This is a genomic window from Streptomyces sp. NBC_01012 (genome assembly GCF_045162755.1).
In the GTDB taxonomy this organism is placed as follows: Bacteria; Actinomycetota; Actinomycetes; order Streptomycetales; family Streptomycetaceae; genus Streptomyces.
In genome coordinates, this window is the sequence record NZ_CP108688.1 from 2,405,635 (window position 1) to 2,517,846 (window position 112,212).

The 112,212-nt window shown below is 70.4% G+C and carries 105 protein-coding genes, 2 tRNA genes, 1 pseudogene and 1 riboswitch (2 of these 109 cut by a window edge); of the genes and pseudogenes, 55 read left to right on the forward strand and 53 right to left on the reverse strand.

What is annotated here, in order from left to right; translation table 11 throughout:
* The 4 genes from OG623_RS10445 to OG623_RS10460 form a co-directional block, all read left to right on the forward strand.
* Positions 1 to 1,447: the 3' portion of a peptidoglycan D,D-transpeptidase FtsI family protein gene (locus tag OG623_RS10445; RefSeq protein ID WP_406145972.1), read on the forward strand. 17 nt of this gene lie to the left of the window's left edge; only the last 1,447 of its 1,464 coding nucleotides appear in the window; the start codon falls outside the window, past its left edge; its stop codon occupies positions 1,445 to 1,447.
* Between the two features lie 141 nt (positions 1,448 to 1,588).
* On the forward strand, positions 1,589 to 1,894 hold the full coding sequence (locus tag OG623_RS10450) for an SCO0607 family lipoprotein (RefSeq protein WP_406145973.1): 306 nt from the start codon (positions 1,589 to 1,591) through the stop codon (positions 1,892 to 1,894).
* A 90-nt stretch (positions 1,895 to 1,984) separates the two neighbouring features.
* Positions 1,985 to 2,410 carry a MarR family winged helix-turn-helix transcriptional regulator gene (locus OG623_RS10455; protein WP_406145974.1) on the forward strand — a complete coding sequence of 142 codons (426 nt, stop codon included), beginning with the start codon at positions 1,985 to 1,987 and terminating at the stop codon, positions 2,408 to 2,410.
* 119 nt (positions 2,411 to 2,529) lie between these two features.
* Entirely contained in the window at positions 2,530 to 3,420 is an 891-nt protein-coding gene (locus OG623_RS10460; RefSeq protein WP_406145975.1) for an NmrA/HSCARG family protein, read from the forward strand.
* 59 nt (positions 3,421 to 3,479) lie between these two features.
* On the opposite strand, the gene OG623_RS10465 is transcribed toward OG623_RS10460, so the two are convergent.
* Both OG623_RS10465 and OG623_RS10470 read right to left on the reverse strand, forming a co-directional pair.
* Entirely contained in the window at positions 3,480 to 4,016 is a 537-nt protein-coding gene (locus tag OG623_RS10465) for a hypothetical protein (protein WP_406145976.1), read from the reverse strand.
* 117 nt (positions 4,017 to 4,133) lie between these two features.
* Positions 4,134 to 5,240 (reverse strand): ferritin-like domain-containing protein, encoded by a 1,107-nt coding sequence (locus OG623_RS10470; protein ID WP_406145977.1) that lies wholly within the window; start codon positions 5,238 to 5,240, stop codon positions 4,134 to 4,136.
* A 189-nt stretch (positions 5,241 to 5,429) separates the two neighbouring features.
* Between OG623_RS10470 and OG623_RS10475 the strand changes: the two genes are divergently transcribed.
* From OG623_RS10475 to OG623_RS10495, 5 genes are all read left to right on the forward strand, one after another.
* Entirely contained in the window at positions 5,430 to 6,365 is a 936-nt protein-coding gene (locus OG623_RS10475; RefSeq protein ID WP_406145978.1) for a diiron oxygenase, read from the forward strand.
* 35 nt (positions 6,366 to 6,400) lie between these two features.
* Positions 6,401 to 7,165 carry a TetR/AcrR family transcriptional regulator gene (locus tag OG623_RS10480; RefSeq protein ID WP_406145979.1) on the forward strand — a complete coding sequence of 255 codons (765 nt, stop codon included), beginning with the start codon at positions 6,401 to 6,403 and terminating at the stop codon, positions 7,163 to 7,165.
* Positions 7,166 to 7,199: 34 nt separating this feature from the next.
* Positions 7,200 to 7,475, forward strand: coding sequence for a hypothetical protein (locus OG623_RS10485; protein WP_406145980.1), 276 nt, complete (start codon positions 7,200 to 7,202; stop codon positions 7,473 to 7,475).
* Positions 7,476 to 7,546: 71 nt separating this feature from the next.
* Positions 7,547 to 10,201 (forward strand): PQQ-binding-like beta-propeller repeat protein, encoded by a 2,655-nt coding sequence (locus OG623_RS10490; RefSeq protein WP_406145981.1) that lies wholly within the window; start codon positions 7,547 to 7,549, stop codon positions 10,199 to 10,201.
* A 151-nt stretch (positions 10,202 to 10,352) separates the two neighbouring features.
* Positions 10,353 to 11,498: an NlpC/P60 family protein gene (locus tag OG623_RS10495; protein ID WP_406145982.1), complete on the forward strand. Its 1,146-nt coding sequence runs from the start codon at positions 10,353 to 10,355 to the stop codon at positions 11,496 to 11,498.
* A gap of 92 nt (positions 11,499 to 11,590) precedes the next feature.
* On the opposite strand, the gene OG623_RS10500 is transcribed toward OG623_RS10495, so the two are convergent.
* Genes OG623_RS10500 through OG623_RS10520 form a run of 5 tightly spaced genes read right to left on the reverse strand, consistent with a single transcriptional unit; the run spans position 11,591 to position 17,316 of the window.
* Complete coding sequence (locus OG623_RS10500) at positions 11,591 to 12,832, reverse strand: styrene monooxygenase/indole monooxygenase family protein (protein WP_406145983.1); 1,242 nt, start codon at positions 12,830 to 12,832, stop codon at positions 11,591 to 11,593.
* Between the two features lie 24 nt (positions 12,833 to 12,856).
* On the reverse strand, positions 12,857 to 13,507 hold the full coding sequence (locus tag OG623_RS10505) for a GTP-binding protein (protein ID WP_406145984.1): 651 nt from the start codon (positions 13,505 to 13,507) through the stop codon (positions 12,857 to 12,859).
* Positions 13,488 to 13,901: a DUF742 domain-containing protein gene (locus OG623_RS10510; protein WP_406145985.1), complete on the reverse strand. Its 414-nt coding sequence runs from the start codon at positions 13,899 to 13,901 to the stop codon at positions 13,488 to 13,490. The genes OG623_RS10505 and OG623_RS10510 overlap by 20 nt, the downstream gene beginning before the upstream one ends.
* A complete protein-coding gene (locus OG623_RS10515) occupies positions 13,898 to 14,377 on the reverse strand; it encodes a roadblock/LC7 domain-containing protein (RefSeq protein WP_406145986.1) in 480 nt (159 codons plus the stop codon). Before OG623_RS10515 ends, OG623_RS10510 begins: the two co-directional genes overlap by 4 nt.
* A complete protein-coding gene (locus tag OG623_RS10520) occupies positions 14,374 to 17,316 on the reverse strand; it encodes a nitrate- and nitrite sensing domain-containing protein (protein ID WP_406145987.1) in 2,943 nt (980 codons plus the stop codon). The genes OG623_RS10515 and OG623_RS10520 overlap by 4 nt, the downstream gene beginning before the upstream one ends.
* 368 nt (positions 17,317 to 17,684) lie before the next feature.
* On the opposite strand from OG623_RS10520, the gene OG623_RS10525 reads away from it, so the two are divergent.
* On the forward strand, positions 17,685 to 18,470 hold the full coding sequence (locus tag OG623_RS10525; protein WP_406145988.1) for a protein phosphatase 2C domain-containing protein: 786 nt from the start codon (positions 17,685 to 17,687) through the stop codon (positions 18,468 to 18,470).
* A gap of 40 nt (positions 18,471 to 18,510) precedes the next feature.
* Here the strand turns inward: OG623_RS10525 and OG623_RS10530 are convergent, their stop codons facing one another.
* Complete coding sequence (locus OG623_RS10530; protein ID WP_406145989.1) at positions 18,511 to 19,008, reverse strand: MarR family winged helix-turn-helix transcriptional regulator; 498 nt, start codon at positions 19,006 to 19,008, stop codon at positions 18,511 to 18,513.
* A gap of 162 nt (positions 19,009 to 19,170) precedes the next feature.
* Here OG623_RS10530 and OG623_RS10535 point away from each other — a divergent pair.
* A pseudogene (locus OG623_RS10535) lies at positions 19,171 to 19,275 on the forward strand (polysaccharide deacetylase family protein); the annotation flags it as partial.
* Positions 19,276 to 19,370: 95 nt separating this feature from the next.
* Here the strand turns inward: OG623_RS10535 and lon are convergent.
* Positions 19,371 to 21,794: an endopeptidase La gene (lon, locus tag OG623_RS10540; RefSeq protein ID WP_406145990.1), complete on the reverse strand. Its 2,424-nt coding sequence runs from the start codon at positions 21,792 to 21,794 to the stop codon at positions 19,371 to 19,373.
* Between the two features lie 247 nt (positions 21,795 to 22,041).
* Between lon and OG623_RS10545 the strand changes: the two genes are divergently transcribed.
* The 5 genes from OG623_RS10545 to OG623_RS10565 all read left to right on the forward strand — a co-directional run bounded on the left by OG623_RS10545 (position 22,042) and on the right by OG623_RS10565 (position 29,135).
* The gene (locus tag OG623_RS10545) at positions 22,042 to 22,728 is read left to right on the forward strand and encodes a spermidine synthase (RefSeq protein ID WP_406145991.1); all 687 of its coding nucleotides are present in this window, start codon (positions 22,042 to 22,044) and stop codon (positions 22,726 to 22,728) included.
* A 232-nt stretch (positions 22,729 to 22,960) separates the two neighbouring features.
* On the forward strand, positions 22,961 to 23,698 hold the full coding sequence (locus tag OG623_RS10550; RefSeq protein WP_014154105.1) for a response regulator transcription factor: 738 nt from the start codon (positions 22,961 to 22,963) through the stop codon (positions 23,696 to 23,698).
* Entirely contained in the window at positions 23,695 to 24,771 is a 1,077-nt protein-coding gene (locus OG623_RS10555) for an ATP-binding protein (RefSeq protein ID WP_406145992.1), read from the forward strand. The genes OG623_RS10550 and OG623_RS10555 overlap by 4 nt, the downstream gene beginning before the upstream one ends.
* A 259-nt stretch (positions 24,772 to 25,030) precedes the next feature.
* Positions 25,031 to 28,852: a multifunctional oxoglutarate decarboxylase/oxoglutarate dehydrogenase thiamine pyrophosphate-binding subunit/dihydrolipoyllysine-residue succinyltransferase subunit gene (locus OG623_RS10560; protein WP_406145993.1), complete on the forward strand. Its 3,822-nt coding sequence runs from the start codon at positions 25,031 to 25,033 to the stop codon at positions 28,850 to 28,852.
* A gap of 103 nt (positions 28,853 to 28,955) precedes the next feature.
* The gene (locus tag OG623_RS10565) at positions 28,956 to 29,135 is read left to right on the forward strand and encodes a DUF6104 family protein (RefSeq protein ID WP_362892168.1); all 180 of its coding nucleotides are present in this window, start codon (positions 28,956 to 28,958) and stop codon (positions 29,133 to 29,135) included.
* On the opposite strand, the gene OG623_RS10570 is transcribed toward OG623_RS10565, so the two are convergent.
* A complete protein-coding gene (locus OG623_RS10570) occupies positions 29,136 to 30,008 on the reverse strand; it encodes a hypothetical protein (protein ID WP_406145994.1) in 873 nt (290 codons plus the stop codon).
* Positions 30,009 to 30,192: 184 nt separating this feature from the next.
* Here OG623_RS10570 and OG623_RS10575 point away from each other — a divergent pair, with 184 nt between their 5' ends.
* On the forward strand, positions 30,193 to 31,050 hold the full coding sequence (locus OG623_RS10575; RefSeq protein ID WP_406145995.1) for a DUF4097 family beta strand repeat-containing protein: 858 nt from the start codon (positions 30,193 to 30,195) through the stop codon (positions 31,048 to 31,050).
* A 1-nt stretch (position 31,051) separates the two neighbouring features.
* The gene (locus tag OG623_RS10580) at positions 31,052 to 32,032 is read left to right on the forward strand and encodes a helix-turn-helix transcriptional regulator (protein ID WP_406145996.1); all 981 of its coding nucleotides are present in this window, start codon (positions 31,052 to 31,054) and stop codon (positions 32,030 to 32,032) included.
* 98 nt (positions 32,033 to 32,130) lie between these two features.
* Here the strand turns inward: OG623_RS10580 and OG623_RS10585 are convergent, their stop codons facing one another.
* From OG623_RS10585 to OG623_RS10595, 3 genes are all read right to left on the reverse strand, one after another.
* A complete protein-coding gene (locus tag OG623_RS10585; RefSeq protein ID WP_406145997.1) occupies positions 32,131 to 32,667 on the reverse strand; it encodes a GNAT family N-acetyltransferase in 537 nt (178 codons plus the stop codon).
* An 8-nt stretch (positions 32,668 to 32,675) separates the two neighbouring features.
* The gene (locus OG623_RS10590) at positions 32,676 to 33,641 is read right to left on the reverse strand and encodes a zinc-binding dehydrogenase (protein ID WP_406145998.1); all 966 of its coding nucleotides are present in this window, start codon (positions 33,639 to 33,641) and stop codon (positions 32,676 to 32,678) included.
* A 228-nt stretch (positions 33,642 to 33,869) separates the two neighbouring features.
* Positions 33,870 to 35,105: an NADP-dependent malic enzyme gene (locus OG623_RS10595; RefSeq protein WP_406145999.1), complete on the reverse strand. Its 1,236-nt coding sequence runs from the start codon at positions 35,103 to 35,105 to the stop codon at positions 33,870 to 33,872.
* Positions 35,106 to 35,628: 523 nt separating this feature from the next.
* Here OG623_RS10595 and OG623_RS10600 point away from each other — a divergent pair.
* The 3 genes from OG623_RS10600 to OG623_RS10610 are packed head-to-tail and all read left to right on the forward strand — an operon-like array spanning position 35,629 to position 38,348.
* A complete protein-coding gene (locus OG623_RS10600; RefSeq protein ID WP_406146000.1) occupies positions 35,629 to 36,594 on the forward strand; it encodes an ABC transporter substrate-binding protein in 966 nt (321 codons plus the stop codon).
* Between the two features lie 27 nt (positions 36,595 to 36,621).
* Complete coding sequence (locus OG623_RS10605) at positions 36,622 to 37,590, forward strand: amino acid ABC transporter permease (protein ID WP_406146001.1); 969 nt, start codon at positions 36,622 to 36,624, stop codon at positions 37,588 to 37,590.
* Positions 37,587 to 38,348, forward strand: a complete 762-nt coding sequence (locus tag OG623_RS10610) for an amino acid ABC transporter ATP-binding protein (protein ID WP_406146002.1) — start codon at positions 37,587 to 37,589, stop codon at positions 38,346 to 38,348. Before OG623_RS10605 ends, OG623_RS10610 begins: the two co-directional genes overlap by 4 nt.
* A 98-nt stretch (positions 38,349 to 38,446) precedes the next feature.
* Here the strand turns inward: OG623_RS10610 and OG623_RS10615 are convergent, their stop codons facing one another.
* Complete coding sequence (locus OG623_RS10615) at positions 38,447 to 39,208, reverse strand: class I SAM-dependent methyltransferase (RefSeq protein WP_406146003.1); 762 nt, start codon at positions 39,206 to 39,208, stop codon at positions 38,447 to 38,449.
* 88 nt (positions 39,209 to 39,296) lie between these two features.
* Here OG623_RS10615 and OG623_RS10620 point away from each other — a divergent pair, with 88 nt between their 5' ends.
* Entirely contained in the window at positions 39,297 to 39,926 is a 630-nt protein-coding gene (locus OG623_RS10620) for a CGNR zinc finger domain-containing protein (protein ID WP_406146004.1), read from the forward strand.
* Here OG623_RS10620 and sodX read toward each other — a convergent pair.
* On the reverse strand, positions 39,830 to 40,267 hold the full coding sequence (gene sodX / locus OG623_RS10625; RefSeq protein WP_406146005.1) for a nickel-type superoxide dismutase maturation protease: 438 nt from the start codon (positions 40,265 to 40,267) through the stop codon (positions 39,830 to 39,832). The genes OG623_RS10620 and sodX overlap by 97 nt on opposite strands.
* 181 nt (positions 40,268 to 40,448) lie before the next feature.
* On the opposite strand from sodX, the gene sodN reads away from it, so the two are divergent.
* Complete coding sequence (gene sodN / locus OG623_RS10630) at positions 40,449 to 40,844, forward strand: superoxide dismutase, Ni (RefSeq protein WP_014154121.1); 396 nt, start codon at positions 40,449 to 40,451, stop codon at positions 40,842 to 40,844.
* Positions 40,845 to 41,029: 185 nt separating this feature from the next.
* Entirely contained in the window at positions 41,030 to 41,668 is a 639-nt protein-coding gene (locus tag OG623_RS10635) for an SET domain-containing protein-lysine N-methyltransferase (protein WP_406146006.1), read from the forward strand.
* A 45-nt stretch (positions 41,669 to 41,713) separates the two neighbouring features.
* On the opposite strand, the gene OG623_RS10640 is transcribed toward OG623_RS10635, so the two are convergent.
* The 3 genes from OG623_RS10640 to OG623_RS10650 form a co-directional block, all read right to left on the reverse strand.
* Positions 41,714 to 42,595 (reverse strand): SDR family oxidoreductase, encoded by an 882-nt coding sequence (locus tag OG623_RS10640; RefSeq protein ID WP_406146007.1) that lies wholly within the window; start codon positions 42,593 to 42,595, stop codon positions 41,714 to 41,716.
* Positions 42,592 to 42,957, reverse strand: a complete 366-nt coding sequence (locus OG623_RS10645) for a DUF952 domain-containing protein (protein ID WP_406146008.1) — start codon at positions 42,955 to 42,957, stop codon at positions 42,592 to 42,594. Before OG623_RS10645 ends, OG623_RS10640 begins: the two co-directional genes overlap by 4 nt.
* 169 nt (positions 42,958 to 43,126) lie before the next feature.
* Positions 43,127 to 44,080 carry a LysR substrate-binding domain-containing protein gene (locus OG623_RS10650; protein WP_406146009.1) on the reverse strand — a complete coding sequence of 318 codons (954 nt, stop codon included), beginning with the start codon at positions 44,078 to 44,080 and terminating at the stop codon, positions 43,127 to 43,129.
* 258 nt (positions 44,081 to 44,338) lie between these two features.
* Here OG623_RS10650 and snpA point away from each other — a divergent pair, with 258 nt between their 5' ends.
* A complete protein-coding gene (gene snpA, locus OG623_RS10655; RefSeq protein ID WP_406146010.1) occupies positions 44,339 to 45,010 on the forward strand; it encodes a snapalysin in 672 nt (223 codons plus the stop codon).
* 114 nt (positions 45,011 to 45,124) lie between these two features.
* Here the strand turns inward: snpA and OG623_RS10660 are convergent, their stop codons facing one another.
* From OG623_RS10660 to OG623_RS10675, 4 genes are all read right to left on the reverse strand, one after another.
* Positions 45,125 to 45,793, reverse strand: coding sequence for a DUF6304 family protein (locus OG623_RS10660; protein WP_406146011.1), 669 nt, complete (start codon positions 45,791 to 45,793; stop codon positions 45,125 to 45,127).
* Between the two features lie 80 nt (positions 45,794 to 45,873).
* The gene (locus OG623_RS10665; RefSeq protein ID WP_406146012.1) at positions 45,874 to 46,467 is read right to left on the reverse strand and encodes a GNAT family N-acetyltransferase; all 594 of its coding nucleotides are present in this window, start codon (positions 46,465 to 46,467) and stop codon (positions 45,874 to 45,876) included.
* Between the two features lie 102 nt (positions 46,468 to 46,569).
* On the reverse strand, positions 46,570 to 47,613 hold the full coding sequence (locus OG623_RS10670) for a family 2 encapsulin nanocompartment cargo protein polyprenyl transferase (RefSeq protein ID WP_406146013.1): 1,044 nt from the start codon (positions 47,611 to 47,613) through the stop codon (positions 46,570 to 46,572).
* 129 nt (positions 47,614 to 47,742) lie between these two features.
* Positions 47,743 to 49,146, reverse strand: coding sequence for a family 2B encapsulin nanocompartment shell protein (locus tag OG623_RS10675; protein WP_406146014.1), 1,404 nt, complete (start codon positions 49,144 to 49,146; stop codon positions 47,743 to 47,745).
* 240 nt (positions 49,147 to 49,386) lie between these two features.
* On the opposite strand from OG623_RS10675, the gene OG623_RS10680 reads away from it, so the two are divergent.
* On the forward strand, positions 49,387 to 50,397 hold the full coding sequence (locus OG623_RS10680) for a questin oxidase family protein (RefSeq protein WP_406146015.1): 1,011 nt from the start codon (positions 49,387 to 49,389) through the stop codon (positions 50,395 to 50,397).
* Between the two features lie 9 nt (positions 50,398 to 50,406).
* Here the strand turns inward: OG623_RS10680 and OG623_RS10685 are convergent, their stop codons facing one another.
* Positions 50,407 to 51,768, reverse strand: a complete 1,362-nt coding sequence (locus tag OG623_RS10685; RefSeq protein ID WP_406151772.1) for an FAD-binding oxidoreductase — start codon at positions 51,766 to 51,768, stop codon at positions 50,407 to 50,409.
* A gap of 165 nt (positions 51,769 to 51,933) precedes the next feature.
* Between OG623_RS10685 and OG623_RS10690 the strand changes: the two genes are divergently transcribed.
* The 4 genes from OG623_RS10690 (at position 51,934) to OG623_RS10705 (ending at position 55,368) form a co-directional block, all read left to right on the forward strand.
* Positions 51,934 to 52,386, forward strand: a complete 453-nt coding sequence (locus OG623_RS10690; RefSeq protein ID WP_406146016.1) for an RrF2 family transcriptional regulator — start codon at positions 51,934 to 51,936, stop codon at positions 52,384 to 52,386.
* Between the two features lie 130 nt (positions 52,387 to 52,516).
* A complete protein-coding gene (locus OG623_RS10695) occupies positions 52,517 to 53,713 on the forward strand; it encodes a globin domain-containing protein (RefSeq protein ID WP_406146017.1) in 1,197 nt (398 codons plus the stop codon).
* Positions 53,714 to 53,828: 115 nt separating this feature from the next.
* Positions 53,829 to 54,419, forward strand: coding sequence for an N-acetylmuramoyl-L-alanine amidase (locus tag OG623_RS10700; protein WP_406146018.1), 591 nt, complete (start codon positions 53,829 to 53,831; stop codon positions 54,417 to 54,419).
* Between the two features lie 46 nt (positions 54,420 to 54,465).
* The gene (locus tag OG623_RS10705) at positions 54,466 to 55,368 is read left to right on the forward strand and encodes a 1-aminocyclopropane-1-carboxylate deaminase/D-cysteine desulfhydrase (RefSeq protein WP_406146019.1); all 903 of its coding nucleotides are present in this window, start codon (positions 54,466 to 54,468) and stop codon (positions 55,366 to 55,368) included.
* 16 nt (positions 55,369 to 55,384) lie between these two features.
* Here the strand turns inward: OG623_RS10705 and OG623_RS10710 are convergent, their stop codons facing one another.
* Complete coding sequence (locus tag OG623_RS10710; protein ID WP_406146020.1) at positions 55,385 to 56,986, reverse strand: Na+/H+ antiporter; 1,602 nt, start codon at positions 56,984 to 56,986, stop codon at positions 55,385 to 55,387.
* Positions 56,987 to 57,053: 67 nt separating this feature from the next.
* Here OG623_RS10710 and OG623_RS10715 point away from each other — a divergent pair, with 67 nt between their 5' ends.
* From OG623_RS10715 to OG623_RS10725, 3 genes are all read left to right on the forward strand, one after another.
* Positions 57,054 to 57,314: a UBP-type zinc finger domain-containing protein gene (locus tag OG623_RS10715; protein ID WP_406146021.1), complete on the forward strand. Its 261-nt coding sequence runs from the start codon at positions 57,054 to 57,056 to the stop codon at positions 57,312 to 57,314.
* Positions 57,315 to 57,545: 231 nt separating this feature from the next.
* A complete protein-coding gene (locus tag OG623_RS10720) occupies positions 57,546 to 57,959 on the forward strand; it encodes an anti-sigma regulatory factor (protein ID WP_406146022.1) in 414 nt (137 codons plus the stop codon).
* Positions 57,956 to 58,915 (forward strand): RNA polymerase sigma factor SigF, encoded by a 960-nt coding sequence (locus OG623_RS10725; protein WP_406146023.1) that lies wholly within the window; start codon positions 57,956 to 57,958, stop codon positions 58,913 to 58,915. Before OG623_RS10720 ends, OG623_RS10725 begins: the two co-directional genes overlap by 4 nt.
* A gap of 93 nt (positions 58,916 to 59,008) precedes the next feature.
* Here the strand turns inward: OG623_RS10725 and OG623_RS10730 are convergent, their stop codons facing one another.
* Positions 59,009 to 59,461 (reverse strand): hypothetical protein, encoded by a 453-nt coding sequence (locus OG623_RS10730; protein WP_406146024.1) that lies wholly within the window; start codon positions 59,459 to 59,461, stop codon positions 59,009 to 59,011.
* Positions 59,462 to 59,610: 149 nt separating this feature from the next.
* Here OG623_RS10730 and OG623_RS10735 point away from each other — a divergent pair, with 149 nt between their 5' ends.
* A complete protein-coding gene (locus tag OG623_RS10735) occupies positions 59,611 to 60,579 on the forward strand; it encodes a diacylglycerol/lipid kinase family protein (RefSeq protein WP_406146025.1) in 969 nt (322 codons plus the stop codon).
* A 320-nt stretch (positions 60,580 to 60,899) separates the two neighbouring features.
* The gene (locus OG623_RS10740) at positions 60,900 to 61,157 is read left to right on the forward strand and encodes a WhiB family transcriptional regulator (protein WP_003953983.1); all 258 of its coding nucleotides are present in this window, start codon (positions 60,900 to 60,902) and stop codon (positions 61,155 to 61,157) included.
* Positions 61,158 to 61,360: 203 nt separating this feature from the next.
* Here the strand turns inward: OG623_RS10740 and OG623_RS10745 are convergent, their stop codons facing one another.
* Positions 61,361 to 62,827: a sensor histidine kinase gene (locus OG623_RS10745; RefSeq protein ID WP_406146026.1), complete on the reverse strand. Its 1,467-nt coding sequence runs from the start codon at positions 62,825 to 62,827 to the stop codon at positions 61,361 to 61,363.
* A 555-nt stretch (positions 62,828 to 63,382) separates the two neighbouring features.
* On the opposite strand from OG623_RS10745, the gene nagB reads away from it, so the two are divergent.
* Positions 63,383 to 64,168, forward strand: a complete 786-nt coding sequence (gene nagB / locus OG623_RS10750) for a glucosamine-6-phosphate deaminase (RefSeq protein WP_406146027.1) — start codon at positions 63,383 to 63,385, stop codon at positions 64,166 to 64,168.
* A gap of 89 nt (positions 64,169 to 64,257) precedes the next feature.
* Here nagB and OG623_RS10755 read toward each other — a convergent pair whose 3' ends face one another.
* From OG623_RS10755 to OG623_RS10770, 4 genes are all read right to left on the reverse strand, one after another.
* Positions 64,258 to 65,781, reverse strand: coding sequence for a glycoside hydrolase family 3 protein (locus tag OG623_RS10755; RefSeq protein ID WP_406146028.1), 1,524 nt, complete (start codon positions 65,779 to 65,781; stop codon positions 64,258 to 64,260).
* A gap of 7 nt (positions 65,782 to 65,788) precedes the next feature.
* Complete coding sequence (locus OG623_RS10760; RefSeq protein WP_406151774.1) at positions 65,789 to 66,595, reverse strand: carbohydrate ABC transporter permease; 807 nt, start codon at positions 66,593 to 66,595, stop codon at positions 65,789 to 65,791.
* Between the two features lie 29 nt (positions 66,596 to 66,624).
* Positions 66,625 to 67,605: a carbohydrate ABC transporter permease gene (locus OG623_RS10765; RefSeq protein WP_406146029.1), complete on the reverse strand. Its 981-nt coding sequence runs from the start codon at positions 67,603 to 67,605 to the stop codon at positions 66,625 to 66,627.
* A 137-nt stretch (positions 67,606 to 67,742) separates the two neighbouring features.
* Positions 67,743 to 69,023: an extracellular solute-binding protein gene (locus OG623_RS10770; RefSeq protein WP_406146030.1), complete on the reverse strand. Its 1,281-nt coding sequence runs from the start codon at positions 69,021 to 69,023 to the stop codon at positions 67,743 to 67,745.
* 283 nt (positions 69,024 to 69,306) lie between these two features.
* On the opposite strand from OG623_RS10770, the gene OG623_RS10775 reads away from it, so the two are divergent.
* The 6 genes from OG623_RS10775 (at position 69,307) to OG623_RS10800 (ending at position 76,553) form a co-directional block, all read left to right on the forward strand.
* Positions 69,307 to 70,071 (forward strand): GntR family transcriptional regulator, encoded by a 765-nt coding sequence (locus OG623_RS10775; protein WP_406151776.1) that lies wholly within the window; start codon positions 69,307 to 69,309, stop codon positions 70,069 to 70,071.
* A 147-nt stretch (positions 70,072 to 70,218) separates the two neighbouring features.
* Positions 70,219 to 70,491: a DUF3311 domain-containing protein gene (locus tag OG623_RS10780; RefSeq protein WP_406146031.1), complete on the forward strand. Its 273-nt coding sequence runs from the start codon at positions 70,219 to 70,221 to the stop codon at positions 70,489 to 70,491.
* Positions 70,488 to 72,122, forward strand: coding sequence for a monocarboxylate uptake permease MctP (gene mctP, locus OG623_RS10785; RefSeq protein WP_406146032.1), 1,635 nt, complete (start codon positions 70,488 to 70,490; stop codon positions 72,120 to 72,122). Before OG623_RS10780 ends, mctP begins: the two co-directional genes overlap by 4 nt.
* Positions 72,123 to 72,230: 108 nt before the next feature.
* Positions 72,231 to 72,731, forward strand: a complete 501-nt coding sequence (locus OG623_RS10790; protein WP_406146033.1) for a GNAT family N-acetyltransferase — start codon at positions 72,231 to 72,233, stop codon at positions 72,729 to 72,731.
* A 41-nt stretch (positions 72,732 to 72,772) separates the two neighbouring features.
* Positions 72,773 to 72,909, forward strand: a riboswitch (cobalamin riboswitch).
* A 138-nt stretch (positions 72,910 to 73,047) separates the two neighbouring features.
* Entirely contained in the window at positions 73,048 to 75,483 is a 2,436-nt protein-coding gene (locus OG623_RS10795) for a ribonucleoside-diphosphate reductase subunit alpha (RefSeq protein ID WP_406146034.1), read from the forward strand.
* Between the two features lie 113 nt (positions 75,484 to 75,596).
* The gene (locus OG623_RS10800) at positions 75,597 to 76,553 is read left to right on the forward strand and encodes a ribonucleotide-diphosphate reductase subunit beta (protein ID WP_406151778.1); all 957 of its coding nucleotides are present in this window, start codon (positions 75,597 to 75,599) and stop codon (positions 76,551 to 76,553) included.
* Here the strand turns inward: OG623_RS10800 and OG623_RS10805 are convergent.
* On the reverse strand, positions 76,550 to 76,762 hold the full coding sequence (locus OG623_RS10805; protein WP_406146035.1) for a hypothetical protein: 213 nt from the start codon (positions 76,760 to 76,762) through the stop codon (positions 76,550 to 76,552). The two genes, OG623_RS10800 and OG623_RS10805, sit on opposite strands and share 4 nt — an antisense overlap.
* A gap of 81 nt (positions 76,763 to 76,843) precedes the next feature.
* On the opposite strand from OG623_RS10805, the gene OG623_RS10810 reads away from it, so the two are divergent.
* Positions 76,844 to 77,818: a GlxA family transcriptional regulator gene (locus OG623_RS10810; RefSeq protein WP_406146036.1), complete on the forward strand. Its 975-nt coding sequence runs from the start codon at positions 76,844 to 76,846 to the stop codon at positions 77,816 to 77,818.
* Between the two features lie 45 nt (positions 77,819 to 77,863).
* On the opposite strand, the gene OG623_RS10815 is transcribed toward OG623_RS10810, so the two are convergent.
* From OG623_RS10815 to OG623_RS10855, 9 genes are all read right to left on the reverse strand, one after another.
* Positions 77,864 to 78,601, reverse strand: coding sequence for a D-Ala-D-Ala carboxypeptidase family metallohydrolase (locus tag OG623_RS10815; RefSeq protein ID WP_406146037.1), 738 nt, complete (start codon positions 78,599 to 78,601; stop codon positions 77,864 to 77,866).
* A gap of 191 nt (positions 78,602 to 78,792) precedes the next feature.
* Positions 78,793 to 79,431 (reverse strand): peptide deformylase, encoded by a 639-nt coding sequence (def, locus tag OG623_RS10820; protein ID WP_406146038.1) that lies wholly within the window; start codon positions 79,429 to 79,431, stop codon positions 78,793 to 78,795.
* Between the two features lie 82 nt (positions 79,432 to 79,513).
* Positions 79,514 to 80,506, reverse strand: coding sequence for a tetratricopeptide repeat protein (locus OG623_RS10825; protein ID WP_406146039.1), 993 nt, complete (start codon positions 80,504 to 80,506; stop codon positions 79,514 to 79,516).
* 90 nt (positions 80,507 to 80,596) lie between these two features.
* The gene (locus tag OG623_RS10830; RefSeq protein ID WP_406146040.1) at positions 80,597 to 81,844 is read right to left on the reverse strand and encodes an HD-GYP domain-containing protein; all 1,248 of its coding nucleotides are present in this window, start codon (positions 81,842 to 81,844) and stop codon (positions 80,597 to 80,599) included.
* On the reverse strand, positions 81,841 to 83,229 hold the full coding sequence (locus tag OG623_RS10835; protein ID WP_406146041.1) for an HD-GYP domain-containing protein: 1,389 nt from the start codon (positions 83,227 to 83,229) through the stop codon (positions 81,841 to 81,843). The genes OG623_RS10830 and OG623_RS10835 overlap by 4 nt, the downstream gene beginning before the upstream one ends.
* 142 nt (positions 83,230 to 83,371) lie before the next feature.
* Positions 83,372 to 83,692 carry a mycothiol system anti-sigma-R factor gene (rsrA, locus tag OG623_RS10840; protein WP_406146042.1) on the reverse strand — a complete coding sequence of 107 codons (321 nt, stop codon included), beginning with the start codon at positions 83,690 to 83,692 and terminating at the stop codon, positions 83,372 to 83,374.
* On the reverse strand, positions 83,689 to 84,345 hold the full coding sequence (locus OG623_RS10845; RefSeq protein WP_033298180.1) for a sigma-70 family RNA polymerase sigma factor: 657 nt from the start codon (positions 84,343 to 84,345) through the stop codon (positions 83,689 to 83,691). Before OG623_RS10845 ends, rsrA begins: the two co-directional genes overlap by 4 nt.
* 338 nt (positions 84,346 to 84,683) lie before the next feature.
* Positions 84,684 to 85,337, reverse strand: coding sequence for an alpha/beta family hydrolase (locus tag OG623_RS10850; protein ID WP_406146043.1), 654 nt, complete (start codon positions 85,335 to 85,337; stop codon positions 84,684 to 84,686).
* An 18-nt stretch (positions 85,338 to 85,355) separates the two neighbouring features.
* Complete coding sequence (locus OG623_RS10855) at positions 85,356 to 86,171, reverse strand: SOS response-associated peptidase (RefSeq protein WP_406146044.1); 816 nt, start codon at positions 86,169 to 86,171, stop codon at positions 85,356 to 85,358.
* 86 nt (positions 86,172 to 86,257) lie between these two features.
* On the opposite strand from OG623_RS10855, the gene OG623_RS10860 reads away from it, so the two are divergent.
* The 4 genes from OG623_RS10860 (at position 86,258) to OG623_RS10875 (ending at position 89,923) form a co-directional block, all read left to right on the forward strand.
* Positions 86,258 to 86,971: a M50 family metallopeptidase gene (locus OG623_RS10860; RefSeq protein WP_406146045.1), complete on the forward strand. Its 714-nt coding sequence runs from the start codon at positions 86,258 to 86,260 to the stop codon at positions 86,969 to 86,971.
* Between the two features lie 114 nt (positions 86,972 to 87,085).
* Positions 87,086 to 88,465 (forward strand): 3-phosphoshikimate 1-carboxyvinyltransferase, encoded by a 1,380-nt coding sequence (aroA, locus tag OG623_RS10865; protein WP_406146046.1) that lies wholly within the window; start codon positions 87,086 to 87,088, stop codon positions 88,463 to 88,465.
* Between the two features lie 4 nt (positions 88,466 to 88,469).
* Positions 88,470 to 89,486, forward strand: coding sequence for a ribosome small subunit-dependent GTPase A (gene rsgA, locus OG623_RS10870; protein ID WP_406146047.1), 1,017 nt, complete (start codon positions 88,470 to 88,472; stop codon positions 89,484 to 89,486).
* A 113-nt stretch (positions 89,487 to 89,599) separates the two neighbouring features.
* The gene (locus OG623_RS10875; RefSeq protein WP_014154170.1) at positions 89,600 to 89,923 is read left to right on the forward strand and encodes a multidrug efflux SMR transporter; all 324 of its coding nucleotides are present in this window, start codon (positions 89,600 to 89,602) and stop codon (positions 89,921 to 89,923) included.
* On the opposite strand, the gene OG623_RS10880 is transcribed toward OG623_RS10875, so the two are convergent.
* A complete protein-coding gene (locus tag OG623_RS10880) occupies positions 89,853 to 90,470 on the reverse strand; it encodes a TetR/AcrR family transcriptional regulator (protein WP_406146048.1) in 618 nt (205 codons plus the stop codon). The genes OG623_RS10875 and OG623_RS10880 overlap by 71 nt on opposite strands.
* Positions 90,471 to 90,595: 125 nt before the next feature.
* Here OG623_RS10880 and hisN point away from each other — a divergent pair, with 125 nt between their 5' ends.
* The gene (gene hisN, locus OG623_RS10885) at positions 90,596 to 91,396 is read left to right on the forward strand and encodes a histidinol-phosphatase (RefSeq protein WP_406146049.1); all 801 of its coding nucleotides are present in this window, start codon (positions 90,596 to 90,598) and stop codon (positions 91,394 to 91,396) included.
* A gap of 133 nt (positions 91,397 to 91,529) precedes the next feature.
* Positions 91,530 to 91,952: a cyclic nucleotide-binding/CBS domain-containing protein gene (locus OG623_RS10890; RefSeq protein ID WP_406146050.1), complete on the forward strand. Its 423-nt coding sequence runs from the start codon at positions 91,530 to 91,532 to the stop codon at positions 91,950 to 91,952.
* 82 nt (positions 91,953 to 92,034) lie between these two features.
* On the opposite strand, the gene OG623_RS10895 is transcribed toward OG623_RS10890, so the two are convergent.
* Positions 92,035 to 93,504 carry a catalase gene (locus OG623_RS10895; RefSeq protein ID WP_406146051.1) on the reverse strand — a complete coding sequence of 490 codons (1,470 nt, stop codon included), beginning with the start codon at positions 93,502 to 93,504 and terminating at the stop codon, positions 92,035 to 92,037.
* A 168-nt stretch (positions 93,505 to 93,672) separates the two neighbouring features.
* Between OG623_RS10895 and OG623_RS10900 the strand changes: the two genes are divergently transcribed.
* Complete coding sequence (locus OG623_RS10900; protein ID WP_406146052.1) at positions 93,673 to 94,092, forward strand: Fur family transcriptional regulator; 420 nt, start codon at positions 93,673 to 93,675, stop codon at positions 94,090 to 94,092.
* A gap of 119 nt (positions 94,093 to 94,211) precedes the next feature.
* Here the strand turns inward: OG623_RS10900 and OG623_RS10905 are convergent.
* The 4 genes from OG623_RS10905 to OG623_RS10920 all read right to left on the reverse strand — a co-directional run bounded on the left by OG623_RS10905 (position 94,212) and on the right by OG623_RS10920 (position 99,816).
* Positions 94,212 to 94,285, reverse strand: a tRNA-Met gene (locus OG623_RS10905).
* A 152-nt stretch (positions 94,286 to 94,437) separates the two neighbouring features.
* Entirely contained in the window at positions 94,438 to 96,567 is a 2,130-nt protein-coding gene (locus OG623_RS10910; RefSeq protein WP_406146053.1) for a sel1 repeat family protein, read from the reverse strand.
* A 211-nt stretch (positions 96,568 to 96,778) separates the two neighbouring features.
* Positions 96,779 to 96,852, reverse strand: a tRNA-Met gene (locus OG623_RS10915).
* Positions 96,853 to 96,894: 42 nt separating this feature from the next.
* Complete coding sequence (locus OG623_RS10920) at positions 96,895 to 99,816, reverse strand: UPF0182 family protein (RefSeq protein WP_406151779.1); 2,922 nt, start codon at positions 99,814 to 99,816, stop codon at positions 96,895 to 96,897.
* A gap of 136 nt (positions 99,817 to 99,952) precedes the next feature.
* Between OG623_RS10920 and OG623_RS10925 the strand changes: the two genes are divergently transcribed.
* Complete coding sequence (locus OG623_RS10925; protein ID WP_406146054.1) at positions 99,953 to 100,513, forward strand: PPA1309 family protein; 561 nt, start codon at positions 99,953 to 99,955, stop codon at positions 100,511 to 100,513.
* 24 nt (positions 100,514 to 100,537) lie between these two features.
* Here OG623_RS10925 and OG623_RS10930 read toward each other — a convergent pair whose 3' ends face one another.
* The 3 genes from OG623_RS10930 to OG623_RS10940 all read right to left on the reverse strand — a co-directional run bounded on the left by OG623_RS10930 (position 100,538) and on the right by OG623_RS10940 (position 103,836).
* Positions 100,538 to 101,644, reverse strand: coding sequence for a PDZ domain-containing protein (locus OG623_RS10930; RefSeq protein ID WP_406146055.1), 1,107 nt, complete (start codon positions 101,642 to 101,644; stop codon positions 100,538 to 100,540).
* A gap of 479 nt (positions 101,645 to 102,123) precedes the next feature.
* Positions 102,124 to 102,585 (reverse strand): molybdenum cofactor biosynthesis protein MoaE, encoded by a 462-nt coding sequence (locus tag OG623_RS10935; RefSeq protein WP_406146056.1) that lies wholly within the window; start codon positions 102,583 to 102,585, stop codon positions 102,124 to 102,126.
* 108 nt (positions 102,586 to 102,693) lie between these two features.
* A complete protein-coding gene (locus tag OG623_RS10940) occupies positions 102,694 to 103,836 on the reverse strand; it encodes an SDR family oxidoreductase (protein ID WP_406146057.1) in 1,143 nt (380 codons plus the stop codon).
* Between the two features lie 191 nt (positions 103,837 to 104,027).
* Between OG623_RS10940 and OG623_RS10945 the strand changes: the two genes are divergently transcribed.
* The gene (locus OG623_RS10945) at positions 104,028 to 105,491 is read left to right on the forward strand and encodes a zinc-dependent metalloprotease (protein ID WP_406146058.1); all 1,464 of its coding nucleotides are present in this window, start codon (positions 104,028 to 104,030) and stop codon (positions 105,489 to 105,491) included.
* Entirely contained in the window at positions 105,488 to 106,051 is a 564-nt protein-coding gene (locus OG623_RS10950) for an NUDIX hydrolase (RefSeq protein WP_406146059.1), read from the forward strand. Before OG623_RS10945 ends, OG623_RS10950 begins: the two co-directional genes overlap by 4 nt.
* A gap of 86 nt (positions 106,052 to 106,137) precedes the next feature.
* On the opposite strand, the gene OG623_RS10955 is transcribed toward OG623_RS10950, so the two are convergent.
* The 4 genes from OG623_RS10955 to OG623_RS10970 all read right to left on the reverse strand — a co-directional run bounded on the left by OG623_RS10955 (position 106,138) and on the right by OG623_RS10970 (position 109,972).
* Entirely contained in the window at positions 106,138 to 106,893 is a 756-nt protein-coding gene (locus OG623_RS10955; RefSeq protein WP_406146060.1) for an AIM24 family protein, read from the reverse strand.
* 19 nt (positions 106,894 to 106,912) lie between these two features.
* The gene (locus tag OG623_RS10960) at positions 106,913 to 107,593 is read right to left on the reverse strand and encodes an AIM24 family protein (protein ID WP_406146061.1); all 681 of its coding nucleotides are present in this window, start codon (positions 107,591 to 107,593) and stop codon (positions 106,913 to 106,915) included.
* A gap of 11 nt (positions 107,594 to 107,604) precedes the next feature.
* Positions 107,605 to 109,242, reverse strand: a complete 1,638-nt coding sequence (locus OG623_RS10965) for a TerD family protein (RefSeq protein ID WP_406146062.1) — start codon at positions 109,240 to 109,242, stop codon at positions 107,605 to 107,607.
* Between the two features lie 106 nt (positions 109,243 to 109,348).
* A complete protein-coding gene (locus OG623_RS10970) occupies positions 109,349 to 109,972 on the reverse strand; it encodes a M48 family metallopeptidase (protein ID WP_406146063.1) in 624 nt (207 codons plus the stop codon).
* Positions 109,973 to 110,154: 182 nt separating this feature from the next.
* Here OG623_RS10970 and OG623_RS10975 point away from each other — a divergent pair, with 182 nt between their 5' ends.
* Together OG623_RS10975 and OG623_RS10980 are read left to right on the forward strand one after the other, a co-directional pair.
* A complete protein-coding gene (locus OG623_RS10975) occupies positions 110,155 to 111,303 on the forward strand; it encodes a ThiF family adenylyltransferase (RefSeq protein WP_406146064.1) in 1,149 nt (382 codons plus the stop codon).
* Between the two features lie 64 nt (positions 111,304 to 111,367).
* Positions 111,368 to 112,212: the 5' portion of an ABC1 kinase family protein gene (locus OG623_RS10980; protein WP_406146065.1), read on the forward strand. Its footprint extends 598 nt past the window's final position; 845 of the gene's 1,443 nt are visible here — the first part of the coding sequence; it begins with the start codon at positions 111,368 to 111,370; the stop codon falls past the right edge of the window.

A 112,212-nucleotide genomic window follows, 5' to 3' on the forward strand; every position in this document is an offset into this window, starting at 1 on the left:
CCACGCCGCGGGCTTCTGCCTGCTCCTGCTCCTCGCCCTGCTGGCGAACGCCGCCCGGGTCCAGCTCTTCGAGGCCCATGAGCTCACGACCAGCTCCGCCAACCGCCGCACCACCATCGACCGTTACGACCAGCCCCGGGGCAACATCCTGGTCGGCGACGAGCCCGTCACCGGTTCGAAGGACACGGGGCAGCAGCTCGCGTACGAGCGCACCTACCGCCACGGCCCGCTGTACGCGCCGGTGACCGGCTACGCCTCCCAGACGTACGGCACCTCGCTGCTGGAGAACGCCGAGGACGCCGTCCTGACCGGCACCGCACCGATCCTGGCCCCGCTCCCACTGTGGGGGGACATCACCCGCAGCAGACAGCCGGGCGGCGATGTCGTCACCACCATCAAGGACTCGATGCAGCGCGCGGCGTACGAGGGCCTGGACGGCAGGCGCGGCGCGGTCGCCGCCCTCGACCCCTCGTCGGGCCGGATCCTGGCGCTGGTCTCCTCCCCCTCGTACGACCCCGAGCTCCTCTCCGGCACCGGCTCCTCCGTCACGGACGCGTGGGCGCGGCTCAACCGCGCGCGGAGCCGGCCGATGCTCAACCGGGCGATCCGGCAGACGTATCCGCCCGGTTCAGCCTTCAAGATCGTGACGGCGGCGGCCGCGCTGGACTCGGGGGTGGTCACCGATCCGGACGAGGAGACGGACACCCCGTCCCCGTACGTGCTGCCCGGCACCTCGACCACCCTGCCCGACGAGTCACGCGGCTGCGCGAAGGCGTCCCTCGCGGACGCGATCCGGGTCTCCTGCAACACGGTGATGGCCCATCTCGGTGTCGAGGTGGGGCTGGACGGGATGCTGGAGGCGGTGGGCAGATTCGGTTTCAACGACGACGGCCTCACGATCCCCTCCGGGGTGGCCCGCAGCAATTTCGACTCGGACATGAGCGACGACCAGCTGGCCCAGTCCTCGATCGGCCAGTTCGACACGACGGCGACCCCGCTCCAGATGGCGATGGTGGCCTCGGCGGTGGCGAACGGCGGCGAGCTGAAGCGCCCGCATCTGGTGGACCGGGTGACCACCGACGACGGGGACACGGTCCGGCGGCAGGGCTCGGACTCGTACCGCCGGGCCATGGACCCGGAGACGGCCCGGCAGCTCCAGCGGATGATGACCGACGTCGTGGAGGACGGCACCGGCACGAACGCGGCCATCGACGGCGTGACGGTCGGCGGCAAGACGGGCACCGCGCAGCACGGGGTCGACAACTCCGGTACGCCGTACGCCTGGTTCATCGCCTGGGCCCAGTCACCGGACTCCGGCCGCCCGGCGGTCGCCGTCGCGGTGGTCGTGGAGGACGCGGCAGCCGACCGGGCCGACGTCAGCGGCGGCGGCAACGCGGCCCCGATCGCGCGGGCGGTGATGGAGGCGGCGCTGGAGGACGGCGGCTGACCTCCTGGCCCGGTGGGGAGTTCGCGTCCACCGCCCGCGCACAGGTACGCACACCGGATATGAGTACGCGTGCTCACGCTCCTCCCCTCCGGCCCACGGCAGGCTTGGCGCTGTCAGCCACGCACCAGAGGGAGCCCCACCATGCGCACGACCAGCCGACTCCGCACCACGCTCGGGCTCGCCCTCGCGGGCGTCACGGTCACCCTGTTCACCTCCGCCTGCTCGACGCAGGACGCTGTGTGCGGGGGCGACGAATACCCGGTTCTGCGGGTGGGCAGCGCCGGCAGCGCGTGCGCGTCCGACGACGAGGAGCCGCCCAAGGGCTACGCCCGCTACCCGGAGGGCAAGGTTCCGAAGCACGTGGACGACACGTGGTACACGTACTGGCAGACCCGGACCGTCGACAAGAACGGCAGGACCGTCGAGCTCCCCGAGAAGAACGACTAGCATTCCGGCCGTAGACTGCCATAGCGGGTGAAGTGTCGCTTCTCGGCGTCGGTAGACTGGACGTTCGGCACCGGACGAGGGGCGGCGGGCGTGGACTACGGCGACAAGCTCTTCTGGCTCTCGGTCCTGATCCAGCGGAGGTACGCGCAGATCTGCGCCGAGCACGACCTGACCTCCTTGCAGGCCACACTGTTGTGCGCGATCAAGGACGAGCCGCGGCAGATGGCGTACCTCGCCACCTCGCTCGGTATGACCAAGAACGCGCTGAGCCAGCTCGTCGATCGCACCGAGCGACGCCACCTGGTCAGCCGAGCGAGTTCGGAGCAGGACCGGCGGGTCATCATGCTCGGCGTGACGCCCACGGGAAAGGTGCTCGCCGAGGCGGTGTTCGCCGAGACCACCAGGCGCCTGCCCGATGTCGCGGAGAACCTCGACGCCGACGACCAGCGCGAGCTCGAACGCCTGGCCACCGCCGTCGTGGACACGTCGAGCGTCTCGGCGTCCACCCCGTCCTGACATACCGCGCAGCCCTCCTTGGCACCCCCATACCTTGCATCAGTTCATGGCGTGAACTAGTGTTGTTCACGCCATGAACTAACCAGGGTTCACGGCATGCCCTAGCGAGAGGTGACGTCATGGTCACGCGGGAAAGCGGTGCGATCGCGGTCTTCGGTGCGACGGGACAACAGGGCGGGGCGACCGTCGACGCACTCCTGGCCCGAGGAGCGCGGGTGCGGGCCCTCGTCCGCACCCCCGAGTCCGATCGAGCGCAGGCACTGGCCGCCCGGGGCGTCGAGCCGGCGACCGTCCGGATCGACGATCCGGCGTCAACGGTCGCCGCGCTGGAGGCGGTCGACGCGTTCTACTTCATGACCCCGGAGGCGAACAGCCTGGAGGAGATCGAGGAGGAGGTCCGAGTGGGCACCGCCCTCGTCGATGCGGCGGCCGCAGCGCGCGTGCCGCACGTCGTGTTCAACTCGGTCTTCGGAGCGGATCGCGAAACGGGCGTGCCGCACCACGACTCGAAACACCGGATCGAGGAACACCTGAGGCGTTCCGGCCTGAGGGCCACGATGGTTCGCCCGACCGCCTTCATGGAGAACTTCGCGAGCGTGATGGCGCCGAGCCTGGAGGACGGAACGATCGTGCTGAGGCTGCCGCTGCCGAACGACATCGCCCTGAAGATGATCTCGATCAAGGATATCGGCCAGGTCGCCGCCGCGATCCTGCTCGACACCGTGGACGTGCCCGGCGGAGCCATCGAGGTCTTCGGCGACGAGCCGACGGGCCCCCAGATCGCCGCCGCGTTCGGCGCGCGCGCCGGGCTGCCGTCACGCTACGAGGCCCTGCCGCTGAGCGTCCTCGGCAACGACCTCGACAAGGCGATGTTCCGCCAGTTCGCCGAGGCGCCCGAATCCCCGTCGGACCTCGCAGCGGTGAAGGCGATCGTACCGACCACCTGGGACCTGACCGAGTGGATCCGCTCCACCGGCTGGACCGCGCCCGCGGACCGGATCCGTTCCTAGCACTCCAGCCGGACTTCGGCGTACGTCCTGGTCAACGGCTTGAGTACCAGGACCTCGGGTCAGCGCCCCCGCCGCTTCCACCACGGGCGCAGCCCCGTCAGGTCGAGGATCACCGGCGAGACGAGAAGGAGCACCCCGAGGGGGAAGAGGAGCAGGGTTGCCCCCCGGTCGCCCTCGAAGTTGCCGCTGAAGGCCGCTCCGACGCCGCCGAGCATGATGAGGCCGCCCACCACCTGGACACGCCGGAGGAGCAGGGACTCGGTCATCATCGACACCCGCCGCTCCTTCGCGGGCGCGGCGCGCGTGGGCTCCGGCGACGGGGGCTCGGAGGGACGCCGGTAGGTGCGGTAGCCGTCACCGGTGAAGATGCGGACCTCGTGGCTCGTCTGGACGCGCCAGGTGTGTCCTGGAAGGTGCACACCGGTGCTCGGCACCGCGTGGACGGGCAGATCCCGCAGCTGCTGGGCCGCCTCATCCGCCCGGTCGTCCAGGTGGTCCTGCAGCCCGGCCCGCGCCTCCTCGGAGGTCGGGTAGGTGCGTGCGCTGAACTGCACGGTGGCACCGTGGATATGCACCCAGCCCCAGTGGTCGGTCATGGTCACACCTGGCCCCGCTCGCCCTCGTCGTGCGCGCTCCTCGCCGCTCCGTGTCGGGCATGCAATCAGAACGGCCCCACCCTCGGCAGGCGAACGCCCTCCGAAGTGAGCCGGGTCTCATGACCCGCCGCCCTCCGCTATCGCATCCGCGACCTCCGCGACCCGCTCCTGCTCCTCCACCGCGAAGCGGTCACGGTCCAGCTGTTCGGCTATCTCCTCGTCCTGGGCCATCAGCAGGTCCAGATTCGAGTTGCCCAGTTCGAAGACGCCCATGTCGACGTACGCCTTCTGGAGCCGTTCGCCCCAGAGGCCGATGTCCTTGACGCAGGGGACGATCCGGCTGAAGAGCAGCTTGCGGAAGAGCTGGAGGTACTCCGAGTGTTCGGAGAGCTCCTTGGCCTCCTGCTTGCCGATGCCGAAGTTCTCCAGGACCTCGACGCCGCTGAGCCGGTCGCGCATCAGGTAGCAGCCCTCGATGACGAACTCCTCGCGCTCGCGCAGTTCGGCGTCGCTCAGCTGCTTGTAGTAGTCGCGCAGCGCCATCCGCCCGAAGGCCACATGCCGGGCCTCGTCCTGCATGACGTAGGCGAGGATCTGTTTGGGCAGCGGCCTGGTCGTGGTGTCACGGATCATGCCGAACGCGGCGAGCGCCAGCCCCTCGATGAGGACCTGCATCCCGAGATAGGGCATGTCCCAGCGGGAGTCGCGCAGGGTGTCGCCCAGCAGCCCCTGGAGGTTGTCGTTGACCGGGTAGAGCATCCCGATCTTCTCGTGCAGGAAGCGCCCGTAGATCTCCGCGTGCCGCGCCTCGTCCATGGTCTGGGTCGCGGAGTAGAACTTCGCGTCCAGGTCGGGGACCGACTCCACGATCCGGGCGGCGCAAACCATGGCGCCCTGCTCACCGTGGAGGAACTGGCTGAACTGCCAGGAGGTGTAGTGCTTGCGCAGTTCGCCCCGGTCCCGTTCGGTCATCTTCGCCCAGTGCGGGGTGCCGTGGAGGGTCAGCGCCTCGTCGGGGGTGCCGAGGGGGTCCGCGGGATCGACCTCCAGGCTCCAGTCGATGCGCTTGTTGCCGTCCCACTGCTTGTCCTTGCCCTTCTGGTAGAGGGCAAGGAGGCGTTCGCGGCCGTCGTCGTAGTCCCAGCTGAAGCGGGCCGCGCCCGTGGCAGGGACCTGCCATGTCGGCGTGGCCGGCGGGGTGGTGTAGAGGTCGTGTGTCGACACGGAGGGCTCCTTCGCCCGGCGAGGATGGTGCGTTCCGTGGTGCTGACGTCAGTTGGCAGGTTCACACGTTGGTAGACACGCGGTCAACAAGTCGCGCACGGGGGATTGACTGCCTTGCTGACAGGCAGTCTCATAAATCATGAGCGGAAACTTGACCGCCGGTAACCCCTCCGCGAAGGGCCTTCAGCCATGACGACAGTGACCGACGAGTCCCTCCGGGTGCTGCGCGACGCGCTCGGCCCGCTCAAGGACCGCGAACAGGTCGCGGCCCGCCTGCTGGAGGCATCGGCCAAGCACTCCTTCGACCCGGACACCGACCTCGACTGGGACGCGGGCGTCGAGGACGGCAAGTGGTTCTGGCCGCCGGAGCTGGTCTCCCTCTACGACACCCCGCTGTGGCGGACGATGTCCGAGGAGCAGCGGATGGACCTGTCCCGCCACGAGGCGGCGTCGCTGGCCTCGCTGGGGATCTGGTTCGAGATCATCCTGATGCAGCTGCTCGTCCGGCACATCTACGACAAGTCCGTGACCAGCAAGCACGTCCGCTACGCCCTCACCGAGATAGCCGACGAGTGCCGGCACTCCATGATGTTCGCCCGCATGATCGACTGGGGCGGGGGGCCCGCATATCCGGTCCCCCGGCGCTACCACAACCTGGCGCGGGTGCTGAAGACCATCTCCACCACCCCCGGTTCCTTCGCAGCCACCCTGCTCGGCGAGGAGATCCTGGACTGGATGCAGCGGCTCACCTTCCCCGACGAGCGCGTCCAGTCGCTCGTACGCGGGGTGACCCGCATCCATGTCGTCGAGGAGGCCCGGCATGTGCGCTACGCACGCGAGGAGCTGCGCCGCCAGATGGTGACGGCACCGCCCTGGGAGCGCAGGCTGACCCGGCTCAACTGCGGTGAGGCGGCCCGCGTCTTCTCGGTCTGCTTCGTGAATCCGCAGGTGTACGCGAACGTGGGCCTTGACCGCCACGAGGCCGTCGCCCAGGTGAGGGCGAGCGGACACCGGGCGGAGGTCATGCAGACGGGAGCGAAGAGGCTCACGGATTTCTTCGACGACATCGGCGTGCTCAACGGCGTGGGCCGCAGGCTGTGGAAGAGCTCGGGCCTGCTGGCCTGAGGCCGCTGCGCGGGGCAGCGCTTAGGCTTCGGAGTATGACGTCATCCGTGCCCGCAGCACCGCCGGCCCGCGCCTACCGTCGGCTCGGTGTCGAGGAGCGCCGCACCCAACTGCTGGGCGCGGCGCTCACCCTCTTCGCACACCGGGCTCCGGACGATGTGTCGATCGACGAGGTGGCGGTCGCGGCCGGCGTCTCGCGCCCGCTCGTCTACCGCTACTTCCCCGGCGGCAGGCAGCAGTTGTACGAGGCCGCACTCGGGTCGGCCGCCGAGCAGCTGACGCGCTGCTTCGCCGAACCGCCCGTAGGCCTGCCCACCGAGCGCGTCGGCCGGGTCCTCGACCGCTACCTCGGCTTCGTCGACCAGCACGACGCCGGCTTCAGCGCCCTGCTGCGCGGCGGCAGCGTCGCCGAGACCTCGCGCACGACCACGATCGTGGACGGCGTACGCAGGGCAGCGGCCGACCAGATCCTGCTCCACCTGGGCCGGAGCGGCCGACAGGGCCAGGAGCCCGCCGGACCACGCCTGAGCATGATGGTGCGTACCTGGATCGCGTCCGTGGAGGCGGCATCCCTGATCTGGCTGGACGAGGACAAGCGGCCGGCGGCGTCGAACCTGCGGGACTGGCTGGTCGACCATCTGATGGCCCTGCTCGCGGTGACGGCCGCGTCGGACGAGGAGACCGAGACCGTGGTGGCGGACCTGCTGAGCCAGGAGACCGCCGAAGGTCCGGCCGGGCGGCTCGCGACGCGGATCATCCCGGTGGTGGGCCGGGCGGCACATCTGCTGCCGCCGGACTGAGGCCCATGCCCCGGCCCTGCGTCAGACTGGCCTGGTGAGAAGCGAGAACACGCCCTTCCGCGGCGGCCCCCTCGACGGCCGGGTGCTGCCCGTACTGCTCGGACCGACCGGCCATCCGCCCAAGTGGTACGAGGTCCCGGTGCCGGACGCCGACGGCGGCCCCGCCACCGTGTACGCCTACCGGCGCGCACCGGCGGGCTATTCGAAACGCCTCGGGCTGCAGCGCGGCTGGGTGTACGAGTACGCCCCCGAAGGCCGTGAGCGCTCCACCCCCAAGTGGCCCTGGACGAAACCCCGCAGCGGGTCCTGAGCGGTGTGCGGGGCGACGCCCGTAAGATCGGCGGTCAGGTGCCGAGGGCACGGTCACAAGGGGGGTGCGCCATGGAGGCGCTGCGTCAGGACGATCCACGCCACTTCGGCCCGTACACCACGCTGGCGCGCTTCCGCGAGAGCGCGAGCGCCGTGCACTACCTGGCCAGGGGCGAGGACCGCGACGCGCTCACCGTGGTGACGGCCGCCCGGCCCGCCCTCGCCTCCGTACCCGCCTTCCGGCGCCGCTTCAGGTCCGAGGCCCGCACCGCGGACCGGCTGGCGGGGGGCTGGGTGCAGCCGCCGCTCGACCCGCAGGACGACGAGGACGGCCTGTGGACCGCCACGGCGTACGTGCCCGCGGTGACGCTCGCCGATGCGATCGGCATCGCGGGTCCGCTGCCCGAGCGTGCCGTACGGATACTGGGCGCAGGCCTGGCCGAGACGCTCTCCCGGGTGCACGCCACCGGAGCCGTGCTCCAGGGCCTCGCGCCGGAGACGGTGCTGCTGGCCGAGGACGGCCCCCGGCTGACCGCGTTCGGCCCCCTGGGCGCGGCCGCCTCCGCCGAGGCCAGGGAGGGCGGCCAGCTGTCCGTACGGCTCGGGTATCTCACCCCCGAGCAGGTCGAGGGCAAGGAAGTGGGCCCGGCCTCCGATCTGTTCGTCCTGGGCCTGCTGCTGGCGTACGCGGCGACCGGAGCCACCCCGCTCGCCGACGGGCCCGCGGAGGAGGCGGCGGAGCGCATCGCCCATGGTTCCGCGGAACTCGGCGCCGTACCCGATGAGTTGCGCGCGCTGATCGCGCGCTGTCTGGCCAAGGACCCGGACGACCGGCCCGGCGCGGGCTCGGTCGCGGCCGAACTGGCACTGGAGGGCGCGGCGGGCCTCGCCAAGGGCGGCTGGCTCCCTGAGCCGTTGTCAGCAGCGGTGACCGACCAGACGGCACGGGCGCGGGCGCTGGAGCCGCCGGAGGACCAGCGGGTCGAGGCGGCGGACCCGGCGGACGCGGTCCGGGACGAGGCTCCGGCGGACCCGGCCCAGGACAGCGACGGCAGCAGCGGCAGCGGCAGCGGCAGCGGTGACATCGGGGAGGACAGCCGCACCACGCGCTTCCTCCCGGCAGGGGCGCGAGCACCGCGGTCCGACCGGGTGACGGCCCAGCTGGCCCTCCCCCAGGAGGCGACCGGCGCCGCACCGCAACCGCCACCCGCACCCGCACCCGCACAGCCCTACCCGTACGTCCATCCGGTCACGGCAGCCGCCCCGCAGGCCTCACCCGCCGCACCCGTTACGTCCCCCGCGCTCCCCCAGGCACTGCCCGCGGCACTGCCCGCGGCGCTCCCCGCGGCCCTGCCTGCCGGGGCCCCGGCCGGCGCACCGGACTCCGCGCCGCGCGCCGTCGCCGCCCAGGTCACCAGCCGGCGCGCGCTGTTCACGGCCGTAGGCGCCGGGGCGGCGGGCCTCGTGCTGGGCGGCGGCGCCGTCGCTCTCCTCGGCTCCGACGGCTCCGACGCGGCCGCCGACGACAAGCCGGCCGCCGAGCCCGGCCCCACCGTCCCCGGCCGGGCGCCGGACCCCCGGTGGATCTACACCCACCCGGCCTCCGCGCCTGCCCCGCTCACCGCGGGCGTCTGGCAGGACAAGCTGCTCGTGCTGACGGACACGGCAGGGGCGACCGGCGTCGACCTGCGGACGGGGCGGAAGATCTGGGAGCGTGCCGACGCCGCCGGGGCGCAGGCCGTCCTGACGGCCGGAGCGGGTCTCTGCTTCCTGGCCAGCCCGACCGAATTCCTCTGGCTGTCGCCGAAGGACGGGAAGATCGCGCACCGGGTGCGCTTCGTGGACCAGTTCGACGACGTACCGAACATGAAGGTGGCCCCGCTCACCGGCCGGTCGGGGAACGTCCTCTGGTTCACCGGCTCCCACACCGTCACCGTGAAGGCGCCCAAGCCGAAGAAGGGCAAGAAGCAGGGGAAGGACACGCAGGCCGTCAAGGCGTACTTCTTCGCGTACGACGTCGTGCTGCGCAAGGAGCTCTGGCGCGTCTCCGTACCCGAGGGCCGGAGCCCCGGCACCCCGGCCTACCGGCTGACCGCCGTCATGGACGAGGGCGTCGTCGTGCGCCAGGACGCCGACACCCTCACCCCCGCCGACACCAAGGCCGCCAAGGGCAAGGCCACCTTCCGCTGCTTCGACCGCACGACGGGCAAGCTGCTCTGGGAGCGTGAGTTCGGCGCGGTCGCACCGGACGGCGCGGCGGCCGGCGACGCGGAGGGTCAGCTGTACGGCGCGGTGGGCGACGACCTCCAGGCCTTCGAGACGGACACCGGCAAGCCGGTCTGGACGCTGAACGGCACCGAGTCCTCCGTCTTCGGCACACCACTCCCGGCCGGCGCCCGGCTCCACACCACCAACCGCAACCAGGAGGTCGGCGCGGTCGAGCGGGCGTCGGGGAAGGTGCTCTGGCGGCGTTCCACCGAAGTGCCGCTGGGCGGCGACGCCCCCGCGCTCACGCTGAGCGCGGGCGGGAAGACGCTGCTCGCAGCGGACGCCTCGCAGGTGACCGCGTTCGCCGCGGCGGACGGGCGCCGGCTGTGGAAGTTCCAGGACATCGGCGCCCAGGCCCCGAAGGGCACCACGGTCAGCGCGCCCTACCGGGTGCTGGCCACCGGGAAGACCGCCGTCGTCCAGCGGGAGCGGGCCTTCTACGCCTTCCCCGCCGAGTGACGTCCGGGCGTCCACCGTTCGGGGCAACCCCCGGACGGCACGCCGGGCGGTCCTTGCATCACCCGACACCGAGTGACCGGATGGACGAGATCCGAGCACTTGTGGGGTAGTCCGATTAATAGGACTCGCCCCTGTCACCGGAGGTGATGTCGTGTCACGCAGGTTCGCGCGCACCCTCTGCACCGCGGCCCTCGCCGCGGTCGTCGCCGCCTCCCCCGCAGTCGCCGAGCCGGCGGGGCCCGAGCCGGCGCCCGCCCCGGCGGCCGGGGCGCCGCAGAGCGTCGCCGGACTCCTCAAGCAGCTCCAGACGCTCTACCGGAAGGCCGAGGAGTCCGGCGAGCTCTACAAGGGCACCGAGGAGGAGCTGAAGAAGCGGACCGCCGAGGCCAGGAAGGTGCGCGCCGAACTGGCCAAGGCCAGGGCCGCGCTGGACACCGGCCGCCGGGACGCGGGACAGCTGGCCCGTGCCCAGTACCAGGGGCGCACCGGCTTCTCCGCGTACATGCAGCTGCTGCTGGCGGACGATCCGGCCCGCGCCCTGGAGCAGAGCCATGTCATCGAGCACGCGCAGGCCGGCAGATCGGCCACGGTGGACCGGCTGACCGGCGCGGAGAAGCGAGCCGAGGCCCTGGAGGCCAGGTCCCGGGAGGCGCAGGAACGCCAACGGGTGCTGACCGAACGACAGAAGAAGCAGCGCGACTCCGTGCAGTCCCAGCTGAAGGGCATCGAGGCGATGCTGGCCTCGCTGTCGGCCGAACAGCTCGCCGCGCTGTCGGAGCTGGAGGAGAAGAACATCGGAGCCGCCCAGGGCGCGCTCACCGCGTCCGGGGCGCTCAGCTCCGTACGCCCGCCGACCGAGCAGGGCAGTGAGGCCGTCAGCTACGCCATCGAGCAGATCGGCAAACCGTATGTGTGGGGCGCGGAGGGCCCCGAGTCGTACGACTGCTCCGGACTCACCTCGCAGGCCTGGTCGGCCGCCGGCCGGGACATCCCGCGCACCTCGCAGGAACAGTGGCGGCAGCTGCCGAAGGTGCCGGTCGCCTCACTGCGCCCGGGCGACCTGGTGGTCTACTTCCCCAAGGCCACCCATGTGGCGCTCTACATCGGCAACGGCCTCGTCGTGCAGGCCCCCAGGCCTGGCGCCACCGTGAAGGTCTCGCCGCTGGCCTCGAACCCGCTGCTGGGGGCCGTACGCCCGGACCCGGCCGGCGAACCGCTCAGCGCGTACACCCTGCCGGAACTGCCCGAGGGCGCCACCTCGGGTGCCGACACCGGCTTCGACGCCCAGGCCGACTGACACCGGACACCGGACACCGGACACCGGGCACCTGAGAGCCCCGGCCGTCACACCCTCGTGACGGGCGTGACGGCCCGGTCTTCGTTCGGATGTCAGCCCTGCGCGCCCGAGAGCTCCGCGAGGTAGGCGTTCGTCTTCTCCGGCTCGTAGAAGAAGTTCTCGAAGTCCGCAGGGTCGTTGAACCCGTTGGCGAACCGGTCGGCGGCCGGCTGGAGCTGACCCGCCGCGCCGATCAGGTTCAGCACGTGCTCGGGCGGCGGCGCGAGCATCGCGTTCGTCCACTTCACGACGTGCTGGGTGTTCTCCCAGTGCCGATCGAACGTGGCCTGCATCCACTCCTCGTCGAACGGCCGGTCGCCGTGCTCCAGGATCGAGTGGAGGTAGGAATGCGCGCACTTGGACGCGGTGTTGGAACCCTGCCCGGTGACCGGGTCGTTGGCGACGACCACGTCCCCCACGCCCAGGACCAGACCGCCGCCGGGCAGCCGGCCGACGGGCTTGCGTACGGTCGGGGCGTAACGGCCGGCCAGCGTGGCGTTGGCGTCGGTCAGCTCGACGTTGGTGGCGCGTGCGTACTCCCACGGGATGTGACGCTCCATGAGCTCCAGCGTCTTGGCCAGGTGCTCCGAGGGGTCCTTGATGCCCTGGAAGGCGTCGAGCGGGCCGCCGGGGATGCCCTCCAGGAACAGGATGTCCGCGCGGCCCGACATCGTCAGGGTCGGCATGACGAAGAGCTCTCCGACACCCGGGACCAGGTTGCACCGCACCGCGTCGAACTCCGGGTGCTCCGGGCGCGGGCCGAGGCCGTGGACATAGGCGACGGCCAGCGCCCGCTGCGGGGCGTCGTACGGCGAACGGGTCGCGTCCCGGTCGAACATGGAGACGAGCTCGCCCTTGCCGGCGGAGACCATCACCAGGTCGTACGTACGTGAGAAGTAGTCCAGGTCCGAGACGGCCGCACCATGGATGACAAGCTGCCCGCCGCGCTGGGCGAACGTCTCCATCCAGCCGGCCATCTTCACCCGCTGGTCGACGGACTGGGCGATGCCGTCCAGCTTGCCGACCCAGTCGATGACCCGCGAGGAGTCGGGGCCCGCGACGGAGGCACCGAGGCCCTCGATCCGTGGGGCCTGCGACTCCCAGAAGTTGAGCTGGAGGTCGCGCTCGTGCTGGAGAGCCGTGTGGAACATGCACTGCGTCGACATGACCCGGCCCGACCGGATCTCGTCCGCGGTGCGGTTGGACATCAGGGTGACTTCGTAGCCCTGGGACTGAAGTCCGAGAGCCAGTTGGAGACCGGACTGGCCGGCCCCGACTATGAGTATCTTCCGCATCACGGTTCTCCGTTGCGTCCGTCGTTATTCGGGGGCGACGTCGAGGGCGTGGCCCACCAGGGCGAGCAGCGACTCGACGACGGTGATCCTCCTACGCGCATCCATGACCACGACAGGCACGTGCGGAGATATCGTCAGCGCCTCCCTGACATCGGCCTCCTCGTAGCCCGTGGTTCCCTCGAAGTGGTTGACGGCGACGACGTAGGGAAGGCCGCAGCTCTCGAAGTAGTCGAGGGCGGCGAAGCAGTCGGCGAGGCGGCGGGTGTCCGCCAGGACGACCGCACCGATCGCACCGCGCACCAGGTCGTCCCACATGAACCAGAAGCGCTGCTGACCGGGCGTCCCGAAGATGTACAGGACGAGGTCGTCGCTCAGGGTGAGCCGGCCGTAGTCCATCGCGACGGTCGTGGTGACCTTGTCGGGCGTGGCGGAGAGGTCGTCGGTCCCCTCACTGGCCCGCGTCATCAGGGCTTCGGTCTGCAACGGGGTGATCTCGGAGACCGAGCTGACGAAAGTGGTCTTGCCCACGCCGAATCCGCCCGCGACCACGATCTTGGTCGCGATCGGCGCGCGGGTGTGGTCGAGCTGCCAGTCCTGCACCGTCTCGTCGGGCCCGTCCTGCGGCCCCCGCTGACGCGGAGTGAAGAGCGGCGCCTCAGAGACGGCGGAGTCCATTGAGTACCCTTTCGAGCAGCGCGCGGTCGGGCTGTCCGGTGCCGTGACCGGTCCCGTAGACGCGGATCTTTCCCTGGTCGGCCAAGTCGCTGAGCAGCACCCGGACCACACCGAGCGGCATCTTCAGCAGGGCGGAGATCTCCGCGACCGTACGCATGCGGCGGCAGAGCTCCACGATGGCCTGGAGCTCCGGCATGACACGCGTGGCGAGATTGCCGTTCGTGAGCTCCCGGCGCTCCTCGGAGGCGTCCAGCGCGGCGACGAACGTCTCGACGAGCAGGACGTGGCCGAAGCGGGTACGGCCACCGGTGAGGGAGTACGGACGGACCCGTGCCGCCTTGCGGTCGGCGCCCCTGACGGGGAGTTTTCGTACGGGTTCGGCAGCTGACGTCACTGGGCGCTCTCCATCGATTTGCGCAGCTCGCTGCGGAGTTCGGGGGTGAGTACGTGTCCGGCTCGGCCGACGAAGAGCGCCATGTGGTAGGCGATGACGCTCATGTCGCAGTCGGGGGTGGCGTGCACACCGAGCAGGGAACCGTCGCTGATCGACATGACGAAGACACTGCCCTCGTCCATCGCGACCATCGTCTGCTTGACGCCGCCGCCGTCCATCAGCTTGGCGGCGCCGATCGTGAGGGACCCGATGCCGGAGACGATGGTGGCGAGATCGGCGCTGGAACCCCGGGGGCCGGTCTGCCGTCCTCCGGCCCCGCCCTTCGCGAGACCGGGGTCCGAGGAGAGCAGCATCAGTCCGTCGGACGAGACGACGGTGACCGAGTGGACCCCTGGCACCTCCTCCACGAGATTGCTCAGCAACCAGTGAAGGTTACGGGCCTCGGAACTCAGCCCGAATGTGCTGGGCGCAGTCAACTGCGTGCCTCCTCGACTGTGTCCCCCGTCTCATCGATGCGACCGTCGGTACGGTCATGGTCGGTTTCCGGCCCCGTCTCGGCGATCTCCGCCTCGACATCGCGGCGGCCGTCCTTCGCTCCCTGGTGGAACCCGCCGAGTCTGCGGCGCAGGGCTTCCTTGTCCAGGCTGCCCTTGCGCTCGGCGACCGGGGCGGACGGCGGCGCGGCGATCTTCGGGGTGCGCTTGGGCAGCCCCTTGTCCGTGAGGCGCTCGGGCGAGGGCGCCGGGTCGGGCACCTCCTCGCCGAGTCCGGTCAGCGGCTGCCGGGGGCCGGGAAGGGCGTCGGCGGCCGGGGCGGGCGCGGGCGCCGGCACGGGGTTCGTGTCGGCGGCGCGCTCATGGCGGTCGGGCCCGATGGCGTACGGGCTGGGCGCGTCCGGGCTCGGTGTGTCCTGGCTCGGTGTGTCCTGGCTCGGTGCGTCCGGGCTGGGCGCGTCCGGCTGCGCGGGCAGCCGTACCTGCAGGGTGGTCTCGGCCTCGGACTCCGTGGGCCCGGACTCCGCGGACTCCTCGGGCCCGGCGGCAGGCGCCGCGGGCTCGGGCGTGGGTGCCGGGGCGGCCACCACGGGCTCGGGGGCCGTGTGCTCCGCGGCTGCGGGCTCCACGGGCTCGGGCTCGGCGGCCGGTGTCGCGTGCTCCGGGGCCTGCTCGCGCAGGGTCCGCTCGGCGGCCTCGATCAGCGGATCGCCGGTCTGGGCGGCCGAACGGGGCGGCAGGGCGTTGGAGTTGGCCTCGGCGACCGAACCCGGAAGATTGAGCGTGGGCGCGTCCCCCGGCAGCGGCACGGGCGGCGGGGTGACAGCGGGCGGCGCCTTGGGCAGCAGCGCCTGCGGAAGGACGACGACCGCGGTCACCCCGCTCCCCTTCTGCTCGCGCAACTGCACCCGTACGCCGTGGCGGGCCGCCAGCAGCGAGGTCACCTGAAGACCCAGCCCGGCCCCGTCCGCGGCCTGTTCGCCCGCCTCGAAGGACGCCGGGTCGGCCAGCCTGGCATTGAGTTCGCTCATCCGGACCGCCGACATGCCGATGCCCTCGTCCTGCACGGAGAGCATCACCTCCCCGGTCTCCAGCAGCCAGCCGGAGAGCTCGACATGGGAGTCGGGCGGGGAGAAGGAGGTCGCGTTCTCCACGAGTTCGGCGACCAGGTGGCTCAGGTCGTCGGCGGCGAAGCCCGCGACCTGGGCGTGCGGCGGCAGGGACTGGATGGTGACCCGCTCGTACCGCTCGATCTCGCTGACCGCGGCGCGCAGTACGTCGACGAGCGGGATCGGGCCCGCGTGCCCCTGGTTGTGGTCGGTCCCCGCGAGCACCAGCATGTTCTCGCTGTGGCGCCGCATGACGGTGGCCATGTGGTCCAGCTTGAAGAGCGTGGCGAGGCGCTCGGGGTCCTGCTCGCGCTCCTCCATGCCCTCGATGACGGCGAGCTGGCGCTCGACCAGACCCAGCGTGCGCAGCGACAGATTCACGAAGGTGTGGTGGACGGTGTTCCGCAGCCGCTCCAGCTGCCCGGTGAGCTCCTTGACCCCGGTCTGGAGCTCGGCCCGCTCACGCGTGAGGGCCTCCCGGTCCGCGACCAGTTCGCCGTGCTCGGCCTGAAGGCCGCCGACCCGCCCCGTGATGTCCTGCCGCATTCCGTGCAGCTTGCCGTGCAGGGCGTTGATGGACCGTACGACCTGGGCGAACTCGTCGTTGCGCCCGGTGTAGCGGACCGGCTCGGCGGTCTCGGGCTCGGCGGCGATACGGGCCGCCCCGATCCGCAGCACGGCGAGCGGCTGGGTGAGGGTGCGGGCGACGGCGGTGGAGACGCCGACGGCGATCAGCAGACAGCCGCCGAGCAGGGCGAGGCGCAGCTCCAGCGCGGTGACGTCGTCGTCGCGCAGCCCCTCAAGACGCTTGACCTGTGCGGTGCCGAGCGCGGACTCGACTCCGCGCATGCGGTCGACCCGGGCGGAGAGTGCCGCCTCGACCTTCTTGGGGTCGGCCGCCCGGTCGGACTCGGAGAGCTCGGGGCGGTCGGTGAACCGGGTGAGGTACTTCTCCGCGCCGGCGACCTCGGGGCCGGTGACCGTGGAGGCGAGCCGGTCGCGGGCGGAGGAACCGGCCGCCTGGTCGAACTCGGCGAGCGAGGCGAGCTCACGCACCCTCGCCTGCTGGGCCGCCGCGCTCAGTTCGTCACGGTTGCGGTCGTCGTCGCTGTCGCCGTCGGCCTGGGTCTGGATCGGCAGGCCGGTGATCGGGTCGATCTGCTGCTGCTGAGGCTTGGTTCCCGGCACGGCGAGCGCGGCCAGGATCAGCCCCTTGGTCGCCGAGGCCTGCTCCACCGCGCCGCCGAGTGCGAGCGGGGCGCGGGAGGCGTCGGCGGCGCGCGGCGGGGTCTTCTCGGCGAGCTCGTCGGCGATGCCGTGCAGCTTGGCGATCACCTCGGAGTACGCCTGGTACGCCTCCATCGCCGAGCCCTTGCCCGTGAGGGCGGTCCTGCGCAGCGAGGGAAGGACGGCGAGGTCCCGGCGCAGCGCCGCGGGGGCGGCGCCCTCGATCTCGTCCACCTGCTGGTCGACACGGGCCGCGGGGGCCGTGGTGGCGTCCCCGTCGTCCTTACGGCCGCCCGCGATGTAGGTGGTGACCTCGTCCCGCTCGTCCGCGAGCGCGTGCGCGAGGGTGACCGCCTGCTGGTTCAGCTCGGCGAGCGTGACCAGCCGCTGGGACTCGTTGAGATCGGACGAGGCGCTCAGGGCCGCCGGGGCACCTGCCGCGATGACGGTGATCCCCACGACGGCGACGCCGGCGACGAGCCGGCTGCGTACCCGCACGGTCCGCTTGGAGGCACCCGCTGCCTGAGGCATCGCCTCGGACTCCTCACGCGTGCTGTCCTTGCTCCGAGGCCGCTTCTTCTGCACCGGTGCTCGCAATCTTGACTCGTCCGCCCTTGAAGCAGAGGTGACGCACGGTCACGTGAAGGGGAACCCCGCCCTGGTGCGCCGTACGGCTTCTGACCATTCCAGTGCTTTTGAGAGGGGGCCGTGCATCAACCGCTCCGCCACTCGAAGGAGTGAACATCACTCCGGAGTTGGCGAACAAGTCTCCCCACGGGCGCGGCAGGCCATGCACGGGCCACCGGGTGGAACTTCGGGCCAGCCTTTGGCAGTATGCCCGCCCGCATATGCGCGGAGCCCCGGATTCCGCCAACGGTGGTCATCTGACCTGCTGGTACGGCGGGAGAACCGGTTCGCGCGGGGCCGGTGAAGGCATCGGGCAGACTGATCCGATGCGTATCGAACTCGCCACCGAGCCCGGCAGCCCCGAACGCCCCAACGAGGACTGGGCGTCGGCCGTCGCCCCCGCGGCAGGCCAGGGCGGCGCCCTCGTCCTGCTCGACGGCGTCACGCCACCTCCGGGCAGCGACGGCTGCGTGCACTCGGTTCCCTGGTTCACCGCACGGCTGGGCGGCGCCCTGGCCGAACTGTCCGCTTCGCGGCGGGATCTGACCCTGGCCGACATCCTTTCGGAGTCCATCCGACGCACCGCCGCGTCACACGTCCGACTGTGTGACCTTTCTCACCCGCGCACGCCTCAGGCGACGGTGATCCTGGCACGTTGGGACGACGAGCGGGTCGAGCACCTGGTGCTCTCCGACTCGGCCCTGCTCGTCGAGGCGCCCGACGGCACGGTCCGGCCGCTGCTCGACGACCGGATCGACCGGCTGCCGCCCGGTTCGCTCGCCTCGGACGAGATCGCGGACGCCCGTTTCCGGAACAAGGAGGGCGGCTTCTTCACCGCGGCGGCCGACCCCCGGGTGTCCTCACGCGCCGTCACCGGCGAGACCCCGAGAGGCGGGGTCAGGGCGCTGGCGGCGCTGACGGACGGGGCCAGCCGCTGGACGGAGAAGTTCCGGGAAGGCGACTGGACGGCCACCCTGGGCGTGCTCCGCAAGGAGGGGCCGCAGGGGCTCATCGACCGCGTACGGGAGCTGGAGCGGGCCGACACGGAGCGCGTACACCTGCGGCACGGCAAGACGCATGACGACGCGACAGCGGTGCTGGTGACGCTCTGACAGCCCCCGCTTCGAGCTCCCCCGCCTCCCTCCGGGAGCCTCAGTCCTCGGCGCGCTCGTTCAAGTGGTGGAGCAGTCGCGCCAGTTCGGCGACCTCGGCACGGTTCCAGTCGGCGAGCTTGCGGGCGTAACGGCCGCGGCGGGCGTCACGGACACTGCGGAAGCGCGCCAGACCCTCGTCGGTGAGGTGCACGAGCGAGGCGCGGCCGTCGGCCGGGTCGGTCTCCCGCGCCACCAGGCCGAGCCCTTCCAGGGCCCTGAGCTGGCGGCTCATGGTCGCCTTGCCCACGCCGAAGTAGCCGGCGAGGTCGGTGGCGCGCTGGCGTCCGGCCGACTCCAGCCGTACGAGGAGGCCGTAGGCCGCGGCCTCCAGGTCCGGATGGACCTCGCGCGCCATCTCCCCGGAATTGGCCCTGGCCCGGCGCAGAAAGACCGCCAACTCTCGCTCCAGAGCGAGGAATTCATGGTCAACACCACTTCCGGCCGCTGCACCGGGTTCATCGCCGCCTACGCTCCCGTGCACGTCAGCACCCCTCATACGCGTTCCTGCCGTTGAAAGTTTCTTCCAACTCCGGCCGTCGCCGCAGCTCGGCCAGTATTTCGCAGGAGCACCGCACTCCGCTCGGCCAAGCGGTTGGCCGCCGCTCTGGTGACGGTGCTCACACTCGTGCTGAGCGGCTGCTCGATGCAGACCACGACTCCGGGCTTCGTCGACGTCCTGCGGAAGGAGGGCCGCACCCTGGTGACGGTCCCCCGGCTGATGGCTCCCGCGGAGCCCGAGCCCGGCACGGTCCACCGCCCCTGACCCGCCCCGCACACGCGTCGGCCCGCCCTCCGGGGGAGAGCGGGCCGACCGTGACCGGCCGTCGGCGTGATGTCACGCCCGTCACAGCATGACGCCTACGCGGCGGCCGGGATCCTGTCGCGCACCGACGCCGGGGCGAGCGCGATCTCCAGCACCTGACGGACATCGTTGACCGGGTGGACCTCCAGCGTGTCGAGGACCTCGGCCGGGACGTCGTCCAGGTCGGCCTCGTTGCGCTTGGGGATCACCACGGTCGTGATGCCCGCCCGGTGCGCGGCCAGCAGCTTCTGCTTCAGCCCGCCGATCGGCAGCACCCGCCCGGTCAGCGACACCTCACCGGTCATCGCGACGTCCGTCCTGACCAGCCGCCCCGAGAGCAGGGAGGCCAGCGCCGTCGTCATCGTGATGCCGGCGCTCGGGCCGTCCTTCGGGACCGCGCCCGCCGGGAAGTGGATGTGCGCGCCCCGGTCCTTGAGGTCGGCGACCGGCAGCTCCAGCTCCGCACCGTGCGACCGCAGGAAGCTGAGGGCGATCTGCGCGGACTCCTTCATCACATCACCGAGCTGACCGGTCAGGGTGAGTCCGGACGCCCCGGTCTCGGGGTCGGCCAGCGACGCCTCGACGAACAGCACGTCGCCGCCCGCCCCCGTCACCGCGAGTCCGGTGGCCACACCCGGCACCGCGGTGCGGCGCTCGGCCGGGTCCTGGGCGGACTCGGGCACGTGGTGCGGCCGGCCGATCAGGCCCCTGAGGTCGGCGTCGGTCACCGTGAACGGCAGTTCCCGGTCGCCCAGTTCGTGCTGGGCCGCGACCTTGCGGAGCAGCCGCCCGACCGCCCGCTCCAGATTCCGCACCCCGGCCTCCCGGGTGTACTCGCCGGCCAGCTTGCGCAGCGCGGACTCGTCGAGGCCGACCTCCTCCTTCTCCAGACCGGCCCGCTCCAGCTGGCGCGGGAGCAGGTGGTCCCGGGCGATGACGACCTTCTCGTCCTCGGTGTAGCCGTCGAGCGTGACCAGCTCCATGCGGTCGAGCAGGGCCTCGGGGATGGCTTCGAGGACATTGGCCGTGGCCAGGAACACCACGTCGCTGAGGTCGAGTTCGACCTCCAGGTAGTGGTCGCGGAAGGTGTGGTTCTGCGCCGGGTCGAGGACTTCGAGCAGGGCGGCCGCCGGGTCGCCCCGGAAGTCCGAGCCGACCTTGTCGATCTCGTCGAGCAGGACGACCGGGTTCATCGAGCCGGCCTCCTTGATCGCCCGTACGATCCGGCCGGGCAGCGCGCCGACGTACGTACGCCGGTGACCCCTGATCTCGGCCTCGTCCCGGACGCCGCCGAGCGCGACCCGGACGAACTTGCGCCCCATGGCGTGCGCGACGGACTCGCCGAGCGAGGTCTTGCCGACACCAGGCGGTCCGACCAGCGCCAGGACGGCACCGCCGCGCCGGCCGCCGACGACGCCGAGGCCACGGTCGGCACGCCGCTTGCGCACCGCGAGGTACTCGGTGATGCGTTCCTTCACGTCCTGGAGACCGGCGTGCTCGGCGTCCAGGATCTCCTGGGCGCCCTTGATGTCGTACGCGTCCTCGGTCCGCTCGGTCCAGGGGAGTTCGAGGACGGTGTCCAGCCAGGTCCTGATCCAGGAGCCCTCGGGGCTCTGGTCGGAGGCACGCTCCAGCTTCTCGACCTCCTTGAGCGCGGCCTCACGGACGTGCCCGGGGAGGTCGGCGGCCTCGACACGGGCCCGGTAGTCGTCGGACTCGTCCTCCGGGTCACCGTTGAGCTCGGTGAGCTCCTTGCGTACGGCGTCGAGCTGACGCCGCAGCAGGAATTCGCGCTGCTGCTTGTCGACGCCCTCCTGGACGTCCTTGGCGATGGACTCGGCCACATCCTGCTCGGCGAGGTGTTCACCGAGCCACTGGACGGCGAGCTTCAGCCGGGTGACCGCGTCGGCGGTCTCCAGCAGCTGGATCTTCTGGGCAACGGTCAGGAAGGGCGAGTACCCGGAGTTGTCGGCGAGCGCGGAGATGTCATCGATCTGCTGGACACGGTCCACGACCTGCCAGGCACCGCGCTTCTTCAGCCAGCTGGTCGCGAGGGCCTTGTACTCCTTGGCGAGCTCGGCGACGGAGCCGGGGAGGGGATCGGGCAGGGATACGTCGATCCGGGTGCCCTCCACCCACAGCGCGTTGCCGGGCCCACTGGTGCCCGCGCCGATCCGCACCCGGTCACGGGCCCGGATCAGTGCGCCCGGGTCCCCGTCCGAGAGCCGCCCGACCTGCTCGACGGTTCCCAGGACACCGGTCCCGGCGTGATTCCCGTCGATACGCGGCACGAGCAGCACCTCGGGCTTGCCGCCTCCCGGCCGTGCGACGGCCTGGGCGGCTTCCACGGCGGCGCGCACCTCGGCATCCGACAGGTCGAGCGGCACCACCATGCCGGGCAGCACGACCTCGTCGTCGAGCGGCAGCACGGGCAGGTCGACGGGCGTGAACGCCTTCGATGCATTCGACTCAGCAGTCATGATCTCCCCTTCGGCAGGCAAGTTGAGCTATATGGACTCAATGCTTGTGAGCCGTGAGATGTTCCCCGCCCTGTGTTCGCTCTCAGCGATCAGCCGCGCACGACCTGCCGTCCCTACGCCAGCGCCGCGTGGGGCCCGCCCATTCCCGGAGACCCGGACAACCGGCTGGCCCGCAGGACCGGCCCCGGGCAAAATGGACCGTTGCACGAGTGAACCGACGCCTGCCCGGAGACCGGAGAACGCGCCCATGACGCCCGCCACAGACGCCCACCGCCCCGTCGTCCTGGACCGGCGCGAAGGGCCGTTCGGCGAAGTCGTCCTGCGCGAGCGCGGCGACGACTTCGAGATCATCGCCAACGGCTGCTTCCTGATGGACACCTCCGACGGACGTTCCGAGCGGCTGCTCATCGACGCGGCGCTCGCCACCCTGCCCGCCGGGCGCCCCGACCTGTCGGTGCTGATCGGCGGGCTCGGTGTCGGCTTCTCGCTGGTACGGGCGGCCACCGAGCCGCGCTGGGGACGGATCGCGGTCGTCGAGCGGGAGCAGGCCATCGTCGACTGGCACCTCGACGGGCCGCTCGCCCGGATCTCCGGGGCCGCACTCGCCGACTCCCGCACCGAGATCCTCCGCACGGACCTCGTCGACCACCTCCGTACGACCACGGAGCGTTACGACGCGCTGTGCCTGGACATCGACAACGGCCCCGACTGGACCGTCACCGAGGACAACGGAAACCTCTACTCACCCGCAGGACTGGCGGCCTGCCGGGCGCGTCTGACGCCCGGCGGAGTCCTCGCCGTATGGTCCGCACAGCCGTCCCCCGCGTTCGACCACGCCTTGCGGAATGCCGGATTCCACGCAGTAACGACCGAAGAAGTAGCCGTTGCCCGAGGTGTTCCGGACGTGGTCCATCTCGCACTCAGGGACGACTGAACCCTCACCGGGTGTCCACATCCCTGCCCCATCATGGATTCGGCGGCGCAGGTCCGCCGATCCGCCCCCTTTCCCGTGGGTAACACCTTCACGACGGACAACACCCTGCGTAGCCGAGAGGCGCCTTCTGCCTTTACGCTCTGACCGGCACAAGGGATCACCGACGAAAACCACAAGCGATAACCGTGCCTCCGGGGGAATGGCCCCCGCGAGAACGGGCAGGGGCGGGGCGATGGAACAGACACACACCACCCACAACGGCGTCGCGGCCACCCCCGGGGCTCAGCGCCGGGTGCTGGTGGTAGAGGACGACGCGACGATCGTCGACGCCATTTCCGCGCGGCTGCGGGCCGAGGGCTTCCTGGTGCAGACCGCGCTGGACGGCCCGGCGGCCGTCGACGCGGCCGAGGCCTGGCAGCCCGACCTGATGGTGCTCGACATCATGCTTCCCGGCTTCGACGGCCTGGAGGTCTGCCGCCGGGTGCAGGCCCAGCGCCCTGTGCCGGTGCTGATGCTCACCGCACGCGACGACGAGACCGACATGCTGGTCGGACTCGGCGTCGGCGCCGACGACTACATGACCAAGCCGTTCTCCATGCGGGAGCTGGCCGCGCGGGTGCACGTCCTGCTGCGCCGCGTCGAGCGGGCCGCCCTGGCCGCGGTGACACCGCGCAGCGGCATCCTGCGCCTCGGCGAGCTGGAGATCGACCACGCGCAGCGCCGTGTCCGGGTGCGCGCCGACGACGTCCACCTCACCCCGACCGAGTTCGACCTGCTGGTCTGTCTGGCCAACACACCCCGCGCGGTGCTGTCCAGGGAGCAGCTGCTGGCCGAGGTCTGGGACTGGGCCGACGCCTCGGGCACCCGTACGGTCGACAGCCACATCAAGGCCCTGCGCCGGAAGATCGGCGCCGAGCGGATCCGTACCGTGCACGGCGTCGGCTACGCCCTGGAGACCCCCGCGCCATGACCTGGCCCGGCTCAGGACTGCGGCCGTTCTCCATCAAGGCCAAGCTGGGCACGCTCGTGGTGGTCTCCGTGTTCATCACGACCGGACTGCTGATCGTCGCCCTGCGCACCAGGACCGAATTCCGCTTCATCACGGTCTTCTCGGTGATCGCCACCCTGCTGATCACCCAGTTCGTGGCCCACGGTCTGACCGCACCGCTGGACGAGATGCGCGCCGTGGCACGGTCGATCTCGCACGGCGACTACACCCGGCGGGTCAGCGGCGCCGGACGGCGCGACGAGCTCGGTGACCTGGCGCAGACGATCAACCGCATGACGGACGATCTGGAGGCGGAGGACCGGCACCGCAAGGAGCTGGTGGCCAACGTCTCGCACGAGCTGCGCACACCGATCGCGGCGCTGAGGGCCGTCCTGGAGAACGTGGTGGACGGGGTGTCCACCGCGGATCCCGAGACGATGCGTACGGCGCTGAAGCAGACCGAACGCCTGGGCCGGCTGGTGGAGACCCTGCTGGACCTCTCCCGGCTGGACAACGGTGTGGTGGCGCTCAAGGCGCGCCGCTTCGAGGTCTGGCCGTATCTGTCGGGTGTGCTCAAGGAGGCCAACCTCGCCGCCTCGCAGCGCCGGCTCTCCTCGGGGTCGGGCAACCACTCCCGTACCGATGTCCATCTCGTCCTCGACGTGTCACCGCCCGAGCTGACGGCCTACGCGGACGCGGAACGCCTGCACCAGGTGGTCGCCAATCTGATCGACAACGCCGTCAAGCACAGCCCGCCGCACGGGCGGGTCACCGTCATGGCGCGGCGCGGGGACCACCCCGATTCGCTGGAGCTCGAGGTCATCGACGAAGGGCCCGGTATCCCCGAGGCAGAGCGCCACCGGGTCTTCGAGCGCTTCAACCGCGGCCAGGCGCCCTCCCCGCACGGCCCCGGGTCCGACGGCGGCACGGGTCTCGGGCTGGCCATCGCCCGCTGGGCGGTGGATCTGCACGGCGGCCGCATCGGGGTGGCCGAATCCACCCGTGGCTGCCGAATTCAGGTCACCCTTCCGGGGAGCTCACAGATCCACGGTTGACGCCGTGTTCGAAGCGGAGGGCCCCGTTCTCCCTCCCGGCCGGGAAAGAGATACGGTCCAAGGGGCCTCAGTACGGGCCTCGCGTACCCGAAGGGCAGTGGAACCCTGCTTGTTTCCCGCCATTTCATGCGCCGAAACCCGGCTTCAGATGTGATGTGCACGACGAAGACCGGCCCGGCCTGCACGTTACGGCTCGGGAGGCGTAGCCTTGATTTCCGCTGTCCATCACCTTGTGAAGCGGAAGAGGGCGGTTGCCGCCGTGTCGTCTCAGTCCCCCAGTAACTCGAGCATCTCGACCGAACAAGAAGCAGGATCCGGGTCCAACCCGGCCGCTGCTTTCGGCCCCAATGAGTGGCTAGTCGACGAGATCTACCAGCAGTACCTCCAGGACCCGAATTCGGTCGACCGCGCCTGGTGGGACTTCTTCGCCGACTACAAGCCGGGCACATCCGGCACGGCGGACAAGCCCGTACCCGCAACCGCGGGAGCGGTGACCCCGGCCCCGGCCACCACCGCCGCGAACACCGTGAACAACACCGCTCCGGCCAGGACCACGGCCGCCGCACCGGCCGCGCCCCCGGCCGCCCCGGCCAAGCCCGCGGCGGCCGCTCCGGCAGCTCCCGCGAAGGCTCCGGCCGCCCCCGCCAAGGCCGCTCCGGCGAAGGCGGCCCCTGCCCCCGCCGCCAAGGCGGACGCCACGGCCGAGGCCCCCGCAGGCCCGGAGTACGTGACGCTGCGCGGCCCCTCGGCCGCCGTCGCGAAGAACATGAACGCCTCCCTGGAGCTCCCGACGGCCACGTCGGTCCGCGCCGTGCCGGTGAAGCTGCTCTTCGACAACCGCATCGTCATCAACAACCACCTGAAGCGCGCGCGCGGCGGGAAGATCTCGTTCACGCACCTCATCGGGTACGCGATGGTGCAGGCCCTCAAGGCCATGCCGTCGATGAACCACTCCTTCGCGGTGAAGGACGGCAAGCCGACCCTCGTCAAGCCCGAGCACGTCAACCTCGGTCTGGCCATCGACCTGGTGAAGCCGAACGGCGACCGCCAGCTGGTCGTCGCGGCCATCAAGAAGGCCGAGACGCTCAACTTCTTCGAGTTCTGGCAGGCCTACGAGGACATCGTCCGCCGTGCCCGCGTCGGCAAGCTCGGCATGGACGACTTCTCCGGTGTCACCGCCTCGCTGACCAACCCCGGCGGCATCGGCACCGTCCACTCGGTGCCCCGCCTGATGCCCGGACAGGGCCTCATCATGGGCGTCGGCGCGATGGACTACCCGGCGGAGTTCCAGGGCACCTCGCAGGACACCCTGAACAAGCTCGGTATCTCGAAGGTCATGACCCTGACCTCGACGTACGACCACCGGGTCATCCAGGGCGCCGCGTCCGGCGAGTTCCTCCGTGTCCTGTCCCAGCTGCTGCTCGGCGAGAACGACTTCTACGACGAGATCTTCAAGGCGCTCCGCATCCCCTACGAGCCGGTCCGCTGGCTCAAGGACATCGACGCCTCGCACGACGACGACGTCACCAAGGCCGCGCGGGTCTTCGAGCTGATCCACTCCTACCGGGTCCGCGGCCACGTCATGGCCGACACCGACCCGCTGGAGTACCGCCAGCGCAAGCACCCCGACCTGGACATCACCGAGCACGGCCTCACCCTGTGGGACCTGGAGCGGGACTTCGCGGTCGGCGGCTTCGCCGGCAAGACGATGATGAAGCTCCGCGACATCCTCGGCGTCCTGCGTGAGTCGTACTGCCGCACCACCGGCATCGAGTTCATGCACATCCAGGAGCCGAAGGAGCGCAAGTGGCTCCAGGACCGGGTGGAGCGTCCGCGTCCGGCCCCGGAGCGCGAGGAGCAGCTGCGGATCCTGCGCCGCCTCAACGCCGCCGAGGCGTTCGAGACGTTCCTGCAGACCAAGTACGTCGGCCAGAAGCGCTTCTCGCTGGAGGGCGGCGAGTCCGTCATCCCGCTGCTCGACGCGGTCATCGACTCCGCCGCCGAGTCGCGCCTGGACGAGGTCGTCATCGGCATGGCCCACCGCGGCCGGCTGAACGTCCTGGCGAACATCGTCGGCAAGTCGTACGCACAGATCTTCCGCGAGTTCGAGGGCAATCTCGACCCCCGGTCGATGCACGGCTCCGGTGACGTCAAGTACCACCTGGGCGCCGAGGGCACCTTCACCGGTCTGGACGGCGAGCAGATCAAGGTCTCGCTGGCCGCCAACCCCTCGCACCTGGAGGCGGTCGACCCGGTCCTGGAGGGCATCGCCCGCGCCAAGCAGGACATCATCAACAAGGGCGGTACGGACTTCACGGTCCTGCCCGTCGCGCTCCACGGCGACGCGGCCTTCGCGGGCCAGGGCGTCGTCGCCGAGACGCTCAACATGTCGCAGCTGCGCGGCTACCGCACCGGCGGCACCGTGCACGTGGTGATCAACAACCAGGTCGGCTTCACCGCCGCCCCCGAGTCCTCGCGCTCCTCGATGTACGCCACGGACGTGGCCCGCATGATCGAGGCGCCGATCATCCATGTCAACGGCGACGACCCGGAGGCCGTGGTGCGTGTCGCGCGCCTCGCCTTCGAGTACCGGCAGACGTTCAACAAGGACGTCGTCATCGACCTCATCTGCTACCGCCGCCGCGGTCACAACGAGGGCGACAACCCGGAGTTCACCAACCCGCAGATGTACACCCTGATCGACAAGAAGCGCTCGGTGCGCAAGCTCTACACCGAGTCCCTCATCGGTCGCGGCGACATCACGCTGGAAGAGGCGGAGCAGGCGCTCCAGGACTTCCAGGGCCAGCTGGAGAAGGTGTTCGCCGAGGTCCGTGAGGCCACATCGGCGCCGGCCCAGCCGCACGTCCCGGACGTCCAGGCCGAGTTCCCGGTCGCCGTGACCACCGCGGTGTCCTCGGAGGTCGTGAAGCTGGTCGCCGAGTCGCAGGTGAACATCCCCGACGGGATCACCGTCCACCCGCGCCTCCTGCCGCAGATGCAGCGCCGCGCCGCCTCCGTGGAGAACGGCACGATCGACTGGGGCATGGGCGAGACCCTGGCCATCGGCTCGCTGCTCATGGAGGGCACCCCGGTCCGGCTCGCCGGCCAGGACACCCGCCGTGGCACGTTCGGCCAGCGTCACGCCGTTCTCGTCGACCAGAAGACCGGCGAGGACTACACCCCGCTGCTCTACCTCTCCGACGACCAGGCCCGTTACAACGTCTACGACTCGCTGCTCAGCGAGTACGCGGCGATGGGCTTCGAGTACGGCTACTCGCTGGCCCGTCCGGAGTCCCTGGTCATCTGGGAGGCCCAGTTCGGTGACTTCGTCAACGGCGCGCAGACCGTCGTGGACGAGTTCATCTCCTCGGCCGAGCAGAAGTGGGGCCAGACGTCCGGCGTCACCCTGCTCCTCCCCCACGGCTACGAGGGCCAGGGCCCGGACCACTCGTCCGCCCGCCCGGAGCGTTTCCTGCAGATGTGCGCGCAGGACAACATGACGGTCGCGATGCCGACCCTCCCCTCCAACTACTTCCACCTTCTGCGGTGGCAGGTGCACAACCCGCACCACAAGCCGCTGATCGTCTTCACGCCGAAGTCGATGCTCCGCCTCAAGGCGGCGGCGTCGAAGGTGGAGGAGTTCACCACGGGCGGCTTCCGTCCGGTCATCGGCGACGACTCGGTCAAGGCCGAGGACGTCCGCAAGGTCGTCTTCGTCTCCGGCAAGCTCTACTACGACCTGGACGCGGAGCGCGAGAAGCGCGGTGACAACGAGACGGCGATCATCCGGCTCGAGCGTCTGTACCCGCTGCCGGGTGCGGAGATCCAGGCCGAGATCGCCAAGTACCCGAACGCCGAGAAGTACCTCTGGGCCCAGGAGGAGCCGGCGAACCAGGGTGCCTGGCCGTTCATCGCGCTCAACCTGATCGACCACCTGGACCTGGCCGTCGGTTCGGACGTCCCGCACGGTGAGCGTCTGCGCCGCATCTCGCGTCCGCACGGCTCGTCCCCTGCTGTCGGCTCGGCCAAGCGCCACCAGGCCGAGCAGGCACAGCTGGTCGCCGAGGTCTTCGAGGCCTGATCAGCGGCTGTACAGCACCGGACGGCCCGGCTTTCGCGAGCATCTCGCGGGGCCGGGCCATCCGGCTTCCGGGCCTCGTTGTCCTGGTCGTTATTCTGGTCGCATGTACTTCACGGACCGTGGCATCGAGGAACTGGAGAAGCGGCGCGGCGAGGAGGAGGTCACCTTCGAGTGGCTCTCCGAGCAGCTCCGTACGTTCGTCGACCTCAACCCCGACTTCGAGGTCCCCGTCGAGCGCCTCGCGACCTGGCTGGCCCGGCTGGACGACGACGAGGACGAGTAGTCACCGCCCGTTGTCCCTGAACCGGTTGTCCTTGAACCGGTTGTCCTTGAACCGGTTGTCCCTGAACCGGTTGTACGCGAGCCCCAGCACGCCCTGCACGAGCAGGACAAGACCGGCGGTGATCCAGCCGGCACTGCGCCTGCGCGCGCCCCACAGGGTCAGCGGCAGGCCTGCGGCGACCTGTGCCGATGCCACCACGCGGGCCCTCGGGCCGAGTACCCAGGGGCCGAGGCTGCCGCTCTCGACGGCGTCGAGTTCCACACGCACCGCATCGCGCCAGCCGGCCCATTCGACCTGCTCCGCCTCCGGATGGATGCCGGCCACCGAACGCAGCCGGTCGGCGGGCTCGCCCGGGGTGAGCCCCGGCGGCATCTCCACCCCGGTCCGGGTGAGCACCGTGAGCAGTCCGCGCAGCCTGGCGTCTCCGTCCGCGTCCGGGTCGTCGCGGGTGAGCGCCTCCAGCTCCTGAACGTCCAGGACCGGGTCGAGGCCCAGCCGGATGGCGGACGTCCGCATGGCCTCCTCCTCGGCGGCGGGGGTGCCGTCGGCGAGCCAGATGTAGCCGACGGGGCGGCGGAAGCCCGAGGCGAGCGTGTAGCCGGACCGGTCGCCGTCCCACCACAGGGCGAGCACCGGCCAGGTGGAGCCCACGGCGAGGGCGGTGGCCCAGCCTCCGACGACCCGGTCCACGGGCTCGGCCGTACCGTCGGCGGAGCCTGTGGACCGCCAGGGCTTCCCCTCGGGTACGAGCACGCTCCAGCCGTCCCCGGCGGGCACGAGCAGCATGCGCTCCTGCAGAAGATGGGCCACGGGCCGTACGGTCTCGGGGTCGGCCCGGCAGAGGAGCAGGGCGCCCACGGATGTCGCGGTCATGCCTCTCACGCTAAGGCAATTCACCCAGATATGACCCATTTACGATCCGCGCCCCCTCACCCCGCCGCCACCCCACCCCCTGGGCATCCATTCGATTCTTCTTGACTTCTCCCATCCGCGATATATCGTGTTCTCAAGAAGACGCGATATGTTGCGTCACGCCACCCAGTGGGAGGTCAGACCCATGCCCGAGTCGACGTGGACCGTCGCCGAGCCTCAGAAGCTCACCTTCGACGAGCCCGTGACAGCACTCAATGTGCGCATCGTCGACGGCATGATCAATGTCGTCGGCACCGATGAACCGACCGCCCGTCTTGAGGTGTCCGCGATCGAGGGACCGCCGCTGGTCGTGACCCTGGAGGGCGGCGTCCTCACCGTCGCCTACGAGGATCTGCCGTGGCAGGGCCTGCTCACCTGGCTCGACCGGCGCAGTCCGCGCCGCAGCGCCACCGTCTCGGTGGCCGTACCGGCCGGCGCGGCGGTGGAGGTAGGGGCCATCGGAGCCGATGCCGTGGTCTCGGGGATCCAGGGACGCACCGAGCTGCGGGGCATCTCGGGCGACAGCACCCTGGTGGGCCTCTCCGGTGTCGTCCGGGCCGAGACCGTGTCCGGCGGCCTCGAGGCCCAGAATGTCACCGGTGACCTGCGCTTCCAGTCCGTGTCGGGTGATCTGACGGTCGTCGAGGGCGCCGGCACCTCGGTCAGGGCCGAGTCGGTCACCGGGCACATGGTGCTCGATCTCGACACCTCGCCGAAGCCGACGGACATCAGGCTGGTCTCGGTCTCCGGCGAGATCGCCATCCGGCTTCCGCATCCGGCGGACGCCGAGGTGGAGGCGAACACCGCGAGCGGCACGGTCTCCAATGCCTTCGAGGACCTGCGTGTGGGTGGCCAGTGGGGCGCGAAGAAGATCACCGGCACACTGGGCGCGGGCACGGGGAAGCTGAAGGCGACCACCGTCTCGGGTTCGATCGCGCTCTTGCGCCGACCACCCGCCCAGGACCACGCGTACGATGCCGAGCCGACCGGAAAGGTGCTCTGAGATGGCCCCCGTATTCGCCCATGGCCGCCTGCGCCTGTATCTCCTCAAGCTGCTGGACGAGGCACCCCGCCATGGATATGAGGTGATCCGGCTTCTGGAGGAGCGCTTCCAGGGGCTCTACGCCCCCTCGGCGGGCACGGTGTATCCGCGGCTGGCCAAGCTGGAGGCGGAGGGCCTCGTCACCCACGCCACCGAAGGCGGCCGCAAGGTCTACTCCATCACCGACGCCGGGCGGGCCGAGCTCGCGGGCCGCGGCGGCGAACTGGCCGATCTGGAGCTGGAGATCCGCGAGTCGGTCTCCGAGCTGGCCGCCGAGATCCGTGACGACGTGCGCGGCGCGGCCGGCCAGCTCCGCAGCGAGATGCGCGCGGCGGCCTCCGAGTCCCGCCACACCACGGGCGGCAAGGGCGGCTGGGACGCCGGCATCGGGGACAAGGAGGCCTGGCGCTCGGCGAAGGAAGAGCTGCGCAAGGCCAAGCACGAGTGGAAGGAGCAGGCCCGGCGGGCGAAGGACGAGTCCCGCAGAGCCCGCGAGGAGGCCGCACAGGCCCGCCGCCAGGCCAAGGAAGCTCACGAGAGGGCCCGGGAGCAGATGCAGAACGCCGCGCGTCAGGTACAGGAGCACTTCGCGCGGGGCGACTGGCCCACAGGGGTGCGCGACGGACTGGCGGAGATCACGGGCCAGCTGGGCAACTTCGCCAGGACGGGCACCTGGCCCGTGTACAGCCGCCCCGCACCCGGTGAGCCGGACATCGAATGGGCCGCCGACGCCGCGTCCACCGGCGACCCGGTTCGCGACCTGGACCGCCTGCTGGACCGCTTCCGCGACGACATCCGTGACGCTGCCCGGGACCACGGCGTCACCGATGATCAGCTCTCGGAGGCGCGCTACCACCTGGCCTCCGCCGCGACACAGATCGAGGCGCTGCTGCGTACACCGGTCGACAAGCTGAAGAAGACCACCGACCCGGACACACCCTGACGGCCCCGCCCTGATCCCCCAGGCGAGCGTCCGGCCGGAGAATCCTCGGCCCGGACGGCCGCCTGTCCGGTCTCAACTCGCCTGTCACTCGGCCCCTGTCAACCGTCGTTGAGGGGGTCGGTGGCGAGGCGGGCGTGACGCTCCACGTCGTACCGGACGTCCCCGTAGCGGAGCTTCTTCCGGTCGATGCCCTCGGGGGCGAAGCCGGCCCGCACCGCCACCGCGCAGGAGGCCGGGTTGTTCGTCCGGTGCCCGAGCTCCAGCCGGTAGAGATCCAGTTCGCCGAAGGCCCAGCGGGCCAGGGCCCGTACGCCCCCGACAGCGATTCCTGTCCCGCGTGCCGTCTCGACGGTCCAGTAGGAGACCCAGCCGGTGTCGTGGACGTGGTTCACCGCCGCCACGGCCACCGAGCCGAGCGGAGCGCCGTCGCGGAGGACCGCCCAGGTGTACGCGCTGCCCGCCGCCCGCTCCCTCTCACGGGCTGCGATCCATTCCAGCGCCTCGGCGACGCTCGTGACGGACCGGCCCGCCTGGCGTGCCATCTCCTCGGGCCCGAAGGCGCTGAGCACCACGGGGGCGTCCTCGGACCGCCAGGGCCTCAGCAACAGCCCTTCGGGCGTATGCAGTTCCCTCACCGGCCGCTTCACGCCGTGGTGAGCACGATCTTCCCGAACAGATCCCCGGCGGCGAGACGCTCGAAGCCCTCGCGGGCCCGGTCCAGCGGCAGGGTCTCGTCGATCACGGGCCGCACACCGGTGGCCGCGCAGAAGGAGAGGAGGTCCTCCAGCTCGTCCTTGGAGCCCATCGTGGATCCGACGATCTTGAGTTCCAGGAAGAAGATCCGGGTCAGTTCGGCGTGCGAGGGCCGGTCGCCGCTGGTGGCACCCGAGATCACCAGGGTGCCGCCGGGCCGCAGTGACTTGACCGAGTGGGACCAGGTCGCCGCTCCGACGGTCTCGATGACGGCGTCGACACGCTTCGGCAGCCGCGCACCGGGCTCGTAGGCCTCGACGGCCCCCAGTTCGACGGCCCGCTTCCGCTTGGCCTCGTCACGGCTGGTGGCGAACATCCGGAGCCCGGCGGCCTTGCCGAGCACGATCGCCGCGGTGGCCACACCGCCTCCCGCGCCCTGCACGAGCACGGAGTCCCCGGGCCGCACACCGGCGTTGGTGAACAGCATCCGATACGCCGTCAGCCAGGCGGTCGGCAGACAGGCGGCCTGCTCGAAGGTGAGTTCCTTCGGCTTGGGCAGCACATTCCAGCTGGGCACGGTGACCTGCTCGGCGAAGGTGCCCTGATAGCGCTCGGTGAGGATGGACCGCGGCTCGTCCGGGCCGACGCCGTGGCCGGTCTGGCCGATGACGGAGTGCAGGACGACCTCGTTGCCGTCCTGGTCGATGCCCGCGGCATCGCAGCCGAGGATCATGGGCAGCTTGTCCTCGGCGAGGCCCACCCCACGCAGGGACCAGAGGTCGTGGTGGTTGAGCGACGCGGCCCTGACCTGGACGGTGGTCCATCCGGGACGGCTCCCGGGCGAGGGGCGTTCGCCCAGCTCAAGTCCGTCGAGGGGCTGGTCACGGTCGATGCGTGCGGCATAGGCGGCGAACATGGCCACGACGATAGGCCGTGACGCGACGTGAGGTAACCGTCCGAGAGTGTGACGCGCACCGCGCCGGCCCGCGGGCCGCCCCGGCCCCCCGGCGTTCGAGGGCCGGGGTCCGGGGCGGAGCCCCGGTTCAGGGAGGGGGCAGGGTGGGGAGCAGGCCCCGCACAGCGGACCCCGCACCCCCACCCCCACTCCCGCGTCCCGCACCGCACACCGGCACGCGGCACCGCGTCAGCGCCGCGCGATCCCCTCCGCCCGGGCGGCCGCCGCCACCGCCGCGGTGACCGCGGGAGCGACCCGCTCGTCGAACGGCGACGGGATCACGTAGTCCGCGGCCAGCTCGTCACCGACGACGTCCGCCAGCGCGTTCGCCGCGGCGATCTTCATGCCCTCGGAGATCCGCGATGCCCGCACCTGGAGCGCGCCCGCGAAGATCCCGGGGAACGCCAGCACGTTGTTGATCTGGTTCGGGTAGTCCGACCGCCCGGTCGCCACCACGGCCGCGTACTTGTGCGCGACATCGGGGTGGACCTCGGGGTTCGGGTTGGCCATGGCGAACACGAACGCACCGGGCGCCATGGACGCCACCGCGGCCTCGGGGACCGTACCGCCGGAGACTCCGATGAAGACGTCCGCGCCGGCCAGCGCCTTCTCCAGCGAGCCGGTGATGCCGGCCCGGTTCGTCAGTTCCGCCAGCTCACGCTTGACGGCCGTGAGGTCGGCGCGGTCGGCGCTGACGACGCCCTTGCGGTCGGCCACGGCGACATCACCGATGCCCGCCTCCAGCAGGAACTTCGCGATGGCCACACCCGCCGCGCCGGCGCCGGAGATCACGCCGCGCAGCTCACCGAGCGTCCGCCCGGACAGCTTCGCCGCGTTGCGCAGGGCCGCGAGGGTCACCACGGCCGTGCCGTGCTGGTCGTCGTGGAAGACGGGGATGTCCAGCCGCTCCTGGAGCTTGCGCTCGATCTCGAAGCACCGGGGCGCCGAGATGTCCTCCAGGTTCACACCGCCGAAGGACGGCGCCAGGCGCACGACGGTGTCGACGATCTCGTCCGCATCGGTCGTCGCGAGCGCGATCGGCACCGCGTCGACCCCGCCGAACTGCTTGAAGAGAATCGCCTTGCCCTCCATCACCGGGAGGGAGGCCTCGGGACCGATGTCCCCCAGGCCGAGGACGGCCGTGCCGTCCGTCACGACGGCGACGACCTGCGACTTCCAGGTGTAGTCGTGCACGAGCTCGGGCTGTTCGGCGATGGCGCTGCACACCTTCGCCACACCGGGCGTGTACGCGAGGGACAGGTCGTCCTTGTCACGGATCGGGACGGTGGCCTGCACGGCCATCTTCCCGCCGCGGTGAAGGGCGAAAGCCTGATCGAAGGGCTCGTCCGCACCGATCGGTCCTGCCGCATCGGCCGTGCCGTGCGTCTTGCTGTCGCTGCGAGGATTGACGATCTCCGCTGCCATGGTATTGACCCCTTAAAGTCTTCATCAGTTGAGGGTGGCCACTCCTGGTTGAGGAGGGGTGGGCGGGCACCGCGTACGTTCCCGGCGCCGAGCGGTTGGACCGCTCCGGCCGGGGAGACACATACGCGCGGGCGCGCCGCACACGCGCCCTGAGCCCCGGATGAGGGGTGTAAAGGTCTTTCTTACCGGACGCACCTGGGCTCTTACGAGTCGGTATCGACTCGGTGACGTGACGCATGACCGAATATCTGGACAAGTCCACTAAGAGTCACAAAGGTCGTCCGTTGGTCGAGACGCACCGGAGATCCTCCGGAGGGACACGCACTTTCCTGCAGATGGTCCGGCCTTGCCATGCCGGTCCGTTGAGGTTCGGGGGTCGCCCGTTACCCGATTTTGACATGGCCAGCCCCCTGATTGGGCGCGTCCGAATGGCAAGATGCCCTAATCACACGAGGTGGCGACACTCGAAGGTGCGTGCGTACCCACCTGGCCAGCATTCCCTCACCGCCGGAGGATTCCGATCATGACCGCAAGCACCCTCTGTCGTACGACCGCGAAGTCCCGGATTGCCGCGGTCTGCGCAGTCGCGGTCGCCGGCACCCTGCTGCTGACCGCCTGCGGCGACCAGACCGACAGCGACAGCGATTCGACGAAGCCCGGCGAGGACACCGCCGGGAACAGCGCCCCGCTCTTCGACAAGCTTCCGGAGAAGTACCGGAAGTCCGGTGTCATCAAGGTCGGCACGAACGCCGAGTACGCCCCGATGGAGTCCTCCGAGAACGGCGAGATCATCGGTGTCGACCCCGACATCGCCCAGGCGCTCGGCAAGCAGCTGGGTGTGAAGTTCACCTTCACCTCCGGCTCCTTCGACGGCCTGATCACCGCGCTCAACACGGGCCGCCACGACATCGCCATGTCGTCCATCACGGACACCGTGCAGCGCCAGCAGGGCCTGGACGACAAGGGCAAGAAGCTCGGCAAGGGCGTCGACTTCGTCGACTACTTCCTCGCCGGTACCGCGGTCTACACCAAGAAGGGCAACCCCGAGGGCATCAAGTCCATCGAGGACCTGTGCGGAAAGTCCGCTGCGGTGCAGCGCGGCACCACGTACGAGAAGGCGCTGAACAAGCAGTCCAAGGCCTGCACGGAAGCCGGCAAGAAGGCCGTCAAGATCCAGTCCTTCGAGAACGACACCGAGGCCCAGACCCGGGTGAAGGCCGGTGGCGCCGTCGCCGGTGTCAACGACTATCCGGTGGCCCTGGACCTGGCCCGTAAGGCCAACAACGGCAAGGACTTCGAGGTCGTCGGCGAGCAGGTCGACGCCGGTCCGTTCGGCATCGCCGTGAACAAGGACAACACCGAACTGCGTGACGTGCTCAAGGAGGCCGTGGACGCGATCATCGCGGACGGCTCCTACAAGAAGGTGCTCGACAAGTGGGGTGCCGGCACCGGAGCGATCGACAAGGCCGTCATCAACGGCGGCAAGTGACCGGCGCACCATCGAAGGGCAGTCACCGTGACTGACAAGTTCGCGAAGGTGCCCGGGGGCCCGTCGGCCACGGCCGCACCCGTCCCCGCGGCCACCACCACCGCACCCGAGGCCATCAAGGCGATACCCGTACGGCACTACGGCCGCTGGATCAGCGGCGTGGTCGTCATCGCCCTGATCGGCGTCCTGGTCTTCGCCTTCTCACAGGGCGACGTCCAGTGGCACGCCGTCCGGGACAAGCTGTTCGACGACACCGTCCTCGCGGGGGCGGGCCGTACGCTGATGATCAGCGTGCTCTCCATGGCCGTCGGCGTGATCCTCGGCGTGGTGCTCGCCGTCATGCGGCTCTCCGGTAACCCGGTGACCAGCTGGGTCGCGTGGCTGTACATCTGGTTCTTCCGCGGCACCCCGGTCTACGTCCAGCTGCTGCTCTGGTTCAACCTGGCGCTGATCTTCCCGATCCTCAACATCCCGTTCATCTACAAGGACGAGATGACCGATGTGATGACCCCGTTCATGTGCGCCCTGCTGGGGCTCGCCCTCAACGAGGCCGCGTACATGGCGGAGATCGTCCGGGCGGGCATCCAGTCGGTGGACGAGGGCCAGACCGAGGCCTCGCACGCGCTCGGCATGACCCAGGCGAAGACGATGCGCCGGGTGGTGCTCCCGCAGGCCCTGCGGGTGATCATCCCGCCGACCGGCAACGAGTTCATCAACATGCTGAAGACCTCGTCCCTGGTCTACGCGGTCACCTACAACGAGCTGCTGCGCTCCACCTCGCAGATCGGCTCGACCAGTTACGCGGTGATGGAGATGCTCTTCGTCGCCTCGATCTGGTACATCGTGATGACCAGCGTGTTCAGCGTGGGGCAGTACTACCTGGAGCGTCGCTTCGCCCGGGGCTCGCTGCGGAGTCTGCCGCTCACGCCGTTCCAGCGGATCAAGGCCAATCTCGCCTCCTTCAACAACCGCCCCTCGGGAGGTGTTTCCGCATGACCGCCATGGTGAAGGCCGAGGGCGTCCACAAGTCCTTCGGCCCCGCACACATCCTCAAGGGCATCGACCTGGAGGTCGCCCCGCGCGAGGTCTTCTGTCTGATCGGCCCCTCGGGCTCCGGCAAGTCGACGTTCCTGCGGTGCATCAACCACCTGGAGCAGATCAACGCCGGGCGGCTGTACGTCGACGGGGACCTGGTCGGCTACCGGCAGAAGGGCGACAAGCTCTACGAGCTCAAGGACAGCGAGGTCGCCCTGCAGCGCCGGGACATCGGCATGGTCTTCCAGCGCTTCAACCTGTTCCCGCACATGACGGCTCTGGAGAACGTCATGGAGGCCCCGATCCAGGTCAAGGGCGAGGCCAAGGCCGTCGCCCGGGCCCGCGCCGAGCGGCTCCTCGACCGGGTGGGCCTGTCCGACAAGGCGCGGAGCTATCCGTCCCAGCTCTCCGGCGGACAGCAGCAGCGCGTGGCGATCGCCCGCGCCCTGGCCATGGAGCCGAAGCTGATGCTCTTCGACGAGCCGACGTCGGCCCTCGACCCCGAGCTGGTGGGCGATGTCCTGGACGTCATGCGCGGCCTCGCGGAGGACGGCATGACGATGATCGTCGTCACCCATGAGATGGGCTTCGCCCGCGAGGTCGGCGATGCGCTGGTCTTCATGGACGACGGAGTCGTGGTCGAGTCCGGCCACCCGCGCGACGTCCTGACGGACCCGCAGCACGACCGGACGAAGTCCTTCCTGTCGAAGGTGCTGTAACGCGGTCACGGACGGTGGAGGCCCCGTCCCGGACGGCGGTGGGGAGGGCGGTGCGGACCGGGGTGGTCCGTATCGCCCTCCCCACTGCCGTCGGCGCCTTATTTCACCGCGAGCACCAGGCTGTCCGACGGCGAGGCCCAGACCGCGCGGGCCTCGCCGAAGCCGGCCTCGCGGAGGGTGCGGGCGTGCCAGTGGACGGAGGGCATGTCGCCGTCCGCGTGCTCGCCGTAGATCGCGAACCGCTGGGCGGTGGGCTCCGCGAGCACCGGGTCCTTCGCCATCAGGTCCCACCACTCGCGCCAGTCCACGGCCCCGGCGGCCTTGGCCCGGTCCATGGCCGCGTGCCGGTGGGCGCGTTCGGCGGCGTTGATGCGCGGGGTGTCGGTGTCGATCATGTGGTCCGCGTTCATGAAGACCCCGCCGTCCCTGACCACTCCGGCGACCTGCCCGTACAGGGCGGCGAGCGGCTCGCTGTGCAGCCAGTGCAGGGCGGTGGCGGTGAGCACGGCGTCGTACGACGCGTACGGGAGCCGATCGGTCCAGGCGGCGTCCTTCAGATCGGCGGTGACGAAGGTGGCCCGGTCGTCCCCTTCGAAGGTGCCGCGCGCGATGGCGAGCAGCGCGGGGTCCAGGTCGACACCCGTACTGGAGGCTCCCGGGAACCGCTTGAGGAGGCGGTCCGTGATACTGCCCGTGCCGCACGCCAGGTCCAGCACCCTCGGTTCGGGCCCCACGACGGCCTCTACCATGTCCAGCATCACCCGGAACCGCTCCTCGCGGTCCGGCATGTACCACTCCTGCTGACGGTCCCAGCTCTGCTGCCAGGACTGCCAGTCGGTACCCGTAGCCGCCTCCGCCATGTCACCCTCCACGTAATACCCAGTGTTCGCAATCGACCATTACACTGGTCGACACAGCGACCATAGACCGACGCCGTAAGGACTACAAGTGGAACTGGCCTATTACTCGGATTACGCCGTGCGTCTGGTCAACACCGAGGAGCCGGCCCGTAACAAGGACTCCCTCACCAGCGTCGAGTGCGTGCGCGAGCTGTTCGGCGCCAACGGCCAGGCCGCCCGGCGCGCCACGGACGCCGACGTGACGCGTTTCCGTTCCGTACGAGGCCGGCTGCGCGCGGTGTTCGAGGCGGCGGACGGCGGCGACGAGACGCTCGCGGTCGACCTGCTCAACTCGCTGCTGCTGGAGTTCCCGGTCAGCCCGCAGATCTCCGGGCACGACACCCGGGACGAGGACGGCAAACCGGACTGGCACATGCACCTGGCCGATCATCCGTCGAACGCGACGGCCGGCTTCGCCGCCATCGCCGCGATGGGCCTCGCCTTCCACCTCACCACGCACGGCGTGGACCGGCTCGGCCTGTGCGAGGCCGCTCCGTGCCGCAACGCCTACCTCGACACCTCGACCAACCGCTCGCGGCGCTACTGCTCCGACCGCTGCGCGACCCGCGCCAACGTGGCGGCCTACCGCGCCCGCAAGCGCCTGGCGGCCGACCGCTCCGGGGAGACGCGCCGCACCGCGGACACCGCCCAGCCCAGCAGCCCGAGCACCGACCGCTGATCCTTCCTCAGCGGCCGGTAGCGGGCCCGCACCCGGGCCAGCACGAGCTCCTCGGGCACCGTCCCGTAGTCCGTGCTGTCCCCGCCCGCGTACGAGTTGTCACCCAGCACCCACCATCCGCCGCCGCGTCGCTCGACGGCCCGCTTGACGATCAGCAGGTCCTGCTGGAGCGGGTGACGCAGGATCACCACGTCCCCGGGGCGCACCGGCGCCCCGCGCTGCACGAGCAGCCAGTCCCCGTGGTAGAGCGTGGGCACCATCGACGGCCCCGTCACCTCCACCACGTGGAACGGCTTACGCGCCGCCCGCCCGCTCCACGGCTCCTGTGCTGGTTCCGGCATCTGTGGCACCTCCCGGTCCATCCTCCAGTACAACGGCTGCGCGCACCGCTCCGTATTTTCGGCCACCGGTCCCATCTTCACCCCGGACTTTTGGCCTAAGCCCCAGGGGGCAGCGGCAAAAAGCGGCTTCCCACGGAGTAATGTCCCACCTGAGAAGACGATCACGAGGAAGGACAGCTCCATGCTTTCCCGCCTGTTTGCCCCCAAGGTGAAGGTCAGCGCCCACTGCGACCTGCCCTGCGGCGTGTACGACCCGGCCCAGGCCCGCATCGAGGCCGAGTCCGTCAAGGCCGTCCAGGAGAAGTACCAGGCCAATGAGGACGCGGACTTCCGCACCCGCGCCGTTCTGATCAAGGAACAGCGTGCCGAGCTCGCGAAGCACCACGTCTCGGTGCTCTGGAGCGACTACTTCAAGCCCCCGCACTTCGAGAAGTACCCGGAGCTGCACCAGCTGGTCAACGACACCCTGAAGGCGCTCTCCGCGGCCAAGGGCTCGAACGACCCGGCCACGGGCCAGAAGGCTCTGGACCTGATCGCCCAGATCGACACGATCTTCTGGGAGACCAAGAAGGCCTGACCGAGGGCCGAGCCGTCGTGCCCGTGGTTGTCGCGGGCCGCGCCGGCCACTCGACCGCACCCGGTCCGCGGGCCGCCGAATCCGGCGTCCCCCGCGGGCCGGGTGCGGTCGTCTTCGCCCGGCGGCGGGTGCGCGTAGATCCGCAGCGTGATGACGGCGGACGCGTGTCACTAGGGTATGGCGCTGTGGACGATGTGACTCTTGGCCCCGGTGACCTTGCTGGTACCGGCGTCTACGCCGCGCGCGACTTCGCAGTTGGCGAAGTCGTCCTTTCCTACCAGCTCGAGCCACTCGATGAGGCTGCGTACCTGGCCCTGCCTGCCGGCATGGACATCTTCGTACACAGCTACGGGGGCCGCCGCTACCTCTACCCTGCGCCGGCGCGCTTCGTGAACCACTCCGACGATCCGTCCTGCTACCAGGACTTCGAGCGCGGGTGCGACATCGCACTGCGGTCCATCGCGCAGGGCGAGCGGATCACCATCGACGCGGCCGAGGAGACCTCTCACGAGCTCGGCACCTTTCTCGACGCTTACCGACAGGCACTCCGTGAAGGAACGGGCGAACTCCTCACCGGGTTGGTCGACCGTGATGCCAGTATCTGGCTGGCGGGGAGCGCGGCTCGGGGCAGGGAAGCCTATGCCGCCACGGCGTCCGAGGCCGGATTGGTGTCATGGTCGGAGGTCGAGTGGCTCGTCGGTACCGGGCGTTGGGAGGCACTGTGCTCCGCCGAGGCCGAGACGGCACGGGGCCGCCGGCACCAGACCATGCTCCTCAAGGTCATCGCCGGCAACTGGCAGATCGTCTACCACCATGCCGAGTGACGCGGACGTCTCGATCCGCACGGTCCGAGCGTCCCCGACGAACACCTAGGAGCCCGGCAGCAGATGTCTGTAGCTGTCCGGGTTCTGCTGGAGGTAGGCCGCCAGGTTCTGCGGCGGGCGGCCGGTGAGCGTGTGGACGGCGTCCGAGACCGTGGCCAGCTCTCCCGCCGCGATCGCCTCGTACGAGGTGACCCAGCCCTCCACCTCCCAGTCCTCGGCGCCGTAGTGGGCGCGCGATGCGTAGGCCTCCTGCGGCGTCTCGGCCTCGTACCGGATCGCGCGGCCGGTGCGTCGGCTCAGCTCGGCGGCCGCATCCGCCAGGGTGAACGCCTCCGGGCCGGTGAGGTCGTACGTCGCGCCGTCGTGGGCGTCCGACTCGTCGAGCAGCACCGCTGACGCGGAGTCCGCGATGTCGTCGTGCGAGACGGCCGAGACCCGCCCGTCGCCGCCGGGGCCGCGCAGGACGCCGTCGGCGCCCGTCATCGCCGGGATTCCCCCGAGATACCAGCTGTCCCGCAGAAAGGTGTGGCGTGCGCCGGTCATCCGGATGTGCGCCTCGGTGTGCCAGTGGTCGCGTGCGAAGGTGAACGTCGCGTCGGGCGCGGCGCCGAGGAACGACACGTACACGATGCGTTCGACGCCGGCGGCCAGTGCGGAGTCCACCGCGGTGATCTGGGCCGACACCCGGTCCGGGCTCTCGTGCGCCGAGACGAGGAAGAGGGTGTGCGCGCCGTCGAGGGCGCGCAGCATGGCCGCGCCGTCGGCGTAGTCGGCGGGGGGCGCGGGGTCGGTGCCGATGAGCCGGGGCAGTCGGGACGGGTCACGGCCGAGAAGGCGTACGGGGACCCCGGTCCTGGCCAGCCGCGCGGCCACCCGGCCGCCGACCGCACCGCTCGCACCGGTCACCGCGACGAGTGGGCTGATCATCGGGCCCCGCCTCCCTCGTCCATCGAGCGTCCGGCGTATTCCGCCCAGGGGCGCGCATCGACCACCGCGCTCGTCGGCAACGGTCCATAGATGTGGGGGAACTCCTCGCCGCCTGGCGCCATGGCCTCGTACCGGACGGGCGCGGGGAGCCGGCCGGTGTCGATGACCAGGACCACCAGGCCATCGCCGTCCCCGGGCCCGTACAACGCCCGGGCCACAGCGGGGAGCTGGTGGGGCAGGGAGCAGTGGATGAACCCCTCCTCCCGCAGGGTGCGGCCCCTGGTGGACATCTCGTACGCCCCCGCTCGGCGGGCGGCCTCCCACAGAGGCTCCTCGGTGAGGTGCAGCAGTTGTTCGGTCACCGGACCACGCTAAGGGCTCCCGGGCGCCGTACGGAGCTATCCGGCCCGCGCGTCGGGGCCGGGCGCCGTGCGGAGCTGCCCGGGCCCAGGTGCCGAGGTCGGCACATGGGCCGAGGCTTGCCCATGTTCCGAGGCGGGGCCGCGTCGCCGTGGCCGCGCTTCCCGCCCCTCATGACAGGTGGGCCAGCGGACTGCGGTGGTGCAGCAGCCATCGGTGGTACGCCTCGGCCCGCCGTGCCGCGTCCCGGTACGCCGCCTCCAGCTCCTCGTACACCGCGTCGGTGTGCGCGCCAGGACGGGAGACCAGCAGCAGTCGCACCGCCAGCGGGTCACCGCGCAGCGGGCGGATCGCCATGTCCTCGCGTGGGCCCGAGGTCGGCTGGCACGGGGCGACGGCCTCGCCGAGGACGACCAGGGACGCGGCGGTGAGGTAGTCGCCGTGCAGGACGGGCGGGTCGAGGCCCGCGGCCCCGAGCACCCGGCGCACGCCGTCCCATTCGCCGTCCACCGAGGGGTCGACCATCCACCGGTCACCTGCGAGGTCGTCGAGGTCCACCACCGGTCGTCCGGCTGCCGGATGGTCCCGAGCCAGGGAGATGAACTGCGGTTCCCGCTCCACGAGTACCCGCTGGGTCAGTCCGTCAGGGACGGCGAGCGGAAAGCCCTCCACCTCGTGCACGAAGGCCACGTCGAGCCGGCCGGCCGCCACCGCGCCCAGCAACGCCTTGGCCGAGACATCCACCCGGAGCGAGATGTCGGTTCCGGACAGCCGCACCCGCAGTCCGCGGAGCCAGCCGCCGATGACGCGGCTCGCGGTGGACCCGATACGCAGACGCGGGCCGCCGGCTCTGGCCGCCTCGGCCTCCGCCGTCGCGGCACCGATCAGGGCTGACATGCCGTCCACCAGAGGACGGGCGCGGCTGAGGACCGCGCGTCCCAGGACGGTCGGCCGGCAGCCGGTCCTCTCGCGGCGGAACAGTTCCGCGCCCATGGTCTTCTCGATGCGTTGGAGCTGGGTCGTCAGCGAGGGCTGGCTGACGCCGAGCCGCCGCGCGGCCTGGTGCAGGCTGCCCGTGTCGGCGATGGCGCAGAGCGCCCTGAGGTGTCTCACCTCGAGCTCCATGACGGCGAGCGTATGGCTGTTCGTACGCCGAGCACCAGATGCCCCAACCGCCATCAACCGGGCCGATTCAGGGGGTGTCGGGGCGAGCGGCACGTGCTGATTCTGTGTGCTCCCTGTGCGGGCGATAAGGCGGAGCTATCGGCTGTTGACATCATCCGCTCCGGCCCCGGTCGGCCCGACACTCTGTCCGTACCCCCCCACCCGTTCCCCGTCCGGCCTCCGGACGGGGTTCTTCGGACAGGTAGGAGACCACCCCCCATGCGTCACCCCAGGACAGCTGTCATGTCAGCCGTGGCCGGCCTCGGCCTCGTCGCCGCGCTCGGCGCCACCCCCGCGGTCGCCGCCGCCCCGTCCCACGCTCCCACCGCTCCGGTGACCACGGCGGAGGCCGGCTACGCCGCCTACGCCGGGTCGGCCGAGAACGCCGCGTCGAACAAGGCCTTCTTCGACGCCGTCATGAAGTCGGTCGCCGAGAAGCGAGCCGCGCACCCGGGCGCCCAGGCGGTCACCGTGGTCTACAACGCCTCCAACGCCCCCACCTTCCGGAGCCAGATAGCCAGCTCCGCCAGCATCTGGAACAGCTCGGTCAGCAGCGTCAAGCTGCAGGAGGGGTCGAACGCGGACTTCGACTACCGCGAGGGCAACGACGCCCGGGGCTCGTACGCGAGCACGGACGGACACGGCAGCGGATACGTGTTCCTCGATTACGCCCAGAACCAGCAGTACGACTCGACCCGGGTGACCACTCACGAGACCGGGCATGTGCTGGGGCTTCCGGACCACTACGAAGGCCCGTGCAGCGAGCTCATGTCGGGCGGCGGCCCCGGCCCGTCCTGCACGAACGCTTACCCGAACGCCGCCGAGAGCTCGCGGGTGGACTCCCTCTGGCAGAACGGCCTGGTGGCCGCGCTCGCCAACGCCACGTCCTGACACGCACGTCCCGGCACGCGTGTCCTGACACACGCGTGCCGGGACGCGTCACGTCGTGCGACGGGGCCGTTCCGCATGGGCGGGGCGGCCCCTCGGCCTCGGGGCCGCGCGGCCTCAGGCGAGTTCGAGCGGGAAGGCACCCCGGTGCCCCGTGCCCGCGCCGTGCGCCGGACGGGGTTCGAACTCCCGGCAGCTCCATATCTCCTGGACGAATCCGGTGCGCCGGTCCCAGAGGCCGGCGACATCGTCCCCGCCCGCCACATCGCGGTAGGCGTCCTTCGCGCCGCGGAAGCAGGCGAGCCCGCCGGACAGACCGCGGACCGGGGCCGGGAAGTAGTCGGAGAAGGCGCAGGCTATGCAGGTCTGCAGATGTATGTCCGGGGGCAGGATGCGCTGGATCGTGGCCAGCGCGGCGGCGAAGTCACCCTCGGCACGGTTCGACTCGTACACCGCCCCGTCCAGATGGAGCGCCAGGAAGAGATCCGGGTCCGCCCTGCGCAGGGACAGCAGGCAGCTGAGCGTGGTGTGGCGGACCGTGCCGGAGACGAGTACGGGGAGCGGGAGGTCCCACTCCAGGACGCAGTCGTCGAGTACCCCGTCCACCAGGGCGAACAGCCCGTCCGCGACCGGGGGACCCGCCACGGGGGCCAGACGGTCGAAGCTCTCGCCCTCGAAGTCCGTGCCCCGGACGCGGATACGGAGTTGCTGCCCGTCCGTGGTGAGAATGACCGCCTCGGAACCCTCGCGATCCCGGTACCAGCCTGCCCACGACTCATCTGTCATGAGCAGGGACTGTAGCCGTGCCCCCGCGTCCTCCCCTCGGCGCCCTCCCCTTCGGCGTCACGGGCGGCCGACCCCCGTCATCAGACCTGGGGCTCACGCCACATGGGCCACATCGGCGGGCCGCCGGGAAGGTCGACGGTCCGCCCCATGAAGGTGAAACCGAGACGCTCGTAGAGTCCGCGGCTGCGCGGGCTGCTGGCCTCCAGATAGGCGGGGGTTCCCTCCCGGTCGCACTGCTCCAGGACCCCTCTCATCAGTGCTTCACCGATCCCCTCCCCCTGGCGCTCCGGGGAGACGCCGATCATCAGCAGATACGCGTGGGCGCGGTCATGGGGATGGACGGCGCCGGTCAGTCTCCCCACCAGCTCGGCCCGTTCGTTGTCCGGGTCCGCGGTCTCCCGCATGAGCGCGGGGGTGTCGTCCTCGCCCTCCGGCGCGCCCGCCGGAACGGAGAGCCACAGGGCCGTCGCCGCGCCGTCCTCCAGGAGGTCCACCCGGCCGTTGTCCAGCGCGACGTCGGCGAAGACACCGAGGAACTTCCCGTGCACCGCGCGCCGGTGGTCCTCGTCGGGAAAGATCCAGCTGCTCACCGGATCGTGGTGGAACGCCTCCTCCAGGATCCGTACGATCCGGTCCCTGTCCCGCTGGTCAGCCTGCCGCACTCGTACGCCCATGACCGGCACCGCCCTCTTCATCCCGTGGAGTTGGTCCTTGGTCCCAACCGACGGACGGAATCCTAGAGTTGAACCTCGGGGCGGGTCACGGGCGGCCCTGTTTCAGTGGGTTCTGCGAGTGACGAATTCGGCCAGGGCCAGCAGATCTCCGGCGCCGGCCGACGCGGGCACCGCGCGGGACAGATGGTGGACGGCCCTGGCCATCCGGTCCGCGGCCGCGGACTGGGCCCAGTCACGCCCACCGGCCCGGTCGACCGCGTCGGCGGCGCTTCTCACCTCCCCCGTCGTCTCCATGGCGCCCTGGTAGAGCGCGGCGAGCTCGGCGGCGGCCGGGGTGTCCGAGGTGAGCGCCGCGACGACTGGAAGGGACTTCTTGTGGGCGGTCAGATCCGCCCCCACCGGTTTGCCCGTGCGGGACGTGTCACCCCAGATACCGATCAGGTCGTCGATGAGCTGGAAGGCGAGACCCGCCTCCCGGCCGAAGCCGTCCATGGCGCGGACCGCGTGTTCCCCCGCTCCGGCGTAGAGCGCGCCGAGGGCGCAGGCGCAGCCGAGCAGGGCTCCGGTCTTGGCCATGGCCATGGCCAAGCACTCGTCGAGCGTGACGTCGTCGGGGCCGCGGTCCTCAAGGGCGCAGTCCGCCTGTTGTCCGGCGCAGAGCTCGATGACACAGCTGGAGAGCCGCACCGCGGCCTCTGCGGACGCCGGGTGCGGGTCGTCCGCCAGCAGTCTCATGGCGAGGGAGAGCATGGCGTCACCGGTGATGACGGCGTCGGGCACGCCGAACACCGCCCAGGCCGTGGGCCGGTGCCGTCGGGTGGTGTCCCCGTCGATGACGTCGTCGTGGAGCAGGGTGAAGTTGTGCGCGAGCTCGACGGCGACCGCCGCCCGCATCGCCGTCTCCGGGTCCCCGCCCAGCGCACGGGCGGCGGCCAGCACGAGCGCCGGCCTGATGGCCTTGCCGGCCTGCCCGGAGGCGGGAGTGCCGTCGGCGTTCTGCCAGCCGAAGTGGTAGAGGACGACCCGGCGGATCGCCCCGGGCAGGGTCTCGACGGCCGCTCTGAGGTGCGGGTCGACGGCGTTACGGGTGTGCTCCAGGAGCGCGGCGGCCTTGTGCTCCTCCATCGCGGCATCCGTACCGGTCATGGTCACGGTGACTCCTTCCGGGCGCCACGGGGCGCCTTGGTCGCGGCCTCGGCCTGCCGGGGCCGGGCGGCGGGGGCCGGGGAGCGTCTCGCAACGCGCCCTGCCGCCGCCCGAGCCCCGGGGAGCGCGTCACCGCCAGCGGCTCACCTCCACGTTCTCCAGGACACCGAGGGCGTCCGGGACCAGGATCGCGGCGGAGTAGTACGCGGTGACCAGGTAGGAGATGATCGCCTGCTCGTCGATGCCCATGAAGCGGACCGAGAGGCTCGGCTCCAGCTCGTCGGGGATGCCGGTCTGCTGGAGCCCGACGACGCCCTGTTCCGCCTCACCGGTCCTCATGCAGATGATCGATGTGGTGCGGGCGTCGGTCACCGGGATCTTGTTCGACGGGAAGATCGGCACCCCGCGCCACGCCGGTACATGGTGTCCCCCGACCTCCACACTCTCCGGCACCAGGCCGCGCTTGTTGCACTCGCGGCCGAACGCGGCGATGGCGCGCGGATGGGCGAGGAACAGCTTCGATCCACGCCGCCTCGACAGGAGTTCGTCCATGTCGTCGGGGCTGGGCACCCCGTCGTGCGGCTGGAGCCGCTGTCCGTAGTCGCAGTTGTTGAGGAGGCCGAACTCCCGGTTGTTGATGAGCTCGTGTTCCTGGCGCTCGCGCAGCGCCTCGACGGTGAGCCTCAACTGCTGCTCGGTCTGGTTCATCGGCTGGTTGTAGAGGTCGGCGACCCTGCTGTGGACCTTCAGCACGGTCTGGGCGACGCTCAGTTCGTATTCACGGGGCGCCGACTCGTAGTCGACGTACGTGTGCGGGACGACGCTCTCCCCCACATGTCCCGCGGACAGGTCGATCTCCGCCTCGCCGTAGTGGTTGGTCCGCTGCTGCGGGATGGCGAGCAGCCCGGCGAGATGGTCGCGGAGCGAGTCCGCGCGGGCCGCGAGATTGAGCACGTCCGACCGGCGGAGGGTCAGGAGTGTGCAGGCGGTCACCGCACGGGCCGTGTAGTCCCAGGTCGCGTCGGCGTCGACCAGGACCTGGTCGCCGAAGTACGAGCCGTCGGCGAGGACTCCGAGGACCGTCTCGTCGCCGTAGGGCCCGGTACCGATCTTCTCGATCCTGCCGTGGGCCAGCAGATGGACCCGGTCGGCCGCGTCGCCCGACTGGGCGAGCACCTCGCCGGCCGCGACATCGCGTTGTTCGCACCTGCGCGCCAGCTCGGTCAGGACCTCCTCGTCGCCGAAGTCGCGCAGGGCGGGGAGTTCGCCGAGCTCGGCGGGGATGACCGCGACCCGGTCACCGGTCTGGACGAAGGTCACCCTGCCGTCCCCGACCGAGTAGCTCAGCCGCCGGTTCACCCGGTATGTGCCGCCCTGCACCTGCACCCAGGGCAGCATGCGCAGCAGCCACCGCGAGGTGATCTCCTGCATCTGCGGGGCGGACTTGGTCGTCGTCGCGAGGTTCCGCGCAGCCGCTGTGCCGAGACTCTGCTGCGGCGGCTGCGTGTCGCGAACCTCTTCACCAACGGACATCCGACATCCTCTCGATCATGGGCTGACCTGCGAGAAGCAGACTTCCAGCTGAGGGACACGACGCGCTATTACACAAAAGAGTGTGACTAATCGGGCCGCGGACGGGAACGTTGCCCGCGCCCGGGCGCAACCACGCCTTCCGACCTAGCACTTCAGCCCGCCCGCCGTCCGGGACTTCCGTCCGCCGCCTGGTACTTCCGCCCGTTACACCGCCGCGCACAGCTGCCTAGCGTTCTCACCATGGATACGACAGGCACCCTCGACGAGGCACTCCAGCGGCTGCACACCTCGGGTCCCGAGCGGCTCGGCCGGCTCACCAACCACGCGCCGATGGCCGTCGAAGCCCTCGCCGCCCGCGGCCAGGCGGCAGCCGTGCACCGCTGGCTCGACGTCTACGCGTCCAGGCTCGAGGAGTTCCCGGACCACGTCGCGCCGGTCACGGACGCCGACTGGCACGAGGCCTTGGGCGACCCGCGCCGCGCGGCCGACTGGATCGGATACTTCGGCCGCGAGCTCGCCGAGCACCCCTGGCGCGAGGTGCTCACCCTGTGGTGGCCCCGCCTCCTGCCCGGCATGTACGGCGGATCGACGCACCCCGTGATCCGCGTGGGTCATGCCGTACGCACGCTCCTCGCGGGCGATGCCACCGAACCGCGGCTGACCGAACTCGCCCACGGCCTCGGCTACTGGGCGGCCCGCCACCGTCCCGTCACGGGACTCGTCCCCGTGCCCGGCGCCGAAAGCGCCGAAGCGGCCCTCGACGCCGTGGAGCCCGTCGTCGGACGGACGGGCGGCTTCCCCGCCAGGCTCGACGGCGTCAGGAGTCTGCCGGTGTGGGCCACCGGCGTCACCGACCCGGCCGATGCGCGGCGCCGGCTCACCGAACTGGTCAGGGCGGCCACCCACCGGTACGCCACGCACGGCCATGGCGAGGAGACGATGCTGGTCCACGCCGCCACCGCCCCCAACGCCGTCCTGCGCACCCTCCCCGCACTGCCGCGCGCCCTGTGGGTGCCGAGTCTCCAGGCCGCCTGGACGGCCTCCGCGGCGGTGACCGCCATGTACGCGCCGGACGCCCCGGTGGCGTACGTACCGCCGGGGCGGATCACGGCCGACGAGGTCGTCGAACGGGCCCTGGCGCACGGGGACGAGCACGTCATCAAGCTGACCGACACGGCCCTGGACATCGGCGACGAGCGGGCGCTCGCAGCTGCTCTGCGTGCCGTCGAGCTCAGCGAGCCCTTGCGGTAGGGGGAGCTGTCAGTGCGCCAGCGGCGCTCCCGATACGACGACCTTGCCCGGGTTGAGGATGCCGTGGGGGTCGAGGGCCGCCTTGACCGCACGCTGCATGGCGAGGTTGACCGGGCCCACCTCGCGGTCCATGCCGCCCATCTTCAGGAGCCCGACGCCGTGTTCACCGGTGACCGTGCCGCCGAAGGAGATCGCCGCGTCGAGGATGTCCTCGAAGGCGAGCTGGGCGCGTGCCCTGGCCGCGTCGTCGCCGGGGTCGGTGATGATCAGAGGGTGGAGGTTCCCGTCCCCGGCGTGGGCGATGTTGGCGATGAGGACGTCGTGCGCGCCGGCGATCTCCTCGATGCGCGCCAGCATCCGCGGCACCAGGGACCGCGGCACGACCACGTCCTCGGTGAGTACGGGCCCCAGCCGCTCCAGCGCGGGATAGGCGAGCCGGCGGGCCTGGAACAGCGCGTCCGCCTCCGCCTGGTCGGTGGAGACCTCGGCCCAGGCCGCGCCGGCCTCCGCGAAACAGGCCCGTATCGCCTCGGCCTCGGCATCGCCCGCCGCGCCCGGGGTGTCCACACGGCCGAGCAGGATCGCGTCCGCGTCCGAGGAAAGACCCATGTTCTTCCACTCGTCGACGGCCTTCAGGCAGTGCCGGTCGAGGAGTTCGAGCGCCGAGGGCACGATGCCGGCGGCGGTCACCCGGCTCACCGCGTCCCCCGCGGCGACGACCGAGTCGAAGAAGCCCGCCACCGTGCGCTCGGCGGGCCGCGCGCCACGCAGCTTCACGGTGATCTCGGTGATCACGCCGAGGGTGCCCTCGGAGCCCACGAACAGACCGCACAGGTCGTAGCCGGCGACACCCTTCGCGGTCTGCCTGCCGACCCGCACGGTTTCACCGAGACCGTTGACCGCTTCGAGCCCGAGCACGTAGTCACGGGTCACCCCGTACTTGACGCAGCACATGCCTCCGGCGTTGGTGGCCGTGTTGCCGCCGATGGTCGACCAGGGCGAACTCGCGGGGTCCGGCGGGTACCAGAGGCCCTGCTCGGCACACGCGGCACGCAGATCATCGTTGACGACGCCCGGCTGGACGACGGCGATCCGCTCCACCGGGTCGATGCGCAGGATCCGGTTCATGTCCTCGAAGGAGAGGACCACGGCGCCGTCCACCGCGTTGGCCCCGCCCGAAAGGCCCGTGCCCGCGCCGCGCGGGATCACCGGGATCCGGTGCTCGACGCAGTACGCGACGACGGCCCGCACCTCTTCGGTGTCCTGGGGCCGCACGACGGCCAGGGGCAGCCCCGCAGGGGCCCACTCCGCCTCGTCGTGCGCGTAGCGGCCCAGACTGTCCGGGTCGGTGATGACCTTGTCCGCCGGCATTCCGTCGGCTGCGTTCGGCTTCGGCACGGCCGCTGACCACCTCTCTCGCCCACGCGTACCCCGCATCCGTCGCGAGGCCGCACCCTTCCATGATGACGCGGCCGGTGACGGACGTAACGGGCACCCTAAGTTGCATCTCAGATGCAACTTAAATAACCTGCCGTCATGCGGCTGACGAGATTCACCGATGTGGCGCTCCGGGTGCTCATGCGCCTGACCGTCACGGCGCAGGACGAGGACCCGCCGACCACCCGCGAGGTGGCGGCCACCATGCAGGTGCCGTACACCCACGCGGCGAAGGTCGTCGCCCGCCTCCAGCACCTCGGCCTGGTCGACGCACGGCGCGGCCGGGGCGGAGGGCTCTCCCTCACCACCGCCGGACACTCGGCCTCGATCGGCACCCTGGTGAGGCAGCTGGAGGGACCGGCCGAGGTGGTCGAGTGCGAGGGCGGCACCCCGTGCCCCCTGCGTTCCGCCTGCGTGCTCCGCTCCGCGCTGCGCCGGGCCGAGGAGGCGTTCTACGCCTCGCTCGACCCGCTCACGGTCAGCGATCTCGTCGCCTCCCCCACCGGCCCGCTGCTGATCGGCATCAGCCGCGGCCGCCCCGCTCCCGGCTGATCCGCCCGCGCCCACCCCCACGCACGCCCCGCGCGTGCCGGGCGGTTCATGCCGTTCCAAAATATGCATCTCAGATGCCAGTTAACCGGCGACCGCACCGCGGTCGCCCTCACATCCGAGGAGTCAACCGATGCTCTCCGAGACATCGACCGCCACCGTCCGAGCCACCCTCCCCGCCGTGGGGGCGGCCATCGGGGACATCGCGGACCTCTTCTACCGGAAGCTGTTCGAGGCCCACCCCGAGCTCCTCCGGGACCTGTTCAACCGGGGCAACCAGGCCTCCGGCACCCAGCGCAGGGCGCTCGCCGGGTCGATCGCCGCCTTCGCCACCCAGCTCGTCGAGCACCCGGACATCCGGCCGGACGTGATGCTGGGCCGCATCGCCAACAAGCACGCCTCCCTGGGCATCACCGCCCCGCAGTACGAGATCGTGCACACCCACCTGTTCGCCGCCATCGCCGAGGTGCTGGGCGACGCCGTCACCCCGGAGGTCGCCGCCGCCTGGGACGAGGTCTACTGGCTGATGGCCAACGCCCTCATCGCGATCGAGGAACGGCTCTACGCGGAGCGGGGCGTGACGGCAGGCGACGTCTGGCGCGAGTGGACGGTCGTCTCCCGCACGGAGGACACCGCCGACGTGGCCACCTTCCGGCTCGTCCCGTCCGACGGCGCGCCCGCTCCCGCCTTCCGGCCAGGACAGTACGTCTCCGTACAGGTGGAACTCCCCGACGGCGCCAGGCAGATACGCCAGTACAGCCTCACCGGAGCGCCCGGAGCGGACCTGCGCACCTTCTCGGTCAAACGGGTACACGGTGGGACGGGTCCGGAGGGCGAGGTCTCCGCGCACCTGCACGCACGGCTGCGCGAGGGCGACCGGCTGCGTGTCTCGGCGCCGTACGGCGATCTGGTGCTCGACGGTGCCGACGTCCCGCTGCTCCTCGCCTCGGCCGGTATCGGCTGCACCCCGATCCTGTCGATGCTGGAGCACCTGGCGCAGGAGGGGCACAGCTCACCCGTCACCGTGGTGCACGGCGACCGCTCGCCCGCCGCCCACGCGCTGCGCACGGACCACGAGGCGCTCACCGGAAAGCTCCCCGACGCCTCGGCGCACTTCTGGTACGAGACCCCGGAGCCCGGCCATCCCGCCGACCGCACCGGCACGGTCGACCTGGGCACCCTTCCGGTCGCCCCCGGCACCCAGGCCTATCTCTGCGGCCCGCTCCCCTTCATGCGCGCCGTACGGTCACAGCTGCTGGCGAAGGGAGTGGCGTCGGCCGACATCCACTACGAGGTGTTCGGCCCTGACCTGTGGCTCGCCCAGGACTGACTGTCCGGATCGAATCGCACACCAGGCGAACAGGGTCCGTACAGGTTTGCCGGAGCCTCGTGTTCCGGTACAAGCGCTGTACGGACACGCTCCCCTGCCAGCGAAGGAGTCGGCCATGTCCTCACCCATGTCCGCCAGCAACTTCATCAAGGCCCTCAAGAACGAGGGGCTCACCGTCGTCCAGGTCGGCGACTGGAGCACCCACACCCGCAACCACAAGGGCCCCTGGGGACCGGTGCACGGTGTGATGCTGCACCACACCGCGACGAGGGGCACCGACCGCACCGTCGAGATCTGCCGTGACGGCCGCGCGGATCTGCCCGGCCCGCTCTGCCACGGTGTCATCGCCAAGGACGGCCGGGTCCATCTGGTCGGCTACGGCCGCACCAACCACGCCGGTCTCGGCGACGGCGACGTCCTGCGCTCCGTCATCGCCGAGAAACGGCTCCCTGCGGTCGACGAGGCCGTCACCGACGGGAACCGGCACTTCTACGGCTTCGAGTGCGAGAACCTCGGCGACGGGGAGGACCCCTGGCCCGCCGTCCAGCGCGAAGCCATCGAGGCGGCGGCAGCCGCGGTCTGCCGCTTCCACGGGTGGGAGGCACCCTCGGTGATCGGGCATCTGGAGTGGCAGCCCGGCAAGATCGATCCGCACGGCCTCTCGATGCCCGGTATGCGGGGCCGTGTCCGTGACCGGCTGAAGTAGCCCGGCACCCGACGGGTGTGCTGTCCGGACAGCACACAATGAGGGCATGACCGGCGAAGAGCTTGACCTCTCCCGGCTGCGGCCGGTGCTCCCTTCACCCCTGCGGCCGGCCGAGGACGAGCGCTTCTCGCGGCACGGCGTGACGCTGCTGCTCAAGCGCGACGACCTGATCCACCCGGACCTGCCGGGCAACAAGTGGCGCAAACTCGCCCCCAACCTCCGTGCCTCCGCCGGACGTACGGTGCTGACCTTCGGCGGGGCCTACTCGAACCACCTCAGGGCGACGGCCGCCGCCGGACGTCTGCTGGGCTTCCCCACCGTCGGTGTCGTACGCGGCGACGAGCTGGCGGGGCGCCCGCTGAACCCGTCACTCGCCCGGTGCGCGGCCGACGGCATGCGTCTGCACTTCGTGGACCGGGCGACCTACCGCGCGAAGGCCTCCCCCGACACCCTGGACGGCCTGCTGAGCCTCTTCGGGGAGTGCCTGGTCGTCCCGGAGGGCGGCAGCAACGCACTCGCCGCACAGGGCTGCACAGAGCTCGGCCGTGAACTGCGTGGCCGGACCGGCACGGTGGCGGTCGCCTGCGGCACGGGCGGCACCCTCGCCGGGCTGGCCGCGGGGCTCGGCGAGGGGCAGCGCGCCCTGGGCGTCCCCGTCCTGCGCGGCGGGTTCCTGGGAGCGGCGGTACGCGACCTCCAGCGGGAGGCCTTCGGCGGCCCGGCCGGGCGGTGGTCCCTGGACGAACGCTTCCACTTCGGCGGATACGCCCGCACCACACCGGAGCTGCACGCCTTCGCCGACGACTTCGAGGACCGCCACGGGCTGCCCGTCGAGCGGCTCTACGTGGCCAAGCTCCTGTACGGGCTGACCGTGCTGGCCGGCGAGGGTGCCTTCGCACCGGGGTCCACGGTCACCGCGGTGATCACCGGCCGCCCCGAGCCGTCATGAGCCGCCGGCGGCAGGGTCACGCGCCGTCCGACTCCCGGTAGGCGGCGGCCTCCTCCAGGTCGAGCCGCCGCAGCAGGGCGCGCAGCATCTCGTCGTCGATCCGCCGCTCGTCCCTGAGACGTACGAAGACCTCCCGCTCGGCCGCGATCATGTCGCGCGCGAGGCGCCGGTAGGTCTCGTCCGCCGACTCCCCGGTGACCGGGTTGGCCGCGCCGAGCCTCTCCCACACCGCGTTGCGGCGCCGCTCCATGACGGCGCGGAGCCGCTGGAGCAGCGGGTCGGGCAACGCGTTGCGCGGGTCGGCGAGCAACGCGTCGAGGGCGGCGTCCGCGGCCGTGGACGCCTCGTTCTGCGCCTGTGCCTCGGCCAGTGTCCCGTCGCGCTCGCTGCGCCTCGGCAGCTTCAGCACACGCACCAGGAGGGGCAGGCTCAGTCCCTGCACGACCAGCGTGCCGATGACGGTGGTGAAGGTCAGGAACAGCACCAGGTTGCGCGCCGGAAAGGCATCCCCGTCGTGCGTGACCATCGGGATGGAGAAGGCGATGGCCAGCGAGACGACGCCCCTCATCCCGGCCCAGCCGACGATCAGGGGCGAACTCCAGGGCGTCGGCCCCTCGCGCTTCCTGATGCGCTTGGAGAGCAGCGGTGGCAGGTAGCTCGCCGGGTACACCCAGACGAAGCGCACCACGACCACCGCCACGAACACGAGGACCGCGTAGCCGAAGGCCTCGGCGACGCCGTACGAGCCGAGCCCTCTGAGCACGAAGGGCAGCTGCAGCCCGATGAGCGCGAAGACGGCGGACTCCAGGACGAACGCGATCATCTTCCAGACGGCCGCCTCCTGGAGCCGTGTGGCGAAGTCGACCTGCCAGGAACGGTGCCCCAGATAGAGCGCGACGACGACCACGGCGAGCACTCCGGACGCGTGCACCCGCTCCGCCGCCGCATAGGCGGCGAAAGGGATCAGCAGCGACAGGGTGTTCTGGAGCAACGCCTCCCTGAGGTGGGTACGCAGCCAGTGCAGGGGCACCATCAGCACCAGACCGACGCCGATGCCCCCGACGGACGCCAGCAGGAATTCGCCGACCCCCGCGCCCCAGCTCATGCCCTCGCCGACCGCTGCGGCCAGGGCCACCTTGAAGGCGGTGATCGCGGTGGCGTCGTTCACCAGGGACTCGCCCTGGAGGATCGTGGTGACCCGGGTGGGCAGCCCGACCCTGCGGGCGATCGCGGCGGCCGTGACGGCGTCCGGCGGGGCGACCACCGCACCGAGCACCAGTGCGGCGGTGAGCGGCAGGTCCGGCACGAGGAAATGGGCGAGCCACCCCACGGCGACCGTCGCGAAGAGGACGTACCCGACGGAGAGCAGCGCGACCGGCCGCAGATTGGCCCGCAGGTCGAGGTACGAGCTGTCGACCGCGGCCGTGTACAGCAGCGGCGGCAGGAGCAGCGGCAGCACGATGTGCGCGTCCAGCGTGTAGCTCGGCACGCCCGGCAGATAGGCGGCCAGCAGGCCGGCCGCGACCAGCAGCAGCGGCGGAGGCACCGGTGTGCGGCGGGCGGCACCGGCGACCGCCGCACTTGCCGCGACGAGTGCCACCAGCGGCAATGCGTCCATCTCGCGTCCTCACATCCGGCGTCCCGCATCCGACACAACGACCTCGCCCGGTCGTAACGTGGCCATCATGAGTGAGTGCCTTCACGTATCCGGACTGCCGCGCCCCGAACCCGCCCCGCTCAGCGACACCTGCGTGGAGTGTCTCGAGGCCGGCACACACTTCGTGCAGCTGCGGCTCTGCCTCGTCTGCGGGCATGTGGGGTGCTGCGATTCCTCGCTGCTGAAGCACGCCACGGCACACTTCGAGGCGACCGGCCATCCGGTGATGCGCAGCTTCGATTGCGCCGAGAGCTGGCGATGGTGCTTCGTGGACGGTTCGATCGTCTGACGCCTGGGTACGTCAAACCGGCGCCGGTTCTTCGCAATTGACCGCCGCAGACCACTAGCCACTGTGTGTACTCATATGCTTACCATGAGTAATCAGCGGGTCGCGGTCTCGGCGACACGGCATCATGGGTCGCGACAGCGTCGCCGAACCAGAGAACCGACGACGGACCGTATGGCCCCGGGCACGCGTCCCGGAGCCCTCGAACGAGTGTGTGCCACCTTGGAGGTGAGGGTGTCCCAGATCGCAGGCGAGCCCGGGAACCAGGACTTCGTAGAGGTCCGGCTGCCCGCTGCGGGTGCCTACCTGTCGGTGCTGCGTACGGCCACGGCCGGTCTCGCAGCGCGCTTGGACTTCACTCTCGACGAGATCGAGGATCTTCGCATCGCGGTCGACGAGGCCTGCGCGATCCTGCTCCAGCAGGCCGTGCCGGGCTCCGTCCTCAGCTGCGTCTTCCGACTCGTCGGCGATTCCCTCGATGTGACCGTTTCGGCCCCCACGACGGACGGCCGCGCCCCCGAGCGCGACACCTTCGCCTGGACGGTGCTCTCCGCGCTGGCGGGCAAGGTCGAATCCACGGTCGCCGACGACCGTACGGTCAGCATCAGCCTCTACAAACAGCGCGGCGCGGGACCCGGGCCGGCGTGAGCGACGGGAACGGGGACGGTCCTGTGCGGGACGAGACGATCCGGTCGGGGCCGGTGCGCCCGGCAGCCCTCCCGGAGCAGCAGGCCCGGCCGCACCCGGAAGGCGGGGCGGACGGCGACGGCGCCCAGGAGCGCCCCGCCGCGGCGGAGCAGTCACAGGCGGAGCGGGCGGGCCGGATGAGCGAGCACGGACACCACGATCCACATGACCGCAGCGGCGCACGGGCGCTCTTCATCGAGCTGCGGGAGCTTCCCGAAGGCTCGGTGGAGAAGGCCGAGCTGCGCAACCGGCTGGTGCGGATGCATCTGCCGCTCGTGGAGCACCTGGCCCGCAGATTCCGCAACCGCGGTGAGCCGCTGGACGATCTGACGCAGGTCGCCACCATCGGCCTGATCAAGTCCGTGGACCGGTTCGACCCGGACCGCGGTGTCGAGTTCTCGACGTACGCGACCCCCACGGTCGTCGGCGAGATCAAGCGGCACTTCCGGGACAAGGGCTGGGCGGTGCGGGTCCCGCGGCGCCTCCAGGAGCTGCGGCTCTCCCTGACCACGGCCACCGCCGAGCTCTCCCAGCAGCACGGCCGCTCCCCCACCGTGCACGAGCTGGCGGAGCGCCTGGGCATCTCGGAGGAGGAGGTCCTGGAGGGGCTGGAATCGGCCAACGCCTACAGCACCCTCTCGCTCGACGTCCCGGACACGGACGACGAGTCGCCCGCGGTCGCGGACACCCTGGGCTCGGAGGACGAGGCGCTGGAGGGCGTCGAGTACCGGGAGTCGCTCAAGCCGCTGCTGGAGGACCTCCCGCCCCGCGAGAAGCGGATCCTGCTGCTTCGTTTCTTCGGCAACATGACGCAGTCGCAGATCGCGCAGGAGGTCGGCATCTCCCAGATGCACGTCTCCCGCCTCCTCGCCCGCACGCTCGCCCAGCTGCGCGAGCGGCTGCTCGTCGAGGAGTAGCAGGCCCGACGGGTCGCGTACGAGCAGGCCCGACGGGTCCCGTACGAACAGGGCCCGACCGGCCCCGCACGAGCAGGCCCCGGCGGACCGGGTTCAGGCGTCGGGGGTCGTGCGCGGCCCCCGGCGGATGCCCAGCGCCGCCGGCGTCGTGGGGTCGAACAGCAGCACGAGCGACGTGACGGCGACCGCCGCGAGGACGATGCCCGCCGGGATCAGGGCGCCCTGGGACCGCAGCAGTGTCCAGGCCACCGGCAGCGCCATGAGCTGGGTGATGAGCGCGGGGCCACGGCTCCAGCTGCGCCGCCGCAGCAGCCCGCGGGCGGCGAACAGCGGGATCAGGCCGAGCGCGACCAGTGTGAGTCCGCCCATCTCGGCCTGCTGCATGCTGTCGGGCCGGCCGAACAGTCCGACGGCCAGCATGTAGATCCCGCCGACGACGAGAGCGGCGCCTTCGAGCGCGTTGAGTACGGCCAGTGCGGCGATCCGGCCCGGCTTCTCCTGGCCGGCCGACGGCGACGGAGAGGGCGCGTTCTGCTGAGTGCTCACGCCTTTCAGATTCGCATCCCGGATGCCCGGACGCGAAGCCGGGTCCTGACGGGTCACCCCAGGGGCGGCTCGTCACACTGCGTGAGCGGGCGTGGACCCGGTGGATCGGGACTTCAGGGCGGTACCGCGCGGTAGGTACCCTGGCGGGCATGCGCGCACTTCTCGTGGTCAACCCAGCTGCCACCACTACCAGTGCGCGGGTTCGTGACGTGCTGATTCACGCGCTGGCCAGCGAGATGAAGCTGGACGCCGTGACCACCGAGTACCGCGGGCACGCCCGTGACCTGGGGCGGCGCGCCGCCGACTCCGACGACATCGACCTGGTGGTCGCCCTCGGAGGCGACGGCACGGTCAACGAGGTGGTCAACGGACTCCTGCACAACGGCCCCGACCCCGAGGGGCTGCCGAGCCTCGCCGTGGTCCCCGGCGGTTCCACCAATGTGTTCGCCCGCGCCCTGGGCGTCCCCAACGACGCCGTGGAGGCGACGGGCGCCATCCTCGACGCGCTCGCGGCCCGCAGCGAGCGCACGGTGGGCCTCGGTCTGGCGGCCGGCACCCCGGGCACGGCGGACGAAGCGGTCCCCGGCCGGTGGTTCACCTTCTGCGCCGGACTCGGTTTCGACGCGGGCGTCATCGGTCGGGTCGAACAGCAGCGCGAGCGCGGCAAGCGGTCGACCCATGCGCTGTACGTGCGCCAGGTGCTCAGGCAGTTCATGGACGACCCGCACCGGCGCAACGGCCGGATCACCCTGGAGGTTCCCGGCCAGGACCCGGTCACCGACCTCGCGCTGTCGATAATCTGCAACACCGCACCCTGGACCTACCTGGGGAACCGTCCGATATACGCCTCTCCGAAGGCCTCCTTCGACAGCGCCCTGGACATCCTCGGCCTCAAGCGTCTCTCCACCCCGGCGGTGACCCGGTACGCCACCCAGCTGCTCACTTCGAGCCCGGAGAAGGGCCCTCACGGCAAGCACGCCGTGTCCCTGCACGACCTCACAGACTTCACCTTGCATTCAAAGGCTCCACTGCCTTTCCAGATGGACGGTGACCACCTGGGGCTGCGCACGAGCGTGACGTTCACAGGCGTACGCCGTGCACTGCGTGTGATTGTGTGAGTGGAAGCGGCGAAAGTCCTTTAACTCGAACGTTTGGGCTGGCCCCCACCCCTTAGAAGTACGGCTGTGACCTAGTCGACACCGAGGAATCAAAAAAAACTTTCCAGAAGGGGTTGTATCCGTCGTCGAGGTTTGGGAATCTCTTCATGGCGATCGGGACGGCCCGGAACACCGGCCTCCACTGAGAGCCAGAACCCCTCCTCACCACAACAGGACCACATCCAGTTCATCTGGACGTCGGACCTTCGTCTGCGGGGGGATTCGTGAAAGCGTTCACATTCACAAGCACCAGCATGTAATACCAAGGAGAGGTAGCAGCCATGGACTGGCGTCACAACGCCGTTTGTCGTGAGGAAGACCCCGAGCTGTTCTTCCCCATCGGCAACACCGGTCCTGCGCTGCTGCAGATCGAGGAAGCCAAGGCCGTCTGCCGTCGCTGCCCCGTCATGGAGCAGTGCCTGCAGTGGGCGCTCGAGTCCGGCCAGGACTCCGGCGTCTGGGGTGGCCTCAGCGAGGACGAGCGCCGCGCAATGAAGCGCCGCGCCGCTCGCAACCGGGCGCGTAACGCCAGCGCCTGACCGACGCCACCGCACCACGAGCCTCAGCCAGGCGGCGCGTACAGAGCGTACGCACAGCCCCGCCTTCGAGTCGCAGCGCGCAGTACCCCCGAAGCGCATCGCACCGTGAGCACCACGCAGTAGGCCCGGACCGTCACCACGGTCCGGGCCTACTGCTGTGCGGGGCCTACTGCTGTGCGGGGCCTACTGCTGTGCGGGGCCCGCTACTTGTCGGCCGGCACGGGGATGTCGAGCACCACCTGTGTGCCGCGCACCGGCGCGGGGACCATGCCGAAGGTGCCGCTCAGTTCACCCTCCACCAGGGTCCGCACGATCTGGAGCCCGAGATTCCCGGCCCGTTGGGGGTCGAATCCCTCGGGCAGCCCGCGCCCGTCGTCCGTCACGGTGATCAGCAGCCGGCCGTCGACAGGTGAGCCGCCACGCGACGCCGACACCTCGACCGTGCCCGACTCGGCCACGGTGAAGGCGTGTTCCAGGGCGTTCTGCAGGACTTCGGTGAGCACCATCGAGAGCGGAGTGGCCACTTCCGCGTCGAGGATCCCGAAGCGTCCCGTGCGCCGGCAGATGACCTTCCCGGGTGAGATCTCGGCCACCATCGCGATCACCCGGTCGGCGATCTCGTCGAACTCGACCCGCTCGTCCAGATTCTGGGACAGCGTCTCATGGACGATGGCGATCGAACCGACGCGCCGCACCGCCTCGTTGAGCGCCTCACGGCCCCGCTCGGAGTCCATCCGGCGTGCCTGGAGCCTCAACAGGGCTGCCACGGTCTGGAGGTTGTTCTTCACCCGGTGATGGATCTCCCGGATGGTGGCGTCCTTGGTGATCAATTCCCGCTCACGGCGGCGCAGTTCCGTGACGTCACGCAGCAGCACCAGCGAACCGATGCGTACGCCCTTGGGCTTGAGCGGAATGGCGCGCAGCTGGATGACCCCACCGGCGCCCTCGACCTCGAACTCCCGGGGCGCGTACCCGCTCGCCACCTTGACCAGGGCCTCGTCCACCGGGCCGCGCGAGGGTGCGAGTTCGGCGGTCGTCGCGCCGAGGTTGTGGCCCACGAGGTCCGAGGCCAGGCCGAGCCGGTGATAGGCGGAGAGGCCGTTGGGGCTGGCGTACTGCACGACCCCGTCGGCGTCGAGCCTGATCAGCCCGTCGCCGACGCGCGGCGACGCGTCCATGTCGACCTGCTGGCCGGGGAAGGGGAAGGACCCGGCGGCGATCATCTGGGCCAGGTCGGAGGCGGACTGGAGGTAGGTGAGCTCCAGCCTGGACGGCGTGCGCACGGTGAGCAGGTTGGTGTTGCGGGCGATGACCCCGAGGATCCGGCCCTCCCTGCGTACGGGGATCGACTCGACCCGGACGGGCACCTCCTCACGCCACTCCGGATCACCCTCACGCACGATGCGACCCTCGTCGAGGGCGGCGTCGAGCAGCGGCCGGCGGCCGCGCGGCACGAGGTGGCCGACCATGTCGTCCTGATAGGAGGTGGGGCCGGTGTTGGGCCGCATCTGCGCGACGGAGACATAGCGGGTCCCGTCGCGGGTGGGCACCCACAGGACGAGGTCGGCGAAGGACAGGTCGGAGAGCAGTTGCCACTCCGAGACCAGCAGATGGAGCCACTCGAGGTCGGTGTCACTCAGGGCTGTGTGCTGGCGGACAAGGTCGTTCATGGAGGGCACAGACGCGAGCGTACCTGTGAAGACGAGGTGGATCCGAACCGAACGGCCCATGGATACGTGACACTGTGGGAGCGCGGGTCATGGCAGGAGAATGTCCGCGCACATGGATGGACACGGTCTATTGGTCTAGTCCACAATGCACCATGCGGGGGCGCTACGGTCGGACCTGACCCCTGCCGTACGAACAGACCTCCGCCCTCCCCGCACAGGAGGGCGGAACGAGGTACCGGCGCTCTCTGCCCTGACTGCGCCGGTGCCTCCAGTGGCCGGAGGCACCGCACACCGCCGGCCAGGCAGGGCCTGCCGAGAGGCGGGCCCATAGCTCCGGGCTGCGGTGCCGGACGGGCTGAGGGTCCCGTCCTGGCGCCGCGGCCCGCGGGTGTTTCCGGGGGCGTTCCCCCCGCGGACGGAGCCCGTCCGCCGACAGGGCGACAAGCAGTGACGCAGCCGTGGACGGTTCACCTCCGGGCCATGGCGTTCTGCTAGATTGGGGCATCAGATTGGTCTATACCACATGACGCCACTCTTCAGATCGGCAGGCACAGCGTGGAAGTTGTCATCGTCCCGGACGCCACGACAGGCGGCGAACTGATCGCGGAGGCCATCGCGGCCCTGCTGAGCCGCAAGCCCGACGCCCTGCTCGGCGTGGCCACAGGATCGACCCCGCTGCCCATCTATCAGGCCCTCACCGCGAAGGTGCGCTCCGGCGCCGTGGACGCGTCGCGCACCCGCATCTGCCAGCTCGACGAGTACGTCGGACTGCCCGCCGGACACCCCGAGTCGTACCGCTCGGTCGTGCTGCGCGAGGTCATCGAGCCGCTCGGCCTGTCCGAGAAGTCCTTCATGGGCCCGGACGGCGCCGCCGAGGACGTACAGGCGGCCTGCGAGGAGTACGACAAGGCCCTCTCCGAGGCGGGCGGGGTGGACCTCCAGCTGCTCGGCATCGGCACCGACGGGCACATCGGCTTCAACGAGCCGTGCTCCTCCCTCGCCTCGCGCACCCGCATCAAGACGCTGACCGAGCAGACCCGGATCGACAACGCGCGCTTCTTCGACGACGCCATCGAGCAGGTGCCCCGCCACGTCATCACCCAGGGCATCGGCACCATCCTGGAGTCCCGCCACCCGATCCTGCTGGCCACCGGCGAGGGCAAGGCGGACGCGGTCGCACGGACGGTCGAGGGACCTGTCGCCTCGGTCGTGCCGGCCTCGGCGCTCCAGCTGCACCCGCACGCCACGGTGGTGGTCGACGAGGCGGCGGCGTCCAGGCTGAAGCTGGCGGACTACTTCCGCGCCACCTACGCGGCGAAGCCGCAGTGGCAGGGCCTGTAGGCCCCGTACGGTACGCACGCGTGAGGGCCGGGTCACCCGCGGAAGGTGACCCGGCCCTCACGTCTCGCCTGTTCAGGACCCGAGGGCTCTCAGGGGGCCGTGCCCGTGATCGCCTCCGCCGCCGCGACACCGCACACCCGCGCGGCGCCGTGCGTGGCGACGTGGAGGGCGCCCCGGGGCGGCGCGTCCGGCAGGCCCATCTCGACCACGACCGTGTCGGGACGCGCCGCCAGCAGGGCGTCCAGCGCCTCGCCCATCCACGCGTGCCGGTGGACGTCGCGGACGACGGCGACGATCCGCCGCTCCCCCGCCGCCCTCAGCGCCTCGGCTGCCGGTGCCTCGCTCGCAGTGCCGTAGGTGCCCGTCCCGGTGCCGGGCAGTATCCGGGCCAGCTCGGCCGCGACGCCCCACGGGGTCTCGTCACCGACCGCGATGTTGGCGACCGGGGTGAACGCCGCGACGTACGCCGGCCCGTCCAGCGGCTCGCCGGATCCCGTGAGCGTGACGGCACGGCGGGCGGCGACAAGACCGACGTCGGCACCGGAGCCGGGCGCGGTCCCCTCCTGCACATCCGCGCCCGGCTCCGGGGCAGCCCCCCTGGCCCCCTGCGTCCATGACGCGAGGGCCCGTACACGTGCGGCCGCGTCGGCCAGCCGCTCCTCGGGCAGTTGACCGGTCCGCACCGCGGTCACCAACGCGTCGCGCAGCCGCAGCACGGTGTCCTCGTCGGACAGCCCACCGCCGACGCAGATGGCGTCGGCGCCCGCCGCGATGGCGAGGACCGATCCGCGCTCGATGCCGTACGTGCCGGCGATGGCGTCCATCTCCATGCCGTCGGTGACGATCAGCCCGTCGTAGCCCAGCTCCTGGCGCAGCAGACCGGTGAGGATCTGGGGGCTCAGGGTCGCGGGCCGGGTCGGGTCGAGTGCGGGAAGCAGGATATGTGCACTCATCACTGATTTGGAACCCGCCGCGATGGCCGCGCGGAAGGGCACCAGCTCACGGGCGTGCAGCGTGTCCAGGTCCACATCGATGCGGGGCAGCGAGTGGTGCGAGTCGACCGCCGTGTCCCCGTGACCGGGGAAGTGCTTGGTGCAGGCGGCGACACCGGCGGCCTGGAGGCCCTCGACGTACGCGGCGGTGTGCCGGGCCACGAGCTCGGTGTCGGCGCCGAAGGAGCGTACGCCGATGACCGGATTGCCCGGGTTCGAGTTGACGTCCGCCGAGGGCGCCCAGTTGAGGCTGACCCCGCACTCGGCCAGCCTGCGGCCGAGCTCCCGGGCGACGGCCCTCGTCAGGTCCGTGTCGTCGACGGAGCCGAGCGCGAGGTTGCCGGGGAAGGACGAGCCGCTGCGGACCTCGAGCCGGGTGACGTCCCCGCCCTCCTCGTCGATCGCGACGAGTACGTCGTCCCGCTCGGCGCGCAGCCGGGCGGTCAGCGCGGCGAGCTGCTCGGGCGAGTGAATGTTCCGGCCGAACAGTCCGACGGAGGCCAGGCCTTCGCCGACCCTGCGCAGGAGCCAGTCGGGAGCGGTCGTGCCCGTGAAGCCGGGCTGGAGAACCGCGAGGGCGTCGCGGGTGACGGTGTCCGTGGTGGATACGAGGGTGCTCATGGCCGTGTTATCCCTTCACTGCGCCATCGGTGAGACCGCTGACGGCCTTGCGCTGCAGGAAGACGAAGAGGACGAGGATCGGGATGGCGAAGATCGAGGACGCGGCCATCGTCGCGCCCCAGTCGTCACCGAACTGGCTCTGGAACTGCGAGAGCCACAGGGGCAGGGTCTGCGCCTCGGCCTGCTTGTTGAGCACCAGGACCAGCGGGAATTCGTTCCAGGCGGTGATGAAGCCGAACAGCGAGGTGGACATCAGGCCCGGCGCGAGCAGCGGGAGGATGACCTTCACGAAGGCCTGGGGCCGGGTGCAGCCGTCGACCATGGCCGACTCCTCCAGCTCCTTGGGCACCGCGGAGACGAAGCCGCGCAGCGTCAGGATGGTGAAGGGCAGGATCATCACCATGTAGAAGAGCGTCAGCGGGATCAGGCTGTTGAGCATGTCCGCGTCGCGGACGATGAAGTAGATCGCGATGACCATGACTTCCCAGGGCGCCATCTGCGCGACCATGAAGCCGATGATGAATCCGCGCCGGCCCTTGAAGCGCATCCGGGCGAGGGCGAACGATCCCGCGAGCGCCAGGACGAGGGAGAACGCCACGGCGAGCACGGTGACCGTGAGCGAGTTCCGGACCATCGTCCAGAAGTTCTCGGCGTCGACCGCGGTCTTGAAGTGCTCGAACGTGACGTTCGTCGGGAACCAGACCGGGTTCTCGGAGACGATGTCGGGCGTCGGCTTGAAGGCCGTCGCGAACATCCAGTACACGGGGAAGACGAAGCAGATGACCAGCAGTACGGCCGTGGCGTTGGGCCAGATGCGGCTGAACCTGGACGAAGCCGAGCGCTTCACAGCTCGTCCTCCTCTTGCTTGGAGACGATCCTGAGGTAGTAGAAGGTCAGGGCCAGCAGGATGAGGATCGTGAGCAGCGCGATGGCGGAGCCCATGCCGTAGTGCTGGTTGCCGATGCCCTCGATGTAGGCGTACACGGGGAGGATCTCGGTGAGCCGGTCGGGACCGCCCTCGTTGATCGCGAAGACCTGCGCGAAGGCCTTGAAGACCCAGATGACCTCGAGGAACGTCGTGGCGAACAGGAAGGGCTTCAGGAACGGCATGGTGACCGAGGTGAAGCTCTTCCAGGAGCCCGCGCCGTCGAGCGCGGCGGCCTCGTACAGCTCCTTCGGGATGGTCGTCGTGGCGGCGTAGAGATTGATCGCGACGAACGGGATCGACTGCCAGACGATCAGCACGGTGATCACGAAGAAGGTGGAGGCCTGGCTGCCGGTCCAGTTGTACTCCGCCATGGAGTGGAAACCGATCTTGTCCAGCACCCAGTTGACGACACCGAACCGCGAGGCGAACAGCCACTGGTAGACGGTGGTCGCGGCGATGACCGGCATGGCCCAGGCGAGGACGAGGCCGATGAGCAGCGTCACGCGCATGCGCTTGCCGAGCCGGGCGAGGAGCAGACCGGTCAGGGTGCCGAGCACCATGATCAGGACGACGTTGGTGCCCGCGAAGACGATCGACCGGACAGTGACGTTCCAGAAGTCGTCGTTGCCGAGGACCTCCTTGTAGTTGTCGATCCCGTTCCACTCGGTGAGGTGCTGGATCAGCTGCCTCATGTTGAGGTTCTGGAACGACAGCACGGTGTTCTTGACCACCGGCCAGCCCAGGAACACGAGGGTCGCGGCCACGGGAGCGAGCAGCAGCAGATACGGGGCGAGTGCGGCCGGTCTGCCGCCTGTCCGGGATCTGCCGGGGCCGGCACCGGCCCGCTTCACTGTCTCCGTCGGACCGGAGGGCGGCCGTTCGGTCTGCACGGTCATGCTCGCCATCTCTTTCTCGGCACCATGGGACACGGCCGGGGGCGGACTCCGTGATTCCGTCATGGAGTCCGGCCCCCGGCGTTTCGGCCCCGGGCCGTGTCCGGGACTTTCACGGACACGGCCCGGGGCCGGCTGCCTTACTGCTTCTGTGCGAGGCGCTTGTTGAACTCTTCCTCGACCTGCTTGGCGGCCTCGGCGTTCGACTTGCCGTTCAGGACCGCCGTCATGAAGGTCTTGACCGGGTTCGGCGCGTTCTCGACCGCGGCCCACTCGGGGATCAGCGGCGTGGTGCCGCCGACCTTCGCCGAGGGCGCGGCGGCCTCGGCGACCTCGTTGCCGGTCAGGTTGGAGTTCAGCGACTCCTTGTTGGGGATGACGCCGTTCAGCTTGGCGAGCTGTCCCTCGAACGTGTCGGAGAGCGCGAGCTTCAGGAACTCCTTGGCGAGGTCCTGCTTCGCGCTGCCCTCGGCGACCGCGAGGTTGGAGCCGCCGAGGAAGACACCCTCGGGCTTCTCGGCGGTGTCACCCGGAATGGTGAAGTAGCCGATGTCCTTCTCGATGGCCGGGTTGGCCTTGATCGCGGTGCCGGCCTCCCAGCCCATGCCGATGAACGCGCCGGTCTTGCCCTTGGCGAAGACGTCCGCCTGCTGCGGCGTCGCCTCGTCCTTGTCCTTGGGGGCCTTGGAGTAGGACTGGTACTGCTTGTACAGGTCCATCGCCTCGCCGATCTTCGGGTCGGCGAGGTTGGAGACCCACTTGTCCCCGTCCTTCTTCACGAGGTCGGCGTCCTTGCCGATGGTGAGGCCGTCGAAGAAGTACCAGTTCTGGCCGGGCAGGTAGAGCGGCTCGGCCTTGCCCTTGGCCTTGATCTTGTCGAGCGCGTCGAAGAACTCGTCACGGGTCTTGGGGGTTTCGGTGACGCCGGCGTCCGCGAAGACCTTCTTGTTGTAGAGGACGACGCGGTTGGCGAAGTACCACGGGGCGGCGTACTGCTTGCCGTCGACCACGGAGGCCTCGTTGAGGTTCTCGGCCCAGTCGGTGCCGATCTCCGACTTGAGGTCACCGAGCTCGGCGAGGCCACCGGTCTTGGCGTACGCCGCGGTCTGGGTGTTGCCGATCTCGAAGACGTCCGGCGGGTTCTCCTCCGACAGGGCGGTCGTCAGCTTCTGCTGGATACCGTTCCACTGCTGGACCTCGAACTTGACCTTCGCGCCGGTCTTCTTCTCGAACGCGGCGGTGAGGTCCTTCTGCCACTGATCGGGCGTCGAGCCGTCCATGGCCCAGACGGTCAGGGTCTCCCCCTTGTAGCTGTCCGGTCCGGACTTCTTGCTGTCGCTGCCGCCGTCGTCGGAGCCACACGCCGCCATGCTGACCATCATGCCCGCGACGCCGATCGCCGCGATGAGCTTGCGCTTCACGCCAAACCCTCCTCAGGGTGCTGCAACCCCCCGCCCACCGCGAAGACACCGACGAGTAGTACTGCTGGGGCTGGGACCTGGTCTTTAATGGTTTAGACCAGTACGGGGAGCTTGGCCTAGACCTTTAGGGGTGTCAAGGGTGTATAAGAAGTGCACTCGCGTCCGTTACAGGACCGACACCTGAGGGAGGGCGACGACCCGTGACCGGACCGTGCCACCATGTGAGCCGCGACAGACGGAGGAGCCGGTGACGGCAGCAACGCAGCAGTCGGGAAGGCGGGCCATGGGTGCCGACGGGGGCAGCAGCACGAGCAAGACCGGCACGGGTGCGCGCACGGCACGCGTGCCGAAGTACTACCGGCTCAAGCGCCATCTCCTCGACATGACGGACACCATGCCGCCCGGCACCCCGGTGCCGCCCGAGCGGACCCTGGCCGCCGAGTTCGACACCTCGCGCACCACGGTGCGTCAGGCGCTCCAGGAGCTGGTGGTCGAGGGCCGGCTGGAACGCATCCAGGGCAAGGGCACCTTCGTGGCCAAGCCGAAGGTCTCCCAGGCCCTGCAACTCACCTCGTACACCGAGGACATGCGCGCCCAGGGGCTGGAACCCACCTCCCAGCTGCTGGACATCGGCTATGTCACGGCCGACGACACGCTCGCCGAGCTGCTGGACATCACAACCGGCGGCCGGGTGCTGAGGATCGAGCGGCTCCGGCTCGCCAGCGGCGAACCGATGGCCATCGAGACCACCCATCTGTCGGCCAAGCGCTTCCCCGCCCTGCGGCGTTCGCTGGTGAAGTACACCTCGCTCTACACCGCGCTGTCCGAGGTGTACGACGTCCGGCTCGCCGAGGCGGAGGAGACCATCGAGACCTCGCTCGCCACGCCGCGTGAGGCGGGCCTGCTCGGCACGGACGTCGGCCTTCCGATGCTCATGCTGTCCCGCCATTCGGTCGACGGTGAGGGTGAACCTGTGGAGTGGGTGCGCTCGGTGTACCGGGGCGACCGGTACAAGTTCGTGGCCCGTCTGAAGCGTCCCACGGACTGAGACGCTTCGGGCCGCCGGGAATCGTTGTTCCCGGCGGCCTCAACCGTTGCGAGACCGAAATGCGGACAGGGGGTGACGATGCCCGGAATCCTCGCTTAGATTTCCTGCGCGTTGCACAGGTGATCAGCGAGGGGACGGAGTCGCCACATGCCAGAAGAAACCGATGCCAACCCACCGGCAACACCGACAGCACCGACGGTGACACCCATCAGAGTGGTCATCGGCCTCTGTCTGATCGCCCCCTTCGTCGCGATGCTCTGGGTCAGCTCGTACGCGAAGGTCGAACCGACCTTCATCGGCATCCCGTTCTTCTACTGGTACCAGATGCTCTGGGTGCTCATCTCCACCGCTCTCACGATGACCGCGTACAAGCTGTGGCAGCGTGACCAGCGCGCCCGCAAGGGGGGTGCGTCAGCATGAACGACGGCGTGAACGGCATCGCACTCGCCGTATTCATCTTCTTCTTCGTGGCCGTCACGGTCATCGGTTTCATGGCCGCGCGCTGGCGCAAGGCCGAGAACGAGGCCAGCCTCGACGAATGGGGCCTGGGCGGACGCTCGTTCGGCACCTGGGTCACCTGGTTCCTGCTCGGTGGTGACCTCTACACGGCCTACACCTTCGTGGCGGTCCCCGCGGCGATCTACGCGGCGGGCGCGGCGGGCTTCTTCGCCGTCCCGTACACGATCCTCGTCTACCCGCTGATCTTCACCTTCCTGCCCCGCCTGTGGTCGGTGTCGCACAAGCACGGCTACGTCACCACCTCGGACTTCGTCCGGGGCCGCTTCGGATCGAGGGGCCTCTCGCTGGCGGTCGCCATCACCGGCATCCTCGCCACGATGCCGTACATCGCGCTGCAACTGGTCGGCATCCAGGCCGTGCTGGACGTGATGGGCGTCGGCGGCGGTGAGACCACGCACTGGTTCGTCAAGGACCTGCCGCTGCTGATCGCGTTCGCCGTGCTCGCCGCGTACACCTACTCGTCGGGGCTGCGCGCGCCCGCGCTCATCGCGTTCGTCAAGGACGGCCTGATCTATCTGGTCATCGCCGTGGCGATCATCTACATCCCGATCAAGCTCGGCGGGTTCGACGAGATCTTCTCCAAGGCGAGCGAGGCGTTCGCCCAGAAGGACCAGACGACGGGCCAGCCACGTGGTGCGCTGGTTCCCGGCGAGATGGGCCAGTGGGGCTACGCCACCCTGGCGCTGGGCTCGGCGCTGGCGCTCTTCATGTATCCGCACTCGATCACGGCCACGCTCTCCAGCCGCAGCCGTGAGGTGATCCGGCGCAACACCACGATCCTGCCGCTGTACTCGCTGATGCTGGGCCTGCTGGCCCTCCTCGGCTTCATGGCGATCGCCGCCGGCATCAAGGTGGACAACGGCCAGCTCGCCATCCCGCAGCTGTTCGAGAACATGTTCCCCGACTGGTTCGCCGGTGTGGCCTTCGCCGCGATCGGGATCGGTGCCCTGGTGCCGGCCGCGATCATGTCGATCGCCGCGGCGAACCTCTTCACCCGCAACATCTACAAGGACTTCCTCAAACCGGACGCGACACCGGCCCAGGAGACCAAGGTCTCCAAGCTGGTCTCGCTGCTGGTCAAGGTCGGCGCGCTCGCCTTCGTCCTCACCATGGACAAGACGGTCGCAATCAACTTCCAGCTGCTGGGCGGCATCTGGATCCTCCAGACGATGCCGGCCCTGGTGGGCGGTCTGTTCACCCGGTGGTTCCACCGCTGGGCCCTGATCGCCGGCTGGGCGGTCGGCATGGTCTACGGCACGGTGGCCGCGTACGGCGTCGCCAGCCCCACCCAGAAACACTTCGGCGGCTCGTCGGAGGAGATCCCCGGAATCGGTGAGATCGGCTACATCGGCCTCACGGCGTTCGTGCTGAACGTGATCGTCACGATCGTGCTGACGTTCGTCCTGAACGCGGTGAAGGCACCGGCCGGCGTGGACGAGACCGCCCCGTCCGACTACACGGCGGACGTGGGCGACCCCGGCGTCAAGGCCGAGCTGCCGCCGGCCACGGCAGGCTCCCCCGGCGGTCACTGACCCCCGCGCGCCGCTCGCTCCACCTCGTCCCGGCAGGGCCTCGCCCTGCCGGGACGAGGTGCGAAAAACGGGGGCGCCCTTCCCGGCGGCTGCGGCACACTGCCGTCCATGGACCTTTCGATCAGACCGGTACGGACGGCCGAGTTCGCGGATCTGGGGGAGATCACCGCCCAGGCGTACCTCGATGACGGGCTCCTGGACTTCGGCGCCGACGATCCCTATCTGGAACAGCTGCGTGCCGTGGAGCGCCGGGCCGCCGAGGCCGAGGTGCTGGTCGCGGTGGACACCGACGGCCGGCTGCTGGGCGGCGTCACCTACGTCGCGCCCGGCAGCCCCTGGTCGGACATCGCCACCGGGGACGAGGCCGAATTCCGCATGCTGGCGGTCTCGCCCGGCGCCCGTGGCCGAGGGACGGGCGAGACGCTCGTACGGGCCTGCATAGAGCGGGCGCGGGCCGCCGGAGGGCTGCGTGGGATCGTCCTTTCCACGCAGTCGGCCATGCTGGGCGCCCACCGGATCTACCGTCGCCTCGGCTTCGTACGCACTCCGGAGCGGGACTGGTTCCCCCTGCCCGGCCTGGAACTCCTGACATTCCGCCTGGAGCTCTGAACCCGCCACGACACAAGATGTGGGGGCTTCTTCAATCGGCAGCCCCCACATGTATGCTCGACCTCGCTGTCGCCGCAGGGGAATCCGGTGCGAATCCGGAACTGTCCCGCAACGGTGTGATCGGTGCGCATTGCGCGTGCCCGAAGTCCGAAGACCTGTCGACAGTGCGCCCGGCTCGACCGAACCGGGCGCCGAGACGTCCGGGCCCCGCGGAGGGCAGGTGGACGCCGTGCGCCGTGCCGCCCTGTCTTCCGGGCGCGGCCCTGCCCGGCTGCCCCGCTCCCGCAGGCCCTGAGCCGAGCGAGGGATAGCCCCAGTGACCATCGCGCCAGCCGACCCGGTTTCAGTCACGGAATCCGAGGGCCGCACGACCGACGCGCCCGGGACCGCACTGCTGCGGACCCTGACCGGCCTCACCGCCGATCTGCCCGACACCGACCCCGGACGGGTGGCCGCCGCCGCACTGCGCGGCCGCAACGCCCGGTCGGACGAGGCCGAGCTGCGCTCGCTGGCCACCGAGGCCGCCGCCGGCCTGATCTCCGAGGACCCCGCCTACTCGCGGCTCGCCGCCCGGCTCCTCACCCGGGCCATCGCGGACGAGGCCGCGGGACAGGGCGCCGTCTCCTTCTCCGCGTCGGTCGCCGTCGGACACCGCGAGGGCCTGATCGCGGACCGTACGGCCGAGTTCGTCACGCTGCACTCCGCCGCCCTCGACACGCTGGTCGACCAGGCACTCGCCGACGGTGCCGACGACCGCTTCGGCTACTTCGGTCTGCGGACGCTGCACAGCCGCTATCTGCTGCGCCACCCGCTCACCCGTGAGGTCGTCGAGACCCCCCAGCACTTCATGCTGCGCGTCGCGGCCGGGCTCGCCGACGACAACTCCGAGCGCGCGCTGGAGGAAGTGGCCGCGCTGTACGGCCTGATGAACCGGCTGGACTATCTGCCCTCGTCCCCCACCCTCTTCAACTCCGGCACCCGCCACCCGCAGATGTCCTCCTGCTATCTGCTGGACTCGCCCAAGGACGAGCTGGACTCGATCTACGACCGCTACCACCAGGTGGCACGGCTGTCCAAGCACGCGGGCGGCATCGGACTCTCGTACTCCCGTATCCGCGCCCGGGGTTCACTCATCCGTGGCACGAACGGGCACTCCAACGGCATCGTGCCGTTCCTGAAGACGCTGGACGCCTCGGTGGCCGCGGTCAACCAGGGCGGCCGCCGCAAGGGCGCAGCCGCCGTCTATCTGGAGACCTGGCACGCGGACATCGAGGAGTTCCTCGAACTGCGTGACAACACCGGCGAGGACCAGCGGCGTACGCACAACCTCAATCTGGCGCACTGGATCCCGGACGAGTTCATGCGCCGTGTCGACGCGGACACGGAGTGGTCGCTGTTCTCCCCGGCCGACGCCCCCGAGCTCGTGGACCTCTGGGGCGACGCGTTCGACGCCGCCTACCGCGCCGCCGAGGCCAAGGGCCTGGCCCGCAGGACGATCCCGGCGCGCGAGCTGTACGGCAGGATGATGCGGACGCTCGCGCAGACCGGGCAGGGCTGGATGACGTTCAAGGACGCGTCCAACCGCACGGCGAACCAGACCGCCGAGCCGGGCCGCGTCGTTCACTCCTCGAATCTCTGCACGGAGATCCTCGAAGTCACCGACGACGGCGAGACGGCCGTCTGCAACCTGGGTTCGGTCAACCTGGGCGCGTTCGTCGCCGACGGCTCCATCGACTGGGAGCGGCTCGACGCCACCGTGCGCACGGCGGTGACCTTCCTGGACCGCGTGGTGGACATCAACTTCTACCCGACCGAGCAGGCCGGCCGCTCCAACGCCCGCTGGCGCCCGGTGGGTCTGGGCGCGATGGGCCTCCAGGACGTCTTCTTCCAGCTGCGCCTGCCGTTCGACTCCCCCGAGGCACGCACGCTGTCCACGCGGATCTCCGAGCGGATCATGCTGGCCGCCTACGAGGCGTCCTGCGAGCTGGCCGAGCTCCCCCAAGCACCTTCGACAGGCTCCGGTGCAGGGGGGACCCCCAGGGGCCCGCTGCCCGCCTGGTCCGAGACCCGTGCCGCCCGCGGTGTGCTGCACCCCGACCACTACGCCACCGAGCTGAACTGGCCGGAGCGCTGGGACGCCCTGCGGGCCCGGATCGCGAAGAGCGGCATGCGCAACTCCCTGCTGCTGGCCATCGCTCCCACCGCCACCATCGCTTCGATCGCCGGTGTGTACGAGTGCATCGAGCCGCAGGTCTCCAACCTCTTCAAGCGCGAGACGCTCAGCGGGGAGTTCCTCCAGGTCAACGCCTATCTGGTCGACGAGCTGAAGAGGCTCGGCGTCTGGGACGCACGTACCCGTGAGGCGCTGCGCGAGGCCAGCGGTTCCGTGCAGGGCTTCGGCTGGATCCCCGAGGACGTACGGGCGCTGTACCGGACGGCCTGGGAGATCCCGCAGCGCGGTCTGATCGACATGGCGGCGGCCCGTACGCCGTTCCTCGACCAGAGCCAGTCGCTGAACCTGTTCCTGGAGACGCCGACGATCGGCAAGCTCTCCTCGATGTACGCGTACGCCTGGAAGCAGGGGCTGAAGACGACGTACTACCTGCGGTCGCGCCCGGCGACCCGGATCGCCCGCGCGGCGGCCGGGAAGACAGCCACCGCCACTGTTCCCGTACAGCAGGCCGCCGCTCCCGAAGCGGACGCGGTCGCCTGCTCCCTCGAAAACCCCGAGTCCTGCGAGGCCTGCCAGTAATGAGCTCCGCCCACCCGTCGCCCGACCACCGCCCCTCGACGTCGGCGCTTCGCACCGCCCACCCTGCTTCGAAGAACCTGCTCGACCCGGGCTTCGAACTGACCCTGCGTCCCATGCGCTACCCGGACTTCTACGAGCGCTACCGGGACGCGATCAAGAACACCTGGACGGTGGAGGAGGTCGACCTGCACTCCGACGTCGCCGACCTCGCCAAGCTCTCGCCCGGTGAGCAGCACATGATCGGCCGGCTGGTCGCGTTCTTCGCGACGGGGGACTCGATCGTCTCCAACAACCTGGTGCTGACGCTGTACAAGCACATCAACTCGCCGGAGGCGCGGCTCTATCTGTCGCGTCAGCTGTTCGAGGAGGCCGTGCACGTCCAGTTCTATCTGACGCTGCTCGACACCTATCTGCCCGATCCCGAGGACCGCGCGGCGGCCTTCGACGCGGTCGAGGAGATCCCCTCCATCCGCGAGAAGGCGCAGTTCTGCTTCCGCTGGATGGACTCGGTCGAGACGATCGACCGGCTGGAGACGAAGGCCGACCGCCGGCGCTTCCTGCTCAACCTGATCTGCTTCGCCGCGTGCATCGAGGGGCTGTTCTTCTACGGCGCTTTCGCGTACGTGTACTGGTTCCGCTCGCGCGGTCTGCTGCACGGTCTCGCCACGGGTACCAACTGGGTGTTCCGTGACGAGACGATGCACATGAACTTCGCCTTCGAGGTCGTGGACACCGTCCGCAAGGAGGAGCCGGAACTCTTCGACGACGCCCTTCAGCAGCAGGTCACCGACATGCTGAAGGAGGCCGTCGAGGCGGAGCTGCAGTTCGGCCGCGATCTGTGCGGCGAGGGTCTGCCGGGGATGAACACCGAGTCGATGCGCCAGTATCTGGAGTGCGTCGCCGACCAGCGGCTCACCCGGCTCGGCTTCCCCGCGCTCTACGGTTCCGAGAACCCGTTCTCGTTCATGGAGCTCCAGGGGGTCCAGGAGCTGACGAACTTCTTCGAGCGCCGTCCCTCCGCCTACCAGGTGGCGGTGGAGGGCTCGGTCGGCTTCGACGACGAGTTCTAGATCCTGGCCCAGGACCTGACGTAGGGGCGCCGCGTGGCCGTGACCGGCTGCGCGGCGCCCGCCGTTTCCGGGGGCGCGGACTCCCCTCGCCGTTCCGCCTCCCGCAGCTCGCGGTCGATCCGGCGCTCCCGTGCGAACCCGACCAGGGTGGGCAGCAGGATGAGGGTGAGAAGTACGACTATGGACAGGTAGCTCAGGAATGTGTTCATGGCTCCACTGTCGTCCGTGCGCCAGGATTCCGGCAGTGGCAGGACTGTCAGGGACCCTCGAATTGCTGCCACACTGACCTCATGCTGCAAAACGTCGCCACTCTGCTGCTCGACGAGGTCCACCCCTTCGAACTCGGCGTCCTGTGCGAGGTGTTCGGACTCGACCGGTCCGACGAGGGGCTGCCGGTCCTTGACTTCGCGGTGGTGTCGGCCGAAGGTCCGGTCCTCCGGACACACGCCGGCTTCACCATCAGCACCCCCTACGGTCTGGACCGTCTGGAGGAGGCCGACCTCATCGCCGTACCGGCGGGGAGCCACTTCATGGAGCGGTCGTACCCCGAGGAGGTCCTGGATGCCCTGCGCCGGGCCGTGGAGCGCGGTGCGCGGGTGCTGAGCGTCTGTTCCGGCGCCTACGTCCTCGGTGCGGCCGGGTTGCTCGACGGCCGCCGTTGCACCACCCACTGGCAGCATGCCGACGAGCTGTCCCGCCGCTTCCCGAGGGCCCGTGTGGAACCGGACGTGCTCTACGTGGACGACGGCCCTGTCATCACATCGGCCGGCACCGCCGCGGGCATCGACGCAGCCCTGCACCTGGTCCGCCAGGCGCACGGCCCCGCCGTCGCGAACACCATCGCGCGCCGCATGGTGGTCCCCCCGCACCGGGACGGAGGGCAGGCGCAGTACATCAAGCGCCCGCTCCCCCGCACCCGGTGCGACACGGTCGGAGACACCCTCGCCTGGATGGAACGCCATCTCGACCAGGAGATGACCGTCGAACAGCTGGCCGCCCAGACACACATGTCGCCCCGGACCTTCGCCCGCCGCTTCCAGCAGGAGACCGGCACCACGCCGTACCGCTGGCTGCTCAGGCAACGCGTACTGCTGGCGCAGCACCTGCTGGAGACCTCGGACGAGACCATGGACACGGTCGCGAGCCGGACGGGCTTCGGCAACGCCGCGGCGCTGCGCCATCAGTTCGTACGGTCGCTCGGCACCACTCCGAACGCCTACCGCCGCACCTTCCGCGGACCGGACGGTGTGACCGAGGCGGCGTGACGGAGCGGGCCGGGCGGAGAGCCGGCGGTCGGACGAGGTGTGCGGTCAGACGCCGCACTGCGAGGCGTCCCAGTGGTGGTTCGGGCCCTGGTTCACATGGACGTGGTCGCTGTGGCCGGGGTAGCCCGGGCCGAGGATCCCGTTGAACCCGTGGTTACGGGCCTGCTTGGCCATGGTGCACAGCGAGTGGGGCGAGACGCCGAGGTCGACGGCGTCACCGTACATGTGGCGGCTGTTGGACGCTCCGCCGACCGAGGAGTTGCAGGAGACGGACCGGAATCCGCTGGTGACACGGATGGACTTGTCACCGAGCGCATGCCGCATCGCCTCCAGCTTCCACATGCTGCTGAGCGCGTTCGCCTTCGCGGTACCGGCCGCGACCTTTCCGCCGGCCCAGGTGCTGTTGCACTTGTTGAGCTCCGGATAGGTGAAGTGGATCGGGGTGCAGTCGTTGTCCTGGAGGGCGTAGAGCTTCGACTGCGTGTCCGGCCCGGCGACACCGTCGGAGGCGAGGCCGTACGCGGACTGGAAGCGCTTGACCGCGGCCTTGGTGGCGGGGCCGTAGGAGCCGTCGATGGCCAGGACGGCGTTGTAGCCCGGGTAGCCCGACACTCTGATCTGAAGCTGGGTGACGTCGCTGCCCTTCATCCCTTCCTTGAGGGTCCGGGACCAGGTGTAACAGCCGTCGGCCTGGGCGGTGCCCGCGGTGGCCAGACCACCACCGACACACACAGCCATGATCATGACAAATCCGAGCAGTGCACGTAGGACACGTCGAGACATCAGGTCCCCCTGTCGTGGAGTGAGAGCTGTGGAGTGAGCTGTCGGAGCGACCCTGTCGGAAGGTATCTACCCGCGTCAACTACGCCTGAAAGAACGCCTGTTGACGAATTTCTCCGCGCGCCCCGGCCTGCCGGGACGCAGACAGGGCCGCACCGGGAATCCGGCGGGCCCTGTCATCGGCAGGCGGACGCTCAGTCGTTCGGGACGACCTCGTAGCGCGGCTCGCCCTCGGCCATCTGCCGCAGCGCGTCCTTGCGGTCCCGCTTCGAGAGCCGGTCGATGTAGAGGTAGCCGTACAGATGGTCCGTCTCGTGCTGGAGGCAGCGGGCGAAGTAACCGCTGCCCCGCACCCGCACCGCGTTGCCCCGGGCGTCCTGGCCGCGCACGGATGCGTAGTCGGGGCGGGCGAGCGCGGCGTACGCCGTGGGCACGGAGAGGCAGCCCTCGTTGGAGTCGTCGAGGTTGCGCTGCTCCGGCGCGAGCTCCTCGAGCACCGGGTTGCAGATCGCTCCGACGTGCCGCACTCCGTCGTCGTCCGGGCAGTCGTAGACGAAGACCTTGCGGTCCACGCCGATCTGGTTGGCGGCCAGGCCCACGCCCTGCGCGGTCCGCTGGCTGGCGAACATGTCGTCGATCAGCCGCGCGAGCTCGTCGTCGAACTCCGTGACGTCCCTGCACTCCTTGTGCAGGACCGGATTGCCGACCACCGTGATGGGGCGGGACGTGCCGCGCTCCCGGTGCGCCTCCTCGCGCGCCTCACAGTCCTCGGTGTCCACGAGGTATCCCTCGTCGTCCACACCGGTCTGCTCGTCCGTCTCCTGCTGCGACATGTCCGCCGTTCGCCTTCCTGCAACCCTGAACCCGTGAAATACCCGCACCGGAAACGGTGCGCGTACAGCCTACGGGCACCGGTCAGCAGACTTCTTCCAGATCCCGCCACTCACGGCTGTCCGGGCTGTCCGCCACCCAGCCGTCCAGCAGACCGCGCACCAGCCCGGCCGGTGCCGCTATGCCGCACTCACGCTCCGGTACCCAGAGGGCACCCGCGGTGCGGTGTCCCAGGGGCCCGGGGTGGCCCGGCTCGCTGTGATCGTGCGGGTCCTGGTGCGCGCCGTCGCCCTCGTCGCTCTCCATCCGGCTCTCCGAACACGCACGGCAGAGCAGCCGCACGGAGGACGACCAGTCCTCGGCGGCGAAGCCGGCATCGGATGCGAGCCGCTCCAGCGCGTCCCGGTCGGCCTCGGTGGCGGCCTCCAGAAGGACCACCCAGGTGGGGACCGGGGAGGGCGCCCACAGCTCGATCTCGTCGAAGACCGGGTAGGACGGCCCGGCCGCGGTGATCCGCTCGCCGTTCGGCACCCCGTCGTGCAGGACGACCTCGCCCCAGCGGCGCCCCGAGGACGGCAGCGGGATCGACAGCACCTCGATCCGCGCCGGATCGAGCCTGCGTCCCCAGACGACCTCGGCCTCACCCTCGGGCGAGAGCCGCACGGCGGCGCTGCCCAGGTCCATGCCCGTGGGCTCGCTGTTGGCCGCCGCGTTGTGCTGACCGCTGCCCGGCACCCGCAGCCCGTAGGCCTGCCAGGCCCGGCGCGCCAGCGGCCAGTCCTGGAGCGCGGTGGCGGCGATGCCGACGTTCCACCAGTCCGGGGCGCCGGACTCCCGGTCGAGCAGGGCGACCGCACGCAGTCCCGCGGCCCTCGCCTGTTCCCAGTCGTGCCGGAACTTGTGCAGCAGCGCGAGGTTGAACCAGGACTCGGAGAGCCAGGGCTCCAGGTCCGCCGCGCGCGTCAGCAGCGCCCCCGCGTCCTCGTACCGGCCGTCGCCGATCAGCGTGAACGCGCGGTCCGTGGCCTGCCGCCATGAGGCGGACGGCCGATGCCGTACCTTCCCGAAGATCCTCACGATTCCCGCCTGTCCCGACTGGACACCCTCGTTTTCCGCTCTCTTCGCATCCAACCATGCCCGGCCGGACGCTCGCTCATTACCCATGGGTTACCCAGTACCGACCGGGGTCAGACCGCCCCGCGCCAGGACTCTGGCCAGTGCTTCCACCACCTGTGGCTGGTAGTCGAGGCCGGTGCCGAGCCTGAGCTGCTCCAGAGCGCCCAGGGACCCCTTCACGCCTTCCCCGCACAGGTCGTCGTACGCGTTGACCGTCCGGACGATTCGCGCGGCCGTCTGCTGTTCCCGGTACGGATCCGCCTGCTGCTCCACCACCACGGCGACCGCGGGGTCCACCCCGGTCTGCCGGACCACCGCGCCTCCGAGCAGCGCGATCCTGCGCTGCTCGGTCGCCGGGAGGACGACGGTCGCCCCGTCGGCCACCGGGTCGACGAGCGAGAGCTGCCCGATGTCATGCATCAGCGCCGCGTACTCCAGCACGGTCAGCTCGGGCCCTGTGAGCCCCAGCTCGCGCCCGACGGCCGTCGAGAGCCCGGCCACCCTGCGCGCGTGCCCGTGCGGGGTGTAGCCGGCGATCTCCGTGGACCGGGCCAGCGAGGCGATGGTCTGCCGGTACGTCGTACGCACGGCGGCGTATCTGCGGAACGACACCTGGGTGAGCAGCAGCGGCACACACAGGACGGGCAGCGCCCACAGCCCCGCGACGGCGACCCCGAGCGCCATCACCGCACCGGTCGCGCAGACCGCCGAACCGATGCCGCTGAGCGCACGGAGCTCGTCGCGCAGCTGCGGCCCGTACGGCCGGGATGTCCCGGCGGTGAGGGCGGTCAGTACCGCGTCGCAGAGGGCGGTCAGGACGAGCAGCACGAGCAGGAAGAGCGCGAAGTACGGTCCCTCGCCGAACCAGCGGTCCGTCCGGCCCGCGTGGTGCAGCGGCTGGAAGCACACGGCGGCGAAGCCCACGGCCAGCACCCGGCGGGCCGCCTGGTCGGGCCCCGGGCCGCTGCCCCGCGCCATGTGGGGCACGGAGGCGAGGAGCTGCGCGGCGACGACGACGGTGACCACCTGGAGCACACCGTGCGACGTCTCCTCTCCCGCACTGCGCCCGAGCAGGGCGTATGCGAGTGATCCGGCCGCCCCGAGCGGTGCGGGCTCACGCTCGTCGGGCAGGGCGCCCCAGCGGGCCAGCTCCCCGACGGTGATCAGCACCCCGAACGCGAGGGCGTGGCCGGGCTCGACGACACCGTTCCACAGGGTGTGCCCGAGCGCGACGAGCGCGAGGACCAGTGCGGCGCCGCGGACCGCGAGGGCCGTCGCCGGCGGGTGGGCCGGGGTCACCGGTGCTGTCCCGGCCGCTCGGGCGACCCGGCGACGGGCGGCCGTGCCCCCGTCCGCTGTCCGGGCAGCCCCGCCGGCCCCTCGTCCGACGTGACCGTGTTGGCCGCGGCGGACCAGCCGTGCCGGTCCAGGGCGCGCGCCAGCGCACGGACCATGCGGGGGTCGAACTGACTTCCGGCGCAGCGCCTCAGTTCGTCGACGGCCGCCGGGACGGGCCGGCCGCGCCGGTAGGAGCGCGTCGATGTCATGGCGTCGAAGGCGTCGGCGACGGCGACGACCCGGGCGAACTCGGGGATCCGGTCCCCGACGAGGCCGTACGGATAGCCGCTGCCGTCGAGCCTTTCGTGGTGGTGCAGGATCGCGGCGCGTGCCTCGTCCAGGAAGCCGATGCCCCGGACGATCTCGTGGCCGTACTCGGGATGCAGCTCGATGACGCGGCGCTCCTCGGGGGTGAGCGGACCGTCCTTGCGCAGCACCCGGGTCGGGACGCCGAGCTTGCCGACGTCGTGCAGGATGCCGGCGAAGCGGAGGGCTTCCATCCGCTCCTCCTCCATGCCCAGTTCCCGGGCGATCAGCTCGGAGGCGCGGCCCACCCGCTCGCTGTGTCCCCGGGTGTAGCCGTCCTTGATGTCGACGGCCTGGACGAGCGCCCTGATGGTGGCACGGTGGGCGGCGTGCTGGCGGTGGTACTGCGCGAAGCCCCAGCAGGAGATGTACATGGGCAGCAGGACGACCAGTGCGGACAGCGGCCCGTAGGAGCTGTGCCACAGGACGGCCATCATCAGCCCGGCCAGCGCGTGCACCAGGTGCGGCCCGACCGAGCGGGCCGGCAGTCCGCGCCAGGCGTGCCCGACCGCCACGCGCTCGGCCGTGACGAGGATTCCGCCGTCCAGCGCGGCCAGCACCAGGCTGAAGACCAGCGCGGTCGCGCAGGCCGGCAGGAGGGCGTACGGAAGGTCGGGTCCCGCGCCCGCCGATGAACCGCCGAGCGTGGCGGGCCCGCCCAGGAAGCCGTACGTCCAGGAGGCGGCGCCCACGGTCAGGGCGAGCTGAGCGGCCCGCCAGACACGGCGCGCCGCGGCGGGCGGCCGCTCCACCCGGCCCGCGAGGGCACCGGGTACGGCGACCAGGACCGCGGCGGACGGCGGCAGCAGGAAGGCAGCCGCGAGCAGCAGGGGAAAGAACGATCCGGCACTGATCGGCACCGAGCTGCCGAAGACACGGCAGCGGCCCGGGAGTTCACAGGCGGTGTGGAGCGCGGCCAGCAGGCCGAGCGTGCCCCAGGGCGTGTCGGCCCCGGGGGACAGTGCGGGAAGGGCGCAGAGCGCGGCACAGACCACCGCGCACAGGATGTGGAGGCGCGCCGCCCCCGGTGTGCCCCTCACCCGTACCGCCCGCCCCCAGCCTGGTCAATGACGGCGCCAGGCTAGCGAGTTGGAGGTGGGGCAGGGCCCGAACGGGCCGGATTAGCACATTCGGGTGACATGACCGGGGTTCAGCGTCAGGCGCGCGGAGCAGCGGGAGCCGTCACTCCGCGGCGGCGGCCGGACGGTCGGCGCCGCCCACGGCCACGTCCTGCTCGGGCACGGCGTGCCCGGAACGGATCAGGTCGATCCGCCCCATCACCTTCGAGCGCAGGTCGGCCGGGACGTCGTCCTGCCCGCAGCAGCGCTTGACCAGCTTCTTCACGGCCTGTTCGAGGCCGTACTTCTCCAGGCACGGGGAGCACTCCTCGAAGTGCACCTCGAACTTGGTGCAGTCGCCCTCGGGCATCTCATGGTCGAGAAACTCGTAGAGATGATCGAGAACCTCTGAGCAGTCCGTCTCGTGCGGCTCTCCGCAGCTCATGAGGCCGAGCCTTTCCTGTCGTCCGACTCACCGGCTCCGGCCGGGACGAGCCCGCGCTCGCGCGCGTAGTCCTCGAGCATGCCGCGCAGCTGGCGGCGTCCCCGGTGCAGCCGGGACATCACCGTACCGATGGGTGTCCCCATGATGTCCGCGATCTCCTTGTAGGCAAAGCCCTCTACATCGGCGAGATACACGGCGATGCGGAACTCTTCGGGGATCGACTGCAGGGCGGACTTCACATCGGAGTCCGGAAGGTGGTCGAGGGCCTGGGACTCCGCCGAGCGCAGACCGGTCGACATGTGCGACTCCGCACGCGCCAGCTGCCAGTCCTCGATCTCCTCGGCGGCACTCCGCTGGGGTTCGCGCTGCTTCTTGCGGTACGAGTTGATGAAGGTGTTGGTGAGGATGCGGTACATCCACGCCTTGAGGTTGGTGCCCTCACGGAACTGGTGGAAGGAGCCGTACGCCTTGGCATAGGTCTCCTGGACCAGGTCCTCGGCATCCGCGGGGTTGCGCGTCATGCGCAGCGCGGCCGAATACATCTGGTCCAGATATCCGAGGGCGTCCCGCTCGAAGCGCGCGTTGCGCTCGGCGGTCGTCTCCTGCGCACGGCCGTCGTCGGTCCCTGTGTCGGTCCCTGTGACCGGACCCACCTCCTCCAACGCTGTCGCGGAGCCGAAACCGGACCCGCTCGCCTCGGAGAATAGTCGACCTTGCTTCTGAGCGGGCTGTCGATCGGCTCCGCCCGGGGCGCGCGCCGGAGTGCTCCTGGCCGCGTGAAGGACCGTCCACTCCAGTCCTGCGGCGTTCGAGCGGCTCGGGCAGATGGTCGAACCCATGCGACGGACTCCCTCTCCACGTACGACCGGGCTTACCGCCACCGGCGGCATACCGACATCGGCGTTGTACCGACATCAGCCACAACAGCCGCCTCCCACGGCGCATTCCCGGGCCTGTGCGGGTCGCCGGGAGTGTGAGCGGGACAACGTGGTCAGGAGAGCCCGTCCAGCCACTCGGCCACCGCGCCCGCGAGGAGGTCCATGGCCTGATCCACGGTCAGCGGTGCCTTCTTCGGTACGGCGAAGCCATGATCCGCGTACGGCACCTCGACGAGCCCGTGCTCCCCCGGCGGGAACTCCTCCGGCCGCCCGAACGGGTCGCGGCCGCCCTGCACCACGAGCGTGGGGACGCCCGCGCCGAGCAGCTCGTCCGCGCGGGACTTCTCCGGCCTGCCCGGGGGATGAAGGGGGAAGCTCAGGGCGAGCACCGCGCGGGCGCCGAGCTCCGCGGCCGTACGGCAGGCCACCCGCGCCCCCGCGCTGCGTCCCCCGGCGACGACGGGAAGCCCGGGGGCCGTCAGCGCCGGCCACAGCCCACGCCAGCCGGTGTCCAGGGTCCGCGGCGCCGGCGCCAGCTTCTTCCCGGCCACCCGCCAGGGCTGCTCCACCAGCGCCACGGTCACCCGGTGGCCCGGGAGCGCTGCGGCCAGGGCCTGGAGGTCACGGGCCTCGATACCGCCTCCCGCGCCATGGCTGACGGCGAGCACCAGACGGGCGCCCTTCGCGGGGTACCAGGTGATCCTGGCCTCTCCGGCGTCCGTGCCGACACTCTCTGTCCTGCGCGCTGTCGCTGCTGTACGGCTCATCGCACCCATCCTGCCGGGTCAGAAGAGCGTGCTCACCTCAGGCGCGGCGAGCTCCTCCAGAAGTTCGGGGCCGTTGTTACGGACGTTGCTGACGGCGGTGGGCACGGGATAGGCGCGCATCAGTCCGCCGGGGGGCGGCTCCAGCAGTGCCTTCAGCTCCTCGATGTCGGTGTGCGACGGGTCGAGCCAGTCGTCCCAGCGGTCCGGGGGCAGCATCAGAGGCATCCGGGGGTGGATGTCGGAGAGCGAGGCGGGCCCGTCGGCGGGGGCGACGGCGAGCGGAGTCGTCTCCGCCTCCGTGGTGATCACCGAGCAGGTCACCCACCAGGCCGCCGGATGGTCGCCGGGAAGGGTCCGGTCGCGCCAGAACTCGTACAGACCGGCCATGGCGAAGACGGAGCCGTCGGCGGGTGTCACGAAGTACGGCTGCTTGCGGGGCCGCTTCTTCTTCCCCTTCTCCTCCAGCTGCCGCTCGTCGGCCCCGGTGACCCACTCGTAGTAGCCGTCGGCCGGAAGGATGCAGCGCCTCGACACGAAGGGGCGGCGGAAGGACGGCTTCTCGTGGACGGTCTCCGCGCGGGCGTTGATCATCCGGGCGCCGCCCTCGGGCGTCTTCGACCAGGACGGCACGAGCCCCCATTTCAAGGCACGCAACTGGCGAACCGGCCGCTGGTCCTCGGCGTCCTTCACAGGACGGTCCAGCACGGCGTAGACCTCCTTGGTCGGCGCGACATTCCAGTCGGGCTCCAAGGTCTCCGTCGGTTCCCACTTCTCCACACCGAAGAGCCCGGTCAGATCTTCCGGCCGTCGGCTCGCTGCATACCGTCCGCACATAAGTGCCACACTGCCACGACCCGCCGGTCGAGTGGACGCCGATCCCTCAAGACCTGCTCGAGCACCCGCAAGGAGCCGCCCGCACCATGGACAGCACCGACCTCGGCGATCTCTGGGATCGCGTATTCGGAACCCAGCCCGCCCCTGAGCAGTGGCTGGTGGTCGTCACGGCCGCCGCGGCGCTCGTCGCGGTGGTGCCGAACCTCATATGGAGGCTCTCCCGCAATGCGATCACCATCGCGCACGAGGGCGGGCACGGCCTGGTGGCCCTGCTCACCGGGCGGCAGCTGTCCGGTATCCGGCTGCACTCGGACACCAGCGGCCTCACCGTCAGCCGGGGCAAGCCCACCGGCATCGGCATGATCCTCACCGCCGCGTCCGGCTACACGGCACCACCGCTGCTGGGGCTCGGCGGCGCCTGGCTGCTGACCAACGGCCGGATCACGCTGTTCCTGTGGCTGGCGACCGCGCTCCTGGCGGTGATGCTGGTGATGATCCGCAATCTGTACGGGGCGCTGACGGTCATCCTCACGGGTACGACCTTCCTGCTGGTGTCCTGGCTGACCTCGTCCGACGTCCAGTCGGCGTTCGCGTACACCGCGGTCTGGTTCCTGCTGCTCGGCGGCGTGCGCCCGGCCTTCGAGCTGCAGTCCAAGCGCCGCTACGGCGGTGCCTCCGACTCCGACGCGGACCAGCTGGCCCGGCTGACGCACGCACCGGCGCCGATATGGCTCTTCCTCTTCCACGCGGTGTCGCTCTGCTCGCTGATCGGCGGAGGGCGCTGGCTCCTCGGGCTGTGAGAACGGGCCGGCGGGAGAGGGCGGACGGGCGCCCCTACCACCCTTGTATTACGTGCCGGTTTCGTACCATTTGTTGAGGATCTAGGTTTGCGCTGAGCCACTAAAGTAAGGCCCATGACCGATAGTTCCGTGCACCCTGCCCTCTGGCCCGCCCCCCGAGCGACCGGGGCCGTCGACGCGACCGTCACCGTGCCCGGATCGAAGTCGGTCACCAATCGCGCTCTGGTCCTCGCCTCGCTGTCCTCCGAGCCGGGCTGGCTGCGCCGCCCGCTGCGCTCCCGCGACACCCTGCTGATGGCCCAGGCGCTCCGCGCGATGGGCGTCGGTATCGAGGAGGGCGTGGGGCCGGACGGCTCGGGCGAGGCCTGGCGGGTCATCCCCGCGGGTCTGCACGGTCCTGCCCGGGTGGACGTGGGCAACGCGGGCACGGTGATGCGGTTCCTGCCGCCCGTGGCCTGCCTCGCGGACGGCCCCGTCCACTTCGACGGGGACCCGCGGTCCTACGAGCGGCCCCTGCACGGCGTGATCGGAGCGCTCAAGTCGCTGGGCGCCCGGATCGACGACGACGGACGGGGAACACTGCCGCTGACCGTGCACGGCGCGGGCGCGCTGGACGGCGGCCCGGTGTCCATCGACGCCTCCTCGTCCTCCCAGTTCGTCTCCGCGCTGCTGCTCTCGGCGCCCCGGTTCAACCAGGGCGTGGAGGTCCGCCACACCGGCTCGGCGCTGCCCTCGATGCCGCACATCCGGATGACCGTCGACATGCTTCGCTCGGTCGGCGCCCAGGTCGACGAGCCGGAGTCGGGCGGCGAGCCCGATGTCTGGCGGGTCTCCCCCTCCGCCCTGCTGGGCCGCGATCTGACCGTCGAGCCCGACCTGTCCAACGCCCAGCCGTTCCTGGCCGCCGCACTGGTGACCGGCGGCCGGGTCACCATCCCCGACTGGCCGGTGCGGACCACCCAGCCGGGTGACGCGCTGCGCGAGATCTTCACCGCAATGGGTGGCGCGTGCGAGCTGACCGAACACGGCCTCACGTTCAGGGGTTCGGGCTCGGTCCACGGCATCGACGTCGACCTGAGCGAGGTCGGTGAGCTGACCCCGGGCATCGCGGCACTCGCCGCCCTCGCCGACTCCCCGTCCACCCTGAGCGGCGTCGCCCACCTGCGGCTGCACGAGACGGACCGGCTCGCGGCGCTCACCAAGGAGATCAACGGGCTCGGGGGCGACGTCACGGAGACCGCCGACGGTCTGCACATCGAGCCCCGACCGCTGCACGGCGGCACCTTCCACACGTACGACGACCACCGGATGGCGACCGCGGGCGCGATCATCGGCCTCGCCGTGGCCGGGGTGGAGATCGAGAACATCGGCACGACGGCCAAGACCCTGCCGGACTTCGCCGACATGTGGACCGGCATGCTCGGGGAACCCTCCGGTGCCGTCGGCGTATCGGCCGGTGCGCCCGGCACCCCGGTCGGCCGGCGCGGGGTCTGAGCGCATGCGCCGTTACGGGAAGAACCCCGACGAGGACGACATCCGCGTCCGCCCCAACCCCAAGGGCAACCGGCCCCGTACCCACACACGCCCCAAGCACGAGGACGCCCAGGACGGCATGGTCCTCACCGTCGACCGGGGCAGGCTCACCTGTCTGGTCGACGACCGTGCGGTCACGGCCATGAAGGCACGTGAACTGGGCCGCAAGGCCGCCGTGGTGGGCGACCGGGTCTCCCTGGTGGGCGACCTCTCAGGCGACAAGGACACCCTCGCGCGCATCGTGCGGATCGGGGCACGTACGTCGGTGCTGCGCCGCACGGCGGACGACGACGACCCGTTCGAGCGGGTGGTCGTCGCCAACGCCGACCAGCTGGCCATCGTCACCGCGCTCGCCGACCCCGAACCGCGCCCCCGCATGATCGACCGCTGTCTGGTCGCGGCGTACGACGGCGGGCTCACCCCGTTCCTGGTGCTGACCAAGTCCGACCTCGCCCCGGCCGACCAACTGCTGAAGGCGTACACCCCGCTGGGTGTCCCCTACATCGTGACCAGCCGCGACGAGCTGGAGAACGGGGACGCCGCCGACCGGGTGCGGGAGCTGCTGAACGACCGCGTGACCGCCTTCGTCGGACACTCCGGGGTCGGCAAGACGACGCTGGTCAACGCCCTGGTGCCGAAGGACCGGCGGCGTACGACCGGGCTGGTCAACGCCGTCACCGGGCGCGGCCGGCACACCACCACGTCGGCGCTCGCCCTGCCGCTGCCCGACGGCCGCGGCTGGGTGGTCGACACCCCGGGCGTGCGGTCGTTCGGGCTGCACCACGTCGACCCCTCACGCGTCATCAACGCCTTTCCCGATCTGCAGCCCGGCACGGAGAACTGTCCGCGCGGCTGCACGCACGACGGTCAGGAGCCGGAGTGCGCCCTGGACGCGTGGGTCGCCGACGGGCACGCCGATCCGGCGCGGCTCGACTCGCTGCGACGGCTGCTCGCCACCCGCGAGCGGCGCGAGGGAGACTGAGGCACGACGGCGCAACGCCACCGCCGAACACGCACGTTTGCGCTTCCCCGCGCCTGGTAAGGGCATAATCGCGCAAGCGCAACGAAGCATCACCTACGGGGAGGCACCTGACGATGGCGTGGTTGCTGGTCGTGGTCGCCGGACTGCTGGAGACCGGCTTCGCCGTGTGTCTGAAGCTTTCGCACGGATTCACCCGGCTCTGGCCGACGGTCGCCTTCTGTGCGTTCGCCCTCGGCAGCTTCGGTCTGCTGACCCTGGCCCTCAAGAAGCTCGACGTCGGTCCGGCGTACGCGGTGTGGACGGGCATCGGAGCTGCGGGGACGGCGATCTACGGGATGGTCTTCCTCGACGACGTGGTCTCCACGCTCAAGCTGGTGTCGATCTCGCTGGTGATCGTCGGCGTGATCGGTCTGCAGCTGTCCGGCTCGGCGCAGTGAGCCCGGGGCCGGGCACGGGCCCCGCGGGCACCAGGGCGTAGGAGAGGGCGAGTCTGAGCGCGATCTCGCAGATCAGCTCCAGCTCCGCGGGGTCGCGCGGCGACGGCCCTTCACCCAGCGCGGCCACGGCCCTGTCCCGCACCAGCATGAGCAGCTCGGCGGGCGTGGGCAGCGCCGCACCCGCGTACCCACCGGCGGGGGGCCACGCTCCCGGTCCGGGCAGGTGCTCGCCCCAGACGCCCGTGAGCAGGGCCTTGACCAGGACGTTCGAGCGGGCTGCCCGGACCGTCCAGCGGGCGAGCTCCGCCGGCCCGTCCCCTCGGGTGCGGTCGGCGACGAGTGTCCGTTCCACGCCGGCCAGATAGCCGTCGGCCGCGCGCCGGATCAGTGCGCGGGCCAGACCGTCCTTGCTCCCGAACTCGTTGTAGAGGGTCTGCCGGGAGAACCCGGCGCCGGCCGCCACGTCGACCATGCGCACGGCCGTCCAGGGCCGGGCGCGGAGCGCCGTATGTGCGGAGTCCAGCAGTGCTTCTCGCGCCGTTGGCATCGTCGCCTCCCACGCCGGGGACCTGCCGGTCAGATTCGACGCGCCCGGGGACACTGTCAAGGGTCCGCGCACCGCGGGAGCGGGGCCGTGTAGCCCGGGCGGGTGGCGGTGGATACTGTGACGGCATGCCCGACTACCACGATGATCTGCGCCTGGCCCACGTCCTGGCGGACGCCGCCGACGCGGCGACGATGGACCGCTTCAAGGCTCTGGACCTCAAGGTCGAGACCAAGCCGGACATGACCCCGGTGAGCGAGGCCGACAAGAACGCGGAGGAGCTGATCCGTGGGCATCTGCACCGGGCACGTCCACGCGACGCGATCCTGGGCGAGGAGTACGGCGTCGAGGGCACCGGCCCGCGGCGCTGGGTCGTCGACCCGATCGACGGCACCAAGAACTACGTACGGGGTGTCCCCGTATGGGCGACCCTGATCTCGTTGATGGAGGCCGGCGAGAACGGCTTCCAGCCGGTGGTCGGCGTCGTGTCGGCACCCGCGCTGAACCGACGCTGGTGGGCGGCCAAGGGCGCCGGCGCCTTCTCAGGCCGCAGCCTGACGTCCGCGACCCGGCTGCGGGTGTCGAAGGTCGAGCGGATCGCGGACTCCTCCTTCGCCTACGCCTCGATGACCGGCTGGGAGGAGCAGGGACGCCTGGACGGCTTCATGGATCTGACGCGGGCCGTCTGGCGCACGCGCGGTTACGGCGACTTCTGGCCGTACATGATGGTCGCCGAGGGATCCGTGGACATCTGTGCGGAGCCCGAGCTCTCCCTCTGGGACATGGCGGCGAACGCGATCATCGTCCAGGAGGCGGGCGGCCTCTTCACCAGCCTCGACGGGGTCCCGGGGCCGGGCGGCGGCAACGCGGCCGCGTCCAACGGTCTGCTCCACGACGAGCTGCTCGGCTACCTCAACCAACGGTACTGAAGTTCGAAGGCATCCCCCCTCTTGTTGAGCCCCTCCTCGGGTGCGACTCTGAAAGTCCCCCCACTTGTGAACTTGTGAATCGCCTCACGAAGAGGCTCTCGCAGATCACTTCGCCAAGGAGGTGGCTCCCCGCATGCTTGTCCGTGACGCCATGAGCACCCTGGTCCTCAGCATCGGCCCGGCCCACACGCTCCGTCAGGCGGCCCGGCTGATGTCGGCGCGCCGGGTCGGAGCAGCTGTCGTCCACGACCCGGACACCTGTGGTCTCGGCATCATCACCGAGCGGGACATCCTCGACGCCCTCGGCGCGGGGCTCGATCCCGACACCGAGACCGCGTCCACCCACACCACCACCGATGTCGTCTTCGCCTCTCCCGCCTGGACCCTGGAGCAGGCCGCCGGCGCCATGACGCACGGCGGTTTCCGCCATCTGATCGTGCTGGACGGCGACGGCCCCGTGGGCGTCGTCTCGGTGCGCGACATCATCAGGTGCTGGGCACCGGTGCGGCGCCCGCGCGCCGGGATGACCGTCCGACCGACAGAGACGACCGTCTGACCGACAGAACGGCGGGCCGGATTCACGGGAGAGGGACCTCCCGGAATCCGGCCCGCCACCTACGGCAAGCGCCTGGCCTGGACTAGCCGCGCAGGGCCTGGACCGCGGCTTCCAGCCGCTTGCCGAAGTCTCCGTCGGCCTGACGGAAGTTGTCGATCGCGCGCTCGGCGATGTCGTCGCGCGAGACCTTGGAGATGAATCCGGAGAGGTTGTCGATCAGCCGGACCTTCTCCTCCTCCGTCATCAGCCGGTAGAGGTTGCCGGCCTGCACGAAGTCGTTGTCCTCGGCGTGGGCCGGCGTCGCGTGATCGCCGGTGCTGCCGGTGACCGGGACGGGCTCCCAGAGCGGCCGGTCCGTCTGGACGGGACCGCCGAAGCTGTTGGGCTCGTAGTTCTTCGCACCCTTGTGACGGCCGTCGTAGAGGTAGCCGTCACGGCTGTGGGTACGCGCCTCGGTGGCGTGCGGGCGGTTCACCGGCAGATGGTCGGCGTTGATGCCGACGCGGTAGCGGTGGGCGTCGCCGTACGCGAAGAGACGGCCCTGGAGCATCTTGTCGGGGGACGGGCCGATGCCGGGCACGAAGTGCGACGGGCTGAAGATCGACTGCTCGACCTCGGCGAAGACGTTGTCCGGGTTGCGGTTGAGCTCCAGCTTGCCGATCTCGATCGGCGGGTAGTCCGCGTGCGGCCACACCTTGGTCAGGTCGAACGGGTTGAAGCGGTACGTGGCCGCCTCCGCCGCCGGCATGATCTGGACCTGCACCGTCCAGGTCGGGAAGTCACCGCGCTCGATGGACTCGCGCAGGTCGCGCTGGTGGCTGTCCGGGTCCACCCCGGAGAGGCGGGCGGCCTCGTCGGCGGTGAGGTTCTTGATGCCCTGGTCGGTCTTGAAGTGGTACTTGACCCAGAAGACCTCGCCGGCCTCGTTGTTCCACTGGAAGGTGTGCGAGCCGAAGCCGTCCATGTGCCGGTACGAGGCCGGAATGCCGCGGTCACCGAAGAGCCAGGTCACCTGGTGCGTGGACTCGGGCGACAGGCCCCAGAAGTCCCAGACGTTGTCCGCCTCCTGCGATCCGGTGTACGGGTCGCGCTTCTGGGTGTGGATGAAGTCGGGGAACTTGATGGCGTCCCTGATGAAGAACACCGGGGTGTTGTTGCCGACGAGGTCGTAGTTGCCCTCTTCGGTGTAGAACTTCAGCGCCCAGCCGCGGGGGTCACGCGCGGCGTCGGCCGAGCCGAGGTTGCCCGCCACGGTGGAGAAGCGCAGGAAGGTCTCGGTCTGCTTGCCGACCTGCGAGAGGAACTTCGCCCGGGTCCAGCGCGAGACGTCCCGGGTCAGCGTGAAGGTGCCGTAGGCACCGGCGCCGCGGGCATGGACGACGCGCTCCGGGATGCGCTCACGGTTGAAGTGGGCGAGCTTCTCCATGAGCGCCTGGTCCTGCACGAGAACCGGTCCACCCGGGCCAGCGGTCTCGCTGTTCTGATTGTCGGCCACCGGAGCGCCGGCCTCCGTGGTGAGCGGTCCCTGGGTCACGCGCGCCTCCTGCGTCATGTTCCGCACAGCGTCTTTCCCGTGCGGTGTGTTCTCGGCCGTGTGCACGACCGGGGCCTGTCCTGGCCAGTTCGTCACCGATCCTACAATGGACTTAGTCCAAGTCAAGCTGGCATCTAAAGTCACACCGACTCGGGACTCGGGCCCCTCCACTGTTAGGCTGGGCCCATGAGTGACCTCCTGGAACGACTTCGTGGACGCGGCTGGCGCATGACGGCACAGCGGCGCGTGGTGGCTGAGGTTCTCGAAGGGGACCATGTGCATCTCACGGCGGACGAGGTCCACGCGAGGGCCGTCGACCGGCTGCCCGAGATCTCCCGCGCGACCGTGTACAACACGCTGGGCGAGATGGTGTCCCTCGGGGAGGTCATCGAGGTCACCACCGACCGCCGGGCGAAGCGGTACGACCCGAACGCCCACCGCCCCCACCACCACCTGGTGTGCGGGCGCTGCGGAGCGATCAGGGACGTCCACCCCTCCGGCAATCCACTGGCGGACCTGCCGGACGACGAGCGCTTCGGCTTCGCCGTGTCGGAGGTCGAGGTGACCTACCGCGGCATCTGTCCGAACTGCGCCGCCACGGCCTGAGGCCGCACCCGCCCCCTACGTCGCAGGCCTCTGCGCCCACGGCTTCGGGGCGGGCGATATTTGCGCGGGCATACGACAGAGGCCCGGATCCTCGAAAGGATCCGGGCCTCTGTCTTCAGTAGCGGGGACAGGATTTGAACCTGCGACCTCTGGGTTATGAGCCCAGCGAGCTACCGAGCTGCTCCACCCCGCGCCGTTGTGATTGCAACTCTACGGTACCCGCACCGGCCGGAGCAAATTCATTCGCCGGACACCCGGACGCCCTGGCCGGCCTACCTCTCGGCGCAGCGGCCTGCCCCTGGGCCGGCCCACGGGCCGGCCCGCCCGTGGACCGGCCGGCCCTGGTCACGCGGTGAGCTCCTGGTGCAGCGCCTCCAGCAGCCGCGCCGCCCGCTCGGCGACCTCCGCCGGCCCGAGCTCCACGGCACGGGCACACCAGCGCTGCCCCTCGGCCAGCTCGCCCCTGCGCGCGGAGAGCAGCGCGAGGCGCAGGGCGGCTCGGCCGTGCCCGTCGTTGGCCGCGCGGCTCCACCACAGGGCCGCCTCACGCTCGCTGCCCTCACGGGCGAGGAGCAGACCCAGGTTGAAGGCCCCGTTGCGGCTGCCCGACTCGGCGGCCTCGCGGTACCAGCGCGCCGCGCTCGCCATGTCACCGCGCGCTGCCGCGAGCATCCCCGCCCTGACCTGGGCGCGGCGGTGGCCCTGCTCGGCCGCCCGCTCGTACCACTCCTCGCACTCGGTCTTCTCCGGCATCGCCTCTCCCAGCGCGGGAGGCCCGGGCGCCGGCTGGCGCAGGTCGAGGACGCCCGCGAGCCGGAAGGCGGCCTCGGCGCTGCCGCCGCCCGCGGCGCACCGCAGATGGCGCTCGGCCTCCCGCTCGTCGCCGTCGCGCAGCAGGGCCATGCCGACCTGGAGCGCGGCATCGGTGTGCCCGGCCGCCGCCGCCCGCTCGTACCAGCCGAGCGCCGTGCGGTCCTCGTCGCGTCCGGCGTGCAGGATGCCGAGATTGAAGGCGGCGTCCACACTGCCCGCCTCCGCGGCCTTGGAGAACCAGGGCTCGGCCCCGGTCGCGTCCCCGGCCTGGAGCAGCAGCACGGCCAGCGCGTTGGCCGCCTCACGGTGCCCTGCGTAGGCGGCCCTGCGGTACCACTGCTCGGCCTGCGGGATCCGGTCCTGGGCGGCGCAGAGCAGACCGAGGTTGTACGCCCCGTTGACATCGCCCGCGTCCGTGGCGGCGCGGTACCAGCGCTCGGCCGTCTGCTGCTCGCCCCTGGCCGCGTGCAGGGCCCCCAGGGCGTTGGCGGCGTTCCCGTCGCCGTCCTGGGCGGCACGCAGCCACCACACGGCCGCGCTCTCCACGTCGCCCGCGTCGCGCAGCAGGAAGCCGAGGGCACAGGCCGCCCGCGGTTCGCCGTCCTTGGCCGCGGTGAGATACCAGCGGCCTGCCTCCTTCAGCTCGCCGCGCTGTTCGAGGATGGCGCCGAGGTGCAGGGCCGCACGGCGGTGACCGCGCGCCGCGGCCTGGCGGAACCACTGCTCGGCCTCGCCGACACGTCCGGAGTCGGGACCGGCGACGGGGCTGTCCGGCTTCGCCGGCGCACCCGTGCCGAGCCGCGCGCGGTCCTCGCTCACCACACGGCCGAGGCCGAAGGCGTCGTGCGCGTCACCGACGGCGTTGCGCTCGATCGTGCGCGCCAGGCGGTACGCGGCCTCCCGGTGCCCCTGCTCGGCGGCAGCCCGCAGCCAGCGCTCGGCGCCCGGGTCACCACGGTGCTCCAGCAGATCGGCCAGTGCGTACGCGCCCAGCGCGTGCCCCTGCTCGGCGGACTGGCACAGCCAGTACTCGGCGCCGGGCTCGTCGCCCCGCTCCCGGAAGTGGCGGCCGAGGGCGTGCGCGGCCGCGGCGGATCCGGCGACAGCGGCGATGCGCCACCAACCGGCCGCCTCGTCCGCGTATCCCTTCTGGTGGAGGAGTACGCCGAGGTTGTTGGCCGCCGCCCGGTCGCCCTCGGCGGTGGCCGCGCGCAGGTGCACCTCGGCGCCGTCCAGGTCGCCGCGACGCAGCAGGAGGGCGCCCAGCACACTCATCGACGCCGTGTCACCGGCTTCCGCGGCACGCCGGTGCCGCGCCTCGGCCTCATCGGCGTGATCCGTGGCGTCCGTGGTGTCGGCCGTATCCGCAGTGTCCGAAGTGTCCGTGGTATCCGTGGTGTCCGCGGTGTCTTCCGAGCCTGCCGCATCGGTGTTCCCGGGGGCGTACGCGTCATCGGTCGCATCGGCTCCCGCGGCGGCGTCGGCCGTGCCGTCGATGCCCGCGGTGAAGACGTCGGCCTCGTGGGCGCCGTCGGCGAGGTCAGCGGTCCCGGCCAGGGCAGCGGCGAATGCCGCATCTGCCACGTTATCCGCCGTCCGGCCGCTTCGCTGCACAAACCGCCCTGTCTCCAACAGAGTTGCCCTGTCCCCCATAAATACCATCGTCGCACCACCTGCAACCCGCGTACACCTGGTATACCGCGACCAGTGAAGTCACTTCGGCGTTTTGTCGACATGCCCACAGAGAGACAAGTGAAACACGAATGAGTCCAACTCGTGCCCCGCGAACCGCACTTCACTCCGACAACTTGAGAAAAGCCTCGTGGCACGACGAAGGCCCGGATCCCATAGGATCCGGGCCTTCACCTTCTAGTAGCGGGGACAGGATTTGAACCTGCGACCTCTGGGTTATGAGCCCAGCGAGCTACCGAGCTGCTCCACCCCGCGCCGTTGTGTTGAAACACTATCACGGCGCGGGGTCGAACTTTCTCAACTGCCCTGGTCGTCGCCCTCCGGCTTCGTTGCGCCCTCGGTTCCCGACGAGCCGCCGGATCCCTTCTTCTGGGCCGCCGCTGCCCGCTCGAGGGCTTCCTGCAGATCCGTCTGGGCCTTGCCGTAGGCCTCCCAGTCCTGCTCCTTGAGCGCCGCCTCGCCCGCCGTGTACGCCTTCTGGGCGTCCGCGATGGCCTTCTTCAGCGCGGCGTCCCCGGTGGCCGGCGGCTCCGTGGTGTCGCCCGGTTCATCCGGTTCCGTCGGTGGCGTGGTCGTATCGGAGTCGACCCCGAAGACCTCGTTGAGCGCGTCCCCGAGATTGTTCTCGAAGACGATCTTCGACCCGTACGAGGCGGCCACCTTGCGCAGCAGCGGGTAGTTCTGCGTGCCACCGCGCGTATAGACCGGTTCGATGTAGAGGAAGCCTCCGTCGAGTGGCACGGTCAGCAGATTGCCGTACTCGATGTCCGAGTCCGTGCCCTTGAGGTTTCTCACGAACTCGGCGACGTCGTCGTTACCGTTGAGCTCACTCTGTACCTGGCCAGGTCCCTTGACCGTACTGGTGACTCTCAGGAGTCTGATCGTGCCGTAGTCCTTGCTGGCCGCGTCCGCGTCCACGGCCATGAACGCACCCAGGTTCGGGCGCCCCTTGGGGGTGAAGGTCGTGGTCAGGGAGAACTTCTGCGCGTCCTGGTCCGGCATCTTCATGCTCAGGTAGTACGGCGGAACCGACCCTGGTTCCTTGTTCGTCGGGTCGTCCGGCACCTGCCAGGCGTCACTGCCGCTGTAGAACTGCGCGGGGTTCTCGACGTGGTACCGCGTCAGCAGCTCACGCTGGACCTTGAACAGATCCTGCGGGTACCGCAGGTGGTCCATGAGGTCCTTCGGGATGTCGGCCCGTGACTCCACCGTGCCGGGGAACGCCTTGCGCCACGTCTTGAGCACCGGATCCTCGGTGTCCCATTCGTAGAGCTTGACCTTGCCGTCGTACGCGTCGACGGTGGCCTTCACGGAGTTCCGGATGTAGTTGACCTGGTTCTGCTGGGCGACGACCGCGCGCTGGTTGGTGGTCAGCGAGTCGGCCGTGGTGTCACCGAGCGTCGTACGCGAGGCGTACGGATAGCCGTTGGTCGTGGTGTAGGCGTCGACGACCCACTGGATCCGGCCGCCCACGACCGCCGGATAGGCGTCGCCGTCGATGGTCAGCCAGGGGGCCACCGCCTCGACGCGCTCCTTGGGCGTGCGGTTGTAGAGGATCCGCGAACCGTCACCGATGGCTCCGGAGTAAAGGATCTGCGGCTCGCTGAACGACACGGCGTAGGCCGCCCGGTTGAAGGCGTTGGAGAGGCTGACGCCGCTGTCGCCCTTGTAACTGGTGGTCTTCTCGCCGTCCTCCTCGTAGTCGAGCTCCTTCTGGGGCCCGCCGACGATGGAGTACTGCTCGGTCTTCTCGCCGTAGTAGACCCGCTGCTCGTACTTGCCCAGTTCACCGGAGGTGGGCAGGCCCGACTCCGTGAAGTCGGGGGATCCCGACGGGTTGGTGCCCGTCGTGGTGCCCCGGGCCGCGATGACGCCGTAGCCGTGGGTGTACGTGAAGTGGTCGTTGATCCAGTTCCGCTTGGGGAGGCCCTGGAGGTTCAGCTCGCGCAGGCCGATGACGGTGTCCTGCTCCTTGCCGTCCTCGCCCTTGTAGCGGTCGACGTCCAGCGTCTTGGGGAACTGGTAGTAGTTCCTCTTCTGCTGGAGCTGCTGGAACGCGGGCGAGACGACGTTCGGGTCCATCACGCGGTAGCTGGCGGCGGAGTCGGCGCTCGCCCTCAGCTTGGTGCTGTCGTCGGACTTGCTGGTGCCCGCGTAGTCGTCGACCTTGGCGTCGTCGATGTCGTAGGCGTCACGCGTCGCGTCGATGTTCTTCTGGATGAACGGCGCTTCCTTGGCCTGCTCGTTCGGCTGGACCTGGAACTTCTGCACGATCGCCGGGTAGAGGCCGCCGATCAGGATCGCCGAGAGCACCATCAGGCCGAAGCCGATCACCGGCAGCTGCCAGGTGCGCCGCCAGAGCGTCGCGAAGAAGAGCACCGCGCAGATGACGGCGATGCAGAACAGGATCGTCTTCGCCGGCAGATAGGCGTTGGCATCGACGTACCGCAGGCCGGTCCAGTTGTCCGTGGCCTTGAAGTCGCTGGACTTCACGGCCAGGCCGTACCGGTCGAGCCAGTACGCCACGGCCTTCAGCGTGACGAAGACGCCGAGGAGCACGGAGAGATGTCCGGTGGCCGCGCCCGTGGCCCGTGCACCGGGGCTCGTGACCCGCAGTCCGCCGTAGAGGTAGTGGGTCAGCGCCGCCGCGATCAGCGACAGCACCACGGCGGCGAAGCCGAATCCGAGCATGAAGCGGTACCACGGCAGGTCGAAGGCGTAGAAGGAGACGTCCAGCTTGAACTGGGGGTCCTTCTGGCCGAACGGCACGCCGTTGACATACATCAGCCATGTACGCCACTGGCCCGACGCGGAGGCGCCGGCGATCAGCCCGATGAGCGCGGTGACCGCGAGCAGCACCCACTTCTTGTACGGGGCGACACTCATCCGGTAGCGGTCCAGGCTCTGCTGCTCCAGCGACATCGCGCTCAGCGGCGGCCTGAGCCGGTGCGCGAGCCAGATGTTCACACCGATGACCACGGCCATCAGCAGTCCGAAGACGAGGAACAGCCCGATCTTGGTCCACAGGGTGGTGGTGAAGACGGACGAATAATCAACCGACCTGTACCAGAGCCAGTCCGTCCAGAACCCCGCGAACATGACGAACGCCATGGCGAGAACCGCCAGGACGCCCAAAGTCATGAGCAGGGTACGGACGCGCCGGGACGGGCGGCCGACTCTGATCCGTGGCCCGGTCGGGCCTCCGCCGCGGTCCGGCATCTGGAAAGCCAACGTGCGCACCTCGAAGTTCGCGGTCGTGTGGAGCGGGCCCAGCGATCGTAGAGCCCACCTATGCAACTTACTGAGGCTTTACCTAGTTCCCGTTCCCGGGGCACAAGGAGGCAGGATATTAGGCATGCCCAACGTTTCCCCCTCAGGCCCTCCGATGGCCGCGAGTCCACTGACCGTCGCCGTCCTCGAAATCGACGCCTATGCCGCAGGTCTCGGCTGGGACCAGCCGGCCAGGCTGTTCGCCCTGGTCGACACCGCCCGGCTGCGCGCCCAGGAGCCGGGCCTCGCCGCTCAGCTCGGCCTCGACGACACCGCGTCCCCGACCGCCACCCTCACCCCTGTCGAGCAGGAGGAGCTCCCTGCGGGCACCGCGCTGGACGAGTTCCTCGCGACGATCGCCTGGCCCGATGCCGTGGCCGGCTGCGCCATGACGGTCGAGCGGCTGATGCTGCCTCCGTCGGCGGAGGCGTCCGTACCCGAAGGGCTGACCGACGAACAGCTGACCAAGTGGGTCGCCGAGCATCCCGACCGGCAGGAGGTGCGGATGACCGTGGCGGTGCTGCGGGACGGGACACGGGACTCCGCGGTGCGCCTGCGGGAGAAGGACTCCCCGACCGAGGTCCTGACCGGCGCGGGACTGGTTCCCGGGCTGGCCGAGGCGCTCGCGGCCACCTTCGAGTCCTGAGTTTCCCGGCGGGGGCCGGCCGCCTCAGCTCTTCGAGCAGCTCGGCAGGCCGGCCGTGTCCCCCGTACGGATCTTCTCCAGGGACTTCTTGGCGTCGGCGAGCGTCTTCACCCTCACGAGGGTGAGGCCGCTCGGCGTGTCGGACGCCGCGGCGGCGCAGTTCTCGTCCGGGGTCAGGAAGTACCTGGCGCCTTCGTCGCGCGCGCCGACCAGCTTCATGTTGATCCCGCCGATGGGACCCACCGTGCCGTTGTCGTCGATGGTGCCGGTGCCGGCGATGAACTTTCCGCCCGTCAGCTTTCCGGGCGTCAGCTTGTCGATGATGCCGAGCGAGAACATCAGCCCGGCGCTCGGGCCGCCGACATCGGCCAGCTTGATGTCGATCTCGAACGGGAACGTGTGGTCCGTCCCTGCCTGGATCCCCACGATGGCCCGCTCACCGGTGCCGTTCGCGGGGTCCGCGGGAGCCTTGCGCGTGGTGAGGGTGATGTCGCGGGAGCCCTTGGGCTCCTTGCCCGCCTTCTCGGCTGCGGCAGCGGTCTTGGCCGGGATCACCGTGAAGACGACGTCCTCGCCCGGCGTGTGCTTCGTGACGAGCTTGGCGACGTCCTCCGGCTGCTTCACCGCCGTGCCGTCGACCGCCTCGATCACATCGCCTGCGTGCAGCACACCCTCGGCGGCGCTGTCCTTGACGACCGTGGAGACCACCACACGCGAGGTGACGGGGATCTTCAGCTCCTTCAGGGCGGCGACCTTCGCGCTCTCCTGGGACTGGCTGAACTCCTCGGCGTTCTCCTGGGTCGACTGCTCCTCGGTCTTGCCGTCCGGGTAGAGCGTGTTGTGGGGGACGACCACACTGTCGTGGGCAAGCCAGCCGTAGACGGCCTCGACGATGTTCATGTCGTAGTCCGCGCCCGTGACGCGCACCGTCGTCATGTTGAGGTTGCCGGACGTCGGATACGTCTTGTGGCCGCTGATGTGCAGGACCGGCTCGCCACGGGCGTCGCCGAGCGTGTTCACGGTCGGGCCGGGTGACATCTCCGAATACGGCACGCGGATCAGCACGCCCGCGCAGAGCAGCGCGATCAGGATGAGGGTGGAGGCGAGCATCGTCGCGGTGCGGCGTGGCATGGAACGACAGTACGGGAACAGCCTGTCAGTGCACCGTCGGGGCCGGTCCGTACGGGGAGGCGGACGGGCGGAAAGGTCCGGAATGACCGGGAGGCGTCGCGGATTCGCTCGCTGCGTGGACCGTGTTCCACGGGGAGCGGTCGCGTTGCGGTGTTGGCAACCGCGTACAGCTGCTCGGGTCTCAGACCGCCTCGGAACCGGAGTGCGACTTCTCCATCGCTTCACGGAACCTGGCGTAGCCGGCGAGTTCGGTACCGTCGCCGATCGTTCGGTTACGGGCTGCCCACCCTCCCCATATCGCCGCACCGAGAGCAGCTATAAGTGGAATCAACAGCCACGCGAGTGCTGCCATCACGACCTCCCTACCCCATGAGCGACCGCAACTGACGATCAGCAGATTAACCACCTGGATGACCAACGCTCACGGCAGGGGTGCGGTTACGCAAATCGGGGCTGATGCCCCTGGGGACGGTTTGCGCTCAGCAGGCGCCGACCCATTCCTCCGTGCCGTCGGAGAAACGCTGGTGCTTCCAGATCGGGACCTCGCGCTTGAGGTCGTCGATCAGCTTGCGGCAGGCCGCGAAGGCCTCACCCCGATGGGCGCAGGACACGGCGACGACCACTGCCAGATCGCCCACGGACAGTTCACCCACCCGGTGGACGGCGGCCAGCGCCCGCACCGGGTACTCCGCGACGACCTTCTCGGCCACCCTGCGCAGCTCGTCGCCGGCCGTCGGGTGACAGGAGTACGCGAGGGCGCCGACGTCCTGTCCCCCGTCGTGATCGCGCACCGTGCCGACGAAGAGCGACGTGCCTCCCGCGGAGTCGTCGCCGACCGCGCGGAAGATCTCGTCGACGGACAGCGGCGTGTCGCGGATGTCCAGCAGCCGGATGGGGTCCTGGGTCGCGTGCTCGCCGGGGTGATCGTTGGTGCGTGCCATGGGGCCATCGTGCCGCACGCCGCGCGCTCCCCGGAATAGCGGTTTCGACCGGTGCCTCACGGGTCGGCTTGGAGCCTTCTACCAGGCAGTGGCCCGAACGCGGTCCCGCTAGAAGCGCCGGCGCGCCTTGCGGGCCCGCCGTACGAGCGCCGCGGTGCCGAGCAGCGCCACGGTCGCACCCGCCGCACCCGCCGCCGTGGCGTCCTTGCGTCCCAGTCGCCGGCCGGCGACCGTGTGGCGCCCTTCCACCTCTTCCAGGAGCGCCGCCAGGACCTCCTCGTTGGTCCAGCGGGGGCGCCATCCCGCGTCGTGCAGCCTGCTCACACTGACCACCCAGGGGTGCATCGTGTAGGCGAGGTCGCCCGCCGGTGACGGTGTGAGGCCGATCCGGTGCAGCCTGGCCGCCGCACCGAGGGCGACGGCGGAGGGCAGCTCCATCCGGCGCACCCCGGAGAGCTCCTCCACCTCCTCCTGTTCGAGCCAGCCGTCGCAGCCGACCGCGAACTCCCCCTCGATCTGTTCGAGAGCCGCGTACTCCAGGGCGCTGACCAGGTCGTCGACGTGGCAGAACTGCCAGGCGGGGCGGGAGCCTGCGACGACCAGCAGCCTGGGCGACTCGAAGTACCGGGTGAGCGCCGTGTCCGTACCCCCGACCAGGACGGTGGGACGCACGACCGTGACGTTGAGGCCGGGGTGGGCGCGGGGTGCGCGGCGGCCGAGCCGTTCGATCTCCAGCAGGTCGCCGACACCGGTGGCCTCGGCGGTGGCCCGCAGTTCCGCGTCCTCGGAGAGCGGGATGTCGTTGTCGGGCAGAGCGCCGTAGACCATCGCCGATGTGCACAGCACGACCCGGTGGACGCCCACGGCAGCCGCGGCCGTCAGCACGGTCTGGGTACCGCGCACGTTGTACGCGGTACGGGCGGCGGGGTCGGTCTCCAGGTCGAGGTCGAGCGCCAGGTGGACGACGACGTCCGCGCCGCGCAGCTTCTCGGCGATGGCGGGGTCCCGCACGTCCAGGATGTGCCATGTCGCCTCGGAGACGTCCCCCCTGCGTTCGTCTATGGCGATGACCTGCTTGATCCGGTCGGATGCGGCGAGATGCGCGGTGAGCAGCTCACCGACGCCGCTCGCGGCACCGGTGACCGCGACGACGGGGCCGCGACTTCGGGCAGAATTTTTCGTGGGCTTGCTTTCGGGCGAGGGGTCGGCCAGGTTTCGCGCTGCGCGAACCTGCGGATCTGGGGAACTCACCGGGCGTCTCCAGCGGTTGTCTTCAGTACGTACCCGAATGACGCGTACGTACCAGGTGGCGTCCATCCTGCCGCAGGCCGGGAGCCGGCGGAGCACTGAGGGCCCGAGCGGGCTTCGGTGTCTACGCTGGATGGTGATGTCGGGCAGCCGCCGTCGGTTCCAGCCGGCGGCCCTACGAGCCGAGGAAACCCGTGAGTGACACCCCATTCGGATTCGGCCTTCCGCCGGAGGAGCCGGACGACGGCGACGAGGGCAAGAAGAAGGACCCCACCGGTGGTGGGCAGGGCTCGGGCGGGCCGGCGAACCCGTTCGGCTTCGGGCAGGGCGCGGGCGGGGACAATCCGTTCGCGGCGATGTTCGGTTCGATGAACCCGAACGACCTGGGTGCGGCCTTCCAGCAGCTCGGCCAGATGCTGAGCTACGAGGGCGGCCCGGTCAACTGGGACATGGCCAAGCAGATCGCCCGCCAGACGGTGTCGCAGGGCACCACGGACGGCAGCAAGGACGCGAGCGTCGGACCCGCGGAGCGGGCCTCCGTCGACGAGGCGCTGCGTCTCGCCGACCTCTGGCTGGACGGTGTGACCTCGCTGCCCTCGGGCTCCGTCTCGACGGTGGCGTGGAGCCGCGCCGAGTGGGTCGAGGCCTCGCTGCCCGCGTGGCAGCAGCTGGTGGACCCGGTGGCCGAGCGTGTCGGCCTGGCCATGGGCGATGTGCTGCCGGAGGAGATGCAGGCCATGGCGGGCCCGCTGATCGGCATGATGCGGTCCATGGGCGGCGCCATGTTCGGCCAGCAGATCGGCCAGGCCGTCGGCACGCTCGCCGGTGAGGTCGTCGGCTCGACCGACATCGGCCTGCCGCTCGCACCGGCCGGCAAGGCCGCGCTGCTCCCGCTGAACGTCGAGCGGTTCGGCAAGGACCTGAGCGTGCCGCAGGACGAGGTGCGGCTGTATCTGGCGCTGCGCGAGGCGGCCCACCAGCGGCTCTTCGCCCACGTCCCGTGGCTGCGCTCGCATCTGTTCGGCGCGGTCGAGGCCTATGCGCGCGGCATCAAGGTCGACACCAGCAAGCTGGAGGACGTCGTCGGGCAGTTCGACCCCTCGCAGCCCGAGCAGCTTCAGGACGCTCTTCAGCAGGGCATGTTCCAGCCGGAGGACACCCCGGAGCAGAAGGCGTCGCTGGCCCGTCTGGAGACCGCTCTCGCCCTCGTCGAGGGCTGGGTGGACGCGGTGGTGCACGAGGCCGCGCAGTCCCGGCTGACCTCGGCCGACGCCCTGCGCGAGACGATGCGCAGGCGCCGTGCCTCCGGCGGTCCCGCCGAGCAGACCTTCGCCACGCTCATCGGGCTCCAGCTGCGGCCGCGCCGGCTGCGCGACGCCTCCCGGCTGTGGGCCTCGCTCACGGACGCCCGGGGTGTCGACGGGCGTGACGGCCTCTGGGAGCACCCGGACATGCTGCCGACGGCCAGGGACCTGGACGACCCGGACGGCTTCGTCCACCACGAGCAGCTGGACTTCTCCGAGCTGGACAAGATGCTCGGCGAGGCGGCGGAGGGCCCGCGGAAGCCCGCCGCCGAGGAGCGGAGCGAGAAGGAGCCCGGCGACGACGACGGCCCGGAGGGCCTGAAGGGCGACGGCAAGGACGACTCCGGCCGGTGAGCCTGTACGACGACGCGATCTCGGTACTCAGGAGCTACGACGGCGACGCGGCCCAGGCCGAGCTGAGCCGGACGTATCTGACCCATCTGGCCGAGCACCCCGACGGCATGTGGAAGGCGTGCGGGGCAGGGCATCTGACCGCCAGCGCGCTGGTGATCGACCCCGAGCGCGGCAGGGTCCTGCTGACGCTGCACAGGAAGCTGCGGATGTGGCTTCAGATGGGCGGGCACTGCGAGCCCGGGGACACCACCCTGGCGGCGGCGGCCCTGCGCGAGGCCACGGAGGAGTCGGGGATCCCCGGGCTCACCCTGCTGCCGGGCGGGCCCGTGCGGCTCGACCGTCATCCCATTCCGACGCCCTGCCACTGGCACCTCGATGTGCAGTACGCGGCGACGGCATCGGCCGGGGCTGTGGAGCGCATCAGTGACGAGTCGCTCGATCTGCGCTGGTTCCCCTACGACGAGGTGGCGGGGGTGGCGGACGCCTCGGTCGGGCGACTCCTCACGGGCGCCCGCGCACGGCTGGATCAGGGCGGCCTCCAGGACGATCGGCGGGCGTGAGGGGCGGCTCCCCGTGGGAGACCGCTCCTCACGCCCGCCCGCGCGCGATCCGAGCAGGCGACCCGGCTCGGGCGGGGGCGGCTCGGTCAGTTCCAGGCGTTGTTCTGGTTCTGGCCGTGCGCACCCTGCTGCCCCATACCGAACTGGGCCGCGACCCCCGAGCCGATCTGGGCGCTCTGCGGCGGCAGCACCTCGCTCGGCTGGACGAGGGCGAAGCCCTGGCCGAGGAAGCTCAGCTCCCAGCCCTCCCCCGTGTTGCCACGGCGCCGGAAGACGCCGGACGAGTGGGTCTGGGCCTGCATCTGCACCCGCAGCCCGCTCGACCAGGCGACGATCGCGTCGGCGTCGGCGTTGACGTACTTGTCGGGGGTGACCTGGATCGACAGCGGCCGGCCGGAGGTCATCAGGGCGACCTTGCCGTCCCCCGTGATGTTGAGCTGGTACTTGCCGGTGCCGGAGACCCCGTACTGGCTGTCCACCGCGATGACCTCGGTGTGCAGCGAGGAGTCCAGCGCGAGCACATAGGCGCTGTCGACCGTCATGCCCTCGTGGTCGACGTCCACCACATGGATGTACTGCGCGAGGTTGGCCAGATAGACCGTGCCCTGCCCCGAGCAGCGCATGAGGTCGAGGCCCTCACCGGTGCTCCTGCGGGCCTGGCGCTGGCCGTGCGACTGGTACTCCCCGTCGAACTCGATGAGTCCCTGGTAGGCGACCATGGCGCCCTTGCGGGCCAGGACGTCGTCGTGGCCGCCCAGCGCGACCCGCAGGAGCTGCGGATTCTGGACGGTGTAGCGGTCCTGCGACTGCTGTTCGGTGTAGCTGAAAAGCGGACTCTGCATGATGTGTTTCTCCCCCCGCTCAGTTCCGGATCCGCAGGCGGTCGGTACTGTCCTCGCTCGGCTGGACGACGACGATGCCCTGGCCCGAGAAGGCCATCTGGTACGCCTCTCCGCTGCCGCGCCCGATGAGCGAGCCCGCCTTGAAGCTGCGCTTGCCCTTCACCTTGAGGTTCGGGGACCAGGCGACGAGGGCGTCGGGGTCGACATAGGTCTCGTCCTCGCCCCGGCCGCAGTCGACGACGATCGGTGTGCCGCGCGAGGTGATGGCGACCCATCCCGTGCCCTGGATCCCGATGTTCCACAGGCCCTGGCCTGCGAACTTCGCCATGCCCTTGACCCGCTCCACACCCCAGGTGAGGTGACTGTCGAACGCCAGGAGATTGGTGCCGTTGACCGAGAGCGCGTCGTTGTCGAGGTTGATGACGACGACGTCGGCGCCGTAGTCGGCGAGGTAGAGCAGTCCGTCCCCGGAGCACTTCATCAGCGGTGCGCCCTCGCCGGTGATCCACTGGGCGGCGATGCTGCGGACGGCGGGCGGGTTGGGTTCGTACTGGATGAAGCCCTCGTAGGCCACCATCGAGCCGGTGCGCGCGTAGAGGTCCTGGCCGGTGGCCATGGCGACCTTGAGCATGGTGCTGCCGTGGTTCTCCATGCGGGCCGTGACAGGGGTCGGGGCGAAGCCCGCGAGCTGCTGATTCATGACGGGCTCCCTCAGACCTCGTAGGGCTGTACGACGATGAAGTTCCCGGGGGCTCCCCGGAACTGGAGGTTCACGGTCTCCCCGCTGTGCCCCGGGTACGCGTTGCGGCGCAGCCGGACCTGGCTGGAGATGATCACCTGGGACGCAGCCGACCAGGCCACCACGGCGTTGCAGTCGGCGAAGGTGGTCGGCGTGACCGGTAGGACGACCGGCACGCCGTGGGTCTTGACGACGATGGTGCCGGTGCCCTGGAACAGCATCGTGAACAGGGCGCCGCCCGGGATCCCGTGCCCTTCGATCCTGCGCACCTCGTACTGCAGGGATTCGTCGAAGGCGAGGACGTTCTCCGCGGAGACGCAGATGCCGTCTCCCTGCAGTTCGATGGGATGCAGATGGGTCCCATCCTCGGCGAGGAAGACCTGGCCACGGCCGGTGCAGCGCATCAGCTGCATCTCCTGGCCCGTGGCGTTGCCGACCATGCGGCCCGCGAAACCGGCGCCCTTGTAGCCGAAGTCGACCTTGCCCTGGTACATCACCATGCTGCCCTGACGGGCCAGGACGGGGGCACCGTCGCCCATCGTCAGGTCGACGCGCATGAGCTTCGCGTTCTGCGAGGTCCAGCGCTGCCCGGTGGCCGTCTCCTTGTAGAGCTGCAGGGCGGCCTGCAGGCCTGCGCCGCCCGCGGGAACGCCCTGGGGCACGCCTTGCGGCATACCTGGCTGCATTCCGGGGGGCTGCTGGCCGAACGCCGGGGCGGCCGGGGGCTGCTGGCCGAAGGGCGGGGCGGGCGGCGCCTGCTGGCCGTAGGGCGGCGGTGGGGCGGGCGGGGCTCCTTGGCCCGGGACCTGGCCGAACTGCGGCTGCTGCGGGGGCTGTCCGTACGGCGAGGGTGCCGGTGCCTGCGGAGCCGGCGGCTGTGCCAGGGGGGCCGCGATGGTCGGCGCGGCGTGTATCGACGGCTGCTGCGGCGCGGGAGCCGGCGCGGCCGGAGACCCGAACGCCGGTGCGGGCTGCGGCGGCTGGGGCGCAGCGGCCGGAGCACCGAAGGCGGGAGGCGCGGAGGCCTGGGCGGGTGGCGCGAACGAGGGAACGGCACCCTGCGGCGGTGCGGCGGGTGCCTCCTCGGCGACCTCCCCGCCGAAGTTCTTGAGCAGCGCTTCGAGTCCGCCGTCGAAGCCCTGTCCGATCGCGGCGAACCGCCAGACGTCCTTGAGATAGAAGTCGCCGAGCATGACCGCGCGCTCGGTGGTGAACTCCGAGCCGGTGAAGGCGTACCTCACCACTTCCTCGCCACCGGCCACGATCCGGATGTATCCGGGGCCGACCTGCGACATCTGCCCCGCACCGTCGACGGTCGCGGTGAACGACAGCTTGTGGATGTTCGCCGGAATGCGGTCGAGGGTGACGCGGAACGATTCTGTGTCGCCTGCCTGGGCACCGAGAAGCTGAATGGACTCCTCAGGTGATTTCGGCTGGTTGAAGAAGATGAAATACCGGTCGTCGGAGAGCTGCTCATTGGCGTCGAGACCGAAGCAGCTGATGTCGAACGTCAGGCCGGGGCCCGCGATCTGCACACCTACGTACAGATCCGTCCCTGACGTGAGATCACTGACCTTGGCCTTGTGGCCGCGCTGAAATTCCCTGGCCATGCGTAACGACCGTCCCCCATCCCGAAGGTGAATGCATCGCGTCAGGCTAACCGCAAACCACGACATCGAGCCAAGCCGGTACAGACCCGGTACAGAAGCGGCGAGGTCACTCCTCGCGGGCGGCGGGCAGATGCGGAAGCCGGTCGGCCGCCACCACTCCTTCGAGGTAACCCCGCGCACGCTCGGTACGGGGGTACGCCTCCAGGAGCCGCCAGAAACGCGGCCCGTGACCGGGGACCAGCAGATGGGCCAACTCGTGCAGCAGGACGTAGTCGAGCACGTACTCCGGCATCCCCTGAAGCCGGTGCGAGAGCCGGATGCTGCCCTCGGCCGGAGTGCAGGAGCCCCAGCGGGTGTTCTGATTGGTCACCCAGCGCACGGAGGCCGGCCGCGCACGGCCGTCGAGATACTGACCGGAGAGCCGCTCCGCGCGGTCGGCCAGCTCGGTGTCACCGATGACGTGTTTGCTCTCCTGCGCGGCGAGCTTGTCCAGCATCACGCCGACCCAGCGCTGCTCCTCGTCCTTCGACATCCTGGCGGGGATGAGCACGATGGTGCGGTCGCCCTCCCGGTACGCGGAGACCGTCCGGCTGCGCCGGGTGCTCCTGCGGACCTCGACCGCGCTCGTCGCCGACGCACGGGGCTGCTGGGCGGCTGAGCCGGTCTGCCGACGTCCGGCGCCACGCGCAGGGGTCTCCCCGGTGAGACCAGGTGAGGAGTCGGCGGGCACGTCACGACGTTACCCGCTGACAGCACGGTAAGTCCCGCCTCCCCGACGGACCGGCGTTGATCCACTTCTCGACATGCACCATTTGAACGACTAATGCCCCTGCCTGTGGATAACTTTCCGCCCGTTTCGCCGCCACGTTGCATTCTGGCAACGGAGCCCCCGACATCGACCTGGGAGAAGTCATGCATCCGATGCTGAAGCCCGCGCTGCGCCGTGCCTGGCGGGGGCGGAACACCGTGCAATTCGGCGTGACGCCCGCACACGCGGTAACGCTGGGACCGTTGGATATCGCCACAGGCAGCTTTCTGGAACTGCTCGACGGAACACGCGGGCTTCCGCTGCTCCGCGAGGAGGCCAGAGCTCTGGACCTGTCGGACCGGCATGTGGACATTCTCGTGTCGCGCCTCACGGAGGCCGGTCTGCTGGACGATCCGGACGCGGGCGGCCCGGAGGCCGACGCCTTACGCCGACGGGCCGAGACCCTGGAGCGCCAGCGCTCCGACGCCGCCGCGCTCTCCGTGGTCCATCCGACACCCGGCAGCGGACTGCGCAGGCTCGCGGCCCGGCGCGCGATGCGGGTCCAGGTGCGCGGAGCCGGCAGGGTCGGCGCGACGATCGCCGCGGTCCTGTCGGGGTCGGGGGTCGGCCAGGTCGAGGTGCTCGACGGGGGCCGTACCGAACCCTGGGACGTCGCCCCTGGCGGCCTCCCGGCGTCAGCGGTCGGAGAGCGCCGGGACACGGCGGCCCGGCAGCTGGTGCGCAGATCCGCGGTGGTCGGCCCTCCACGATCGAGCGGCGGGACGGGCAGGCCCCCGGCGAACGGCGAACCCGCCCTGTCCCTGATCGTGGTGGCACCCAGGGACGGCCTCTCCGTCTACGCCCCCGACCCGGACACCGCGGCGCCATGGATCTCCTCGGGCACGCCCCATCTCTATGCGGGGGTGATCGAAGCCACCGGAGTGGTCGGGCCGTTGGTGCTGCCGGGAGGCACCGGCTGCGCCGGCTGCCTGGCACTGCACCGCACGGAGGCCGACCCGCAGTGGCCTCGGATGCTCGCGCAGTGGAGGTCGGGGCGGCGTACCTGGGTGCAGGCCTGCGACCTGGGCCTGGCGACCGCGGTGGCGGGCCTGGCCGCGGCCCACGCGCTGTCGTTCCTCGACGGAGAGCTGCCGTCCAGCACGGGGGCACGGTGGGAGGCCGCCATGCCGATGCTGGACTGGCGGCCGGAGCGGCTGGATCCGCACCTCGAGTGCCTCTGCGGTGCCGCCGGGCACACTGAGGTGGAGCTCACCCCCGCGGCCGGCGCCACGCACGACACAATGGCCGGGTGACCGTCGCCGACGGAGCTGAGCCGGATACTCACGCCGCACGGCAGTCTGGGAACTGGAGGGGCACATGTCTGATCTTCCCCGGAAGGCGGTCACCCGTACCGCGAAGCTGGCAGCCCTGCCGCTCGGCTTCGCCGGCCGTGCCACCTGGGGTCTGGGCAAGCGGATCGGCGGGAAGCCCGCCGAGATGGTGGCGCGTGAGGTCCAGCAGCGCACGGCGGACCAGCTCTTCAAGGTCCTCGGTGAGCTGAAGGGCGGTGCGATGAAGCTCGGACAGGCGCTGTCCGTCTTCGAATCCGCGCTGCCCGAGGATGTCGCGGGCCCCTACCGAGCGGCGCTGACCAAGCTGCAGGAGGCGGCGCCACCGATGCCGACCACCACGGTCCACGGGGTGCTGGAGGAACAGCTCGGCGATGACTGGCGGGAGCTGTTCATCGAGTTCGACGACCGGCCGTCCGCCGCGGCCTCGATCGGGCAGGTCCACCGCGCCGTGTGGCACGACGGGCGCGATGTCGCCGTGAAGGTGCAGTATCCGGGCGCCGGTGAGGCGTTGCTGTCGGATCTCACCCAACTCAGCCGCTTCGCGCGGCTCCTGGGGCCGCTGGTGCCCGGGATGGACATCAAGCCGCTCATCACGGAGCTGCGCGACCGGGTGTCGGAAGAGCTGGACTACGGCCTGGAGGCCCAGGCCCAGCAGGAGCACGCGGCGGAGTTCGAGGACGATGCCGATGTCGTGATCCCCCAGGTGGTGCATCAGTCCGAGCAGGTACTGGTCACGGAGTGGATCGACGGAATCCCGCTGTCGGAGGTGATCGCCGACGGCACGACGCGGCAGCGGGACCGCGCGGGCCAGCTGCTGGCGCGTTTCCTGTTCTCGGGTCCGGCCCGCACCGGTCTGCTGCACGCGGACCC

What these genes read in the sequence shown, in the direction of transcription:
- OG623_RS10450 (WP_406145973.1), top strand. Translation starts at nt 1,589, where the DNA reads ATGCGCACGACCAGCCGACTCCGCACCACGCTCGGGCTCGCCCTCGCG.
- OG623_RS10460 (WP_406145975.1), top strand. Translation starts at nt 2,530, where the DNA reads ATGGTCACGCGGGAAAGCGGTGCGATCGCGGTCTTCGGTGCGACGGGA.
- OG623_RS10465 (WP_406145976.1), bottom strand. Translation starts at nt 4,016, where the DNA reads ATGACCGACCACTGGGGCTGGGTGCATATCCACGGTGCCACCGTGCAG.
- OG623_RS10475 (WP_406145978.1), top strand. Translation starts at nt 5,430, where the DNA reads ATGACGACAGTGACCGACGAGTCCCTCCGGGTGCTGCGCGACGCGCTC.
- OG623_RS10480 (WP_406145979.1), top strand. Translation starts at nt 6,401, where the DNA reads ATGACGTCATCCGTGCCCGCAGCACCGCCGGCCCGCGCCTACCGTCGG.
- OG623_RS10490 (WP_406145981.1), top strand. Translation starts at nt 7,547, where the DNA reads ATGGAGGCGCTGCGTCAGGACGATCCACGCCACTTCGGCCCGTACACC.
- OG623_RS10500 (WP_406145983.1), bottom strand. Translation starts at nt 12,832, where the DNA reads ATGCGGAAGATACTCATAGTCGGGGCCGGCCAGTCCGGTCTCCAACTG.
- OG623_RS10505 (WP_406145984.1), bottom strand. Translation starts at nt 13,507, where the DNA reads ATGGACTCCGCCGTCTCTGAGGCGCCGCTCTTCACTCCGCGTCAGCGG.
- OG623_RS10525 (WP_406145988.1), top strand. Translation starts at nt 17,685, where the DNA reads ATGCGTATCGAACTCGCCACCGAGCCCGGCAGCCCCGAACGCCCCAAC.
- OG623_RS10530 (WP_406145989.1), bottom strand. Translation starts at nt 19,008, where the DNA reads ATGAGGGGTGCTGACGTGCACGGGAGCGTAGGCGGCGATGAACCCGGT.
- lon (WP_406145990.1), bottom strand. Translation starts at nt 21,794, where the DNA reads ATGACTGCTGAGTCGAATGCATCGAAGGCGTTCACGCCCGTCGACCTG.
- OG623_RS10545 (WP_406145991.1), top strand. Translation starts at nt 22,042, where the DNA reads ATGACGCCCGCCACAGACGCCCACCGCCCCGTCGTCCTGGACCGGCGC.
- OG623_RS10550 (WP_014154105.1), top strand. Translation starts at nt 22,961, where the DNA reads ATGGAACAGACACACACCACCCACAACGGCGTCGCGGCCACCCCCGGG.
- OG623_RS10555 (WP_406145992.1), top strand. Translation starts at nt 23,695, where the DNA reads ATGACCTGGCCCGGCTCAGGACTGCGGCCGTTCTCCATCAAGGCCAAG.
- OG623_RS10565 (WP_362892168.1), top strand. Translation starts at nt 28,956, where the DNA reads ATGTACTTCACGGACCGTGGCATCGAGGAACTGGAGAAGCGGCGCGGC.
- OG623_RS10570 (WP_406145994.1), bottom strand. Translation starts at nt 30,008, where the DNA reads ATGACCGCGACATCCGTGGGCGCCCTGCTCCTCTGCCGGGCCGACCCC.
- OG623_RS10575 (WP_406145995.1), top strand. Translation starts at nt 30,193, where the DNA reads ATGCCCGAGTCGACGTGGACCGTCGCCGAGCCTCAGAAGCTCACCTTC.
- OG623_RS10580 (WP_406145996.1), top strand. Translation starts at nt 31,052, where the DNA reads ATGGCCCCCGTATTCGCCCATGGCCGCCTGCGCCTGTATCTCCTCAAG.
- OG623_RS10590 (WP_406145998.1), bottom strand. Translation starts at nt 33,641, where the DNA reads ATGTTCGCCGCCTATGCCGCACGCATCGACCGTGACCAGCCCCTCGAC.
- OG623_RS10595 (WP_406145999.1), bottom strand. Translation starts at nt 35,105, where the DNA reads ATGGCAGCGGAGATCGTCAATCCTCGCAGCGACAGCAAGACGCACGGC.
- OG623_RS10600 (WP_406146000.1), top strand. Translation starts at nt 35,629, where the DNA reads ATGACCGCAAGCACCCTCTGTCGTACGACCGCGAAGTCCCGGATTGCC.
- OG623_RS10610 (WP_406146002.1), top strand. Translation starts at nt 37,587, where the DNA reads ATGACCGCCATGGTGAAGGCCGAGGGCGTCCACAAGTCCTTCGGCCCC.
- OG623_RS10615 (WP_406146003.1), bottom strand. Translation starts at nt 39,208, where the DNA reads ATGGCGGAGGCGGCTACGGGTACCGACTGGCAGTCCTGGCAGCAGAGC.
- sodX (WP_406146005.1), bottom strand. Translation starts at nt 40,267, where the DNA reads ATGCCGGAACCAGCACAGGAGCCGTGGAGCGGGCGGGCGGCGCGTAAG.
- sodN (WP_014154121.1), top strand. Translation starts at nt 40,449, where the DNA reads ATGCTTTCCCGCCTGTTTGCCCCCAAGGTGAAGGTCAGCGCCCACTGC.
- OG623_RS10640 (WP_406146007.1), bottom strand. Translation starts at nt 42,595, where the DNA reads ATGATCAGCCCACTCGTCGCGGTGACCGGTGCGAGCGGTGCGGTCGGC.
- OG623_RS10650 (WP_406146009.1), bottom strand. Translation starts at nt 44,080, where the DNA reads ATGGAGCTCGAGGTGAGACACCTCAGGGCGCTCTGCGCCATCGCCGAC.
- snpA (WP_406146010.1), top strand. Translation starts at nt 44,339, where the DNA reads ATGCGTCACCCCAGGACAGCTGTCATGTCAGCCGTGGCCGGCCTCGGC.
- OG623_RS10660 (WP_406146011.1), bottom strand. Translation starts at nt 45,793, where the DNA reads ATGACAGATGAGTCGTGGGCAGGCTGGTACCGGGATCGCGAGGGTTCC.
- OG623_RS10665 (WP_406146012.1), bottom strand. Translation starts at nt 46,467, where the DNA reads ATGGGCGTACGAGTGCGGCAGGCTGACCAGCGGGACAGGGACCGGATC.
- OG623_RS10670 (WP_406146013.1), bottom strand. Translation starts at nt 47,613, where the DNA reads ATGACCGGTACGGATGCCGCGATGGAGGAGCACAAGGCCGCCGCGCTC.
- OG623_RS10675 (WP_406146014.1), bottom strand. Translation starts at nt 49,146, where the DNA reads ATGTCCGTTGGTGAAGAGGTTCGCGACACGCAGCCGCCGCAGCAGAGT.
- OG623_RS10680 (WP_406146015.1), top strand. Translation starts at nt 49,387, where the DNA reads ATGGATACGACAGGCACCCTCGACGAGGCACTCCAGCGGCTGCACACC.
- OG623_RS10685 (WP_406151772.1), bottom strand. Translation starts at nt 51,768, where the DNA reads ATGCCGGCGGACAAGGTCATCACCGACCCGGACAGTCTGGGCCGCTAC.
- OG623_RS10690 (WP_406146016.1), top strand. Translation starts at nt 51,934, where the DNA reads ATGCGGCTGACGAGATTCACCGATGTGGCGCTCCGGGTGCTCATGCGC.
- OG623_RS10695 (WP_406146017.1), top strand. Translation starts at nt 52,517, where the DNA reads ATGCTCTCCGAGACATCGACCGCCACCGTCCGAGCCACCCTCCCCGCC.
- OG623_RS10700 (WP_406146018.1), top strand. Translation starts at nt 53,829, where the DNA reads ATGTCCTCACCCATGTCCGCCAGCAACTTCATCAAGGCCCTCAAGAAC.
- OG623_RS10705 (WP_406146019.1), top strand. Translation starts at nt 54,466, where the DNA reads ATGACCGGCGAAGAGCTTGACCTCTCCCGGCTGCGGCCGGTGCTCCCT.
- OG623_RS10710 (WP_406146020.1), bottom strand. Translation starts at nt 56,986, where the DNA reads ATGGACGCATTGCCGCTGGTGGCACTCGTCGCGGCAAGTGCGGCGGTC.
- OG623_RS10715 (WP_406146021.1), top strand. Translation starts at nt 57,054, where the DNA reads ATGAGTGAGTGCCTTCACGTATCCGGACTGCCGCGCCCCGAACCCGCC.
- OG623_RS10735 (WP_406146025.1), top strand. Translation starts at nt 59,611, where the DNA reads ATGCGCGCACTTCTCGTGGTCAACCCAGCTGCCACCACTACCAGTGCG.
- OG623_RS10740 (WP_003953983.1), top strand. Translation starts at nt 60,900, where the DNA reads ATGGACTGGCGTCACAACGCCGTTTGTCGTGAGGAAGACCCCGAGCTG.
- OG623_RS10745 (WP_406146026.1), bottom strand. Translation starts at nt 62,827, where the DNA reads ATGAACGACCTTGTCCGCCAGCACACAGCCCTGAGTGACACCGACCTC.
- OG623_RS10755 (WP_406146028.1), bottom strand. Translation starts at nt 65,781, where the DNA reads ATGAGCACCCTCGTATCCACCACGGACACCGTCACCCGCGACGCCCTC.
- OG623_RS10765 (WP_406146029.1), bottom strand. Translation starts at nt 67,605, where the DNA reads ATGACCGTGCAGACCGAACGGCCGCCCTCCGGTCCGACGGAGACAGTG.
- OG623_RS10775 (WP_406151776.1), top strand. Translation starts at nt 69,307, where the DNA reads ATGGGTGCCGACGGGGGCAGCAGCACGAGCAAGACCGGCACGGGTGCG.
- OG623_RS10780 (WP_406146031.1), top strand. Translation starts at nt 70,219, where the DNA reads ATGCCAGAAGAAACCGATGCCAACCCACCGGCAACACCGACAGCACCG.
- mctP (WP_406146032.1), top strand. Translation starts at nt 70,488, where the DNA reads ATGAACGACGGCGTGAACGGCATCGCACTCGCCGTATTCATCTTCTTC.
- OG623_RS10790 (WP_406146033.1), top strand. Translation starts at nt 72,231, where the DNA reads ATGGACCTTTCGATCAGACCGGTACGGACGGCCGAGTTCGCGGATCTG.
- OG623_RS10800 (WP_406151778.1), top strand. Translation starts at nt 75,597, where the DNA reads ATGCGCTACCCGGACTTCTACGAGCGCTACCGGGACGCGATCAAGAAC.
- OG623_RS10805 (WP_406146035.1), bottom strand. Translation starts at nt 76,762, where the DNA reads ATGAACACATTCCTGAGCTACCTGTCCATAGTCGTACTTCTCACCCTC.
- OG623_RS10810 (WP_406146036.1), top strand. Translation starts at nt 76,844, where the DNA reads ATGCTGCAAAACGTCGCCACTCTGCTGCTCGACGAGGTCCACCCCTTC.
- OG623_RS10815 (WP_406146037.1), bottom strand. Translation starts at nt 78,601, where the DNA reads ATGTCTCGACGTGTCCTACGTGCACTGCTCGGATTTGTCATGATCATG.
- def (WP_406146038.1), bottom strand. Translation starts at nt 79,431, where the DNA reads ATGTCGCAGCAGGAGACGGACGAGCAGACCGGTGTGGACGACGAGGGA.
- rsrA (WP_406146042.1), bottom strand. Translation starts at nt 83,692, where the DNA reads ATGAGCTGCGGAGAGCCGCACGAGACGGACTGCTCAGAGGTTCTCGAT.
- OG623_RS10850 (WP_406146043.1), bottom strand. Translation starts at nt 85,337, where the DNA reads ATGAGCCGTACAGCAGCGACAGCGCGCAGGACAGAGAGTGTCGGCACG.
- OG623_RS10855 (WP_406146044.1), bottom strand. Translation starts at nt 86,171, where the DNA reads ATGTGCGGACGGTATGCAGCGAGCCGACGGCCGGAAGATCTGACCGGG.
- OG623_RS10860 (WP_406146045.1), top strand. Translation starts at nt 86,258, where the DNA reads ATGGACAGCACCGACCTCGGCGATCTCTGGGATCGCGTATTCGGAACC.
- aroA (WP_406146046.1), top strand. Translation starts at nt 87,086, where the DNA reads ATGACCGATAGTTCCGTGCACCCTGCCCTCTGGCCCGCCCCCCGAGCG.
- rsgA (WP_406146047.1), top strand. Translation starts at nt 88,470, where the DNA reads ATGCGCCGTTACGGGAAGAACCCCGACGAGGACGACATCCGCGTCCGC.
- OG623_RS10875 (WP_014154170.1), top strand. Translation starts at nt 89,600, where the DNA reads ATGGCGTGGTTGCTGGTCGTGGTCGCCGGACTGCTGGAGACCGGCTTC.
- OG623_RS10880 (WP_406146048.1), bottom strand. Translation starts at nt 90,470, where the DNA reads ATGCCAACGGCGCGAGAAGCACTGCTGGACTCCGCACATACGGCGCTC.
- hisN (WP_406146049.1), top strand. Translation starts at nt 90,596, where the DNA reads ATGCCCGACTACCACGATGATCTGCGCCTGGCCCACGTCCTGGCGGAC.
- OG623_RS10890 (WP_406146050.1), top strand. Translation starts at nt 91,530, where the DNA reads ATGCTTGTCCGTGACGCCATGAGCACCCTGGTCCTCAGCATCGGCCCG.
- OG623_RS10895 (WP_406146051.1), bottom strand. Translation starts at nt 93,504, where the DNA reads ATGACGCAGGAGGCGCGCGTGACCCAGGGACCGCTCACCACGGAGGCC.
- OG623_RS10900 (WP_406146052.1), top strand. Translation starts at nt 93,673, where the DNA reads ATGAGTGACCTCCTGGAACGACTTCGTGGACGCGGCTGGCGCATGACG.
- OG623_RS10910 (WP_406146053.1), bottom strand. Translation starts at nt 96,567, where the DNA reads ATGGTATTTATGGGGGACAGGGCAACTCTGTTGGAGACAGGGCGGTTT.
- OG623_RS10920 (WP_406151779.1), bottom strand. Translation starts at nt 99,816, where the DNA reads ATGCCGGACCGCGGCGGAGGCCCGACCGGGCCACGGATCAGAGTCGGC.
- OG623_RS10925 (WP_406146054.1), top strand. Translation starts at nt 99,953, where the DNA reads ATGCCCAACGTTTCCCCCTCAGGCCCTCCGATGGCCGCGAGTCCACTG.
- OG623_RS10930 (WP_406146055.1), bottom strand. Translation starts at nt 101,644, where the DNA reads ATGCCACGCCGCACCGCGACGATGCTCGCCTCCACCCTCATCCTGATC.
- OG623_RS10935 (WP_406146056.1), bottom strand. Translation starts at nt 102,585, where the DNA reads ATGGCACGCACCAACGATCACCCCGGCGAGCACGCGACCCAGGACCCC.
- OG623_RS10955 (WP_406146060.1), bottom strand. Translation starts at nt 106,893, where the DNA reads ATGCAGAGTCCGCTTTTCAGCTACACCGAACAGCAGTCGCAGGACCGC.
- OG623_RS10960 (WP_406146061.1), bottom strand. Translation starts at nt 107,593, where the DNA reads ATGAATCAGCAGCTCGCGGGCTTCGCCCCGACCCCTGTCACGGCCCGC.
- OG623_RS10965 (WP_406146062.1), bottom strand. Translation starts at nt 109,242, where the DNA reads ATGGCCAGGGAATTTCAGCGCGGCCACAAGGCCAAGGTCAGTGATCTC.
- OG623_RS10975 (WP_406146064.1), top strand. Translation starts at nt 110,155, where the DNA reads ATGCATCCGATGCTGAAGCCCGCGCTGCGCCGTGCCTGGCGGGGGCGG.